General features: G+C 40.2%; 106 protein-coding genes and 1 pseudogene (1 of these 107 cut by a window edge). 78 read left to right on the top strand and 29 right to left on the bottom strand.

The genetic code is table 11. The features are described from left to right. The 4 genes in view from OA91_RS11570 to OA91_RS11555 are tightly spaced (at most 37 nt apart) and all read left to right on the top strand, a layout consistent with a single transcriptional unit that may run on beyond the window. A protein-coding gene (locus OA91_RS11570) for a non-ribosomal peptide synthetase (protein WP_063338354.1) crosses the window boundary here: on the top strand, positions 1-8,665 show its 3' portion. It extends 1,028 nt beyond the left edge of the window; 8,665 of the gene's 9,693 nt are visible here — the last part of the coding sequence; its start codon lies beyond the left edge, outside the window; its stop codon occupies positions 8,663-8,665. Then, a complete protein-coding gene (locus OA91_RS11565; RefSeq protein ID WP_063338353.1) occupies positions 8,662-12,729 on the top strand; it encodes a non-ribosomal peptide synthetase in 4,068 nt (1,355 codons plus the stop codon). Before OA91_RS11570 ends, OA91_RS11565 begins: the two co-directional genes overlap by 4 nt. Before the next feature lie 33 nt (positions 12,730-12,762). Beyond that, complete coding sequence (locus OA91_RS11560; protein WP_082827915.1) at positions 12,763-14,472, top strand: cyclic peptide export ABC transporter; 1,710 nt, start codon at positions 12,763-12,765, stop codon at positions 14,470-14,472. Positions 14,473-14,509: 37 nt separating this feature from the next. Continuing rightward, the gene (locus tag OA91_RS11555; RefSeq protein ID WP_063338351.1) at positions 14,510-15,088 is read left to right on the top strand and encodes a nitroreductase family protein; all 579 of its coding nucleotides are present in this window, start codon (positions 14,510-14,512) and stop codon (positions 15,086-15,088) included. 139 nt (positions 15,089-15,227) lie between these two features. On the opposite strand, the gene OA91_RS11550 is transcribed toward OA91_RS11555, so the two are convergent. Then, positions 15,228-15,974 (bottom strand): thioesterase II family protein, encoded by a 747-nt coding sequence (locus OA91_RS11550; RefSeq protein WP_063338350.1) that lies wholly within the window; start codon positions 15,972-15,974, stop codon positions 15,228-15,230. A 284-nt stretch (positions 15,975-16,258) separates the two neighbouring features. Here OA91_RS11550 and OA91_RS11545 point away from each other — a divergent pair, with 284 nt between their 5' ends. The 5 genes from OA91_RS11545 to OA91_RS11525 all read left to right on the top strand — a co-directional run bounded on the left by OA91_RS11545 (position 16,259) and on the right by OA91_RS11525 (position 22,503). Continuing rightward, positions 16,259-18,586 (top strand): TonB-dependent receptor, encoded by a 2,328-nt coding sequence (locus OA91_RS11545; protein ID WP_063338349.1) that lies wholly within the window; start codon positions 16,259-16,261, stop codon positions 18,584-18,586. An 82-nt stretch (positions 18,587-18,668) separates the two neighbouring features. Beyond that, positions 18,669-19,499 carry an ABC transporter ATP-binding protein gene (locus OA91_RS11540; protein ID WP_063338348.1) on the top strand — a complete coding sequence of 277 codons (831 nt, stop codon included), beginning with the start codon at positions 18,669-18,671 and terminating at the stop codon, positions 19,497-19,499. Beyond that, positions 19,492-20,508: a FecCD family ABC transporter permease gene (locus OA91_RS11535; RefSeq protein WP_063338347.1), complete on the top strand. Its 1,017-nt coding sequence runs from the start codon at positions 19,492-19,494 to the stop codon at positions 20,506-20,508. Before OA91_RS11540 ends, OA91_RS11535 begins: the two co-directional genes overlap by 8 nt. Further along, positions 20,505-21,566, top strand: coding sequence for a FecCD family ABC transporter permease (locus tag OA91_RS11530; protein WP_063338346.1), 1,062 nt, complete (start codon positions 20,505-20,507; stop codon positions 21,564-21,566). Before OA91_RS11535 ends, OA91_RS11530 begins: the two co-directional genes overlap by 4 nt. Before the next feature lie 22 nt (positions 21,567-21,588). Beyond that, positions 21,589-22,503: an ABC transporter substrate-binding protein gene (locus OA91_RS11525; protein ID WP_046019164.1), complete on the top strand. Its 915-nt coding sequence runs from the start codon at positions 21,589-21,591 to the stop codon at positions 22,501-22,503. A 269-nt stretch (positions 22,504-22,772) separates the two neighbouring features. Here the strand turns inward: OA91_RS11525 and OA91_RS11520 are convergent, their stop codons facing one another. From OA91_RS11520 to OA91_RS11510, 3 genes are all read right to left on the bottom strand, one after another. After that, positions 22,773-23,387 carry an OmpA family protein gene (locus OA91_RS11520; RefSeq protein ID WP_046019163.1) on the bottom strand — a complete coding sequence of 205 codons (615 nt, stop codon included), beginning with the start codon at positions 23,385-23,387 and terminating at the stop codon, positions 22,773-22,775. A 310-nt stretch (positions 23,388-23,697) separates the two neighbouring features. Further along, positions 23,698-24,120, bottom strand: a complete 423-nt coding sequence (locus OA91_RS11515; protein WP_063338345.1) for a VOC family protein — start codon at positions 24,118-24,120, stop codon at positions 23,698-23,700. A 58-nt stretch (positions 24,121-24,178) separates the two neighbouring features. After that, positions 24,179-24,496 carry a hypothetical protein gene (locus OA91_RS11510; RefSeq protein ID WP_046019161.1) on the bottom strand — a complete coding sequence of 106 codons (318 nt, stop codon included), beginning with the start codon at positions 24,494-24,496 and terminating at the stop codon, positions 24,179-24,181. Positions 24,497-24,663: 167 nt separating this feature from the next. Between OA91_RS11510 and OA91_RS11505 the strand changes: the two genes are divergently transcribed. Beyond that, positions 24,664-25,695: a nucleoid-associated protein gene (locus OA91_RS11505; protein ID WP_063338388.1), complete on the top strand. Its 1,032-nt coding sequence runs from the start codon at positions 24,664-24,666 to the stop codon at positions 25,693-25,695. Between the two features lie 8 nt (positions 25,696-25,703). Here OA91_RS11505 and OA91_RS11500 read toward each other — a convergent pair whose 3' ends face one another. Both OA91_RS11500 and OA91_RS11495 read right to left on the bottom strand, forming a co-directional pair. Continuing rightward, entirely contained in the window at positions 25,704-26,369 is a 666-nt protein-coding gene (locus tag OA91_RS11500; RefSeq protein WP_063338344.1) for an HAD family hydrolase, read from the bottom strand. Between the two features lie 46 nt (positions 26,370-26,415). Further along, positions 26,416-26,619, bottom strand: coding sequence for a hypothetical protein (locus OA91_RS11495; protein WP_063338343.1), 204 nt, complete (start codon positions 26,617-26,619; stop codon positions 26,416-26,418). Between the two features lie 251 nt (positions 26,620-26,870). On the opposite strand from OA91_RS11495, the gene OA91_RS11490 reads away from it, so the two are divergent. Next, complete coding sequence (locus OA91_RS11490; RefSeq protein WP_063338342.1) at positions 26,871-27,350, top strand: DUF2947 family protein; 480 nt, start codon at positions 26,871-26,873, stop codon at positions 27,348-27,350. On the opposite strand, the gene OA91_RS11485 is transcribed toward OA91_RS11490, so the two are convergent. Both OA91_RS11485 and OA91_RS11480 read right to left on the bottom strand, forming a co-directional pair. Continuing rightward, positions 27,347-28,063, bottom strand: coding sequence for a tRNA-uridine aminocarboxypropyltransferase (locus tag OA91_RS11485; protein ID WP_082827910.1), 717 nt, complete (start codon positions 28,061-28,063; stop codon positions 27,347-27,349). The two genes, OA91_RS11490 and OA91_RS11485, sit on opposite strands and share 4 nt — an antisense overlap. A gap of 41 nt (positions 28,064-28,104) precedes the next feature. Beyond that, the gene (locus OA91_RS11480; protein ID WP_063338340.1) at positions 28,105-29,943 is read right to left on the bottom strand and encodes a sigma-54-dependent Fis family transcriptional regulator; all 1,839 of its coding nucleotides are present in this window, start codon (positions 29,941-29,943) and stop codon (positions 28,105-28,107) included. Positions 29,944-30,333: 390 nt separating this feature from the next. Between OA91_RS11480 and OA91_RS11475 the strand changes: the two genes are divergently transcribed. The 3 genes from OA91_RS11475 to OA91_RS11465 all read left to right on the top strand — a co-directional run bounded on the left by OA91_RS11475 (position 30,334) and on the right by OA91_RS11465 (position 33,278). Then, positions 30,334-31,428 (top strand): ABC transporter ATP-binding protein, encoded by a 1,095-nt coding sequence (locus OA91_RS11475; protein ID WP_063338339.1) that lies wholly within the window; start codon positions 30,334-30,336, stop codon positions 31,426-31,428. A gap of 189 nt (positions 31,429-31,617) precedes the next feature. Continuing rightward, positions 31,618-32,361: a DUF1499 domain-containing protein gene (locus tag OA91_RS11470; RefSeq protein WP_063338338.1), complete on the top strand. Its 744-nt coding sequence runs from the start codon at positions 31,618-31,620 to the stop codon at positions 32,359-32,361. 296 nt (positions 32,362-32,657) lie between these two features. Then, complete coding sequence (locus tag OA91_RS11465) at positions 32,658-33,278, top strand: TetR/AcrR family transcriptional regulator (protein ID WP_082827909.1); 621 nt, start codon at positions 32,658-32,660, stop codon at positions 33,276-33,278. A 36-nt stretch (positions 33,279-33,314) separates the two neighbouring features. Here the strand turns inward: OA91_RS11465 and OA91_RS11460 are convergent, their stop codons facing one another. Beyond that, the gene (locus OA91_RS11460) at positions 33,315-35,090 is read right to left on the bottom strand and encodes a DEAD/DEAH box helicase (RefSeq protein WP_063338337.1); all 1,776 of its coding nucleotides are present in this window, start codon (positions 35,088-35,090) and stop codon (positions 33,315-33,317) included. Positions 35,091-35,247: 157 nt separating this feature from the next. Between OA91_RS11460 and OA91_RS11455 the strand changes: the two genes are divergently transcribed. The 10 genes from OA91_RS11455 to OA91_RS11415 all read left to right on the top strand — a co-directional run bounded on the left by OA91_RS11455 (position 35,248) and on the right by OA91_RS11415 (position 44,919). Continuing rightward, a complete protein-coding gene (locus OA91_RS11455; RefSeq protein WP_063338336.1) occupies positions 35,248-35,910 on the top strand; it encodes a 2OG-Fe(II) oxygenase in 663 nt (220 codons plus the stop codon). 228 nt (positions 35,911-36,138) lie between these two features. After that, positions 36,139-36,306 carry a periplasmic nitrate reductase, NapE protein gene (locus tag OA91_RS24055; RefSeq protein WP_082827908.1) on the top strand — a complete coding sequence of 56 codons (168 nt, stop codon included), beginning with the start codon at positions 36,139-36,141 and terminating at the stop codon, positions 36,304-36,306. A gap of 10 nt (positions 36,307-36,316) precedes the next feature. Continuing rightward, entirely contained in the window at positions 36,317-36,895 is a 579-nt protein-coding gene (locus OA91_RS11450) for a ferredoxin-type protein NapF (RefSeq protein ID WP_063338335.1), read from the top strand. After that, positions 36,892-37,245, top strand: coding sequence for a chaperone NapD (locus OA91_RS11445; protein ID WP_082827906.1), 354 nt, complete (start codon positions 36,892-36,894; stop codon positions 37,243-37,245). Before OA91_RS11450 ends, OA91_RS11445 begins: the two co-directional genes overlap by 4 nt. 101 nt (positions 37,246-37,346) lie before the next feature. Further along, positions 37,347-39,842 (top strand): nitrate reductase catalytic subunit NapA, encoded by a 2,496-nt coding sequence (gene napA, locus OA91_RS11440; RefSeq protein ID WP_063338333.1) that lies wholly within the window; start codon positions 37,347-37,349, stop codon positions 39,840-39,842. Between the two features lie 16 nt (positions 39,843-39,858). Next, a complete protein-coding gene (locus tag OA91_RS11435; RefSeq protein WP_063338332.1) occupies positions 39,859-40,350 on the top strand; it encodes a nitrate reductase cytochrome c-type subunit in 492 nt (163 codons plus the stop codon). Between the two features lie 11 nt (positions 40,351-40,361). Further along, on the top strand, positions 40,362-40,964 hold the full coding sequence (locus OA91_RS11430; RefSeq protein ID WP_063338331.1) for a cytochrome c3 family protein: 603 nt from the start codon (positions 40,362-40,364) through the stop codon (positions 40,962-40,964). Positions 40,965-41,103: 139 nt separating this feature from the next. Next, positions 41,104-41,646, top strand: coding sequence for a molybdenum cofactor biosynthesis protein B (moaB, locus tag OA91_RS11425; protein ID WP_063338330.1), 543 nt, complete (start codon positions 41,104-41,106; stop codon positions 41,644-41,646). 162 nt (positions 41,647-41,808) lie between these two features. Then, positions 41,809-42,852, top strand: a complete 1,044-nt coding sequence (trhO, locus tag OA91_RS11420; protein ID WP_063338329.1) for an oxygen-dependent tRNA uridine(34) hydroxylase TrhO — start codon at positions 41,809-41,811, stop codon at positions 42,850-42,852. Positions 42,853-43,209: 357 nt separating this feature from the next. After that, positions 43,210-44,919 (top strand): family 14 glycosylhydrolase, encoded by a 1,710-nt coding sequence (locus OA91_RS11415; protein WP_231870359.1) that lies wholly within the window; start codon positions 43,210-43,212, stop codon positions 44,917-44,919. Between the two features lie 97 nt (positions 44,920-45,016). Here the strand turns inward: OA91_RS11415 and OA91_RS11410 are convergent, their stop codons facing one another. Then, positions 45,017-45,880, bottom strand: a complete 864-nt coding sequence (locus OA91_RS11410; protein WP_063338327.1) for an urea transporter — start codon at positions 45,878-45,880, stop codon at positions 45,017-45,019. Between the two features lie 233 nt (positions 45,881-46,113). Between OA91_RS11410 and OA91_RS11405 the strand changes: the two genes are divergently transcribed. Next, the gene (locus tag OA91_RS11405) at positions 46,114-46,650 is read left to right on the top strand and encodes a DUF924 family protein (RefSeq protein ID WP_063338326.1); all 537 of its coding nucleotides are present in this window, start codon (positions 46,114-46,116) and stop codon (positions 46,648-46,650) included. Between the two features lie 7 nt (positions 46,651-46,657). Here OA91_RS11405 and OA91_RS11400 read toward each other — a convergent pair whose 3' ends face one another. Continuing rightward, entirely contained in the window at positions 46,658-47,413 is a 756-nt protein-coding gene (locus OA91_RS11400) for a substrate-binding periplasmic protein (protein ID WP_063338325.1), read from the bottom strand. A gap of 179 nt (positions 47,414-47,592) precedes the next feature. Between OA91_RS11400 and OA91_RS11395 the strand changes: the two genes are divergently transcribed. The 3 genes from OA91_RS11395 (at position 47,593) to OA91_RS11385 (ending at position 50,500) form a co-directional block, all read left to right on the top strand. Then, positions 47,593-48,465 carry a LysR family transcriptional regulator gene (locus tag OA91_RS11395; RefSeq protein ID WP_063338324.1) on the top strand — a complete coding sequence of 291 codons (873 nt, stop codon included), beginning with the start codon at positions 47,593-47,595 and terminating at the stop codon, positions 48,463-48,465. Between the two features lie 57 nt (positions 48,466-48,522). Further along, positions 48,523-49,782 (top strand): L-2-hydroxyglutarate oxidase, encoded by a 1,260-nt coding sequence (gene lhgO, locus OA91_RS11390; RefSeq protein ID WP_063338323.1) that lies wholly within the window; start codon positions 48,523-48,525, stop codon positions 49,780-49,782. A gap of 151 nt (positions 49,783-49,933) precedes the next feature. Beyond that, the gene (locus tag OA91_RS11385; RefSeq protein ID WP_063338322.1) at positions 49,934-50,500 is read left to right on the top strand and encodes a pesticin C-terminus-like muramidase; all 567 of its coding nucleotides are present in this window, start codon (positions 49,934-49,936) and stop codon (positions 50,498-50,500) included. Between the two features lie 13 nt (positions 50,501-50,513). Here OA91_RS11385 and OA91_RS11380 read toward each other — a convergent pair whose 3' ends face one another. Beyond that, positions 50,514-51,248 carry an SGNH/GDSL hydrolase family protein gene (locus OA91_RS11380; protein ID WP_063338321.1) on the bottom strand — a complete coding sequence of 245 codons (735 nt, stop codon included), beginning with the start codon at positions 51,246-51,248 and terminating at the stop codon, positions 50,514-50,516. 166 nt (positions 51,249-51,414) lie between these two features. Between OA91_RS11380 and OA91_RS11375 the strand changes: the two genes are divergently transcribed. Continuing rightward, complete coding sequence (locus OA91_RS11375) at positions 51,415-52,314, top strand: DNA ligase (protein WP_082827904.1); 900 nt, start codon at positions 51,415-51,417, stop codon at positions 52,312-52,314. 75 nt (positions 52,315-52,389) lie between these two features. Here OA91_RS11375 and OA91_RS11370 read toward each other — a convergent pair whose 3' ends face one another. Further along, entirely contained in the window at positions 52,390-53,634 is a 1,245-nt protein-coding gene (locus OA91_RS11370; protein WP_063338385.1) for an MDR family MFS transporter, read from the bottom strand. 238 nt (positions 53,635-53,872) lie between these two features. Continuing rightward, complete coding sequence (gene gorA / locus OA91_RS11365) at positions 53,873-55,243, bottom strand: glutathione-disulfide reductase (RefSeq protein WP_063338320.1); 1,371 nt, start codon at positions 55,241-55,243, stop codon at positions 53,873-53,875. 316 nt (positions 55,244-55,559) lie between these two features. On the opposite strand from gorA, the gene xthA reads away from it, so the two are divergent. Both xthA and OA91_RS11355 read left to right on the top strand, forming a co-directional pair. Then, complete coding sequence (gene xthA, locus OA91_RS11360; protein ID WP_063338319.1) at positions 55,560-56,384, top strand: exodeoxyribonuclease III; 825 nt, start codon at positions 55,560-55,562, stop codon at positions 56,382-56,384. 163 nt (positions 56,385-56,547) lie between these two features. Continuing rightward, positions 56,548-56,886, top strand: coding sequence for an ArsR/SmtB family transcription factor (locus OA91_RS11355; RefSeq protein WP_046019131.1), 339 nt, complete (start codon positions 56,548-56,550; stop codon positions 56,884-56,886). A gap of 84 nt (positions 56,887-56,970) precedes the next feature. Here the strand turns inward: OA91_RS11355 and OA91_RS11350 are convergent, their stop codons facing one another. The 3 genes from OA91_RS11350 to OA91_RS11340 form a co-directional block, all read right to left on the bottom strand. Then, on the bottom strand, positions 56,971-57,804 hold the full coding sequence (locus OA91_RS11350; RefSeq protein ID WP_063338318.1) for an MOSC domain-containing protein: 834 nt from the start codon (positions 57,802-57,804) through the stop codon (positions 56,971-56,973). 114 nt (positions 57,805-57,918) lie between these two features. Continuing rightward, positions 57,919-58,431 carry a DUF6691 family protein gene (locus OA91_RS11345; RefSeq protein WP_231870358.1) on the bottom strand — a complete coding sequence of 171 codons (513 nt, stop codon included), beginning with the start codon at positions 58,429-58,431 and terminating at the stop codon, positions 57,919-57,921. A gap of 1 nt (position 58,432) precedes the next feature. Further along, positions 58,433-58,870: a YeeE/YedE family protein gene (locus OA91_RS11340; protein ID WP_063338317.1), complete on the bottom strand. Its 438-nt coding sequence runs from the start codon at positions 58,868-58,870 to the stop codon at positions 58,433-58,435. A 189-nt stretch (positions 58,871-59,059) separates the two neighbouring features. On the opposite strand from OA91_RS11340, the gene OA91_RS11335 reads away from it, so the two are divergent. Continuing rightward, entirely contained in the window at positions 59,060-59,533 is a 474-nt protein-coding gene (locus OA91_RS11335; RefSeq protein ID WP_063338316.1) for a DUF6942 family protein, read from the top strand. Between the two features lie 11 nt (positions 59,534-59,544). Beyond that, positions 59,545-59,994 (top strand): tellurite resistance TerB family protein, encoded by a 450-nt coding sequence (locus OA91_RS11330; RefSeq protein ID WP_063338315.1) that lies wholly within the window; start codon positions 59,545-59,547, stop codon positions 59,992-59,994. Between the two features lie 134 nt (positions 59,995-60,128). Here the strand turns inward: OA91_RS11330 and OA91_RS11325 are convergent, their stop codons facing one another. Then, positions 60,129-60,713 carry a superoxide dismutase gene (locus OA91_RS11325; protein ID WP_046019125.1) on the bottom strand — a complete coding sequence of 195 codons (585 nt, stop codon included), beginning with the start codon at positions 60,711-60,713 and terminating at the stop codon, positions 60,129-60,131. A gap of 152 nt (positions 60,714-60,865) precedes the next feature. Between OA91_RS11325 and OA91_RS11320 the strand changes: the two genes are divergently transcribed. The 8 genes from OA91_RS11320 to OA91_RS11285 all read left to right on the top strand — a co-directional run bounded on the left by OA91_RS11320 (position 60,866) and on the right by OA91_RS11285 (position 68,946). Beyond that, on the top strand, positions 60,866-61,903 hold the full coding sequence (locus OA91_RS11320; RefSeq protein WP_063338314.1) for a hypothetical protein: 1,038 nt from the start codon (positions 60,866-60,868) through the stop codon (positions 61,901-61,903). 171 nt (positions 61,904-62,074) lie between these two features. Continuing rightward, positions 62,075-63,472 (top strand): prephenate-dependent tRNA uridine(34) hydroxylase TrhP, encoded by a 1,398-nt coding sequence (gene trhP, locus OA91_RS11315; RefSeq protein ID WP_063338313.1) that lies wholly within the window; start codon positions 62,075-62,077, stop codon positions 63,470-63,472. A 252-nt stretch (positions 63,473-63,724) separates the two neighbouring features. Further along, on the top strand, positions 63,725-64,633 hold the full coding sequence (gene cysD / locus OA91_RS11310) for a sulfate adenylyltransferase subunit CysD (RefSeq protein WP_046019122.1): 909 nt from the start codon (positions 63,725-63,727) through the stop codon (positions 64,631-64,633). Between the two features lie 10 nt (positions 64,634-64,643). Next, positions 64,644-66,257, top strand: a complete 1,614-nt coding sequence (cysN, locus tag OA91_RS11305) for a sulfate adenylyltransferase subunit CysN (RefSeq protein WP_046019121.1) — start codon at positions 64,644-64,646, stop codon at positions 66,255-66,257. 137 nt (positions 66,258-66,394) lie between these two features. After that, positions 66,395-66,883, top strand: a complete 489-nt coding sequence (locus tag OA91_RS11300; protein ID WP_063338312.1) for a WbuC family cupin fold metalloprotein — start codon at positions 66,395-66,397, stop codon at positions 66,881-66,883. 75 nt (positions 66,884-66,958) lie between these two features. After that, complete coding sequence (locus OA91_RS11295) at positions 66,959-67,351, top strand: nuclear transport factor 2 family protein (RefSeq protein WP_046019119.1); 393 nt, start codon at positions 66,959-66,961, stop codon at positions 67,349-67,351. A gap of 113 nt (positions 67,352-67,464) precedes the next feature. After that, entirely contained in the window at positions 67,465-67,974 is a 510-nt protein-coding gene (locus OA91_RS11290; protein ID WP_082827903.1) for a GNAT family N-acetyltransferase, read from the top strand. 171 nt (positions 67,975-68,145) lie between these two features. Beyond that, entirely contained in the window at positions 68,146-68,946 is an 801-nt protein-coding gene (locus OA91_RS11285) for a substrate-binding periplasmic protein (RefSeq protein ID WP_231870357.1), read from the top strand. 120 nt (positions 68,947-69,066) lie between these two features. Here OA91_RS11285 and OA91_RS11280 read toward each other — a convergent pair whose 3' ends face one another. Then, on the bottom strand, positions 69,067-70,257 hold the full coding sequence (locus tag OA91_RS11280; protein ID WP_063338311.1) for an Acg family FMN-binding oxidoreductase: 1,191 nt from the start codon (positions 70,255-70,257) through the stop codon (positions 69,067-69,069). A gap of 203 nt (positions 70,258-70,460) precedes the next feature. Here OA91_RS11280 and OA91_RS11275 point away from each other — a divergent pair, with 203 nt between their 5' ends. The 10 genes from OA91_RS11275 (at position 70,461) to OA91_RS11230 (ending at position 76,188) form a co-directional block, all read left to right on the top strand. Further along, positions 70,461-70,925: a MarR family winged helix-turn-helix transcriptional regulator gene (locus tag OA91_RS11275; protein ID WP_063338310.1), complete on the top strand. Its 465-nt coding sequence runs from the start codon at positions 70,461-70,463 to the stop codon at positions 70,923-70,925. Positions 70,926-71,024: 99 nt separating this feature from the next. Further along, the gene (locus OA91_RS11270; RefSeq protein WP_063338309.1) at positions 71,025-71,948 is read left to right on the top strand and encodes an alpha/beta fold hydrolase; all 924 of its coding nucleotides are present in this window, start codon (positions 71,025-71,027) and stop codon (positions 71,946-71,948) included. Further along, positions 71,942-72,475, top strand: a complete 534-nt coding sequence (locus OA91_RS11265) for a DUF1579 domain-containing protein (protein ID WP_082827900.1) — start codon at positions 71,942-71,944, stop codon at positions 72,473-72,475. The genes OA91_RS11270 and OA91_RS11265 overlap by 7 nt, the downstream gene beginning before the upstream one ends. Before the next feature lie 44 nt (positions 72,476-72,519). Beyond that, the gene (locus OA91_RS11260; protein ID WP_063338308.1) at positions 72,520-72,930 is read left to right on the top strand and encodes a GFA family protein; all 411 of its coding nucleotides are present in this window, start codon (positions 72,520-72,522) and stop codon (positions 72,928-72,930) included. A 31-nt stretch (positions 72,931-72,961) separates the two neighbouring features. Next, positions 72,962-73,273, top strand: a complete 312-nt coding sequence (locus OA91_RS11255) for a YciI family protein (protein WP_063338307.1) — start codon at positions 72,962-72,964, stop codon at positions 73,271-73,273. A 30-nt stretch (positions 73,274-73,303) separates the two neighbouring features. Further along, positions 73,304-73,903 (top strand): DNA-3-methyladenine glycosylase I, encoded by a 600-nt coding sequence (locus tag OA91_RS11250; protein WP_063338306.1) that lies wholly within the window; start codon positions 73,304-73,306, stop codon positions 73,901-73,903. A 48-nt stretch (positions 73,904-73,951) separates the two neighbouring features. Then, positions 73,952-74,143, top strand: a complete 192-nt coding sequence (locus tag OA91_RS11245; RefSeq protein ID WP_063338305.1) for a CPXCG motif-containing cysteine-rich protein — start codon at positions 73,952-73,954, stop codon at positions 74,141-74,143. A gap of 9 nt (positions 74,144-74,152) precedes the next feature. Beyond that, a complete protein-coding gene (locus OA91_RS11240; protein ID WP_046019112.1) occupies positions 74,153-74,485 on the top strand; it encodes a YnfA family protein in 333 nt (110 codons plus the stop codon). A gap of 114 nt (positions 74,486-74,599) precedes the next feature. Continuing rightward, a complete protein-coding gene (locus OA91_RS11235) occupies positions 74,600-75,580 on the top strand; it encodes an AraC family transcriptional regulator (protein WP_063338304.1) in 981 nt (326 codons plus the stop codon). 167 nt (positions 75,581-75,747) lie between these two features. Further along, positions 75,748-76,188 carry an Lrp/AsnC family transcriptional regulator gene (locus OA91_RS11230; RefSeq protein ID WP_063338303.1) on the top strand — a complete coding sequence of 147 codons (441 nt, stop codon included), beginning with the start codon at positions 75,748-75,750 and terminating at the stop codon, positions 76,186-76,188. Positions 76,189-76,221: 33 nt separating this feature from the next. Here the strand turns inward: OA91_RS11230 and speB are convergent, their stop codons facing one another. Beyond that, positions 76,222-77,034, bottom strand: coding sequence for an agmatinase (gene speB / locus OA91_RS11225; RefSeq protein WP_063338302.1), 813 nt, complete (start codon positions 77,032-77,034; stop codon positions 76,222-76,224). 65 nt (positions 77,035-77,099) lie between these two features. Further along, positions 77,100-77,879: a transporter substrate-binding domain-containing protein gene (locus OA91_RS11220; protein WP_063338301.1), complete on the bottom strand. Its 780-nt coding sequence runs from the start codon at positions 77,877-77,879 to the stop codon at positions 77,100-77,102. A gap of 239 nt (positions 77,880-78,118) precedes the next feature. On the opposite strand from OA91_RS11220, the gene OA91_RS11215 reads away from it, so the two are divergent. The 14 genes and pseudogenes from OA91_RS11215 to OA91_RS24585 all read left to right on the top strand — a co-directional run bounded on the left by OA91_RS11215 (position 78,119) and on the right by OA91_RS24585 (position 97,053). After that, on the top strand, positions 78,119-79,204 hold the full coding sequence (locus OA91_RS11215) for a threonine aldolase family protein (RefSeq protein WP_063338300.1): 1,086 nt from the start codon (positions 78,119-78,121) through the stop codon (positions 79,202-79,204). Between the two features lie 110 nt (positions 79,205-79,314). Beyond that, positions 79,315-80,145, top strand: coding sequence for an AraC family transcriptional regulator (locus OA91_RS11210; protein ID WP_063338299.1), 831 nt, complete (start codon positions 79,315-79,317; stop codon positions 80,143-80,145). Positions 80,146-80,230: 85 nt separating this feature from the next. Further along, positions 80,231-80,641, top strand: coding sequence for a GFA family protein (locus OA91_RS11205; protein WP_063338298.1), 411 nt, complete (start codon positions 80,231-80,233; stop codon positions 80,639-80,641). 53 nt (positions 80,642-80,694) lie between these two features. Continuing rightward, a complete protein-coding gene (locus OA91_RS11200; protein ID WP_231870356.1) occupies positions 80,695-81,162 on the top strand; it encodes a hypothetical protein in 468 nt (155 codons plus the stop codon). A gap of 176 nt (positions 81,163-81,338) precedes the next feature. After that, positions 81,339-81,689, top strand: a complete 351-nt coding sequence (locus tag OA91_RS11195) for a DUF805 domain-containing protein (protein WP_046019104.1) — start codon at positions 81,339-81,341, stop codon at positions 81,687-81,689. Between the two features lie 205 nt (positions 81,690-81,894). Further along, entirely contained in the window at positions 81,895-82,245 is a 351-nt protein-coding gene (locus tag OA91_RS11190) for a DUF805 domain-containing protein (RefSeq protein ID WP_063338297.1), read from the top strand. 868 nt (positions 82,246-83,113) lie between these two features. Beyond that, positions 83,114-85,003, top strand: a complete 1,890-nt coding sequence (locus OA91_RS11185) for a methyl-accepting chemotaxis protein (RefSeq protein ID WP_063338296.1) — start codon at positions 83,114-83,116, stop codon at positions 85,001-85,003. Between the two features lie 1,053 nt (positions 85,004-86,056). After that, positions 86,057-87,634 carry an alanine/glycine:cation symporter family protein gene (locus tag OA91_RS11180; protein WP_063338295.1) on the top strand — a complete coding sequence of 526 codons (1,578 nt, stop codon included), beginning with the start codon at positions 86,057-86,059 and terminating at the stop codon, positions 87,632-87,634. 146 nt (positions 87,635-87,780) lie between these two features. Continuing rightward, positions 87,781-88,347 (top strand): hypothetical protein, encoded by a 567-nt coding sequence (locus OA91_RS11175; protein ID WP_046019099.1) that lies wholly within the window; start codon positions 87,781-87,783, stop codon positions 88,345-88,347. 43 nt (positions 88,348-88,390) lie between these two features. Next, positions 88,391-88,774: a nuclear transport factor 2 family protein gene (locus OA91_RS11170; protein ID WP_063338294.1), complete on the top strand. Its 384-nt coding sequence runs from the start codon at positions 88,391-88,393 to the stop codon at positions 88,772-88,774. A gap of 237 nt (positions 88,775-89,011) precedes the next feature. Further along, positions 89,012-90,985 (top strand): methyl-accepting chemotaxis protein, encoded by a 1,974-nt coding sequence (locus OA91_RS11165; RefSeq protein WP_063338293.1) that lies wholly within the window; start codon positions 89,012-89,014, stop codon positions 90,983-90,985. A gap of 846 nt (positions 90,986-91,831) precedes the next feature. Beyond that, complete coding sequence (locus OA91_RS11160) at positions 91,832-93,676, top strand: hypothetical protein (RefSeq protein WP_063338292.1); 1,845 nt, start codon at positions 91,832-91,834, stop codon at positions 93,674-93,676. Between the two features lie 69 nt (positions 93,677-93,745). Continuing rightward, positions 93,746-94,729, top strand: coding sequence for a hypothetical protein (locus OA91_RS11155; RefSeq protein WP_082827899.1), 984 nt, complete (start codon positions 93,746-93,748; stop codon positions 94,727-94,729). A 167-nt stretch (positions 94,730-94,896) separates the two neighbouring features. Continuing rightward, positions 94,897-97,053: pseudogene (locus OA91_RS24585) on the top strand (AAA family ATPase). Positions 97,054-97,220: 167 nt separating this feature from the next. Here OA91_RS24585 and OA91_RS11145 read toward each other — a convergent pair. Next, the gene (locus tag OA91_RS11145) at positions 97,221-98,450 is read right to left on the bottom strand and encodes an MFS transporter (RefSeq protein WP_063338291.1); all 1,230 of its coding nucleotides are present in this window, start codon (positions 98,448-98,450) and stop codon (positions 97,221-97,223) included. A 217-nt stretch (positions 98,451-98,667) separates the two neighbouring features. On the opposite strand from OA91_RS11145, the gene cyaB (OA91_RS11140) reads away from it, so the two are divergent. The 3 genes from cyaB (OA91_RS11140) to cyaB (OA91_RS11130) all read left to right on the top strand — a co-directional run bounded on the left by cyaB (OA91_RS11140) (position 98,668) and on the right by cyaB (OA91_RS11130) (position 101,157). Continuing rightward, complete coding sequence (gene cyaB / locus OA91_RS11140) at positions 98,668-99,213, top strand: class IV adenylate cyclase (RefSeq protein WP_063340095.1); 546 nt, start codon at positions 98,668-98,670, stop codon at positions 99,211-99,213. A gap of 88 nt (positions 99,214-99,301) precedes the next feature. Then, positions 99,302-100,279, top strand: coding sequence for a transposase (locus OA91_RS11135; RefSeq protein WP_063338289.1), 978 nt, complete (start codon positions 99,302-99,304; stop codon positions 100,277-100,279). Positions 100,280-100,611: 332 nt separating this feature from the next. Continuing rightward, on the top strand, positions 100,612-101,157 hold the full coding sequence (cyaB, locus tag OA91_RS11130; protein ID WP_063340094.1) for a class IV adenylate cyclase: 546 nt from the start codon (positions 100,612-100,614) through the stop codon (positions 101,155-101,157). Positions 101,158-101,325: 168 nt separating this feature from the next. Here cyaB (OA91_RS11130) and OA91_RS11125 read toward each other — a convergent pair whose 3' ends face one another. Then, the gene (locus tag OA91_RS11125; protein WP_063338287.1) at positions 101,326-102,201 is read right to left on the bottom strand and encodes a LysR family transcriptional regulator; all 876 of its coding nucleotides are present in this window, start codon (positions 102,199-102,201) and stop codon (positions 101,326-101,328) included. A 98-nt stretch (positions 102,202-102,299) separates the two neighbouring features. Between OA91_RS11125 and OA91_RS11120 the strand changes: the two genes are divergently transcribed. Next, positions 102,300-102,716, top strand: a complete 417-nt coding sequence (locus OA91_RS11120; protein ID WP_231870355.1) for a VOC family protein — start codon at positions 102,300-102,302, stop codon at positions 102,714-102,716. Then, a complete protein-coding gene (locus tag OA91_RS11115) occupies positions 102,713-103,714 on the top strand; it encodes a 2-hydroxyacid dehydrogenase (RefSeq protein ID WP_063338286.1) in 1,002 nt (333 codons plus the stop codon). The genes OA91_RS11120 and OA91_RS11115 overlap by 4 nt, the downstream gene beginning before the upstream one ends. A 77-nt stretch (positions 103,715-103,791) precedes the next feature. Here OA91_RS11115 and OA91_RS11110 read toward each other — a convergent pair whose 3' ends face one another. Next, positions 103,792-104,679, bottom strand: coding sequence for a LysR family transcriptional regulator (locus OA91_RS11110; protein WP_063338285.1), 888 nt, complete (start codon positions 104,677-104,679; stop codon positions 103,792-103,794). A gap of 199 nt (positions 104,680-104,878) precedes the next feature. Here OA91_RS11110 and OA91_RS11105 point away from each other — a divergent pair, with 199 nt between their 5' ends. Together OA91_RS11105 and OA91_RS11100 are read left to right on the top strand one after the other, a co-directional pair. After that, entirely contained in the window at positions 104,879-105,508 is a 630-nt protein-coding gene (locus OA91_RS11105; RefSeq protein ID WP_063338284.1) for a LysE family translocator, read from the top strand. A gap of 268 nt (positions 105,509-105,776) precedes the next feature. Then, positions 105,777-106,184 carry a hypothetical protein gene (locus OA91_RS11100; RefSeq protein WP_063338283.1) on the top strand — a complete coding sequence of 136 codons (408 nt, stop codon included), beginning with the start codon at positions 105,777-105,779 and terminating at the stop codon, positions 106,182-106,184. Between the two features lie 139 nt (positions 106,185-106,323). Here the strand turns inward: OA91_RS11100 and OA91_RS11095 are convergent, their stop codons facing one another. From OA91_RS11095 to OA91_RS11085, 3 genes are all read right to left on the bottom strand, one after another. Then, positions 106,324-107,058, bottom strand: a complete 735-nt coding sequence (locus OA91_RS11095) for a MipA/OmpV family protein (RefSeq protein WP_063338282.1) — start codon at positions 107,056-107,058, stop codon at positions 106,324-106,326. A gap of 288 nt (positions 107,059-107,346) precedes the next feature. After that, complete coding sequence (locus OA91_RS11090) at positions 107,347-107,946, bottom strand: DUF938 domain-containing protein (protein WP_063338281.1); 600 nt, start codon at positions 107,944-107,946, stop codon at positions 107,347-107,349. 311 nt (positions 107,947-108,257) lie between these two features. Next, positions 108,258-109,310: an alkene reductase gene (locus OA91_RS11085; protein WP_063338280.1), complete on the bottom strand. Its 1,053-nt coding sequence runs from the start codon at positions 109,308-109,310 to the stop codon at positions 108,258-108,260. A 176-nt stretch (positions 109,311-109,486) separates the two neighbouring features. Between OA91_RS11085 and OA91_RS11080 the strand changes: the two genes are divergently transcribed. The 4 genes from OA91_RS11080 (at position 109,487) to OA91_RS11065 (ending at position 112,634) form a co-directional block, all read left to right on the top strand. Beyond that, on the top strand, positions 109,487-110,386 hold the full coding sequence (locus OA91_RS11080) for a LysR family transcriptional regulator (protein WP_063338279.1): 900 nt from the start codon (positions 109,487-109,489) through the stop codon (positions 110,384-110,386). 82 nt (positions 110,387-110,468) lie between these two features. Continuing rightward, positions 110,469-111,062: a shikimate kinase gene (locus tag OA91_RS11075; RefSeq protein ID WP_231870354.1), complete on the top strand. Its 594-nt coding sequence runs from the start codon at positions 110,469-110,471 to the stop codon at positions 111,060-111,062. Between the two features lie 140 nt (positions 111,063-111,202). After that, positions 111,203-112,072: an MYG1 family protein gene (locus OA91_RS11070; protein WP_063338278.1), complete on the top strand. Its 870-nt coding sequence runs from the start codon at positions 111,203-111,205 to the stop codon at positions 112,070-112,072. A 181-nt stretch (positions 112,073-112,253) separates the two neighbouring features. Continuing rightward, complete coding sequence (locus OA91_RS11065) at positions 112,254-112,634, top strand: hypothetical protein (RefSeq protein ID WP_063338277.1); 381 nt, start codon at positions 112,254-112,256, stop codon at positions 112,632-112,634. Between the two features lie 130 nt (positions 112,635-112,764). Here OA91_RS11065 and OA91_RS11060 read toward each other — a convergent pair whose 3' ends face one another. Continuing rightward, complete coding sequence (locus OA91_RS11060; RefSeq protein ID WP_063338276.1) at positions 112,765-112,986, bottom strand: glutaredoxin family protein; 222 nt, start codon at positions 112,984-112,986, stop codon at positions 112,765-112,767. A gap of 410 nt (positions 112,987-113,396) precedes the next feature. Between OA91_RS11060 and OA91_RS11055 the strand changes: the two genes are divergently transcribed. After that, positions 113,397-114,323 (top strand): hypothetical protein, encoded by a 927-nt coding sequence (locus tag OA91_RS11055; RefSeq protein WP_063338275.1) that lies wholly within the window; start codon positions 113,397-113,399, stop codon positions 114,321-114,323. Between the two features lie 15 nt (positions 114,324-114,338). Next, positions 114,339-114,647, top strand: coding sequence for a hypothetical protein (locus tag OA91_RS11050; protein ID WP_063338274.1), 309 nt, complete (start codon positions 114,339-114,341; stop codon positions 114,645-114,647). A gap of 85 nt (positions 114,648-114,732) precedes the next feature. Here OA91_RS11050 and OA91_RS11045 read toward each other — a convergent pair whose 3' ends face one another. After that, positions 114,733-115,278, bottom strand: coding sequence for a TetR/AcrR family transcriptional regulator (locus OA91_RS11045; RefSeq protein ID WP_063338273.1), 546 nt, complete (start codon positions 115,276-115,278; stop codon positions 114,733-114,735). Between the last annotated feature and the right edge of the window lie 65 nt (positions 115,279-115,343).

Here is a 115,343-nt window from a genome sequence, read left to right as displayed (position 1 = left end):
TGGTAGCTCTGTTGCAAGCCGTGGTCGAGAAGAACTTAGACCCTTGGTCGGGCCTTTATTGAATACGCTCGTATTGCGCCAACAGTTGGATGATAATCCAAGTTTTGATGAGGCGTTGAAGAGCACTCAAACTGTGACAGCCGGTGCCTTTGATAATCAAGATTTACCGCTTGAGCAGTTACACGACTTACTTAAATCTGATGACGAAAAAGTAGCAGAAGCGGCCCAGTCTCTGTTTCAAGTCATGTTTGTCCATGTGGCATTGCCTGACAGTCAGAGTGTTAGCTTACCTGGTACACAAGTTGATATCATAGTGCCTGAGCAGCGACATGCACGCTTTGATTTAACCTTACGAGTATTAGAGCCATCAGGCGGCGATATTCGCCTTGAGATGGAATATAGCGCTGAGCTGTTTGATGCAAAAACAGTGACTCGTTTGCTTAATCACCTAGAAGAGATACTAGTACAGACCTTAGCTAAGCCAATGACACGTTTATCTGAGGTTGCATTGACATCAGGCTTAAGTCATCAACTTGGCGAGACCTTATCTAGCAAAGCTCAATTGATGAATCAGGTGATGAGGCATTGGTCCCAACCTGAACACAATGCACGTATTGCGCTCGATACTGGCAAGCAGCAAATTACCTATCAAGCACTTGATACAGTTGTAACAAACCTTGTGGTTCAGCTTAATCAAAAAGGCATCAAAAAAGGCGATAAAGTTGCGATCTTGATGCCAAGAGAAGCGCGTCAAATAGCCAGTTTACTTGCTTGTTGGCGTATAGGTGCCATTGCTTTGATGTTGGACCCAAGGCAGCCTGAGCAAAGACTTAAAGACTTGGTTGAAGAGTCAAATACCACTTTAGTGATTCACACCTTGTTGCCAAGTGATGCTTCTTACACTGAGCACACTGAGTGGTTATTAAATATCGAAAATGGGCAAAGTGAAGGTGTTTCTAGCCTTTCATTGGCCCCATGGAATGACTTAAAGGTACAAAGTGATGAGACTGATTCCGCTGATATCTCGGCTCTTGAGCTTGTTGCTGAGGGCATGGTCTTTGAAGATATTGCCCCTGAAGACATTGCTTACATTCTTTATACCTCTGGCTCAACAGGCAAACCAAAAGGTGTATTGGTTTCCCATGGAGCGCTAGCTCATTATTCAGCAGCTATTTCTCAAGCGATTCCTTCTGTCGAGGGTGGGCGTTGGTTAACGCTGGCGACCGTGGCAGCAGATTTGGGTTTAACCTCTGTGCTAGCAGCACTTTATCAGGGGCAAACCTTATTGCTACCAGAAGAAGAGCTTGCTTTTAATCCACCTGAATTAGCGGAATTTTTACGTCAGCATCCTGCGGATTATCTAAAAATTGTACCTTCACATTTGAAAGGTCTACTGAGTGTCTCTTCTCCAATTGACATATTGCCAAAGCGTGCCTTGATCAGTGGTGGTGAAGGGATGGATGAGGCCTTGTTAAATCAGCTTCATAGCCTTGCGCCAGACATGGCAGTCTTCAACCATTACGGCCCGAGTGAAACTACGGTCGGCGTGAGTTATATCGAACTGAATGATCGAATTACTGACTCTTTTGAAGGGATGAGTTCGGTTGCGCCTTTAGGTCGAGCTTTACCTGAATCTTGTTTGGAAATTCGCTCTGAAAATGGCGTTTTATTACCTCAAGGGGCAATGGGTGAACTTTGTATTAGCGGTCCGCAACTGGCTAACGGCTACTTTGTAAAAGGGGATGCTCAAGCTCAAACCGCATCTAAGGATTTGAATGCAGTTTTTGTAGAAAGTGCTGCTAGCTCTTCAAAGAGCGCCACAAATCAAAGATATTACCGAACAGGTGATAGAGCTCGCCTTAATAATCAAGGGGTGTTTGAGTACCTTGGCCGATTAGATGATCAAATTAAGCGACGTGGTTATCGTTTAGAGTTAGGTGAAGTCAGTGGTTGGCTGCAAGTTCAGGCTGAGGTTTCCCTAGCTTCTGCGCTTGTGCTTGAACGCAATGAACGTACCTTATTAATTGCAGCCATTGAACTCTCCAATACGCACATAAGCACAGATGCCAATGAGAGTAAATTGGCCAATGAATTATTGGTTCGTATGAAGGCTGCCATGCCTGACTATATGGTGCCTGATCATTTAGTTTTTGTAGACAAGATAGCGCTTAACGCGAACGGCAAAATAGATCGTCAAAAAGTGACTGATCAAACGTCTTTTCAATTAGAAAGGCTTCAATTAGGCAAGCTTGGACTGGAAGAGCAACAAAATAAGCCATCATCCACTGATACAGCAATGCAAAGTGATGCTTTGCAGATGAATGCTAACCAAACCTTATTAGCGAACATTTGGTGTCAATTGCTTGGAACCGATGCGGTTGCTTTAGATGATGATTTCTATGCGCTAGGTGGCGATTCGATTCTAAGTCTTCAGCTTATTGGTTTAGCACGACAGCAAGGTGCTGTATTGACGCCGCTTAATGTGATGAAGCATCGAACCTTGAGGGCAATGGCATCTTGTCTTCCATTACCTGAAGCGAATGTTGAAGACTCAGTGGTAGATCCAGTGGCTATCAAGTTGAGAGATTTATACCGAGATATTTTGGGTAAAGCAGAGCTCGATCATAATGCCGATTTTTATCAAGCCGGTGGTGACTCCATCCTGAGTTTGCAATTAATTGCTCGTGCTCGAACTGCAGGGGTGACTTTGTCTCCTAAATTATTGGCGCAGCATAAAACGCCAATGGCTTTGGCTAATGTATTGTCTGACGCTGCTTCTGATAAGGGTGAAACTGCCAAAGACGCTGCTATTGCTTCAATAGATAAGAACCAAGTAGATAAGAGCCAAAAGGCTTCTTCTTTGCAGCAAACTTCGTTTAAACGAGTTGATAGAAACCAACCTCAGCCTTTATCAGATGCGCAAAAACGTATCTGGTTTATGCAGCAAATTGCGCCAGACAGCAGTGCTTGGAATGTAATGCAACGCTTGTCTATCAAGGGTGAGCTGGACCTTAAAGCGCTAGAAGTCGCCTGTCATGCCATTATGAATAAGCATGACATTCTACGTACAAGCTTTATCAGTCAAGATGATCAAGTTGTGCAGCAGGTACTGCCAATTGAGCAAGTAATGAATCAAGTTGATTCTCCTTTTACCTGTCATCAAGTGTCTTACGCTAGTTTGGATAACTTGGTTGAAGAGAAGGAAAATCGCGTATTTGATTTAGAAGCGGGCTTATTATGGTCCTTGGATGTCTTTTGCTTGCCGGGTACTGATTCTCTTCCTGAGTATCAGCTTTTGATCAATATTCATCATATTGCGACAGATGGTTGGTCAATGGGCTTGTTAGTACAAGAGTTCCTCGCTTTTTACTCGCAAAGCCTTGCAGGTCATTCAGTTGAGCTGCTTGAGTCTAGTCAATCAGAAGGCACTACCTATATTGATTGGGTTGGTTCCAAACAAGCAGAACAAACCTCTGACGTTGAGTCTTACTGGCTTGAACGTTTAACAGAAATGCCGCAAACGATTTCATTGGCGACAGATTATGCTTATCCAGAAGTGCAAACAGATAATGGTGCCCGAGTAGAAGGTGTTATACCGACTGAGTTAATCGCCCAATTAGATCAGAAAGCGCAAGACTTAAACGTTACCCCATTCCAATTATTGTTTGCCGCATGGAAGCTTTTGTTATGGCGTTATAGTGGTCAAGATGATTTTGCCGTTGGTGTGCCTGTTTCTGGCCGAGATGATTCACAGACTCAGAATATGGTCGGTGTTTTTATCAATACCATGGTGTGTCGCAGTCAAATTGATGCCAGTTTGCCATTAGATGAGTGGTTAGTTGCGACAGCGACTCGCACCATGGAAGACCTTAACGAATCGATTCCGTTAGAGCGCTTACTTGAGATTATGCAGCCAGAACGTAATATGGCGCGACCTGCATTGTTCCAAACACTTTTTAATTATCAAGTGGATACAAAAGGGCAAAGAAAGCTTGCTTTACCTGGTTTAGCCATCGAAGCCATAGAGCAAACGCATATCAGCAGTAAAAGCGAGCTGAGTTTGAATCTGTTCCGCCAAGGCAGTCTTGGGGTTCAGCTTGAATACAATCGAGATGTATTTTCTGAAGCGACAGTGGCACAGATTTTTGAAGACTATCAAGCTGTTATCTCTCAAATGGTGGGTGTTGATGGAGCTGTGAGAAAAGCGCTACATGAATTACAACTGCCTTCTATGGCACAAGGCCAAGCGCAAGGTGCTGTTTACTCAGTAAACTCGCAAGATGCTTTCATTCAACGTTTTGAAGTCCAAGTTGAAGAGACGCCAGATGCATTAGCCTTACAGGCTTGTGATAGAGAACTGTCTTATCGTGAGTTAAACCATGAGGCAAATCGTTTAGCCCATTGGCTAATAGGGCAAGGTGTGAGAAAAAATGGCTTATCTGAGCCCTTATCTGAACCTTTAGTCGCACTTTGCTTGCCAAGAAATAGTCAGCTTTTAGTGGCTCTTTTAGCTATTCAAAAAGCCGGTGCAGCCTATGTGCCACTCGATCCAGCTCAACCAAAAGCACGTTTATCTATGATAGCTGAGCGTTCGGGTGCAACACTTTGTTTATGTGACAGCACCACGATTCAGACATTCGAAGCCTTAGACGTTGAGAGTTTAACTCCGATTAGTTTGGATGCTCTCACTGAAGAATTATCGACACAATCTAATCTTAATACCGAGCTAGTCGTGCCGGAGCAGTCTCTTGCTTACACCCTATATACATCGGGTTCGACTGGTGTGCCAAAAGGAGTGCAGCTTGAGCGTCGTCAATTTGCGAACTTTTTGCGAGCGATGGAGCGTGTTTTACCGCCTTTCAAGAAAGTATTGGCACTCACCACAATTACCTTTGATATTGCAGGACTAGAGCTTTTCTTACCGCTTGCCAATGGGGCCGCTGTTATTTTGGCTGATGAGGACGCGCGTCGTGATGGGGAGCAAATTGGTCGCTTAATAATAGAGCATGATATTGATTTGATACAGGCAACGCCGTCTGGTTGGCGCTTGTTAGATGAGGTGTCGGATGATGCATTATCTAATGTCGTGGCGCTCGCGGGTGGTGAGGCATTAGACAGTGAGTTGGCAAGCAAGCTAAAACGTCAATGTCGAGATTTGATTAATGTCTATGGACCAACAGAAACGACAGTTTGGTCATCCTCTTACTTGGTACAAGATACATCTTTGCCACTGACACCCATTGGCGCACCTTTGTTGAATAATGATTTGCATGTACTGGATGCGCAATTACAACCTGTTCCACAGGGTGTCATTGGTGAGTTGTATATTGCAGGGGAAGGCGTTGCTCGTGGTTATCAAGGGCAAGCGGATTTAACCGCAGAACGCTTTTTACCAAATCCATTTGGTGATGGTGGTCGCTTGTATCGCACTGGTGATCTGGTTAAATACTTGGCAGATGGCACCTTGTACTTTGTTGGACGAGTGGATCAGCAGGTGAAGTTAAGAGGATTTAGAATTGAGCTGGGTGATATTGAGGCCGCACTTTTAACTAATCCAAATATTAAACAAGCTGCCGTTACCATTGAAAAAGAAAGACTGATTGCTTGGTGTGTTGCCGTGCCTACTTCAGAGCCTAGCTCAGAGTCGGATTCTCATTCAGCTGTTGAGTCCTCAGAAACCATCAAGAAACTACAAGCGGATTTAGCCTTAATTTTGCCAGAGTACATGTTGCCACAAGGCTATGAATGGCTATCGTCTTTGCCGTTAAATGCCAGTGGCAAAGTGGATAGGAATGCACTCTCGAAACGTGAGCTTTCTGCCACAAGCCAGTTTGGTTTAAATGAGGTAAGTGAGAAAGCGTTAAATGATCAAGCTGAGCAAGTTTTGACCCAATACGAAGTCATTGTCAGTGATATTTGGACGGCGTTACTGAACTTAGAGGCAGTAAATAAGCAAGATCACTTTTTCAATCTTGGTGGTCATTCACTGATGGCTGCACAGGTGCGTTCTCGTTTACGTGCTCAAGGTTATGACGTATCGCTGAAGACTTTGTTTGAAACACCTATTTTGAGCGAGTTAGCAAAGCACCTGTCTTTGCTTTCGCATCATGTTTCTGATCAGTCTATCCCATTAATACAACGTCAAGAAAAGATGCCATTATCAGATGCACAGCGTCGCCTTTGGTTTATGCAACAACTGAAGAAAAATGATGCAAGCTTCAATATGAGTAGTGTGGTCGAGCTGGCGCTTCAATTAGACGACAAACCGCAAGGTAAGTCAGAAGCCGAACTAGGAAAAACAGTAACTAATGGACTGAATACGGATGCAATTCAAGCAGCGCTTTATGCTGTTGCAGAGCGCCACGAAATTTTACGCGTTACCTACCATGCGGATGCCAATGGCGAAGGGTATCAGCGTGTTGATTCTGATTTAACACCTGCTTTTTCTGTTGTTGACCTGACTGCTGAAGGTCCTGTTCAACGTGAAGTGATAGTGGGTGATTTGATCCTTGAAGCATCAAATACGCCATTTGATTTAACTGCTGAAAGCCCTTTACGACTTGTACTCTACAAACTAAGTGAAAGCCGTTGGTTAGTACAGCTGGTGCAGCATCATATTGCCTCAGACGGTTGGTCAATGGCTTTGCTGATTAATGGTCTAATTGAGGCTTATCAGCAAGCTATTCAGGGCCAAAGTGTGGCTTTAGCAAGCTTGCCTGTTCAATATTTGGATTACGCCGCTTGGCAAGGCAGCGAAGAGGTCAGTGCCAAACAAGAAGCTGGACTAGGCTACTGGCGTCGCCACCTGACGGGGATGCCAGAGCAATTGGCGCTACCTTTAGACCGCTCTCGTACTGCAACCGCTGGAGACCAGGGGGGCGCGGTAGATTTGCTTATTCCTGAGGCATTAACCGCATCGCTTAATCAGTTAGCGAATGAGCAAGGTTGCTCCTTGTTTATGCTGCTGATGGCCGCTTATACGGCGCAACTGCATCTAGAAACAGGATCACAGGATATCGTAATGGGAACAGATGTTGCCAACCGTGATCATGGCGATACGGAGAACATTATTGGCTTCTTCGTCAACCTAATCGCACTGCGTATGAAGCCTAATTCAATGCAATCTTTCGAAGATTACCTACAGCAGGTTCGTCAAGTTTGCCTTGAAGGTTTTAGCTATCAAGATATTCCATTTGATCGTGTTGTTGAAGCGGTACAGCCTGCCCGTATACAGGGAAGTCACCCACTAATACAAGCGCTGTTAGTGATGCAAAATACACCTAATGCACGACAGGATTTAGGTGATTTACAAGTCACACCAAGAATGAATGTTCAACAGCATTCTAAATTTGATATGGCTTTGTTTGCCAGTGAAGAAGCGACGACTAAGGGAGAGCAGCTGGCATTACGCTGGGTGTATCGAACGTCACTTTTCGACGCGTCGACAATGGAGCGTTTAGGCCGTGATTTACTCGCCTTGCTTGAGAATATTGTCAAAAACATCAATGTGCCTCTTCTGTCTTTAAAACGAAGTGCTTTAACAAAAAATGCAGATGGTAACCCTAATATGGACACAAAATCTCCAACAAAACGTAAGCTAAACAAGCTTAGTAAAATGAAAAAAACCAAAGCGGCGCCAGCGGTGAAAGTGCCTCTTGTGAGTACTCGCCCCTTAAATGATGACGCACCTTTTCCTTTGTTAGTGGAGTGCAATGAAAAAGGTCTTGATCCTAATGTATGGGCACAAGCTAACCAAGCTCTGATTATGGAATGGTTAGAAGTGCATGGTGGTATCGTATTCCGTGGCTTCAATTTGCCAACACCCGTTGAGTTTGAGCGTTTCTGCGAGGGGATTTACCCAGAGTTATTTGGACAATACGGGGATCTTCCAAAGAAAGAAGTGGGTGAGAAAATCTATCAGTCGACACCTTATCCAAATGATCAAATGATCATGTTCCATAACGAAAGTTCTCATCAGCATAAGTGGCCTCGTCGACAATGGTTCTACTGTGAGATTGCGGCTGAATCAGGCGGTTGTACGCCGATTGTGGATTGCCGTGCCCTATACCAAAAATTACCAGAAGCTGTGCGTAAGAAGCTTCAAGAAAAACAGCTTAAATATGTCCGTAATTTTAGTGGCTTGGATGTGAGTTGGCAGCATTTCTTTAAGACAGAAGATCGCGCTCAGGTTGAAGCTATTTGTCGTGAGGGCAATATCGAATTTGAATGGTATGGAGAAGATACTTTACGTATTAGTCAGGTATGTCCTGCTGTGATCAGCCATCCTGTGACGGGTGAAATGAGCTTTTTTAATCAAATACAGTTGCACCATTATAGCTTCTTGGAGGCCGATATTCGTGAGCATTTCTTGTCTGTTGCAGGAGAAGAAGGTTTACCTCGCAATGTTTATTACGGAGATGGTGAACCATTAGAGCAAGCAACCGTTGATTTAATTAGCGAGTTATACGAAGCCAATGCGGTGCGTTTCGATTGGCGTCATGGTGATGTTGTTATGTTGGATAATATGTTGGCAGCTCATGCTAGAGACCCGTTTGAAGGGACACGTAAAATGGCCGTTGCTATGGGGGATATTTACCATAGAGAGCAGCTAGAAGAAAAGGTAAATGCTGAGGCCCAAACTCAGATTAAGGAAGAAGCATTATGAGCTACGACAATAATCAAGCGGGTGTCGCACTTACTTACCAACAAAGTCTTATAGTGAAGGGTGATGAGTCGCCAAAATATAGACGCTTCTGGTTAAATCTTGGGGATGCTGTCGCAGATGAGGTTGAATCACGTCTTCGTATCTTGGTGGAACACCAGCAAGCTTTAACGACAGATTTTAGTATACCTGAGGGTTTCAATGTCTTGCGTCAACAGGTTCAGGCGGCGCGTGTAAATTGGTCTCTTGTTCAAAATGATGATGTTAATAATGGCATTATTAATGGTGACATTAACAAGAGCGCATCGGCTGACAAAACAGTACAACTCGAAGTGAAAGCTGAGCAAGCTTTTGCAGCAGAGAAACCGCATTTATTGGCTTGGTTTGTGCAAACTTCAGAATGGGAAGATAGCCAAAATAGATTACTTCTCATTGGTTCAGAACTTGTGCTGGATGAAGGGACGGCAGCGCGTATTCGTGAAGTGCTAATAGGTGATCGTGAAGCGGATATTGAGCCAGAAATGCAGTATTTAGATTATGCAAACTGGATTAATGAACTACAAGAAGATGAAGATGCGGCGGATGCCGTGTCTTTCTGGAAAGGCTTTCAGTGGCAGGATCTGCCTGGTATTGAGCTGAACGAACGTCTAGCCAGTTTTGACAGAAATCTAGAGAAAAGCGTTGAAGGAAAAACAGAAAGCAAAGCAGCAAGTGTGCGAGTGCCTTTCTCCCGGGAAATGCAAGATCTTCTAGCGCAAAAAGCTGAGACAATGGAGGTTGAACCTCAAACAATTGGGTTAATCACTTGGGCCGCATTATTGCAAAGAGTCAGTGGTCGAGAGCAATTCCAACTTAGTCATTATCATGATTGTCGAGACGATTATGAAGAGCTAGACGATTGCTTTGGCTTGGTGCAGCAGAGACTGCCTGTGCCTTTCTACGATATCTCTGCAATGAGCTTGGAAAAAGCACTCATGGGCTTTCAGCCTTTATTAGATGAGCAGGCTGAATATCAAGAATATGTGCAACAGGTGTCTGAGACTATCGTTAATGCCTATTCAGTGAATTTTCAATTTGTGACGCAAGCTAGCCTTGGGAATCTTGAAACTAGCGCGTACCTGCCTAAAGGGGATGCATTACAACTACAGCTTGTTGCCACAGAAAGTGGGGCTGGTGAATGGATTCTGACGTATGATGAGAGCAAATACAGCGCCTTATCTATGGTTCGTTTAGTAGAAAGATTACCTGTCATGCTGGAGCAAGCTTTGAGTGCGCCAAATGAGCCTTTGGGTTGCTTGAACGCATTACTTGAGAGTGAGCAAAACGCACTTGTTAGCTCTTATGTACATGATGTTGATAATAAAGCACATGACCTGACATTAGGTTTAGTTGAGAGCATCCGTCAACATGCCTCACATAATCCAGATGCGCCAGCGTTAAGAGAGGGGGATAGCTTATTAAGTTATGCAGATTTAGATCGCCAAAGTGATCTTGTTGCAACGAATTTAGTAAGAGTGGGAGTAAAAACAGAAACAGTTGTCGCCTTGTGCTTGCCTCGTAGCGCTGAGCTGGTTCTTGCTATGTTAGCTGTGTTGAAATCAGGCGCTGCGTATTTGCCGATTGATCCTGAGTTAGCTAAGGCACGTATCGAAAGTATTTTGAACGATGCTAAAGCCGTTGTGATTGTCACATCTGATGTAGCTCAGAGCAATTTAGATCAGGCAGTTAAAGCCTCTGCTGATGTCTTACTCAAAGAAGGGCATGAAAGTGAAGTGATGGCTTGGTCTCAGCTTGTTACAGAAATACCTTATGAAGAGACTGTCGCACTCACTGATATATTGTCGCTTACTTTAGCGAATCTAAAACCCAGTAATCTTGCCTATTTGTTATATACCTCTGGTTCAACAGGGAAGCCAAAAGGCGTTCAAGTCACCCATGAAAATATTCTTCACTATAGTCAATCTGCGATTAGGGCATTAGAGCTACCTAAAGAAGGGCACTATGGTCTTGTTTCTTCTTTGATGGCGGATTTAGGCAATACCATGTTGTTTCCTGCTTGGTTACAGGGTGGATGTGTGCATCTTATTGGGCGTGAAGAAAGTACCGACGCTACCGCTTTGGCCAAGTATTATGAACAGTCTCCACTTGATTGTCTGAAAATTGTCCCTTCTCATCTATCAGCGTTATTGAGTGGTTCTGATGCGAGTGTTTTATTACCTAAACAAGTTTTAGTACTAGGTGGTGAGCGAATCAGTGATGGCCTTTTGTCACAATTAAAAACGTATCAAGATGATGAATTAATGAGCTGCAAGCTGTTTAACCACTATGGCCCGACCGAAACGACAGTAGGGGTATTGTGGAATGAAGTTGATTTAGATACGGGTGATGCTGCTCTTGGGGGGGTTATGGGTGATACGCAAGTTTACCTTTTAGATCAGTCAATGACCCCTGTGATATCTGGACAAGTTGGTGAGCTGTATATTGCTGGGTCTAACCTAAGTCGAGGTTATTTGAATGCCTCTGACCTTACTTCGGACCGTTATCTTCCAAACCCCTTTGTTGCTGGTGGACGTTTTTATCAATCGGGTGATCTTGCCATGCGTCGCGCAGATGGCAGTATTGATATTCTTGGTAGAGCGGATCAGCAGGTTAAAATTCGGGGATTTCGTTTGGAGTTGGAAGAAATTGAATCACTTCTAGCATCTCATCAAACTGTCCAGCACAGCTCAGTATTACTACAAGGAGAGGAGGATCAAGCGCATTTAGTCGCCTTTGCTGTACCTTATGTGGGCGGAGTTCTAGATGAAGAGAGCCTTAAAGCTTGGTTGGCAGAACAGCTGCCTGATTATATGGTACCGACTCAGTTAATTGGCGTTAAATACTTGCCTTTGAATGCGAATGGCAAAGTGGATAGGCACAATTTGTTAGAGCAAGCGCGACAAAAATCTCTTCGTACTTATGTTGCACCTCGTAATGATATTGAGCAAACACTCTGCGAGTTATGGCAAGAGATTTTGCAGCAACCTAGTATCAGTGTGACAGATAAGTTTTTTGATATTGGTGGTCACTCCCTTGCTGCGATTAAAGTGGTTGCTCGTATGAGACAAATTTTTGCTCAGGAGTTCCCAACAGATTTACTGTTTCGTAAACAAAGTGTTGAAGCACTTGCTGAGTTTATCAGTGAAGCATCAAGTCATGAAAAGACCTCTGAATCTCGCCTAGTAGAAATAAGTCGCAGTGAAGAGTCTGACGTTTCAATTGTGGTGATGCATTCCCATGGTGGTCATGTGAACTACTATGAGCCACTTTTTGAAAACTTAACAGGCAAGGCCAACATTTACGGTGTCTTGTCTAATCCTGAGCTGTTATCAAGTGCAGAGGAAAGTGATTTTGAAAACCTCATGGATGATTATGTTCAGCAGTTTAAGGCCCTAAAAGGTGAAAAAATTGTATTGGCAGGTTGGAGTTTAGCCGCTCGTCATATGATGCTTTTAACCCACAGGTTACAAGCAGAAGGGTTTGATATTAAGGCTGTTTCTATTATTGATTATGACCCATTGCAAACCTTAGATAATCAAGATGATGACCTTGTACAGATAAAAGCCGATTTAGAGCACTACCTCGCAATTCATAATGGGCATTATGATGCGAAAAAACTCGATCTTTTAGTTAATGATTTAACAACAAAAGCATCCGCTACTGCTGATTATAAGCATGTGCTTAAAGAAGCCCTTGATAACCCTGATGTTCAACAGTTACTAGGAGAGGAGTTACCAACGGATTGGGTTTATCAGACTGTGTTGCAGCGCTGGGTTCTGAAAAAAATCTTCTATGCACAAGCTATTCCAGTTGTTAATGTGCCGCTTTGGGTTTGGTGCAGTGATAATAATATCTCAGGAATAGACGCATGGTGTGCCTTTACTTCAGATAAAGTCATAGGAAACAATATCTTGTCAGATCATTTTAGTATTTTGTTTTCAAACGAAATGGCGCAGCAATTGCTGATATTAGTTGATGAGATTCAGCTAACTAAGCCTGTTAACGATTTAGAAAAAGAGAGTGCCTAATGTTGGTATACAGAGGAGAGTTTTAAGGTGGAGATGATTAAACAGCTGTTGGCACAGTCTCGTCGTACTATGTTATTGGCCATTGTTGCCAGTGCTTTAAGTGCTGTGGCAGGGGTCATGATTATTGGTGGTGTGAATCATGCCTTGGAACATGGCTTTGAATCTTTGACAAATACTGTCATTGCTTATGTTGTTATGGTCGCCATTTTGTTTATGAGTGGTGTTTGGTCTCAATCTTTATTAGTCGGATTGGGTCACCGCATGGTGTATCAGTTACGCTTGCAACTTGTTAGGCGGATTCTAAATACCTCATTAGAGCGTCAGGAGCAGCTTGGAGGGCCCGCTCTCTATAACGTTCTAACACGAGATGTCACCATGGTGGCTAATGCGACCAAGCAATTACCTATTTCACTCTACAATGGCCTTTTGTTATTGGCAGGCATTAGTTATTTGGCTTGGCTTTCGCCTTTATTGTTTCTTTGTACCCTTGTATTGGTTGCCTTGGGAGTCTGGGGTGACTTTAAGTTAGTGGGGCGTACTAAGGTCATGATGGCGGATGTGCGTCGTTATGATGAACGTCTCTTTGAACAATATGAGGCTGTGATTGAGGGTCGTAATGAATTGGGCTTAAGCCAACCAAGGCGTCAGCATTTATTTGATAAACGCTTCGAACCTGCGGCAAAAGGCGCAATGGATACGGCTGTTAAAGCGGATCTATTGTGGGCGATTAACTTAAATTGGACCACAGTACTTGTGTTCGGTTTGATTGGTTTGGCCTTTTTCTTGGGCATGACTCAGGCATCTATCACACAGGATGTGGTGGTTGGTTATGTACTGACAACCATGTTTTTACGTACACCCATCGCCATGATTCTTGAAGCGATTCCTTCAGTAATTCGAGGAACGGTTGCCCTTAAAGCGATTGATAAACTGAAGCTTGCTGATGCTGCTTATATAGAAACAGAAAAAGAAGTAGAAAAAGAAAGCGGTGTAGAGGAGCCTGTCGTACAAGCTAAGTTTGAGTCTCTGACCTTGGTTAATGCTTGCTATCAATATCCAAGTCAGGGAGAAGAAACTGGATTTACCTTGGGGCCAGCGAATTTAGAGCTAAATCGAGGAGAGTTGATCTTTTTAGTTGGAGGTAATGGTAGTGGTAAGTCTACATTAGCCAAGTTACTAACGGGCTTGTATTTGCCGACAGACGGTCTTGTTAAGTTTAACCAAGAGCCAGTTACTTCTGGCAATGTTGCCAATTATCGCAGCTGTTTCTCGACTATTTTCCCGAACTTCTTTCTATTTGATGATGTGTTAGATGGCTCACATAAAGCAAATTCAGGTAACCATGATAATGATTACTTTAAAGAAAGGGTCGATTACTACTTAAAGCGTTTAGCCATAGATCATAAGGTGAGTATTGAGAAAGGTAAGCTATCTACGACCTCTTTGTCTCAGGGACAACGTAAGCGTTTGGCGTTACTCTTAATGTATATGGAAGATAGACAGGTGCTCTTGCTGGATGAATGGGCAGCAGATCAGGATCCAGTATTTCGAGATGTTTTCTACAGAGAAATTTTACCTGAGTTGAAAGCAGCAGGAAAAACCATTATTGCTATTAGCCATGATGATCGTTATTTTGATGCCGCTGATAAAGTGTATCGATTGGATCGAGGTTGTATTAGTGCGTTTGATCTCAAAACGGACTCTTTATTTCACACTCCAATTGAAAAAACAGCAACAGCTTAAAGAAAAGTATAAAAGTCTATGAGGAAGAAAGTTATAAATGGATGCTATTGATACACTCATGAGTCGTCGCTCATATGCTCGTGGTAACCTTGCTGCACCTGCGCCAGATAAGGCGCAAATTGAAACCATACTGCAAGCGGCGATGACAGTGCCTGATCATGGAAATTTAAAACCCTGGCGATTTATCCTAGTGCAAGGACAGGGGATTCAAGATCTGTCTATGTTGGTGAAAGAGAAATACTCAGCCAGTATGTCAAAAGAGCATCTTGACGCTTTTGTAGAGGAGATCGCCGCAGTACCCATGATGATCTTTGTGTGTTCTGACCTTACTTTAGAGCATCATGTGCCAGTGTTGGACCAACAGCTTTCAGGTGCAGCGGCTTGTGAACATATATTGTTGGCGGCACATGCACTTGGTTTTGCTGGGATTTGGCATACTCTAGAGTCTGATGATGCATTACGTTATCTTCTCAATTTAAAAGAGAAAGATGAGGTTTTAGGCGTGTTGTCTATTGGTACACCGAAGAAAACATCTAGGGCCAAGCGACAAGCCTTTTCTGACTTTACTCAAACATGGGACATTGAAAACGGGTTAACAGCTTGGAAGCGCGTTTAGATTTTCTTGTTCTTATCGTTTAATTAATATGATGCACGCTAAAGAATTTAGAGTGCATCATGATTTTCTTTTCAAAAAACGTGTTAAACATTGGCATTGGCCTCTGTTCGAACAAGGTCACTCTTTTATCAAAAACAAATCAAAGACAAATCTTATTTTTAAACCAGTCTAAAAAAGACGCTTCTTGTAAATAAAAATGCCCACCTTGAAATTCAAATTGCTCAAACCGCAAATCCGAGTATAGGCGCCATTCTGATAAGGTGTCATAGGCGACTTGCGTATCCTCTTGCCCACCTAATGCAATGATTGGAACTGATAAGATTGGGCGCGCTTTATGCTCTTGGTGAAACACGTAATCATCATGCAGTTTAAAATCGGCTCGAATAATTGGCAGAAGTAAGGCCTGGAATTCAATGTTGTTTAAGAACTCTTCAGGAGTGCCACCCATCTCTTTTAATAATGCCAGTAATTGAGTGTCATTTAAGTCACTTCTGCGTTCTGTTGAGGGTTTAAAGTGAGGTGCTTTTCTTGCTGAGACCCAAAGATGTTGAGGTAGAGGGTAGTTGAGCTTTTCTAACTCAAGCGTGATTTCCCAGCTGATGAGCGCACCAAGACTATGCCCAAATATACTGAAATGAGTAATTTTAGTTTGCATTATCGTATGAGCAATATCTATCGCTAGGGATTTTATATCTTCAGCAAATGGTTCGGTAAATCGAGAACCTCTACCAGGGTATTCCACTGGGATTACCTGAATCTTTTGTAAATTTTTTTGCCATTCACGATACATGGCAGCAGACCCGCCTGCGCTTGGTAAACAAAATAGGGTGGGGAGGTTTCCTTGTATCTGTGTATTGATTGGAAAAACAGACGTGTGTTTTTGCATTTTACGCTATTGCTCCCTAGATCGAGACTTTTAAGTTTTGTGATTTCATCTCTTCGTTCATTGTCAAAATGAGCACTGATTCATTCACTTTATAGTTTGTAATTCACTTTTGGGGTGATTCTCCCTTGAGGCCGTATATTGTCTATATAAAAATTAACAAAGACAATAACTTAATTATTGTTGACAATAATGAACGAAATGATAATAATTCCCATTATTGCTAATTATGAATTACATTAAAACTTTCTATAACTCTTACACATATTGAATTAAGGAATTAGTACATGAAGAGAACGGTTTTGGCTCGTTTAGTTAGTCGTGAAGTGCAACTTAAGGTGATGCGAGCATCTATTTTATCTTTGTTTACTGTTCCTTTAGCAATGGCAGAAGAGAATACAGAAGAAGTAAATGTTGAATTAACACCTATCGTGGTTCAAGGCACTAAACTTAGCCGTTATGAGTTTGATGAAGCTGAGTCTGCGACTGGTTTTGTTACTGACATTGATGAAGTGCCTCGTACTATTCAGGTCATCCCTGAGCAGTTAATTCTAGATCAAAACTCAAAAGACCTTAATGACGTATTGTCGAATTCTGCGGCGGTTACTCGTTCAGATGGTTTTGGTGGTACTGAAACGGAAGTCAATATTCGTGGTATTGGAAACGAATACCTGTTTTTAGACGGCAGCCCAGTAAGTTCCCGTTATAATATTGATGTTGCCAATATTGAGAGTGTTGAGGTAGTTCTTGGGCCAGCGTCGATTTTGCATGGACAAGTGAGTCCTGGTGGCCTTATTAACGTAGTAACGAAAAAGCCTCAGGAAGAAAGTGCTCATTCTGTACAGATGGATGCTGATGAACATGGAAAGCAAAAATTGACAGTAGATAGTACTGGCTCTTTGTCAGATACGACTCAGTATCGAATTGTGATTAGCGGTGAAGACACTGAAACATACCGTGAAGTATCTACTACGGATGGTAAGTTCAATACAGAACGTAAGAGTTTGACTGTATCTCCTTCTATAACTTACACACCAGATGATCAAAATACCTTTACCTTACGTCTAAATCACTCGGAGCAAGAGCTACCGATTGATCGTGGTACGGTAATGGTGAACGATGGAAGCGGTGATCTTTCTATCGCAAATATTCCTTATGAAAGAGCCTTAGGTTCAGAGTATGATATCCGTGACAGTAGTGATGATCTGATTCAATTTGATTGGGATTATGAGCTAGATAATGGTTGGACCAACAAATTTAAAATTGGTTATTACGAAAAAGAGCTGGATGATTATCAAACCCGTGGTATCGGCGGTTTGAATACAGGTACAGTTAGTGATTATGCAACGACAGCGCAAATTGTAACTGCGGCTTTAGGTGGTCAAGTAAATACAACTTCTGTACAAAGTAATAATTTACTGCTTCGTCGTACTGATTCTAACGAAATGGAGCTAAGTGATATTTTCTTATCAGATAGCTTAACGGGTGATTATGAGCTAGGTGGATTAGATAACACCTTATATATTGGTGTGAATTATCACAGTCAAAAAGAAGATCAGACGGATGGGCTTGCCTTTACTGACTACTTTGGAACTACGGTTATTGATGCTAGTGTCATTGATATCACCGACTCAGCATCTGCTTCGAACTCTAAGCTAACGACAACGGATATTAGTAACAGTGATACCACTACCGATGAGTTTGGTTTGTCTATTCAGAACTTAACCTATGTGACCGATCGTTTGAATGTATTAGCGGGTGCTCGTTACGATTATTATAAGATCAAAGGTGATTACACTTCTTATTACACAACTACGAATAATATCTCTTATACACAGGTTGCTAATCCTCAGGCGGTCGATATTGATAGTTCAAATGATCATATCAGCGGTCAGCTAGGTGCTATCTATGATGTTTCAAATGACGTATCTGTTTACGCATCTTATGCAGAATCTTTTAAGCCTAACTTCCCGTCTATTACAGAAGGTGTTTACAGCGGTGACTTTGACCCTGAAACAGCGAAACAAATTGAAGTGGGCCTAAAATCTAGCATGCTTGATGACAAGCTACGCTTAAGTGTTTCTACCTATGCATTAGAGCGTAAAAATGTGGCGACTGTTGATGGCAATTTAAACACAGTACTAAACGGTGAAACAGAAACAAATGGTGTTGATGTAAGTGGTACTATGCAGTTCCTAGAAGGCTTAAACGTATTAGCTTCTTACTCTTATATGGATGCAGAAATCATTCAATCTGATGATGGTAAGGATAATGGTAATACGCCATACAATATTCCTGATCATAAAATGCGTCTTTGGGGTTCTTACGAAATTAAAGGTGGCGACCTAGCTGGTTTAGGTTTTGGTATGGGGTCTGAATATGTGAGCAAACGTTATGGTAATGATACCAACACCTTTAGCCTGCCAAGCTACACAACTTACGACGCATCAGTTTGGTACTACTTACCTCTATCAGAAGAGACTCAATTACGACTTAACGCTGGTGTGAAAAACCTAACGGATGAAGTTTATTACACAGCCAGTGGTAGTAACACTTATCGAATCAGCCAAGGTGATCCTCGTACCATTTATGCGACAGCACGTATAGATTTCTAGCCTTTAAAAATTAGGAAATATTGTATCAGTGCCACTTTTTAAGTGGCGCTGATTTTTTGTTTATATGAAATGGAACATTTGAATGCTGGTTATCGAGCACCTAAATGCAGGCTACAAGAATAAACAGGTTTTAAAAGACATTAATTTGACGCTATCGGAAGGTGGCTTTATTACGTTAATGGGTGCGAATGGGTGTGGGAAAACAACCTTGTTGCATTCTATCTCGGGTTTATTAAAGGTCACCAAGGGTGATGTTTTTTTGAATGAGACTAACTTGTTAACGTTGAAGCGCAAGGATGTTGCTCAAAGGCTGGCGCTCTTGCCTCAAATCGCTACGACTCCATCTGGTTTAACTGCACGTGAATTGATTATGCAAGGACGTTTTCCTTGGCAAAATTGGTGGAAACAATGGTCAGACGAGGACGAAAAAGCAGTTAATGATGCGATTGAAGTGACCAATGTAAGGAACTATTTGGACCTACCTTTAGAGCAACTTTCAGGCGGGCAGCAACAGCGTTGTTGGATTGCCATGACGCTTGCACAAGATACGCCAGTTTTATTATTAGATGAACCTACCACCTATTTAGATGTGGCACATCAAGTTGAATTGATGAACTTGATTTCATCCCTTAAATCCAAGGGAAAAACCATCATTGCGGTATTACATGACTTGAATCAGGCCGCAACCTATTCAGATTATCTTGTCATGATGAAAGAAGGTGAAGTCTATACACAGGGAAAAGTAAAAGATGTATTTACCAAAGAGAATCTAAACTCGGTGTTCGGGCTGAACGCTAATATCATCACTGATCCATACAATGACACGCCTATTGCGCTTCCCGTGGTGACATCACCTGATAACGTGGCTTCAACAACAGATCTGAACAATAGGCAGCAAATGCATTATGCGTAGTATCGTGGAAACTCATCGTATGAGTGGCTTTCCAGTTGCTCGTGTAAGTGGTGTTGTATTGCTGCTTTTGGCTGTCGTTATCGCTGCATTTTTACATCTTAGTCTTGGGGCTAAAGATATTGATTGGATAACTATCTGGCATGCCTTGTTCGACTATAACACTGCAGATATGGATCAGGTAATCATAAGAGAAAGTCGTCAGGCACGCCTTATTGTTTCCGTAGTCGTGGGGGCATCACTTGCCTTAGCAGGTGTGATTATGCAAGCGATCAGCAGTAACCCTTTGGCTGATCCAGGATTACTAGGCATTAACAGCGGCGCTGCATTTTTTGTTGTGGCTAGCTTGTTATTTTTACCTATGTTTGGACAAGGTTATGTGCCTGTTTTTGCATTTTTAGGTGCAGCTTTTGCGGCATTTCTTGTCATGATGCTAAGTGGTTGGGAGCAAGGATCTGAGAGACTGGTGCTAGCAGGTGTCGTAGTAACCGCATTGTTCTCTGCTATGACAGCCATTTTATTACTGATTGATCAACAGGGTCTTGAGAAAGTAAGGCATTGGCTAACTGGGGCTATTGGGGCATCTGATCTTAAAAAGCTGCATTGGGTATATCCCTATTTAATCTGTGCCATGGTGGGCTGTTTTGCCTTGGTTCGTTCTCTAAATGCGTTTCATCTGGGAGAGCGTGTCGCGGCCAGTTTAGGTGTGAATGTTTTACTGCTAAAGATAAGCGGATTAGCTTTAGTCGTCGTGCTGTCAGGTTGTGTGGTTACTGTCGCAGGTCCTATTGGCTTTGTTGGATTAGTGGTTCCGCATCTTGCAAGATTATTGGTTAGGAATAGCTATGCCTGGCTCTTTATCTATTCCTTATTGATTGGCACCTTACTGCTTATTCTTTCAGATATTGCAGCACGGTTTGCTTTGCGCCCTTACGAAATTAATACCGGTATTATCACTGCTTTTGTTGGCTCTCCCGTCTTTATTGCACTTGTGTTGGGGAGAATGAAGTGAAAAAAATATTAGCTTCTTCTCGCCCAATCCACATAAAGCTGTTTCCAAATGTGAGCCTTTATGCCAGATCAAATGATGTCTTTTGGTTAGCTTTCTTTAGTTTATTATTGTTGTTTCTGCTTCTTTGGGGCGCAGCAATAGGTAGCTATCAATTAAGTATCCTAAAAAGCTGGCAGATTATTCTTGCGCCTGAATTGGCACCTGAAAAATTGGTACGAGTGGTTTGGGAGTTTCGTTTACCTCGTTTGCTGGTAGCCGCTTTATGTGGTGCTGCACTTGCGATTGCGGGTGTGATTTTGCAATCCATCACGCGCAATGCTTTGGCATCACCGGGTCTCATCGGTGTCGAGGCGGGTGCAAGTGCCACCATGTTGGTTTTTGTGGTGATTGTTCCGGGTATCATTCCAATCTTCTTGTTACCCGTCTTTGCCATGATTGGCGGCTTTATTGTCGCTTCATGTGTCTGGTTATTGTCTTCTTTACGAGGTTATTCTCCCATCCGATTAGTCCTGATAGGTGTTGGTATTACTTCCATGCTAAGTGCATTTTCAGAAATGCTGATTACCTATGGCGATATTGATTTGGTTGAGTCTGCTTTGATGTGGTTTGGGGGGAGCTTACATCAGGCTTCTTGGCCGCAGGTTAAAGTCATGATGTTTTGGTTATTGATAGCAGGTAGTTTAGCTTGGCTATGTTTTAGACAGCTTAACCTTTTGATACTGGGCGATAAAGTTGCCTTTTCAAGGGGCGTTAATAACCGTAAAGCATTACCATTTTTGCTGTTTTTATGCGTCGCTTTGACGTCTGCTTCTGTCGCCACGGCAGGTACTTTGACCTTTGTTGGATTAATTGCGCCTCATATAGCGCGACGCTTTTGTGCGAATCGTCATGGTGCTTTGATTCCTCTGTCTGCCGTGATTGGCGCCTGTTTAGTTGTTTTAGGAGATTCATTAGGAAGGAGCATGTTTGCGCCATTGCAATTGCCTGCTGGGCTTGTCTTGGTGTTAATCGGTGCTCCTTATTTTATTGTTTTGATTAGCCGTCTACGTAAAGCGTAGTCATTTTATATAGGAATAAATAATGTTTAAAAAGTTAGCGGTAGCTTGTGTTGGTTTGGTTGGACTGAGCTTACAAGCAGCAGAAGTGCAAACCTTTGAAAATCAATATGGCAAAGTGGAAGTGCCAGTTGCGCCTGAGTGTGTCGTGTCATTACATGACTTTAGTTTAACTATTCAGCTATTTGAACTGGGTGTTCAACCATGTGGCTCAGTCGCTAGAAAAAGACTATGGTCTGACCCTATTTTTAGGGGTGTCCAACACCGTTTTAATACGGAAAGTTTAACCTATGTTGGTAGTCATAAGTCACCAGACGAAGAGGCGATTGCCGTACTTGAGCCGGATTTAATTGTTGGCCTTTCTTATCAGAGTAAATTTAAAGATAAGTTAGATCAGATAGCCCCTGTGGTTATTCTTCCAACCAAGGTTAAGACGATCAAGGAATGGGCGCGTCAGTTAGCAGAGTTGACGGGCAAATCAGCTCGTTTTGAAGATCAGCAAAAAGAATATGATTGGATTATCAGTGAATTTAAACGTCTAGTGCCTGAGCCAGAGAAAATTACAGTGACGACACTGGAGATTTATGAAGATAATTTCCAGTTAATTGGCCGCGGTGGATTAGATGAAGTGATTGCCGATATGGGCTTGGGTCGACCTCAAGGTTATTTGGATGCTAAAAAAGGCATTAATTATAGCTTAGAGCGTATTAGTGATATGGATGCGGATATTATTATCGACACTTATGAGCCTATGTTAGACAGCAGAGAGGATACAGAAGATTTTCGTAATTCGGCTCAATGGAAAAATCTATTTGCGGTTAAAAATGACCAATTTTTATATTTGAATCGAAGCCGCTATGGGGATTCTATGGGCGGGCTAATTGGGTCTGCTTACCTACTTCTTTCTCATGTGGCTGAGAGAGACTTTAAAAAGCAATAGCCTTTACTGTCTATGGTGAGTTGTATGGCCATAGAGTTAGTTATTTGTATGTGTAAAGGTTGTTAGAAGAGCCAAATGAGACTTTCTTAATTAACTCGTTAGTTTTGAAAGTCTCATTTAGGCTCTTTTTTATTTTCATTTGGGGCTAATGAGGTGAATAAAAGAATGTCTTCTTTCTGTTCAGTTTATTTAAAAGGTGTTTCTAACAAAGGGTCTAGGTTATTCGTGATTAGGGAAGAGGGTCTACTGTAAGGGCTTTACGTTTTATTTTATCGTTTTGTCAGAGCCGTTTTGTTTTCTTCATCAACACTATAAATCGTCCAGCGTTTTAGAGAGGCTGTTTGTCTTGAGAATACTTCTGCGACAACGCGACGGTTAGCTTCACGGCCTAAATCAGTCTCGTTACTAGTTATTGGAGCGGTTTCCCCAAAGCCTTTTGGTTCTACTCTGTGTTTAGCGATACGGAATTTACTGGTCAATACATCTGCAATTGCTGATGCACGACGTTGTGATAAAGCTTGATTGCTTTGAGCTGAACCAACGTTATCTGTGTGGCCTTCAATCACAACCGCACTGGCTGGGTTTTTTCTTAGAAAGCTAGCAAGTCTTCTAAGTTCTCCATAGAAAACAGGTTTTACTTCATGCTTACCTGTATCAAATAATACTTTTAACTCAACTGATAAAAGCTTGGTGCTTGTTTTGCTGCAACCATAGTTGTCTACCTTAGCGCCATATAAGGTGTTGTTACATCTGTCTCTAATATCTATAACACCATCTTTATCAGTATCTGCAAGGCGCGAGCGAACCTTGTCTCCATATAAGGAGCCGGCATTTATCTGAGAACAGATAAGTAACGTCAGAATGAATAGAAGATGCTTTTTCATAATGTCTCGATAATGAGTCCTAATAAAAATTACCAGAGTAACTATTGAATAATAATAAAGTATTGCTAGAAAAAGTTTTATACGAAAAATGTAGCAAATTTCAATGGTTTGCAGAACTTTGTGTAACTTGTGTTAAAAAGACGAGGTTTGTAATTTTGATTGGATAGGAATGTTATTGAATGTAGCTTTTGATCTTATTTGTAATCGTTATTTTAGTTATGAAATCATTTTTACTTATAGGTGAAATAGCAAAAACGGATACCAGTCTAGCTTTTGCTATTCTCAATACTTTAGTGTCTTGAGTATCAGACTACCAAGAACCTGTGTTCTCCATTGATTGCCAAGGCTCGGCTGGTGCAAGATGTTCACCTTCTTGCAATAGTTCAATAGAAATACCATTAGGGTCTTTTACAAAGGCCATATGACCGTCTCTTGGTGGCCGCAAAATACTGACGCCCATATTACTTAGGGTTTCGCATGTTTTGTAGATGTCGGACACACTAAAAGCAAGATGGCCAAAGTTATCTCCATTAGAGTAGTTTCTATCATCCCAATTATGGGTTAGTTCAACCTCAGGAGCACCTTGTTCTGTTGCGTAATAGATAAGTGAGAACTTTCCTGACTCACTATCAAATTGACGGGTTTTAATAAGACCTAAGCCTTTGGTGTAAAATTCATGGCTGGCTTCTGGCTGAGATGTTCTAATCATGGCGTGAAGATATTTTATGCTCATTTACGATAGGTCCTTGTATTACGCGTGTTTAAATTGCTTTTCTCGTTGTTAAAGTGATTTAGCTTTCTTCCCAATACCAGCGAATAGGGTCGCCAAAATCATCATATACGATGACCTTTTTACGGCGTTTAGTCACTGGTGTTTTAGTATTCGATCCATTCTTTCTTTTTTGCATTTCAGCAACAACATGGTTTAAAGGCGTTCTTTCTTGCCTTGGTTCACCAAAACCTATGTGGCTTGTATTATATTTGCCGTCAACAAGCCCAGATTCACCCATATCTGCTTGTTTAATTTCCCCTTTAGACTTTAAGAATGCCTCAATTTGATCGGCAATTTCTTGTCTGGTTTCCTTTTTCGTCGGTTTGGGTTTTACCATAATAAAGGGACTTGCTCCGCAAAACGTTTTAGATTTAAAGCGATTGTTTTACTGATTGTCTAACTAGTTGATTAATTACAAACAGTTTTATTTATTTAACTAGATAGATTGGCATGAATGCAGCAAAATACAAGGCTAATAAAACAGAATACTTTAAGAGGCTAATAGTGTCTATTTCGAACCTCATTGTTCACGAAATACAAAAAAATAGTTCCAACGATAAAGCACTCCTGATTGCTCGACCTGAAGAAATGGTTGTTGATGATCAAGCCTTAGCATTATCACAAAAAATTAATGACTTATTTAATCGCTCTGGGATGAATACTGGCCGCTTTAGTAATCCAGATGGAAGTGAAGAAGGGTCTCAGTTACCCGGCTTAATTAAGCAGCATTTTGATGGTTCAGGCTTTAATGACTTTGTTGGCTTCACCAAAGCTTGTGCGGCTGAATATGTTAGACACTTAGAACCTGTAGAAGATGTAGAAGGTGGGCTTTTATGGTTCCATCATTATCAAGTTCAAGATACTAGCTTCTTATTAATTGTTTTACTCAAACGTAAACAAGGTGTAGTGCTTAATTCAGATTTGAGTCTTGAGCAAATTAACCAAATTGAAATGGATAAGTTGCATATGGCCTTGCGTATTAACTTATCGGCTTGGAAAGCGGAAGACGAAGCTCGTTATATTGCTTTTCGTTTTGGACGCGCGCCACGCCATGAAAGTGATTATTTTACCGCTTTCATTGGATGTAATGAGCCCGCAGCTGCGGCAAAAGAAACTCGCAAACTTGTGGATTTAACATCAGCATTCTGCCAAGAAATGAATGTACCGCAAAAAGCCGCTGTCGAGTTAAAACGAGTCGTTGCTGATCGTTGTCTTGAGAAAGTCGAAGATAAAGAGCCAATTGAACTTAAAGAAATCGCTGCCGAAATTGAGACCCAGTTTTCGGCTGATCAAGCCAGTAAGTTTTTGGATCTTGCTGCTTCTGAAAGCTTTAATCTTGAAAAAGAAATCTTTGTCGAAAAGGCTGGTTTGAAAAAACTAACACGTTACTCTGGCAGTAACAAAACACTCACTCTGAGTTTTGATAGTGATTTATTAGGGGAAAGCATTTCATTTAATGAAGCGACTCAGTCATTAACCATTAATGATTTGCCTAGAAGCTTACTAAAACAATTGCAAAAGGATTTAGCTAAATAGCCGTTTTGTTAAATCGCTATTTGGCGAGATAGGCCCATCTCTTCTAGTTGATGTTTTAGTTCTCTCATGGAATCAAAGCATCGACTAGCGCCTGCTTTTAATTGCTCACTCTCATTCATTTGCTCGCTAAAGGCAAATACTGTCATCCCAGCTGCGATACCTGCTTTGATGCCAGCAATTGAATCTTCAATAACCAAGCAGTCTTTTGCGTGAACGCCTAAATTTTTTGAGGCAAGTAAGTATAAGTCTGGTGATGGCTTAGGTTGTTTAACATCTTCAACGCAGAACCTTTGAGTGAAAATTTGGTTCAGCCCAAGTTTTACAAGCTTAAATTCCATATCTGATCGATGAGCGTTGGTCGCCATAGCAAAAGGGCAGTTTAGACTCTGAAGTATTTCAGGAATACCTGGAATGCATTCAAGGTGCCTTTCCATTTCAGCTTGATAGGCAGCTTTTAGTTCAGACTTAAAATTCTTAGGCAAGGAATAGCCAAGAATCTCAGTAACTGTTTCTAGGTTTTTCTCTGTTGTATAGCCAGTAAATAAGGTTTGAATATCCTGATCTGTTAAAGAGTGCCCCAAAGCCGCAAGTTTCGCCTGAAAAATATTATTAGAAATAGTTTCTGTATCGACTATGACGCCGTCACAATCAAAAATAATGGCTTTAAATGACATCTTCTACTTCCTTAATAAATAAAGGCTAAGTTTAGATTGTATATTATTACTTTGACATAAAATCTAGTTTGTTGATTTTGTTAATTAATTCAATTCTTGAATCTAGATCAACAGGGTTCTGCATGGTCAGGTCACTCAGTTTTTCAGGGCTTGTGACCATGTTTTTGATTTTAACTATGTACTCTTTTAGTGTTGCAAGAAGAGTAAAAGTGTTTGAGTCATAAATTTCTGTGCTTGATATGTTGTTCATTTTGTTTCTCTATAAGTTGGATTAATGTCTATCTGCGGTGGATTATAGATAGCCATTTATATTTCAACAAACGATGCTTTTTCAACAAATAGGTGAATTTATTTCATCTATCAGGTTTTATATGAGGCTTTATAAAAGCAGCGCGTACTTATGTTAAATTTGACCTATTTGCTGTATCTTATGATCTATAAAATGCGTGTTTCTAATCGACAGAAATTCGCCCTCTAAATTGTTAGGAAATCAAATTTTAAATGCCTTACCAACCGCTTGAAGGCTTTGCTAAAGCCTGGATATTCAAACGTTCAGACCCTTTTATACAACCTGAAGATCTCATTCAAATTAAACCTTTTGCTGAACTTAGAGCGAATCAAGTATGGCGGGATTACATTAGTCAAGAACGTACTCATCCAGACCATCTTAATCAAAAGGATTGGTCTCAAGACCCTGAAGCAATTGGCCTTAATCTAGATTGGCAAACACGCTGGGAGTCTGATGATGAGCCATTGCCTGAAGAGGTGTTGGTGCATTTAGAAAACTGGCAAGACGACAATATTATATATTTCTGTTATCACCAAGATGATGTGATTGAAACAAGCTATGGTGTATTTAAACGTAGTTGGAAGAACTTCCTTTTCTTTGATAATGGCCCACTTCTGTTAGGGAAAAAGAAGAAGCAGGCTGTTCAATTTTTTAGTGATGGTACCTGTACCTTATTGTCTAAAAAATCTTAAGTAGTCGCTCTTATCTGCCCAGACCTTTTACGGCTCATCAAACAGTGCTGATTAAAAGTTGCATTGTATTGCATGAGTTGGCTAGCTTGCTCCTGATGGCCAAGAGCGTTCAGCGCCATGGCCGTCACTTCAGCTGTCGCAAACTGCATGTCATGCTTGGCGTGGCGCACTAAGAAGGCTTTTTGCTTCTCCATATTAATGTTTAGACAAGGGTAGTCTCTTAGCCATTTGCTTAAGTGAAACATTTTGCTGGCTTGCTTCCATGTTGCATCAAATAAAATGAGCGTTATTTTTTTAGTGCTAGACGTGTTTGCCTCAGGTTTAACCTCAAATGATAGGTTCTTTTTCTCTGTATCAGGAAAAAGTAAAACTATCTCTCTATCTTCTTCATTTAAAAGCTCAAGTAACTTAGGCTCTGGGTCTTTGCGCGACCACAAGAAAGCATGAGTCTGTTTTGGGAATAGGTCTGCAATTAAACGGCCACTATTAGTTGGTTTGTGAATTTCATCCCTATGATATAAGAGCACGATTTCAATGGGTAAGTTGGATTCCACTCTAGCATCACAAAAACAGGCATCATGTGCCATAAGGCAAGAGGGGCAGCGTGTAAGACTTGCTCCTCTAGCTAGAAAAGGGCGGGTTGATATGGACTGGCAGTATTGCCTCAAATAATCAACCTGATGCAGATTAAAGCGTGTTTTAGAGTCTGTCATAGAGAGAGTGTGCCAAGAAAATCGGCTATTATGAGGCAAGATTATTTTAAGTCCAGCTCTCTCAGTTTTTTATAAAGGGTGTTACGGCTAATATTGAGCGCTTTTGCTGTCCTGGAAACATTTCTATCATTTGCTTCAAATATGGCTAACCAGTTATCTTGCCTTTCTGGAGGGGCGTCATCGATATTTTCTTCAACTTGACGCTGCTCTTCTTCTACTTCTTGAATAAAGTCATCAGGCAAATCCATAAGCTGGATGCTTTGGCCATCAGACATTATCTCGGCAATTTGTAAGACGCTGACAAGCTGTCGGATATTACCCGGCCATGAGTAACTACCAAATAGTTTAGTGACACTGGCTGATAAAAGAGGAGGAATATTCGCTTCTGAATAATGGTTAAGCACCTGTTGGAAAAGTAGTTGCTTATCTTCTCTTTCTCTTAAGGCAGGTAAAGAGATATTCAAGCCAGACACTCGATAGAACAAATCTTGTCTAAACTCTCCAAGAGCAACACTCTGTTTTAAACTCTTATGGGTGGCAGAAATTAAACGAACATCGACCGAATAGTTCTCTGTGCTACCCAATGGGGTGACCTGTCTTTCTTGTAGTACTCTCAAAAGCCTTGCTTGAACATTATGTGGCATGTCGCCAAGTTCATCTAAAAAGAGAGTGCCTTTATGAGCTTTACGAATGAGGCCAATCGACCCTTTATTATTGGCACCTGTGAAGGCACCTTTTTCATAGCCAAATAATTCTGATTCGACAAGATCTGCTGGAATCGCTGCACAATTGAGAGCGACAAGAGGCATTTGCGCTCGGCTGCTAGAGTTGTGTAGGGCTTTAACAAAGACTTCCTTACCGACACCTGTTTCGCCATGAATCAGGATAGGGATGTCTTTTTCGATGACACGGCTTGCCTGATCAATTGCCCGTTTAAGCTTAGAGTCCCCAAGGTTTATGCTTTCTAAAGTAAAGGCTTGAGGAACGGGCTTAATTTGCTTTCTAAAATCAAGCTCTCGTGGTTTTGGCATATTAGGACGTTTTAACATGCCATAGATACGGAATTTATTACAGGCTACTAGATCAAGTGGTAACTCTTCTGGGTGGTTTTTCAGCTCTCTTAAACTAATGTTCAAAATACTTTCAATATTAAGTAGAGCCAAATCTTGCGCTAATAACAGTTCAGCACGACGGTTGGCTGAGATAATCGAACCTTCCTCGTTAAATACAATTAATCCAGACCATTGGCTGTCTAGAATATCTAAGTTGGTATTAAAGGTGAGGGTAAAGGCTTCGTCTTTAAACATGGAGATGATTAGACGATTTTCAACCGATTGTGTCATCATTTTAACCATGCCAAGCGTATGCGCTTGAGGTAGATAAGCATCACTAGAAACGTCAATCACACCTACCAACTCTCTATTTACGTCGTAAATAGGCGCTGCTGAACCCACCATAAAACGGTTGGCTTTTAAAAAATGTTCATCTCTTTCTATCTGGACTGGCTGCCCTGTTGCTAAAGCTGTCCCTATTGCATTGGTGCCTAAGGACCTTTCTTGCCAAGCTACCCCTTGTTCAAACATGGCTTTACGTTCGGAATTCATAAATCTTTGGTCACCCCAAGAGTCGAGAACCCGGCCAGAGTGATCTGCCAACATGATTAGGCATTCAGTATTGGACAATATGTGTTCATAGTAGGGTAACACTTCAGTGTGCGTGGTATGAACAAGGAAGTTATTGGCTTCAACAATATCTGATATAACGTCAGCTTGAGGACGATTGATATTGATTTCACTGCTGTGAGTTAAACCATATTTTCGACACCTATCCCAAGAGTTATCAATGATTTCCTGGTGTGAATCGGGTTTTTCAGTGGCCATTTTTCATCTGCCTTAAGCGTTGATAGCAGTTTTTTATTATCATTCTACTAAATCCATTTACAGAATCAGTTTGAACAGTGTCTCTCTTGTCACTGTTCAGTGTCAACTGTTCAAAATTGAACAATTATACAAGAAATGAACACTTTTTAAGGCTACTTTACAATCGCTTTTGTTCGCTTTTTGTTGCTCTTATTCGAATTTATTATTGATTTATTGCTAATTTTTAGAGGGTTAGGTAGTTTTGCTTGTCTAGTTAGTTGGTGAAGCTCGCAGAATTACTCGTGTTTAGGCAGTTTAACGACGACACTTAATTAAATAGAGATCAATTCAGTTAGTGCGTTTTAAATAAACCTGTGTTTCTAAAGGGCTTTGTAAAGGAACAAAGATCGAATGGCAGAAATTGAATTAAAAAATATTGCTCATAGTTATCAGTCTTCTCAATTTAAAGACTCCAACATTGAAGATTTTGTTATTCATTCCATGGATCATGTTTGGGAGCATGGTGGAGCCTATGCTTTATTAGGGCCATCTGGTTGTGGTAAATCCACTTTACTGAATATCATTTCTGGCTTGTTACAACCCTCTCAAGGAGAGGTGCTTTTTAATCAAGAGTCTGTGAATCAAGTACCGCCCGAATCTAGAAATATTGCCCAAGTTTTTCAGTTTCCTGTTGTCTATGACACCATGTCTGTATATGACAATTTGGCTTTTCCTTTACGTAATGCTGGATTACACGAATCTAAGGTGAGATCTAAGGTTAATGAAATTGCCGAATTGCTAGAACTTCATGGGGTGCTGAACAAGCGAGCTAAAAAACTCACTGCTGATGAAAAGCAAAAAGTTTCTATGGGAAGAGGGCTTGTTCGTGATGATGTTTCGGCGATTCTATTTGATGAGCCTCTGACCGTGATTGACCCTGCTTTGAAGTGGAAATTACGTCGAAAGTTAAAGCAAATTCATGGCAAGTTTAATATCACCATGATCTACGTAACCCATGATCAGTTAGAAGCTTCTACTTTCGCTGATAAAATTGCAGTTATGTATGAAGGTAAAATAGTGCAATTTGGAACACCAAAAGAATTATTTGAAGATCCTGCTCATACTTTTGTAGGGCATTTTATTGGTAGTCCAGGGATGAATATCTTCCCTGCTAAATTGAACTCAATGGGAGTCTCAATCGGTAATTGTCATCTTGCATTAGAGCAAAAAGTCATCGCTGAATTAAATAATAAAACCTATAGCTTGTTAAAAGTCGGAATAAGACCAGAGTTTGTGCATGTGTGGGATAAGCCCTACGAGGATGCTTTATTATGCGATGTAGAGCGATGTGATAACATGGGAACTTATAAACTATTGCACTTACGTATCTCTGATTTTGCTTTTATTGCGAGGTTAAGAGAGGAACAAAGCGTGCCAAAAATAAAAGCTTATGTTAGCTTCCCACAGCAATGGTTGAGACTTTACTTGGATGATTATTTATTATGAGTGATATTAGTGAGTCGAATACTAACACGAGTTATTTGACAAGTTTGTGGCACAATTCTGTAAGTAAAATGGCCTGTAAAAGATAATTATGCAAATAAAAAGGAATCAATCTTGAATCGCTTTCCCACCTCTATTTTCTACTCTCTCTCCACGCTATTGTGTTTTTAAAGAAGAATATTTGAGTTATATATGCAACGTTTCATTCCAATTACATTATACGGATTAATTATTTTGGCCGGTTCAATGGCCTTTGTTTCAATAGCGGGGGTTCGAGTTGGATTACTAGAACCTGTCGTTGGTTTTATACTGATTAAAAAAACTGTTTTAGCGGCTATTTTTCTTTTCTTCTTTTCTATTTTTGCTTATTGGAAATGTCAGGAAGCCTGTAATAAGGAGAAGCGTTGCTTTATAGCAGCCTGCATTCTTTTCTCTGGTTTATACTCTGGTGCTTGGTTATCATTTTATGTTCCTAAAATGAATTTGCCTTTAATTAACGATATAACAACGGATACGAAAACTCCGCCTGCTTTTATTACCATGAGTAGCTTCAGGCATGCTGGAGACAACGAAATCAGTTATTCGAAAGAGTTTGCAGCCATCCAAGAAAAAGCCTACCCACAAGTACAGCCTGTTATCACAGATGAATCTTCAAGCCTTGTTTTTCGTAAAGTAGTGGACCTTGTCAGGCAGCAAGGTTGGCAAGTGGTATCTTTATACCCAACTGCTGGGGTGATAGAGGCAACTGCTACAACTCCTGTATTCTGGTTTATGGATGATGTGGTTGTTAGGGTGAGATCAGTTGATGGTAAAACACGAGTAGATATGCGCTCTTGTTCACGCATTGGTAATCATGATTTTGGTAAAAATGCTCATCGTATAGAAGATTTTATGTCTGAACTTAGCCTAAGCCTAGAAAACCTAAACGAATCTTAGATAAGCATAAAATCAAGCAACTCAAATAAGAGCTAGCAGGTTTCTCTAGCTCTAAATTAGTATTTATCACCCTTGTATTCCTTCTAACGTTTCTGTTATTTCGCAATATATTGAACGCCGACAAGAGCAAATTGCTAAATTTATCAGAGTAGGTTATGGCATGATATACACAGATAATCGCCCTAAAATCGTTGAAATTAACGATATTGCCTTTTAGAAGAATGAAACGTGATATATAGCTTTTATCATCAAATCCTTTAAAATAGCGGGCATTATTTTATCTCTTAGGTTGTGTTATGTCAGCGAAGACAAAAATGCCCAATTCTCGCCAGCAGCAAAAAGCGAATACCCGATCAAAGCTTAAGCAAGTAGCGAAGGCATCCTTTTTAAAGCAAGGAATAGAAGCCACAAATACCCGTGCAATCAGTGCGCAGGCAGAGGTTGCTGTGGGGACCTTCTTTGCTCACTTTCCTGATAAAATGACCTTAATTAAAGAAATTTTCTTTGATGAGATGGATGCCTCGTTACATCAATCTGCCAATGAGTTAAGCGCCACACCAAAACCTCATCCTTGTGATTTTTTATACCATTATTCGCAGAACCTATTTGACTTCTATCTTGAGTATCGTGAGTTTACCTTACTCGTGCTGGGGCAAAGCTTATTACAAAAAGGTTTTTTTCAGACTCAATTACAGGTACTGACGCAAGGTGTGATGCAAAGGTTTGATGCCGTTGGAGTAGACGAAACTTCATCGCGTATTTTTGCCGAGAACATGGTGGCAAATTTTCAGCAGGCTTTATTGGATATGTTGGCAAGCCAAGCAGACACAAAAAATGCCTGGCTAACCCGTTTATTGCAACTTAACAGGCCATTTGAACATATGTATCAAACGGCCGAAGAACGCTTTAAAGGTTAAGTTAAATCAATAGTCATAGTGAAAGTGGTTCTAGCGTTAAGCTCTTTCATTATGAGATAGCTGGTTAGCTTTGCGGTAAGCACCTTGATAATCAAATAGCCTTTGGGTCACTTTCCAATAATGTTGTGATTTACGCGCAATAACAAAATCAGGGTGAGGTAAATAGGGTAAAAAGGGCGTGATTTCCTTTGCCTGGCTTATGGTGACTTGGGTGATGCCAGAGGCGATGCGTTTGACAAACTCTTGTTGAAAGGCTTTTCTTCTCGCTACATTATTGAGTTTGAAATTCTCAGAAAGCTCATTCCCATCTTCATCAAAGTAGCGCACAAATACGGTATTTTCTTTTTCATTTAATTCAACTTTAATACCTGCACAGCGAATGATTTTCGCATCTTTTAGATTCAATGCTTTTTTAAGTAACTCATCGGGGTCAATAATATCCTTGTGACAGGTTTGGCACACTCTAGCGGCAATGTCATTTTCACCATCGCAATGAGGGCAGCTTTTAAATTTAAAGCGGTAGTCGCAAGCTTCTTCACCATCTGGGGTTTCAGCGATACCATGGCAACGACGGCCATAATGCTCAATAAGTTGACCTTCCTCGTCTGTTTTACCCCAAAACGTATTTTGAAAACCACATTGGGGGCATTCTACCATCACAGCTTCGCTATCTTTATTTGGCTTTTTCTCGCCAACTTCTGGGGCAAATAGATCATAGCCGTTACCCGCATAATCCAGAATTAAGCAGCTTTCTTTACCTTCATCTAAACGTAGGCCACGGCCAACAATTTGCTGATAAAGACTAATGGATTGCGTTGGTCTTAATACTGCTATCATGTCCACATGGGGCGCATCAAAGCCTGTGGTTAATACGGATACATTAACCAGAAAACGATAACGCTTTTGTTTAAAATCTTGGATGATTTGATCTCTGTCACCATGACTGGTGGCGCCTGTAATTAACGCGGCAGATTCAGCTGACAGATAACCCATTATCTCATTTGCATGTTTTACGGTGGCGGCAAAGATCATTACACCAGTACGCTTTTTTGCTAACTCAATTACTTGTTCCAAAATGGCTTGAGTCACTCTTGGGTATTGACCAATTAAATGGTTTAAATCCTTTTCACTTGCATTGCCAAAAGCATTGGTTTCAAGTGCACTAAAATCGTAGTTAGCGATAGTGGCGTCATGGACTGTCGGCGGTGTGAGGAAGCCATGTTTGATCATATAACGTAGTGGCAGTTCGTAAATACACTTCTTAAAGACAGTCTCTTTTTGGCTGCGATTAAAGCCATGGTAGTGGTTTTGATAAATCCAACCAAAGCCAAGTCGAAAGGGGGTCGCTGTGAGGCCTAAAGTTTTAATATCTGGGTTAACTTGGCTTAAATGAGCCAATATCTTTTGATACTGGCTGTCTTCATCCATGGCAACCCTATGACACTCGTCAATGACCAATAAGCTAATAGGGTCTTTAAAGTCAGACAGATTAGGTAAGACGGACTGTACACTGGCAAACGTGACTTGATGATCTAAAGACTTTTGCTTTAATCCAGCTGAATATATCCCAGCAGAACGTCCTGTTAGACAAAATTTTGCATGATTTTGCTCAACTAACTCTTTCACATGGGTAAGGCAAAGTACTCGACCTCGAGCAATATTGGCAAGTTCGGCGATAACTAAGCTTTTACCGGCACCTGTCGGTAAGACAATGACCGCTGGGTCTTGGGTTTGCCGAAAGTGGGACAGGGTTGCATCGACTGCATCCTGTTGATAGTCCCTCAATGTATAGGGTTTTATAGAGTCTGACATTGCTGTGATCTTAAACTTGGATAAATTCTTCGTTATTTCGTCTCATTACTTGGTCATGGCCTAGGTTGAAATCAAGGTTTGTGCCTCTACAAGTAAGATTGTTTCGCGTATTATGCGCCTTCACTGGATTCTAACCTAATGTATTTTTGGAATATTTATGCAATTTGATGCAGATATCACGGGCTTTTTTCAAGCCGAAGCTTTGACCCAATTGATTGAAGATATTCGCTTACAAGGGTATAGCATTCAGGATAACTTGCTTGATGATAGCTTGGTAAGCAGATTACAAAACGAAGCCGAATCACTTGATGTCAGCCAAATGAAGCTTGCGGGTGTTGGGCGCAAACAAGATTATATACAAGAGCAAGATTCAAGACGTGATTATATCTGTTGGTTAGAAGACTCTCATTCTGCGGGCCGTGACTTCATTCAAGCTATGGATCTGCTTAAGCAGATTTTAAACCGCCAATTCATGCTCGGTTTGTTTGACTATGAATCTCATTATGCTCGCTACCAAGCGGGCGGTTATTATGAAAAGCATCTTGACGCGTTTAAAGGAAAAAGCAATCGAGTGCTCTCTACCGTGCTTTATCTCAACGATAACTGGCAAGCTGAAGATGCGGGTGAGTTTGTATTATTTGATGAACATGACCATGAAAAAGAAGTTGGTCGTTATTTACCAAAAAAAGGCCGATTAGCGGTATTTTTAAGTGAAGATTTTCCTCACCAAGTAATAGCCGCAAATCGCCAAAGACACAGTATTGCAGGCTGGTTTCGTATTAATAACTCAGTATCTGGTACCATAGATCCAACACGTTAATACTGATATAAAGTTAAAGATATAACTTAAATTCAACTTAAGCTCACTTTTGTCAATGTTGAATAAAATGCTCTGATTTACATCATGATTATGGGACTTAGAGCCTAATTAGGGATAAAAAATGCTTATCTCTGATGCAGGTCAGACCCTTCTCTCATTTACATAGATATACCAAATCTAAAGGCGTAGCTTTCTCCTATAGCGATATACCACTATAGGAGGGTGCTAATGGCTAACAAGCAAAATACCCCAACCCCGCGCACTAAAATGGCAGAGTTAAACACCTCTCTGTTCCTTACATTTATCCTGATTCCATTACTGACAATAGGTGGCATCGCCGCTTATGGTTTTGTTGTTTGGTTTTTGCAGATTCTTAATGGTCCGCCAGGTAGCTAGGGGGGGAGTTATGCAAATTAACCACTCCAGACGAGCGCTTTTTTTAAAACCTTTTACGGTTGCCGAGCACGCTAGTGAGCACAGCTATTTACCTTTAAGACCGCCTTGGTCTTTAGCTGACTGTGACTTTCTCGATCAATGTAGCCGCTGCCACCTATGTATTGATACCTGTGAAGAAAACATTATCAAAGTAGGTGATGCCGGTTATCCAGAATTAGATTTTAGCAAAGGTGAGTGTAGCTTTTGTGAGGCATGTTTGAAGACTTGCGAAGGTCAGTTTAAGCAAGGTTTGCTTGATGGAAATCTCAGTAAAAGCTCGCCTGCTATTGTGAAAAAAGTCGGTTTAGCTCCTTTCTATTTTGATTTGAAAATCGACGATACCTGTTTAAGTAAACACAAAGTTGCTTGTCAAAGTTGCCAGGAGGTATGTGAAAGCGAATCTATCTCGATGAAATGGTTGTCTTCCATTCCTGTCCCGGAAATAGCGTCAGATGATTGTACTGGTTGTGGAGCCTGTCTCTCTATCTGCCCCTCTAATTCTTTCATGATGTCAGCACTGGCATCACCCAATACGTTAGGACACTCATGATGAACAGCAATGATAGTCACATTAGTAGTTTTATTCTTTATTGTCGTCCAGAAAAACAGCAATCCGTTGAGCAAGGATTAAGCGCTGTTGAGCATGTTGAGCTTCATGGCAAGGACGGTAACGGCAAGTTTGTGCTAGTCACAGAAGCTCCGCACCAAGGCATTATTTTGGACCGTATTGAACAAATTAATCAGCTAGATGGCGTGATAGATGTCTCCATGGTTTATCACCAAATCATGCCAAATAGTGAGTTAGGTGATCATGTGCAAGAGGAAGAGGCGAGCCAGCTAATAAAGGCTAAAGACGCCATTCAATTTTGTGAAAAAGAGATGTCAGCCATTAGCAGTTAAAGCTGATTCTAACTCACTCAAAGTAAGACGATAGAAAACATAGAAAGTTACAAGAAAACAAAGTTTGTGTGTCACAAGCCTGTAAGAGCTGGAGAAACCGAATGAAATTAACCCGCCGAGATGTCATTAAAGCCCAAGCTGCAACTGTTGCGGCTTCTGTCGCTGGAATTAGCTTGCCAGCAAGTGCGAGTAACCTGATTACCTCAAGTGCTGCGAATGAACTAACCTGGTCAAAAGCACCGTGTCGTTTTTGTGGTACTGGCTGTGGTATTAGCGTTGCTACTAAAAATGGCAAGGTTGTTGCCACTCATGGGGATGTGAAAGCCGAGGTAAATAAAGGGCTTTCGTGTGTTAAGGGGTACTTTTTATCTAAAATTTTGTATGGCAAAGATAGACTAACTCAACCTTTATTGCGCAAAAGAGATGGCGTTTATCATAAAGAAGGTGAGTTCACACCCGTGTCTTGGGATGAAGCTTTCGACATCATGGCTGATAAATGGAAAGCCACGTTAAAGGCAAAAGGGCCAACTGGCATAGGTATGTTTGGTTCTGGTCAATGGACGGTTCATGAAGGTTATGCAGCCGTAAAACTGATGAAGGCTGGGTTTCTGTCTAACAATATTGATCCAAATGCTAGGCACTGCATGGCATCAGCTGTGGGTGGCTTCATGCGTACCTTTGGTATCGATGAACCTATGGGGTGTTATGACGACTTTGAGAGCTCAGATGCTTTTGTGCTTTGGGGCTCTAATATGGCAGAGATGCATCCTATTTTATGGACGCGTATTGCTGACCGTCGTTTGAGTCATCCTCATGTAAAAGTGGCAGTCCTATCTACTTATAAACACAGATCATTTGATTTAGCGGATATTCCGGCGATTTTTACACCGCAAACTGATTTAGTTTTACTCAATGCGATTGCGAATTACATTATTGAGAGCGGCAATGTAAACCAGTCATTTATTGAAAAACACGTGAACTTCAGAGAAGGGGTAACTGATATTGGTTATGGTTTAAGGCCGACTCATGAACTAGAGAAAAAGGCTAAAAATGCGAACAAAGCAGGGGCATCTAAAGCCATCGATTTTGCTGCCTTTGCTGAGTTTGTGAAACCTTATACCTTTGAATATGCTGAAAAAATGTCTGGTGTGCCCGCTGCCAATATCGAAAAAATTGCCAAGCTTTACGCCGATCCTAGTACCAAGGTGATGTCTTTGTGGACTATGGGGGCTAATCAGCATACCCGTGGAGTATGGACAAATAACCTGCTTTATAACATTCACCTGTTAACAGGCAAAATTTCAGAGCCAGGTAATGGACCTTTCTCATTAACAGGCCAGCCTTCTGCATGCGGTACTGCCCGTGAAGTTGGGACTTTCTCTCACCGTTTACCTGCTGACATGGTCGTCGCTAACCCAGAGCATAGAGCTTATTCAGAAAAGGTATGGAAACTACCTAAAGGGATACTTAACCCTAAACCTGGCGCACATGCGGTTAAACAAAGCCGAGACCTAAAGGACGGCAAGATTAATGTTTACTGGTTGCAGGTAAATAACAACATGCAGGCAGGTCCTAACATTAACGAAGAAATGTTACCAGGCTATCGTAATCCAGATAACTTTATCGTCTGCTCTGATCCTTATCCAACGGTTACTGCAGAAGCCTCCGACTTGATTTTGCCAACTGCCATGTGGGTAGAAAAAGAAGGCGTTTATGGTAACGCTGAACGTCGAACTCAAGCTTGGTATCAGTTAGTTAACGCACCCGGTGAAGCGCGATCTGACCTATGGCAGCTGGTGGAGTTTTCTAAACGTTTTACCACGGAAGAAGTGTGGCCAGCCGAAGTCTTGGCTAAGAACCCTGCTTATAAAGGTAAAACCCTGTTTGATGTCCTCTTCAAGAATGGCCAAGTGGATAAATTTCCTCTGTCACACATTAGCCAAGACTATGAGAACCAAGAGTCAAATGACTTTGGCTTCTACTTGCAAAAAGGCTTGTTTGAAGAATATGCCGCTTTTGGACGGGGGCATGGACATGACCTCGCTGATTATGACAGGTACCACAAAGAGCGAGGCTTACGCTGGCCAGTGGTGAATGGTAAGGAAACCCAATGGCGCTTTAAAGAAGGCTCAGATCCTTATGTAAAAGCGGGAACAGGCTATCAGTTTTATGGCAAGCCGGATAACCGAGCTGTCATTTTTGCCTTGCCATATGAACCCCCTGCAGAAAGTCCAGATGCTGAGTTTGATATGTGGTTAAGCACAGGACGTGTGCTAGAGCACTGGCACACAGGCTCTATGACTCAAAGGGTGCCTGAGCTTTATAAGTCTTTCCCTGATGCGCTTTGTTATATGCATCCTAAAGATGCTAAGCAACGGGGTTTACGCCGAGGTGATGAGGTACGTGTGATCTCCCGTCGTGGTGAGATTAAAACGCGAGTTGAAACCCGTGGCCGCAACAAACCACCCGTGGGCTTAGTCTTTGTGCCTTTCTTTGATGCAACTCAGCTTATTAATAAGGTGTGTTTGGATGCCACAGATCCAATTTCTAAGCAAACAGACTTTAAAAAATGTGCTGTCAAAATTGTTAAAGCCTAAGTGAAGGAGAATGATGATGTTTAAAATTTTCACCCAAAAATGGCTAACAGGTTGCTTTGGTTTAGGGCTGCTTGGCTTAAGTCTGTTTGTATCTGGTGTATCCAATGCACAAGCACAAGACGTCCAAATAGCCACGATGCGTGACAATATCTTATTAACCGAGGAGGTTGCGCCGCCGGCAATTGCTAAGGTAGAAAATAAAGACTTGAAACGTATGCGTGATTACCCGCAACAACCACCAACCGTGCCTCACATTATTAGCAAATATCAAATTGATAAAAATGTGAACCAGTGTATGGATTGCCATGCTAGAGATAAAGCCAGTGATGTTCAGGCGACACCTGTAGGTGTGAGTCATTACCTCAATCGTGAAGATGAGTACCAAGCAGGCATGTCACCAAGACGTTATTTCTGTACTCAATGTCATGTGACTCAAACAGAGTCAAAGCCTTTGATAGACAATGTGTTTGTTGATGTAAATGACTTGATGAAACCAGCAGCTAAATAAGTAGGTCGAGTATGAAAAATATTTTGGCATTAATTAAGTTGGGCTGGCAGATACTATCTCGTCCAGCGGTGCATCTTTCTCTTGGATTTTTGGTGATCACAGGCTTTGTGTCAGGGGTGATTTTTTGGGGAGGATTTAACACGGCTATGGAATTAACCAATACCGAAGCTTTCTGTATTAGTTGTCACGAGATGGAAGACAACGTGTATATGGAGCTGCAGAGTACGATTCACTATAGTAACCGTTCTGGCGTGAGAGCGATTTGTTCTGATTGCCATGTTCCTCATGCTTGGAGTGACAAAATAGCCCGTAAAATGCAGGCTTCAAAAGAGGTCTGGGGTAAAATTTTTGGCACGATTAATACACGTGAGAAATTTGAAAATAAAAGACGAGAATTAGCTGAGCATGAGTGGGCAAGGCTAAAAGCAAACAATTCATTAGAGTGTCGTAATTGTCATGAGTTTGACTCAATGGACTTTACTCGACAAAGCAAACGAGCGGCTTTTCAGCATTCTGGTGCACTTGCCAGTGGTGAGAAAACCTGTATCGATTGTCATAAAGGGATTGCTCATAAATTACCTGATATGGCTGGGGTTCAAGGGATAAGTCACTAACCTTTTTAGATAAACCTGCCTATCTCAAGGACACTATTATTGGCTGTTCAACATCACTACTAATAGTGTCTTACAGATAGGCGCGCTCTATCAATTCTATTGGATAATTAATTGCCTGACAGAAGGCTTTGGAGACACCATGGGAAACCATGTAAGTAAAGAGTTTGTTCCTCTACGTATTGCTGTTTTAACCGTATCGGATACCCGCACAAGGCAGACAGATACATCGGGGAAACATCTTGTTGAGGCGCTTCAAAGCGCTGGGCATCATTATGAAGATAAAATCATCTGTAAGGATGATATTTATGAAATTCGTGCCTATTTATCTGCGTGGATCAGTGCTGCTGAGGTTAATGTGGTTCTGATAACAGGTGGTACAGGCTTTACCAGTCGTGACTCAACCCCCGAGGCGATTACGCCTTTACTTGATAAAACCATTGATGGCTTTGGTGAGTTATTTAGACACTTATCTTATGCTGATATTGGTACTTCTACTGTACAGTCTCGCGCGTTAGCTGGACTTGCTAATAATACTTTAGTGGTGGCAATGCCGGGTTCAACAGGAGCATGTGATCTGGCTTGGCAGGGCATCTTGAAAGAGCAGCTAGACTCTCGTCATGGGCCTTGTAATTTTGTGCCTCATTTAGCGGCTGATGCTAAGTGTTGTGAAACTCGTCTCTAATATCAGTCAGTAAAATACATAAAGAAAATACACTTCAAAAAGAAGAATCGGGTTTTTAGATATTTTGTTTAAAAACTCGAATTCTTTGACGAATATCACTATAATGCGCGCCTTAATTTTAACTGCTCTGGTTTTACGTTCCAGACCGCATTGGAGTGATACATGTCTCAATCTACCCGTACTAATACCCCCACAGAAAATACAGAACAGGTTGTTGTCTGTGCTTTATACAAGTTTGTTACCTTAAAAAACTATGTTGAGTTAAGAGAGCCTTTATTAGCTTGTCTTACTGACAATGAGGTACGTGGTACCTTGTTATTAGCTGAAGAGGGTATTAACGGTACTGTGGCAGGAAGCCGTGCTGGTATTGATGCTATGTTAGCTTGGTTGGATCAACAACCAGGTCTTGAAAATATTGTCTCGAAAGAATCTTATGATGAGGCGATGCCGTTTTACCGCACTAAGGTAAAACTGAAAAAAGAAATCGTTACCATGGGTGTAGAAGGCATAGATCCAAAAGAAGTTGTTGGTACTTATGTGAAACCAAAAGATTGGAATGCTCTTATTTCTGATCCTGATGTAGTTTTGGTTGATACACGTAATGACTACGAAGTACAAATCGGTACCTTTAAAAATGCGGTAAACCCTAAAACGGATACTTTCCGTGAGTTTCCTGCTTATGTTGAAGAAAACATGGATCCAGGCAAACAAAAGAAAGTGGCTATGTTCTGTACGGGTGGTATTCGTTGTGAAAAATCGACAGCTTATATGAAAGAGCAAGGTTTTGAAGAGGTTTACCACTTAGAAGGCGGTATTCTTAAGTACTTAGAAGAAGTGCCAAAAGAAGAAACACTTTGGGAAGGTGACTGCTTTGTTTTTGATAACCGAGTCTCAGTGAATCACGACCTTGAAAAAGGTGAATATGACCAGTGTCACGCTTGCCGTATGCCAATTACCAAAGAAGAGCAAGAAGATGAGCGTTTCCAACAAGGTGTGAGCTGCCACCATTGTTTTGATAAGTACACAGATGCACAACGTCAGCGCTTTATTGAACGTGAGCGTCAAGTACAGTTAGCTAAAGAACGTGGCGAAGAACATATAGGAGCAGAAGTTTCCGATGCTGTGATGAAACACCGCCAAGAAAAGCAGGATGATAAAGAGCGTCAGCGCCTGTTAAGAGAAAAAAGACAAGCGACAAAGGCGTAATTTCAATTAATTGAAATTAGGTTCATTGTAAAGGCCAGTATGAAGTGTCTTCATACTGGCTTTTTTTATGTTTTAAATTTTGTTGTTAAGATAATTTTAAGATGTTTTTTGTCATTTGGCTTTTTTGAATTCTCATAATAAATTAAATTAAAACAATGTCTTATAAGTTATTTTTTTCATCATATGTGACTGTCTGTGTTGCTTCTTAAAATTGGCTTTTGTGATAAAGGATTAAGGGAAAATTGAGTTCGCTTATGGCTTGAGCTAAGGAAAATGTCAAAACTATACTGTTTCGCACCTTAAGAGGGCGGTATGCCAAGCAGAGCCCATAACAATAAAATTTTATAGGGAATGAAAATGAAGAAACAAATTGCGCTATTAACCACGCTCACTAGTGCCTGTTTTTATCCTCTGATGTTAGAGGCAAATCAAGCCAAAACAGTGAACGTGATGGCTCCATTAGAAATTACGAATGAGGCTGCTTGGAATACCTTTCAAAACCAGCTCTATACCGCTAAAAATATGGGCATAGATGCTGTTTCTGTGGATGTTTGGTGGGGTAAGGTGGAAGCCGCTGGCGATCAAAACTTTGATTGGACCTACTATGACAAGGTGGTTGAAAAGTTAGAAAACGCCTCGTTGCATTGGGTACCCATTATTAGCATGCACCAATGCGGTGGCAATGTTGGGGATGACTGTAATATCCCACTACCGAATTGGATTTGGACTGCCTATGGTTCAGTTAATCAAAATGACCTTAAGTATTTGAGTGAGCAGGGTAACTACTCCCAAGAAACGGTTTCGCTTTGGGCAGATGATCTTGTATTACCTCAATATCAGCAGTTTTTAGAAGCGTTTGAATCACAATATGCCAGCAAAGCGAGCATGATAGACGAAGTTAATATCTCTATGGGGCCCGCAGGTGAGTTGAGATACCCTTCTTATAATAGTCATGATACGGGAACGGGTTACCCTACAAGAGGGGCTTTCCAAGCTTATGGGGCTAGAGCTGTAACAGATTTTCAAAATTGGAGCATGACGAAATACCAAAACTTGGCGGGTATAAACCAAGCTTGGTCATTATCTTTGACCAATATTAATCAAGTGACACCACCATCAAATGCAGATTTCTTTATCAATCAAGGGGATCAGTTCAATACTCAATATGGTAAAGACTTTATTCGTTGGTATCACGAGAGTTTGGTGGCACATGGCAAACGTATGATGGATATGGCTATTACCAGCTTGGATGGCGCCCTTAACAATGTTGAGTTAGGTTTTAAAATCCCTGGTATTCATTGGAAAATGGGGATTACAGATAATACTCGTCGATCAGCAGAAATGGCAGCGGGTTTGATTCCTTCTGATATCGACTTAACAAGCCGTAATACGGCCCATGGTTATGAAACCATCTTATCCTTAGTTGAAAGTTATAAAGCAAACCCAAGGTCTGTGATATTACACTTCACGGCTCTTGAAATGGATAACCAAAACTTTGCTCCACAATATAGTTTGGCTAAAGATTTAGTCTTTTGGGTGGCAGAAGGTGCGGCCGATAAAGGCGTTGTGATTAAGGGAGAGAATGCACTTGCAGGTGGTGTTGCAACCCAAACAGGCTGGAACAATATCGAAAATGCCTTTCGTTATGCCAGTTACGAAGGCATGACGGTATTACGTATTGGCGATGTGACTAACGGCGGCACAGGTCAATCATGTTATAGTCAATTTATTACTAACTTCAAAGCTGATACAAACCAAGGCAGCCAAGCCCATGTTAGCTTTAGCTGTAATAATGCGACAACCTATTTGGGTCAAAGTGTTTATGCGGTGGGCAACATTGATGCTTTGGGTAATTGGCAGTCAGCTCAAGGGGTTAAGTTAGACCCAGCAAATTACCCAAATTGGCAAGGTATTGTATCAGTACCTGCGAATACTCAAATCGATTGGAAATGTGTGAAGCGTGAAGACACGGATGCTAGTGCAGGTGTTGAATGGCAAGGTGGTGCTAACAATCAAATCACCTCAGGTAATCTTGGCCAAACAGTACAATCTAGCGCTAATTTTTAAGTTTTTCATAAAAGTTTAAAGCAGGCTTTAGCTTTCTAGGGAAGTAATTCGGTTTACCCTTACTTCCCTAGATTCTTATTTAGTCGGCGATTTAAGCTTAAAGAGTGAGCTGAGGAAAAATAGGTCGGTACAATATCTTTAACCCATAAATAATCCATACAGAAAGGACAAATGGTGCAGTTAAAGCGGGTAAGTCTACAAAGCTAAAGGCATGGGTAATTAATACACTCAAGCAGGTACCAAGAGTCATCATTATTAGCTTAGATTTACATTTCTCGACTAATGCTATGCACACTAATACAGCGTTGTAACTATAAATACCTTGCTCAATACCATCCTGAGATAACCCCAGACTTAATGCAAAAATGACACTTAAAGCTGATGCGAATACTGTCCACATGGCCATTTTATGGGAGTGGATAGCGATAGCAATGACGCAGAATATACTGGCTATAAGGCTATCTAGAAAAACAACTTGTCCTAAACCTTTAATACTCGTGAATGAGTCAATACTCATACCTGATGTGTCGATAATAAGGCTAACTGGAGCAAGGTTTAGGTAGGAACTTAGTAGTATGACTAACCAAGCAGTAAGGATATAAGGGCTAGTATAAGGAGGGATTTTCGTCCCTAAAAGAGTGCTTATTTTATCTGTAATAAGCGTGCTGAAAATACTGGCAAGGACTATGATGGCACAAGTTGTAAGGCTGAATTCATAGAATGTTAGAATCGCCATGCCAAGCAAAGCAGGGTTATAACCAAATAAGCCTAAATCAATTTTATGCTTATCTAATTTCATCAAACTTGCCGTGACCACACCTGTCGTTGCCCCTAGAAGGCAGCCAACTAATAAGCTGGGTGAAAATAAGGCAAGTGTGATGACTATTACAAAACCAATAACAGGATTACTCAGTAAAAAAATTTGGCTAAGCCCATGTAAGTACGAAACTGAATACCGCATGCTTGACTTTATCCTCTTACTGATACGAGACGCTGTTAATAATTCGGGCATGCTAACTGAAAATTAACTGAATAATAAGTATCTTTATTGCTAAATATGAAATTAAAATTTCACATCTTGGTTTTTAGAATAATTGGTACAAACTTGTTTTAGTTAGATAGTATTAGGGGATCTGTCGTAATTAGAGCGGTTTTAATTTAAAAAGTGCGATATAGAAATAAGAGGACAAGGGCATGAGTTACCAGTCAGTATTGGATTTTTGGTTCAAAGAATTGTCAGCGAAACAATGGTTTGCCAAAGATGATGATTTAGATAAAGCCATTAGCGAGCGCTTTTCAGTATTACACCACCAAGCAAGCGTGGGTGAGCTAAGCCATTGGCGAAATACCCCAAAATCGGCTTTAGCAGAAATTATAGTATTGGATCAATTCTCGCGAAATATGTTTCGAGGAACGCCTAAATCATTTGCTTTTGACAGCTTAGCCTTAGTTTTAGCGCAAGAGGCAATCAGGCGTGGGGACTATAAAGAGTACGAACCTGAAGAATTTAATTTTATGATGATGCCCTTTATGCATAGTGAATCAGCTTTAGTTCATGAAGAGGCGTCAACTTACTTTCAATTATCTAATAATGAAAATATGAAAGAATATGAACAAAAGCATCTGGACATTATTAACCTCTTTGGTCGTTATCCCCATAGAAACGAAATTTTAGGTCGTGAATCTAGCCAAGAGGAACTCGACTTTTTAGTGGATAACCCAGGCTTCTAAAATGCTTTTATAACCCCCATTTCACAATGATTTTTGAGTAGGCCTCTGATTGTTTGAAATCAATTAGAGCCTGCCTAAGCTTTCTAATTAAAGCATCAGATGTTGTTAGGCTTGCTGCTAAGTAATATCCTTCTTGAGAAATCTCATCTAACTTAAAGACGTTTTGAATCCAATTGTCAGGCTTATCACCATATGAGGTAACGACGTGATTCATAACGGCATTTGGCATAGGCCAAAGATCTATTCGGCCTTGCTTTAACTGTTTATAGTGTTGCTGGTAAGTGTTTTCGCCACTGAGTCGCTTTAGGTTCACAAAATCAAATCCCTTGGTTAATAGGAATGTTTCCCTAGCATCTTTATAAGTGGTTCCTATTGTGAAGGGCTTCATGTCTTCAAGCGTATTTATTTTAATGTCTGTTCGGCTTTTAAGGGCAAATACGGATTGATTAGCAGGAACTAAAATACCGACCCATTTAAATAATTCTTCTCTACTTTTACGACGACTAATAGAAAAAATAAATGCGTTTTTCTTGCTTTGGCTGATATGCATAGAGCGGGCCCAAGGAAAGCTTTTAATTTCATACTCCTGTTCAGTGATTTGCATGATGGCTTCTACTACTTCGGTTGAAGCGCCAATAAATTTCCCTTTATCTGTGTAGTTAAAAGGGGGAAATTCTTCACTATAAAGAGTGATGGGGGCTGCCACTAGAGGAGGAGTTAAGAGAATTAACAACAAGGCAATACTGAACTGGTTAAATAACATAAGCGGCCTCAGTAAAGGATACAGGGTATAACTTACTTTTTAGCTTAGCAGGTTTCGTCAAATTTTAAGGTCAAGCGAATACAGAAAAAGTTTAATTTGTTATTATTAACAAGGTATTACACTCTATTCTTGGGCTTATAGCAGCAGATTGATAAGGTGGGTTTGATAGTGGTGAGTCTATGAATATTAATGATATGTTAGTTTTTGCTGAAGTGGTCGCTAAAGGTGGTTTTACTGCAGCTGGCGAGTCGCTTAATAAGCCTAAATCCAACATAAGTCGTACGGTAACGCGGTTAGAAGAGAGTCTGGGAGTGACGCTTTTGCAAAGAACCACGCGTAAACATACCTTGACTGAAGTTGGCCAAATCTATTACCAGCATTGCTTGAGAATTAAAGAAGAGTTGGAATCTGCCCAATACTCTCTAGAAACACTGACACAAACACCAAGAGGCACATTAAGAGTGAGTGCTTCTGTGGCAGTTGGGCAGAACTTGATAGCGCCTTTAATGACAGGCTTTATGGAAGCCTATCCTGAAGTGAGTGTAGATTTTCGCCTGATTAATCGTCGTGTTGACGCAATAGATGAAAACTTTGATATTCTCATTCGCGTCGGAGAGTTAGCCGATTCAAATTTGGTGGCCAGTTCTCTGTGTTGCCGCCATCTGAATTATTATGCTGCCCCTGAATATTTAGCCGGCAAGCCCGAACCTCACATTGCAAATTTACATGACTTTCAATTGCTGCATATGAATAGTCTGAATAACCCTCCCTTGTGGCTTTTTGAAAATCAAGATCAAGAGTTCGAATTTAACTTTAAACCGAGTTTTGAATCGGATGATTTTAGTGTAATAAGACAGGTTCTGATAGATGGATTTGGAGTCGGACAATTACCAGATTATATGGCGGAAACCTATGTGGAAGATGGCAAGCTCGTTCGCGTTTTACCTAATTGGCATGGACCTCAGGTTGCATTACATTCATTGGTTCCAAGTCGCAAAGGTATTACGCCAAAAGTCAGGGCGTTTTTAGATTACATAAAAGAGCGTGTTTAAACCGACTTGATTTTCAAAGCAAGCTTAAGACTAAAATTTAACTATAGAGCATAAAATATGAGCCAAATTGAAACCCCAATCTATGACATTTCTATTTTAGGTGGCGGCATTGTGGGGCTATCAACGGCTTGGCAATTGCAACAAGCTTATCCAGATAAAATAATAGTCCTGATTGAAAAAGAAGCTGAATTTGGTTTGCACCAAACAGGGCACAATAGTGGGGTGATTCATGCAGGTGTGTATTATCAGCCAGGTAGCTTAAAAGCGCAGTTCTGTAAGCAAGGGGCAGCTGCCACTAAAACTTTTTGTGCAGAACACAAGATTGACTTTGATGTGTGTGGCAAACTTTTGGTTGCCACGAATGCCTTAGAGCTCTCACGACTAGAAGCATTAAAACTGCGATGTGATGAAAATGAAATTCCTATTCAATGGTTAGACCAGCCTGCTTTAAGAGCTGAAGAGCCTAATATTAAAGGGCTTGCGGCGATTTTAGTTAAAGATACAGGTATCGTAAATTATCAAAAAATATGTGAAAAACTCGCTCAACTCTTTACCGGATTAGGTGGCATTCTAATGACTTCAGGTGAAGTTATAGGGTTGAAAGAAACAAATGACGCTGTGCATATTGAAATAGATCAATCTGGTGCTAAACAGGCTCCCACAAAAAGCTGGATTACTAGCCAGTTTGTAGTGGCTTGTACCGGCTTGATGGCTGATAGAACCACAAAAATGTTGGGTATAAAAACCGATTTTCAAATCATACCTTTTAGGGGGGAGTATTACCGCCTGAATGCCAAGCATGATCAAATTGTGAAGCATCTCATTTATCCTGTGCCAGACCCAGAGCTTCCTTTTTTAGGTGTGCATCTTACTCGTATGATAGATGGCTCAGTGACAGTGGGGCCAAATGCAGTACAAGGGTGGAAACGAGAAGGTTATGGCAAGCTTAACTTTAGTTTGAAAGATGTTTGGCAAATGGTGTTATTCAAAGGCTTTTGGCGTTTGTTAGCTCAACATTGGAAAACGGGTTTAAAAGAAACTCGCAACTCTTGGTTTAAGCAAGGCTATTTAAAGGAAGTTCAAAAGTACTGTGACCAAATCAATCTAGATGACTTAGAAAGCTATCCAGCGGGGATAAGAGCGCAAGCCGTTATGCAAGATGGTAGCTTGGTACATGACTTTTTATTTGCCCAATCTAAACGCTCCCTACATGTCTGCAATGCGCCTTCTCCGGCAGCTACTTCTGCATTTCCGATAGGTAAGTACATTATTGAAAAGCTGGAAGGGCTGGTGGAAGCTAATCAAACTAAAAAATAAAGGTATCAAGATGAAGGGTATAATGAGTTTATACCCTTTAACAGCTTCTAACTCAGTCGGTTTTTTAACGTAATTTTTAATCGATTTTTCATATTTTCAAACACTCTTACCAAGTTAACGTTAGTTTCCATCTAATGCCAAGGAAACTATCATGTCAGACTCCGACTTCTCACAATCAAAAATTGATTTTACCTTTATTTCGAAGCTTGAAGGTTCAAGTAATAAGGGCTATGTACCTGATCCAAAAACCAGTAAATCAGGCGTCACCATAGGGTCTGGCTTTGATATTGGCCAGCGTACTCAAGCAGAACTAAAGCAGGCTTTCACTGGTGACCTATGCAAAAAACTACTGCCTTATGCTGATAAGATTAAACAAAATGCCTGTGATGTACTGGCAGAATATCCGCTTACGGTTACGACTGAAGAGGTGGACTGCATTAATGAATTCAGCCATAAAAATGCACAGTTTAATTTAATTAGAGAATGGCGAGCTGCTGATACTTATGCTGACTTCGATGCGCTATCTTCTCAGTGCCAAACGGTTATTGCTTCTGTGTCGTTTCAATATGGCAGTCTTAGATTAAAAACCCCTAATTTTTGGCGTCAAGTAACGTCAGGGGATTGGCAAGCAGCATGCAAAAACTTGCGTAACTTTGGTGATAAATATCCTAGTCGACGTAATAAAGAAGCGGACCTTCTAGAAACTTGGCTATCTTAGTAACCAAATTAATTTAGAGTTTTGGCTTTATTTTGAGAGCTTCTAGAATACTGTGACTAATTTGTTCTGCCCAAACTTGATATCCCGCCTGGTTTGGATGGTAGCCATCAATTGCCATCCACTTGGGTTGAATGGGTAGGCTTGCCTCAATAAAAGTCCAGTTTGAGCTAAGGCATAGTTTCTTTAAACATAGGTCGAGTAATTGAGACCTTAAACCAATAAAGCGGTTTAAAGGGAAGGGAAGCGCTGGAAACAGTGCCATGTCTGGTACTTGAGTAAAAAATACCTGACTATTTGGACCAGAAAACTTATCGACGCATTGCTTTAACTGCATCCGCCAGTTTTTTGTCGAAGTAAACTTGGTTGTATCATTCACACCGACAGTAATTAATAAAATATCAGGATTAATTAAGTCAGAGCTAAGTTGATTCAATTGAGATAGGGTTGCACCATTTTTAGCTAGAATATGCCAATTAATAGAGCCTGTATGAACTTGGTTGAGCCTATCGATAATGCCCTTGGTTAACCCTTGTTCGAGTTTATTAACACCAACACCTGCTACAGTACTTTCCCCTATATGCAATATATTTAAACTGGCATTTGGGGAGTGAGAGACTTGCTTTCCATCTGCAATGGGTAAGCGCAGAGTATTCGCTTTTACCTTTTTTGCTTGAAAGATAATGAGAGGTAATAAGGGAATGAATCCTATTAAGCGAATAAAATAGTTAAGACTTTGTCGGTTAGTCACTGGGTATCCCTATCATTTGTATCTAAAACAGTGCTTCTATTGATACCAAGCTATTAAGTTGACTCAGACATTCATCTAATGATGAAGACTCGTGTACACTTTCTTTGTCCGCTAGGAAGGCAGACATACTTTAGCTAATTTTTTAAGCAAATGACAAGGAGTCTTTATGTTGCTTAGGTATTTAACAGATTTAACCTCTCTTATATTTAACCTCATCTCAAGAGCACAAATCTTGTGTGCTTTAACCTGCTTAGCTTTATTTTCCCCGCTTCTAAAAGCTGAATTGCCAGTGCAATTAGTGAGTGTTTATCAATCAAATATTCATCTTGAAGATTATCTTGTTAGTGAAAAATTTGATGGTGTGAGGGCAATCTGGCGAGAGGGTAAATTAGTCACGAAAAATGGTAATCCAATTCATGCACCAACTTGGTTTATAGAGGCCTTGCCTGATGTTTGGTTAGATGGTGAGCTATGGTCTAAGCGACAAGATTTTGAATTTGTTGCTTCTACCGTATTAAGTAAGAAGGTAAATCAAGAAGCATGGAAAAAGATCACCTATAAAGTGTTTGATATGCCTGATTACCAATCGCCCTTTGAAGTAAGGGCCAAAGCTTATACGGCTTTACTCAATGAGTTAAATACTGATTTTATCAAGCCTATTGAGCAAATCACTATAAAAGATAATGATGCTTTAAGTGAGATGTTAAAGGACTACACAAAAAGAGGGGCTGAAGGGCTTATTTTACATAGAAAGCAGGCAAAATTTGCGTCTGGTCGAAGTGATAATGTCCTCAAACTTAAACCTTATCAAGAGTCACAAGCGAGAGTGAAGGCGTACGTGCCTGGTAATGGAAAATACCAAGGACAAACAGGCGCTTTAGTCGTGCTTTGGCAAGAAAATCATGACAGCCCAATAATACGTTTTAAGATTGGTTCAGGCTTAAGTGATGAGGAGCGAATTGCTCCTCCAGAATTGGGTAGTCTGATTCGTTTTAAGTATCATGGCTTAACTAAAAATCAGATCCCAAGGTTCGCAAGTTATATCGGCTTAGTTAGACCTCAATAATGGCGATGCCTATGCGTTTTAAAGTTAAAATTCATAGGCATTTAAAATCATTATTTGAAGGCGAGTGACGTATCACTATGATGGTCTGGTTTGCGCCAGTTTTTGTGCTTGGTAATAGATGACAATAATGGCTAATACGCACAAGAGACAAACCACAAATAGGCTAACTTTAGCCTGTAGGCTTAATAACCATCCACCCACTAAAGGGCCAGTTGCAAAACCAATGGAATACAATGAGGCGGCTCCGAAATAACTACCTTTCAGGTGCGCAGGAGCGAGACGGTCAATTTGCACACTCAAAGTCGGAAATGCAATTACTTCCCCAATACTCAAAAATAGCGTGCCAAGCACCCAACCATAGGCATAATCTTCAGGGGTAAAAATAAAGATTATTTGCGCCACTCCCATTAAACCTACACCTAAACGGGTTCTGAAAAAGACATTTTTCTTTTCCAATAAGGCCAATAGGGGAAACTGAAGCAAAATCACGGTGCAGGTGTTAACGACTACAAGAATGCCAATCCATTTAACGGCATCTTCTAAGCCGCTTCTGGCTAATACTTGAGGAATCGACGACTCAATATGGGAATAGACAAACATCAGTAGTATGTTTGCAATCAAGAGGCCCATGAAAAGCTTGTCATTAGCAATTACCATAAACACTTTACGAAAGCGTATGACGGATTCATGGCTTGGGGGCAGGGTAACCCTACTAAAGTGAAAACCAAGCCCCAGCATAAGTGCGTAAACAAAGTAGGTCACACCCGTAACATAAAACAAAGCTTGAGGCTGTGATAAGGCTAAACTGATGCCGAGAAGTGGGCCGATTGCACCGCCAGCATTGAGAATGAAATAGCGCATATTTAAGGCTAATTCTCTGTCTTTCTCTGATTCTAGGTTATCACTGATGACGGCTTTACCCGGCGCTTCAATCGTAGGTCTCATGAGACCTGCAAAAATCATTAAGGCAGCCAGTTGCCAGAGTTCATTTGCACCGCCAATGCCATAATAAATCAAACCCGCAAAAATACAGCCAATTAGCATGATGAGTTTGCGGCCTAACTTGTCAGATAAGTAGCCAACATAAAGACCAAATACCGAGGCAACGGCAGCAGACACAGCAAAGATCAAACCTATTTGAGCTTCGCTTGCATGATAATCATCGAACAAAACAACAATAAGAAAAGGCCAAGCCATAAAATAGCTAGTACGGGCTAAAAAAGTACCGAATAGAATGAGCCAAACAATGGTAGGAAAGCGTTTTATGCGTTCGAGTTTAAACAGTGAATCTGATGTTTTGGTTTGTGAGCTTATGGTCATACTTGTATAAAAATACAAACATCAAAGCATAGGGAAAGCGTTTATATTCATCCTTAATGTTGATACGAGAAAGTCTCGATTGCCGATAATTGGCAAGGTCTAGTCCGTTTAGCTTAAAGAGTGTCGAAGGGGTCTTAAGCTGAATAATGAGGGACAAGATTAGCTTAGATAAAAGCTTGAATCCAGAGGAAATAATCAGAGCAAGAATAAAGTCTCCTGCTCTGATTAAAAAGTTTGACTAGCGTTTTTTGAGAGAACCTTCAGAAAAGGTAACAAACTCTTCAGCAGTAGAAGGGTGTACGCCAACTGTTGCATCAAAGTCTGCTTTGGTTGCGCCTGCTTTAATCGCAATACCCAAACCTTGAATAATCTCACCTGCATAGTCACCAACCATGTGGCAACCAATGACTTTATCATTGCTGTTGTCTACCAAAAGCTTAGTTAAGCAGCGAGCATCAGAGCCACTTAAAGTATGCTTCATCGCTCTGAAGTCACCTTGGTAAACTCTAAAATCAATACCACGAGCTTCTGCTTCCTGTTCACTTAAACCAACGGTACCAATAGGCGGCTGGCTGAACACGGCAGTAGGGATATTGTCATAGTCGTACTCTTCACTTGTTCCTTCAAACCAGTACTGGATAAGTGCCATGGCTTCACCAATAGCAACAGGGGTTAGCTGCACACGGTTTATCACATCACCTAGAGCGAATACATTTGAGGTAGATGTTTCAAAGTTTTTATTAACCTTAATCGCGCCTTTATCTAGTTCAATACCAGCCGCTTCTAAATTCAAACCATCTGTATAAGGTACACGACCTGTGGCGTATAGAATCAAATCAAAGCTCTCTTCACGGCCGTCTTTAAAGGTAACGATTCGAGCACCGTCAACTTGGTTAGCATCAGCTAAACACATACTTTGAATATCTGTGTTTAATCTTAGATCGACACCGGATTTGATATATTCATTGCTAGCAAAATCACGAACATCTTGATCAAAGCCTCTTAGGACTTGATCACCACGATAAGCTAGGCTGGTATCCACTCCAAAGCCATTTAGTATGCCTGCAAATTCTACGGCGATATAACCACCGCCAACAACAAGGGCTTTCTTAGGGAGTTTGTCTAGGTAGAACATCTCGTTAGAGCTAACGGCAAGCTCAGCACCTTCAATCTCGGGGATATAAGGCTTAGCGCCAACAGCTATCAGGATCTTTTCTGCTGTGTAAGTTTGGCCATCGACTTCTACTGTGTGTGCATCAACAAACTTAGCGTAACCATTGATGATTTCAACACCTGCTTTGGTTAGCATGTTTTGGTAAATGCCATTCAGTCTTTCTATTTCTTTAGTTTTATTATCTCTTAATGTTGGCCAATCAAATGTCGCTTCTTGCTTAGACCAACCAAAGCCTTCTGCTTCACTAAAGCCGTGGCCATATTCAGCGCCATATACAAATAGCTTTTTTGGGACACAACCTATATTAACGCAAGTACCGCCTAAGGCACTGGCTTCAGCAACGGCGACTTTATACCCTTTACCTGCTGCTATACGGCTCGCTCTGACACCACCTGACCCTGCACCTATGACAAACAAGTCATACTGATAAGACATAATGTTAACTCCATGAAATTGCAGAAATTTAATTTTAAAATGATTCTAACAGTGGACTCTAATCTATGCCAAAAGAATCGAACTATTAAAGTGATAGGGATTGCCTTAAGTACCTTCAATGGTTTTTTTAATATTAAGCACAAAATACGGCCTAGTTTGATACTTTTCCCTCCAGCCTGAATAGTCAGACTGAGGAAAGGTGATTTAATTCCAAGCATTTTAATAAAGCGGATAATTTTATTTTAAGCTATGGTCTTTGCTGTTACTCGCCTGCTAAGCTGGGTATCATGAACACAACCCAATACTAGGATTTGTTATGAAAATTGTTTCTTTTAACATCAACGGCTTAAGAGCACGCCCCCATCAAATTGAAGAACTGGTAAAGAGCCAATCTCCCGATATTATTGGCCTTCAAGAAATCAAAGTTCACGATGAAGTTTTCCCACATGAAATTCCGCAAAGCATTGGTTATCACGCCTATTATTATGGTCAAAAGTCTCACTATGGTGTGGCTATCTTCTCAAAAGAAGAGGCTGTGAAAGTTGAATATGGTTTTCCAAACGATGAAGAAGATGCTCAAAGGCGCATGATCATCGCCACTTACAAGACAGATAAAGGCTTGCTGAAAGTTATAAATGGCTATTTTCCACAGGGTGAAAACATAGAGCACGAAACTAAGTTTCCTGCTAAGCAAAAGTTTTATGCAGACCTTATGGATTACTTAGAAAGTCATATTGGTGATGAAGAAGTCATCGTGATGGGCGACATTAATATTTCTCCAACTGATTTAGACATAGGTATCGGGCCGCAAAATGCAAAACGTTGGCTTAAAACGGGTAAATGCAGTTTCCAGCCGATAGAGCGTGAGTGGTATGCAAAACTAGAAAATTGGGGATTAACCGATACATACCGTCATTTGAACCCAGGCAAAACTGATAGATATTCTTGGTTTGATTACCGCTCAAAAGGGTTTGATGATGAACCAAAACGAGGCTTGAGAATTGATGTCATTATGGCGACAAAAACGCTTATGACAAGCTTAAAAGATGCGGATGTTAACTATGATTTAAGGGCAATGGAGAAGCCTTCTGACCACGCACCAATATGGACCGACTTTAATATCGAGGTTTTAGCTAAATAAAAACTTTACACTAAAATTAAACCCATCTGGTTGATCTTGTTGAATAAAATTTTCTTTGTGGGTTTATAATCTTGAGTGTAAGGACAGTGTAAAAGTACCTAGCCAAGCACTTTAGCCGCGTGTAACATGGTGGTTACAAAAAGTAACGGGTTAGAGAGTGGTTATGCTAGCGAGTAATATATTTTTTCCTGAACTTTTAGCGCATACAGGTCAGGCTGCAAGCCTACTTAAAGCTATCAGTAACGAACATAGGCTGATGATCTTATGCACATTACAGTCAGGTGAATTGTCGGTTGGCGCTTTGAATAAAAGTGTTAGCTTAAGCCAATCTGCTTTGTCTCAGCATTTAGCCGTACTTCGTAAAGATAATTTGGTTGCAACAAGAAGGGATTCTCAAACAATCTATTATACGATTGCGGATGAGAGAGTCTTGGTGTTGATGCAGACACTGCAGACTATGTTTAGTCAGCCTGAAGAAAAAAGAGAAATGGAACTATCTTAGATTGTTAATTTAAGTTTTTGTTTTAACTGTAATTAACTTAAGTGTTACTTAAAAATATAAGTAACACTTAAGTTATTATCCTCCTTAAAGCGTGTTATAAACTTCTGCGTCTCGGTACTCTAAAACCTCTAAAGTATCGCCTGCTTTAATATTTCCTTCATTCATTGCGACGATATTCATGCCAAAAGTAGGGCCTTTATCTTTGCCTTCCTTCTTTAGAAAACGAAAGTTTTTAAGGCTCTTAAAGGGCTCGCCTTGGCTATTAAACTCACCTGTTTCTGGGTCTACGGTTGTGAGCGTACAACGGACACAAGGTTTCACCGTTTCAAAAATAACCTCACCAATTTTAAACCTTGCCCAAGTGTCTTCTGCAAAAGCATCACAATCATCAATAATCAGATTAGCTCTAAACTGAGCGATATTCACTTTTTCGGGGCAAACTGCTTGTAATGCTTCTAAAGAGGCTTTTGAGGTAATTAAGAAAGGATAGCCATCAGCAAAAGCAACAGGTTTGTCAGGTCTATTGCCAGTAACTCTCTCAGATTGCTCACCGAAATACACTAGTTCAACCTCTTTACCAATAATTTGACTGAACCAGTTGTTATAGTCTTGGCCGCAGATTTGAGCAGAAACTTGTGTTCCCCAAATCTTGACTGACTTATAGTCAGCGGCAAAATTACTTTGATCTAGCCTAATGCTTTTATCTTGATAACTAAGAGACAGAAGCCCTTGTGAATCATAGAGGGCGTGGATTTGAGTTAAAATAGGGTACTTTCTAGCGGTCACAAAGTTGCCATTGGCTAGGACTAACATATAACGTCGATCATCGAATAAACCGCTTTGTTTCACTTGGCTTGTCTCTAGCGAGATGCCGGCTATAGATTTAACTGGGTAGATATGAATCGAGTCGAGTTTCATTTGCTAAGTTCCATCAATTAAAAAATGCGAAAGTCCCAATGATTCAAATTCACTTATCAGTAATTTGAATCAAATTAGTAGAATAGGGATGGTAAGAAAAATAAAGGATTGCTGCTAGGTTTTTCTCATTGTTGATATTGCTTGGAAGGCAAAACTTCCTATTAACATGGAAGAAAGAAAATACACACCTTCCATTGGGTTGTTTACTAGAGCGGTTAAAGCAGGACCTGGACAGTAACCCGCAAGACCCCAGCCAATTCCAAATAAAATAGCACCGAATATTAAAGGTTTATCTAAGGCGAGCTTGCTTGGTAGTCGCCAAATTGATGTAAATTTAGGCTTTGTCATCTTATTCTTAATCGCGTAGGCCAAAACGCCAACCGAAATTGCCGACACCATGACAAAAATAAGGTCTGGATTCCAACTCGCATTTTTACTAAAAGAGCTATCTTGAGTAAAAATAGCGCTAACATCGAGAAAACTTAATACCGCATTTGGGTTTGCCATCTCGGATATTGCAAGGCCTGCTCCAAATAAAATACCTATTAACAAGTGCATAAGAATGTGAAAGATAGGAGATGACTTGTCTTGATTAGAAACCATATTGCTTTTCATACTATTGCTCATATTAGGCTCCTATTTGAAAAAGTCGGCTAGTCACATAAACGGTTATTATGGCACTAACCATAAATGTCATTGTAGCTACGATAGAGCGTGAAGATCCTCTTGAAATACCACACACACCATGACCACTGGTACAGCCATTCCCCATTCGGGTGCCAAAACCGACAATCAAGCCAGCAATGATGAGAAGAAGAGGGGAACGATCATTTGGCATCACAAATTGAGGTTCAAAAAATACCCCATAGCTACTGCCACCTATTAATGTGCCAATTAGAATCATGGCGAGATAAAATTTATTAGTGCCTTGTTCTTTGCTTTTATTAAAAGCAGTCTGATTAATTAAGCCACTAACACCTAATACACGGCCATATAAAAGTAGGTAGAGCAGAGCTGCAAAACCGATTAAAACACCACCGATAACACCTGAATTAATAAATTTCATATTCCAATCCAATATAAGCTTATAATTTATTGCTATATTGTTTTATGAAACGACTTCACTGTCAAGCTCCACCTTAGGTGTTAACTTGTATCAATCAAGGAACTTTTGTGTAAATCAAAATGCTATTATAGGCATGTCTTAAATCATGGCTTTTTTGCAGTATGATGTTTAAAGGAGAGAAGAAAAAACGTGTTTAGTTTGGGGTGTGCTTACGGGCTTGCAAAAACAGTGTTTATTTTACCAACGCCACCTAAAGGTGATTATCTAGTTGGCTCTAATGGCCATTTAAACCGGCCGTCTGTGGCAGATATTATTGCTCAGGATGGTAATCATTGGCGTAAGATTCTCACTATTATGGCGAAGCTGACGGCAGCTAAAATAGATTGGCGTGAATACAGAGACACTAGACTGATACAAGAAAGCGAGTGCATTTTATTTCAAATGCCAGAAAATTTTGATCAGGATAAAATTTATTATGTTTGCGGTGGTCAAATGCAGTCGACACTAAAAGAGAGTAGAGACTTTATTCAAGTCGATGAAAAAGGTCTTTTGAAAGTCGATCAAAACCTAATTTTCTGTCCCTATCCTGATTATCGACAATTTCCAAATAAATTGATTGATTTGAATTTAGCCTATTTGAATCAAGCCTTAGAAAATAAATAAATGGAGAAAGTATGTTAGCTGCATTTAAAAAAATCATTGAGCAATTTCAAGATCCAGAAGAAGCGGTAGAAGCTGTGTCTTACCAGCAAGCGGTTGCGGCACTGCTTATTGAAGTCATGTTGGCCGATGAGAAAATTGAAGAAACTGAAAAGCAGCAAGTTTTAAAGTTAATAGAGAAAGAAACCGGACTAGAGCAAGTTGAGCAACTCTACCTTGACATGAAACAATCCGTTGAATCAGCTAATGATATGTTCCAATTTACTAATGCTATTAATGAGCATGCAGGTAAGGAAGAGAAAGAAGCGCTAGTAGGTGCTCTCTGGCGTGTTGCTTATGCTGATGGCGTGTTAGATGAATATGAAGACTATCGCATCAGACGTATCTGTGAACTTTTATATGTGCCTCATTCCGTTTTTATTCAGACTAAATTAGCTGCTAAAGCCGCGAAAGACACTGAATAAAGCCTAAGGTAAGACTTTTAGACATAAAAAAACGCGATTCAGACTGGGTTTGAATCGCGTTTTTATTTGCTTTAAATTGACTTAAGTGTTTCCACAAACCCTTAAGCCAAGACTTAAAACAAAACTAACTGATTTTATGCAGCAAAGTTAGCAGCAGCAAAATCCCAGTTAGCTAGCGCCCAGAAACCTTTTAGGTAATCAGGACGAACGTTACGGTAGTCGATGTAGTAAGCGTGTTCCCAAAGGTCAACAGTCAATAGCGCTGTGTAACCGTCAGTAGAAGGAGTACCAGCATTGCTAGTGTTAACAATGTCTAATTCGCCTTCAGCTGTTTTTACCAACCAAGTCCAGCTAGAACCGAAGTTGTTAACTGCTTTGTCGTTGAATGCTGCTTGGAACTCTTCGAAAGAACCCCATTTAGCGTTGATTGCGTCAGCTAGTGCGCCTGCTGGTTGACCGCCACCTTGTGGGCTTAGGCTGTTCCAGAAGAAAGTGTGGTTCCAGATTTGTGCTGCATTGTTGAATACAGGACCAGCTGGAGCTGATGCAATAATGTCTTCTAGGCTTTTGCCTTCAAACTCAGAACCAGGAACAAGACCATTTAATTTAACAACATAAGTGTTATGGTGTTTGCCGTGGTGGAAGTCCAATGTTTCCGCTGACATGTGAGGCTCTAGAGCATCTTTTGCGTATGGTAGAGCTGGTAATTCAAACGCCATTTCTTTTCTCCTGCGATTTCATATTGAAAAATGCTTGTTATCAAGCAGTTAATGGTGCATATATAATAGCACCGAAGAATTGAAGATAATATTCCTTCAATTTGTGTGGTTATCCTTTTTTTCATTCAAAACAAGGGCTCAGTAAGAATTCAATGCCAAGACAAGATGATGATGTAGAAATTCCAAGCCTTACCTTGGACCAAGATGAAGTCAGTGACCGTCGTACTAATCAGTCCACAACGAAGAGACGATTGGCTCCTGCTTCGACTAAAGCTAAACTCTTAAATGAGGCAAAAGCACAACCCCAAGTGCAATATAAAAAGCCTAGTTTAATTGGGGTGTACCTGCTGTTATTTTTATTTGTTGGTGCTGCCTGCGCTGCTGGTTTTTGGGTCTGGCAAGACAACCAAAGACTAAAATCTGAGCTCGCTGCTACCAATACTCAACTAACTAACTTAGATCATCAACTGTTAGCGGCAGATGTGTCTGCCAATGAACAAGACTTGACGGTTGCAGAGACGTTAAAGAATCACAACAGTGAAATTCGTAAATTATGGGGTGTGTCTTATGACACTAACCGTAAGGCAATAAAAGCCAATACCACGAATGTGGCTAGTATAGATAAAAAGCAATCTAATTTACGTGAATCCCTTGCAACACAAGGCAAACTTGTTGCGGTTCAAGGTGAAGCCGTCAATGACATAGAAGCAAATTACCATAAATTGTTAGGTAATTTGAATCAAGTCGAGCAGGATAGCCAAACCCGTGCATTTGAAATTGACGCTATGCGTGAAGAGCAAGATGTTACTGGGCAAACCTTATCTAAGATGGGTGATGAAACCGCAAGTTTGATTGTGAAAGTGGAGCAGCAAAATGGTCAAATTGATGATTTGCTCAACACAATAAAAACAATGCAAACCAATAACCAAAGTGTGTCTAATCAGGTTAAATCTTTAACAGATACATTAGCGAAGATTGAAGCAAGCATTAGCCAAATTGATGAGAAAGTAGAAGGTTTACGCAGTGCTAAACCAGATATGCCAGCTAACCTGAAAGCTCAGTTGGATGACCATCAAGAGGCCATCAATGCTATTGATGCCTTTAGAATTCAAGTGAATGGCAAACTTAACCGAATCGATACCCAAGTTAATCAAATCATGTTGGAGCAACAACTGAGCGCTGAGCCATAAAATTGAGCTATTTATAAGCGCAATTTATCTCACAATATGGAATTGATAATTTCAAAATTTTGATTCAAATCAAAAAAAGGTCGACTAAGTCGGCCTTTTTTTTGATTTTGCTTTTCCCCTTAAGTCACTCGATTAAAATGCGCCCATTTTTAAAATCGACGTGAATGACTTATGACAGAACTACTTTCTCCAGCGGGTACCCTAAAAAATATGCGTTATGCTTTTGCCTACGGGGCAGATGCAGTATATGCAGGCCAACCTAGATACAGCCTAAGGGTGAGAAATAATGACTTTGATATGGCTAATCTCGCAACGGGTATAGAAGAAGCCCATGCACAAGGTAAAAAACTGTATGTCGCCAGTAACATTGCCCCTCATAACTCAAAAATTAAAACTTATCTAAGAGACATTGAGCCTGTTATCGAAATGGGCCCTGATGCCCTTATCATGTCTGACCCTGGCATGATGATGCTGATTAAAGAAAAGTGGCCCGATCAAGAGTTACATCTTTCTGTTCAAGCCAATGCAGTAAACTGGGCAACGGTTAAGTTCTGGCATGACTATGGACTTAAGCGCGTCATTTTATCCCGTGAATTATCTCTCGATGAAATAGCAGAGATACGTGCAAAAGTACCTGATATGGAGATTGAAACCTTTGTTCATGGTTCTTTGTGTATTGCTTACTCTGGTCGCTGCCTATTATCTGGTTATTTTAACCGACGAGACCCGAACCAAGGCTCATGCACTAACTCCTGTCGTTGGCAATATGATGTTAAAGATGCCAAAGAAGAACTGTCAGGTGACATAGTGCCGGCTGATGGTAGTCATTTGTACGAACAGGCTAAAAAAGAAGCGCAAATGTTTGATCCTTCAGGTTTTGATCAGCTGGCGCTAGGGGAAAATGACGACTTTAAAACCACATTAGGTGAGGGTAAGCCTTATGATGATGTGGTTTTATTGCGTGAGCAAGGCCGAGAAGGTGAGTACATGCCAGCGTTTGAAGATGAGCATGGCACCTACATTATGAACTCTCGTGATCTTAGAGCGATTCAGCATGTGGAAAAATTGATTGAAATGGGCGTGCATTCATTAAAAATTGAAGGTCGTACCAAGTCTCATTTTTATGCCGCACGTACTGCTCAGCTTTATCGCCAAGCGATTGATGATGCAACTCATGGTCGCGCATTTGATATGAGCCTCATGGATAGGCTAGAAGGCTTAGCTAACAGAGGTTATACAGAAGGCTTTTACCGTCGTCATGTGCATGATAAATATCAGAACTATCAACATGGTAACTCCCAATCGACAAAGCAGCAGTTCGTCGCAGAGATGAAAGGTTGGCACAATGGCATGTTAACCTTGGATGTGAAAAACCGCTTTAAAGTCGGTGATAGCGTGGAACTCATTACGCCAAAAGGCTCAAGGACTATCTTTATCAATACCATGTTGAATAAAAGAGGTGAGAGCGTAACTGTTGCACCTGGCTCTGGTCATGTTGTGAGCATACCTTGTGAGAGTGAACCTGCTGATATTGAGTACGGTTTAGTCATGCGTAATCTACCGAATTAAAGATTCTTTTTTTAATAAATTTCTTATTGGAAAATCAAACCTTTAGAATGAACTTCATAGGCTCAGCTTATGTAGTTCATTTTAAATATGTATATGTATAAATGTTCTATAAAAACACCTGCTTATAACTTTTTTTGAAAATAGCTTGCCTGTATAGTATCTCTCAAATGCCGAATCCATTCACTTTTAACGACTTTGAATTGTTAAAGATTTGAAGGGTTTAAAAGTCGGACACAACTGAGATAGGAAATTATGAACGAGGCGAGACTCACTCATTTAAAGCAGCTTGAGGCTGAAAGTATCCATATCATTCGTGAAGTGGCTGCTGAATTTGATAACCCTGTAATGTTGTATTCAGTAGGTAAAGACTCTGCTGTAATGCTGCATTTGGCTATGAAAGCCTTCTACCCAGGTAAACCACCATTCCCACTAATGCATGTGGACACAGATTGGAAGTTTAAAGAAATGATTAGCTTCCGTGATGAAATGGTTGCGAAATTAGGTCTTGAACTCCTAGTCCATAAAAATCCAGAAGGGATAGCACAGGGGATTGGTCCTTTCACTCACGGTAGTGCTAAACACACCGATGTGATGAAAACCCAAGGTTTGAAACAAGCATTAGACAAGTACGGCTTTGATGCTGCATTTGGTGGTGCGCGTCGTGACGAAGAGAAGTCACGAGCAAAAGAACGTGTTTACTCATTCCGTGACAAACAGCACCGTTGGGACCCTAAAAACCAGCGTCCTGAGTTATGGAACATTTATAACGGTAAAGTGAATAAAGGCGAAAGCATCCGAGTTTTCCCTCTATCTAACTGGACCGAGTTGGACATCTGGCAATATATCTACCTAGAAAGTATTCCAATTGTTCCTCTTTATTTCGCTAAACCACGTCCAGTGGTAGAGCGTGATGGCACCATGATCATGGTTGATGATGATCGTATGCCACTTAAAGAGGGTGAAGTACCTGAAATGAAATCTGTACGTTTCCGTACCTTGGGTTGCTACCCATTGACCGGTGCTGTGGATTCTGAAGCGGCGACCTTGCCTGAAATTATTCAGGAAATGCTACTGACAAAAAGTTCAGAGCGTCAAGGGCGAGTGATCGACCATGACTCAGCAGGGTCAATGGAAGAGAAGAAAAAACAAGGTTATTTCTAGGAGTTAGAGAATGTCGCACCAGTCAGAATTGATCAGCCAAGATATTCTTGGTTACTTAAAGCAGCATGAAGAAAAAGACATGTTGCGTTTGTTAACTTGCGGTAACGTTGATGATGGTAAAAGTACCCTAATCGGACGTCTATTGCATGACTCAAAACTTATTTTTGAAGATCACCTAGAAGCCGTAAAACGTGACAGTAAAAAGTCAGGTACTCAAGGTGAAGAAGTTGATTTAGCGCTTTTGGTAGATGGCTTACAAGCTGAGCGTGAGCAAGGTATTACTATTGATGTTGCTTATCGTTATTTCTCAACAGAGAAACGTAAGTTCATCATTGCTGACACACCAGGGCATGAACAATATACACGTAACATGGCTACAGGTGCATCTACTTGTGACCTAGCTATCATCTTGATTGATGCCCGTTACGGTGTACAAACACAAACACGTCGTCATAGTTATATTGCGGCATTGTTAGGTATTAAACACCTAGTGGTAGCTGTTAACAAAATGGACTTAGTCGACTTCTCTGAAGACAAGTTCAACGAAATTAAAGCTGAATACCTAGCTTTTACTGAGCAACTAGGTAACCGTGCCAGCGAAGATATTCGCTTTGTGCCATTATCAGCGCTTCGTGGTGATAACGTTGTAAATGAATCAAGCAGCACACCTTGGTACACAGGTGGCGCTTTGATGAACATTTTAGAAAGTGTTCAGATTGACCGTGATGTGAAGAGCAATCAATTCCGCCTTCCTGTGCAGTATGTAAACCGTCCTAACCTAGATTTCCGTGGTTTTGCCGGCACGATTGCAGCAGGTTCTGTAAAACCAGGTGATGAAATTATTGCTTTGCCATCGGGTAAAACAAGTAAAGTTGATGCGATTGTTACCTACGACGGTAACCTAGATGAGGCAGGTGCAGGCGAAGCTGTTACCATCACACTAGAAGATGAAATCGATATCAGTCGTGGTGACATGCTTGCTCACGTAGGTAGTGAACCGCTAATGGCAAGCACATTAAGAGCTTCCATAGTGTGGATGGCAGATCACCCACTAGTACCGGGTAAATTGTATGACTTTAAACTAGGTACACAAACTGTACCGGGTAAAGTGCATCACTTTAACCACAGAGTAGATGTAAATACGCTTGAGCACAGTGAGATCGAATCACTAGAGCTAAATGGTATTGGTGATTGCATCATTCAATTTGATGCACCCGTTGCTTTCGATCAGTATCAAGATAGCCGCCTAACCGGCGCCTTGATCATAATCGATCGCCTATCTAACGTGACGGTTGGTGCCGGCATGGTAGAAGAGAAGGTTGCTGATATTGATGAAGATTCAGATGTAACCGCAGAAGATAGAGCAGCACGCTTAGGTCAAAAGCCAGCTGTCATTGCTTTATCAGAAGAAGCATTTGGTCAAGCTAAAGCGCTGGAGCGTGCATTACTTCGCCAAGGTATTGTTGCTCTTGCAAAAGCGGACGTAAGCCAAGCAGAAGCTGATCTTGTACGTGCAACAGGGGTTACCTTGCTAACGAATGATGAGAGCCATGCGGATTCTGAAATCTCAGAAACTAAAGTTGAAGAGATAGTAGAACGTGTTATTGAAAGTGTTCGCTTGTAATACTGGTATGTAAATACTTATCAATATTAAAAAATCCCAGCCAAGTGCTGGGATTTTTTTTGCCTAATGATTAAGATGGCTGCCGTAAAATTCATTACTAATCCCAAAAATGATTGAAGCTGCGAACAGGAAAAAAAATGAAAAAACTGGATGATGTGCTATTCCAAGAATTAATTGAAAAAGCTGAACAAAGCGAACGTAAACGCTCACATCATTGTTTTCATACCGAGCACTCAGACCCAGTTCAGCGTATGTGTATAGGTTTAAAAAAAGGCACCTATGTTAGACCGCATTTTCATGGACAAACAAACAAATGGGAAATGCTACTCGTGCTTAAAGGGCAAATGGCTTTAGTCGTCTTCGATCAAGCGGGTAACGTCATTGAAAAGCTAAGCTTGAGTCCTAATCAGCCTATTATGGGGACAGAGTTTCCTGAAAACACTTGGCACAGTATTTATCCAGAAACAGAAGATGTGATTATTCTAGAGTTAAAACCTGGCCCTTTTACGCCTGCTCAAGAATCTGACTTCGCTGCTTGGGCGCCGAAAGAAGGCGAGCAAGGTGTTAGCGAATTTATGGCTTGGTTAGAAAGTGCAAAACTAGGTCAGCGTTATTTAGCGGATTAGTTATAAGTTTTCATTCAGTTTATTTCTGAGCTAGTCTTAGGCGTTATTAGTTTAAGGCTAGGGAAGGAAGTTTAGATGCAGAATGAAATGAAAAGAGATCTGATAGTTCGCTACTTACAAGCTTATAATTGCTTTGACCTAGATGGCATGGTGCATACTTTGTCGCAAAACATAGAAATCGAAAATATTCGTAAAGGTCATACAGAATCCAAAACTAAGGGAATAGAGGCATTTAGCGAATTAGTGAGTAAAGCTGCTCTGGTTTACAGTGAGAGAAGCCAAACGATCCTCGAGCTAGAGGAGGTTGGTCAAATGGTCTGCATCAATGTTGAGTACAAGGCTACTTTAGCCGCTGATCTTTTTATGAATAATACGGACCTGAAAAAAGGCGAGACAGTGGTATTTAATAGTCGCTGTGAATTCTTTTTCGAAGAAGACAAAATCTGTCGTATCCGAGATATTTGTTAGCCTCATAACCTTTTACTCATAGTCTGAATTTACCCATATATAATGATCGAATTTCATACGTTTTCTGATCAAGGCAATAGAAAAAACCTTCAAACGCCTAAAGGATATTGTGCGTGATTTTAATTGATACCCCAAGACTACAAATGCGCGAGTTTACCCTTGCCGATAAAGAAGCCGTTCTTGACTTTGCTAGTTGTAAAAAAGTCACTCAATACACGGGAGATGCCGGTATGGTGAAAAGTCTTGATGATGCTGCCATGGTTATTAGAGATGTCTGGATGGCTGAGTACGAAAGGTATGGTTACGGTCGTTATGCTCTTATTCATAAAGAAGATAATAAAGTCATTGGCTTTTGTGGCGTGAAGTTTGATAAAAGACTGAATGCCCCAGATATAGGCTATCGATTGTTACCTCAATATTGGGGGCAGGGGTTAGCAACAGAAGCCGTTACCGCAGCATTAAAATATGCAAGAGATGCCCTTAAACTAGATAGGATCATTGCTGTAGCCGTTGATGAAAATGTCGCTTCCAATAAAATTCTGCATAAACTTGGCTTTAACAAAATTGACTCTTACATAGATGAAGGGTTTCGCATTTATCGATATGAGTCTCTCTCCAGCTAAATTCTCCAGCTAAATAATGTACCCTAATAGATTTTAAAGAGGCTAAGTTTAAATCCATTATTAAAGGGTGAAATTATGAGGTATTCCTTTATTAGAGTATTTAAAATTAACTAAACACCTCATCTAAACCCGTTAACCTTATTCATCTCCCCAATGAAAAGGTTTAAAACTATGCTAATTAACATGTTTAAAATCAAACCACTGTCACAGGGTTTGCAGAAATTAGCCGCTAAAACACCTCTCATTACCTTAACATCCGCTCTTTTTTTCTTCTCATTACCCAATAGTGTACAGGCACAAAATGTCTCTATGACAACAACAAACTGGGCACCTTTTTATGCTGAATCTCTAGAAAAAGGAGGGTTTGTCACCGCCATAGTTGACGCTTCATTTAAAGCAGCGGGTTATGACAGTTCGATCGAATTTACCAGTTGGACAGACGTGCTAGAGCAAGTAAAAGAAGGTAAGAAGGACGTTGTTGTAGGCGCCTATTTTTCTGAAGAAAGGGCACTGCATTATCACTATTCATTGCCTATTTATTCCGTTTTGACGGGTGTATTTAAAAAAGCTGGGCACGAGTTAAACTTTTATACCTCATTCGACATGCTTGATCAGTATAAGCTAGGCAAGCTTGACGGCACGGTTGTCGCGAAAAGTTTCGATGCTTATCCGTTCAAACACTTAAAAGGTTATGAAGAAGTCAGCTTGGGTTTAGAAGCCTTGGATCAAGGGGAAATAGACCTTTATGTTGAGAGTTATGCTGTTGCTAAGCAAGTTGCAGCCGATATGGGCATGCAAGCGGATAAGATAGAAATGATACAGCCGCCTATAGAAGATAATGACCTGCATATCATGATTTCAAAAAGCATCCCTAATGCCATCAAAATTCGAGATGCCTTCAACAAAGGCTTTGTACAAATTCAGGCAAATGGCACCTATGAGACAATTCTGAAAGATTTCAACCAGATGTAACTCTGATTGAAAGAGGAAATACTCGCCTCCCTAGGTTTTTAAAATGGAAATTAGGTAAGTGCATTGAGCCAAGGACGGCTTTTTTAGCCTTCTTGGCACAAGCATGTCCTGTCATTTCATTTAGGCTTTAATAATATCCTTTAAAGCACGTCTTGGCCCATGAGGTGTCATCTCAGCGGTTCCTAACCTAAATAGCATTTGAACTGTGTCAGAGTCTTTAATATTAAAGAAGCGTTTAAACTCTCCTTGTAATGGCAGCATGTCTTCATACTCTTGCAGCACTTGGCTCATCGGGTGTTGAGCAAGTCCCATTTCAATTGTTTTAAGGTTGATACGGCAATATTCACGCCCCACATTCACTTGATCTTCACGGGTATTAAACTTAGAGCTCATCCAAGCAAAGGTACCTGTAGATGCCGCTGTTTTTTGCGTCATGGTGACAGCTTGTTGGCCAAAATCAGTTGAATCTTTTTCCACGCTTTCTCTAGAAAGAAAAAAGTTCTCAACCAAGATTCGTTTAAACCCAGAAAGTCCTGCTTGAGCAGTACCAAAACCATCACGGTATTTCATGACTTCATCATCATTGAAACGAAACATCTTGATGGTTTCCATGTCTCTGGCTTTGTTCTTGACCTCAATTTTCATCGCTTTTGTTAAAACCTGCTCCAGTTGGTTCTTGGCAGCAGGGGAGCTCACTAGCGTGAAAGGAGTCTGATTATAATTTGCGTGAAATTGCTCTAATTCAGATACCTGAGCCTGAGTGAGCGGGGCGTTATTATATTCACGTTTATTAGAATGCCTGTTTAAGATATGGGCAAAAAGAGGGTTAGTCTCAACCTTGTCGTTGGCTTCTAAGCGCACTCTCGCAACAGGCTTATTCGCAAGCTCTGTGTTGCTATACATGACTTGTGGGAAAAGCGTTATTTTTGCTTCATGTTTTAGGCCTGTTGCTGCAATAGCAGCGGTTTCTAAGAAAGTCCCTTGGCCAATATGAATCTGTCTGTAGTAGGGATCTGTTTCTGGTAATAAGCGCTCAGGGTCGACATAGAGTTCAAACTCTTTCTCACCCGTTAGTTTAATAATCCAAGGTTGTATGTTGTGTGGATTTGGGCTTAACACAGCATAGGCTAATACCTGTAATCGAATATCTTTCATTTCTGAAGTTGGGCCATTCCAGCCGTAACTAGTATCTTGATCGCCATTTGCTGCAGAAAGAGAAGACTCTAGGTTGCCACAGCTTGTTAAGCCTGTGGTTAATGCAACTGCGCCAGTACCTAGGCCAAGTACACTGATAAATTTACGTCTGTTCATGCTATTCCCCAAAGAAAAGGATTCTCAAAGATGGTTCGAAAATCGTTTTAAATATGTATTCCATGGAATGTATGCTATATTCCTTGGAATCTAAGTCAAGCGATAAGTGTAAAAAAAATTAAAAAAGTTTAAAAAACGTACAGAGAAAAGCATTCAATATTGTGTGTTAGAAAATACGTTTTATGGGTAAGAAGGAAACGAGGGTGAGTAACAGAGAAGATACTGAAGTACGTCTGACAATATTGTTCGGCATACTGCAACAACTGATGACAACAAGACAAAATAAGCTTTTTGCGAAGCTTGAACTTACGTCATCTCAATTTGGATTGCTGATTCATTTTACTCATAATCCAAATCGAAGCTGGCTAGTCACAGAATTAGCTGAAGTTATGGAAATGAACCAGCCAGGCATTACAAAAATAGCAAGTCAGTTGATAGAGAAAAATTTGTTAATAGCTACACCTGACACCAAAGATAAGCGCAAAAAACATTTAAAAATCAGTGATAAAGGCTTAAAGACTTGTTCTAGTACCATGGCTGCCTTTAGTCCAGATATACAAAATATTTACTCTGCTTTCGAAGATGAGGAATTAGGCGATCTAAGCCAACATCTAGAAAAACTCATGTCTTGGTTGGATTCAAATCGGGATAATATTAAAGGGCTATAAATTTTTAATTATTTAATTTACTACTGACATATGGTGTCAGTAGAGTGTCATTATACTGCCTGCTTCGAGTTAAAACATTTAATCAAGGAGCAGATAGAGATGGCACTATTTACCCATAATTCAGGCAACTACTTAATAAGAGAAGATGCCAATATTTATTATGAGGTGACAGGAAATCCGGCAGGCTTTCCACTTATCTTACTTCACGGTGGCATGGGTAACTTAACCGACTTTAATGCCATTTTAGGCTCTTTGGTCAATGATTTTAAATTGATAGGGTTAGATTTTAGAGGCCATGGAAAATCCAGTCTTGGCACTAAAGCTTTGAGCTATCAAATCTATCAAGAGGATGTAGAATTCCTGCTTGATCACTTAAATATCGCCCATTTTGCCATTATGGGGTTTAGTGATGGCGGTATTACTGCTTATCGAATTACTTCCCATAAAACCTCAGAAAAAGCCTCTCAAGTGAAGGCGCTTGTTGCCATTGCAGCTCATCAAAAAATTCATAAAAGCGATTTTTGTTTTCCTTTTTTAGCCAATATGACAGGGCCAAAATGGCGAGCTAAATTTCCAGTTTCTACGGCTTATTACGACAGGGTCAATCCAGAACCGGACTTCGATCACCTAGTGGAACAAGCCGTAAAGCTATGGACATCAGGAAAAGGGAGCCAATACCCAGATAGGGCGGTTAAACAAATAAAAGCCCCTTGTTTATTGGTAAGAGGAGAAGAGGATCATCTATTTTCAGAGATAGAAATGAGTAGGCTCAATTCTCTTATCAAAGGATCACAAATGGCTTCAATTACCACAGCAGGTCATGAGGCATACCAAGACAATCCTTATGTTTTTACTCAAAAGGTAAAACCCTTTCTGCTTGAGGTACTGTCATCAGAGATCAGGCTAGTACCAGCAATATCAAATGAAGTGAAGCAACTATCAGAAGAGCAACAGTCAGAAAAGAAGCCGTCAGAAAAGCAACGGTCAGAGAAGCAACAGTCAGAGAAGGAGCCAGTATGTTAGCGCAGACGTTAAACCCCTTTGAAAGTGAAAACCCAGATCAAAATGCGGGAATGGAAGCAGATATCAAAGCCCCAGAGGATTTTGACTTTATGATAGGCCATTGGCAAGTAAAGCATAAGCGGCTTAAAAAACGTTTAGCTAATTGCCAGGAGTGGTATGAGTTTGACGGTACTTCTTCAACCATCAAAACCCTAGGTGGCTTTGGTAATTTAGAAGATAACTTACTCAACTTTCCAGAAGAAAGTTATCGTGCTTTAGCGTTGCGTTCCTTTAATGAAATGACACAAACATGGTCAATTTGGTGGTTAGATGCACGTTTTCCTGACGCACTCGATACGCCCGTCTCAGGAAGTTTCAAACAAGGTGTCGGCTTATTTTATGCCGATGATGTACTGCACGGGCAAAATATTAAGGTGAGATTTAAATGGATATCCTCTAATGAAGCCCCAAGATGGGAGCAAGCTTTCTCCACCGACGAAGGCGCAACATGGGAAACCAATTGGATAATGGAATTCTCTCCACGTTAATTGGGTGCTCACTAATACAATTACCATTAATAAGGAAATCACCAATGCCAAATGCAAGTTGTTTATGCGGACAAGTCAAAATCACAGCAGAAGAGGTAAAGCCTGATGTGAGTGCGTGCCATTGCCAATCTTGTCGAGGTTGGGGAGGCGGACCATTTCTTGCTGTACAGTGCGGTACAAAGGTCCAGTTTGAAGGGCAAGAACATATCAAAGAGTACGATTCTTCAGAGTGGGCGAAACGTGGCTTTTGCCAAGCATGCGGTACACACCTTTATTTTTATTTCAAAAAAGCAAAGGCTTATAACATGCCAGTCGGTATCTTCGAAAATCTAGACGGTCTTGCCATGGCGATGCAATTTTATATTGATAAAAAGCCTGATTATTACTGTTTTGCCCAAGAGACAACCTCAATGACCGAGGCTGAAATTATGAGCTACTATGCAAGCGAACTTTAGATTGCATCAAAGGAAATGAGGAGAGAGTAATATGTTTAATATTTATTTAACGTTTGCAGAAAATAAGTCTCAAGCACCAGATCACATGCAAGCGCATAAGGACTGGATAAAACAAGGGGTCGAAGAGGGCGTTTTTATTATGGTGGGCAGTATTAAGCCATCTGCCGAAAATACCAATGGAGGAGGCTGTATTATGGCTCATAGCCTGAGTTACGACGCTTTAGTCGAGAAAGTGAATCAAGACCCTTTTGTCATCCATAAAGTTGTACAAGCTGGGATTTATGAAGTTACCCCAAACCAGTTAGATGATAGGCTAGCTTTTTTAATGCCTGTCCAAAATTGAAAAGCAGGTGTAAAGCAAAAGGAAAATTGAATGTCAGCCCCATTTATTGGTCCAGATGGTAAAGCACGATGTGCTTGGGCAGGTACTGCTCCTGAGTTTCTTGCTTATCATGACAAAGAATGGGGGTTCCCTGTTGTTGATGATCAAAGACTATTTGAGAAGGTGTGTCTAGAGAGTTTTCAGTCTGGCTTGAGCTGGCGCACCATCTTAAATAAACGAGCGGCTTTTCGCGCCGCTTTTGATCAATTTGATTATCATAAAGTTGCCCTCTATCAAGAGGCTTATGTAGAGAAATTACTGCAAAATGAAGGTATCATTCGCAATCGTCGAAAAATAGAAGCGGTCATTAATAACGCTCAAAAAGCCATTGAAATGCAGCAAGAAGAAGGTTCGTTGGCGGCCTTTTTTTGGCGTTATGAAGCAAAAGCACCCGCTGAGCCTCAAAGCCAAACCACGTCCGAAGAATCCATTGCACTCTCAAAAGCCCTTAAAAAGAAAGGCTGGAAGTTTGTTGGCCCCACCACCATGTTTGCCTTTTTACAATCCATGGGATTTATCAATGACCATGAATACGGCTGTTGTGTACGAGAAGAAATCGAAATAATTCGCAAGCAGCTAAAAAGACCTTGAGTTAGAATAAGAGCCACTTATCTATTTATCTTGCTAAGTAGGCTAACCATGCATCAACTTGAAGAAAAGAGCATCTCTTGTCCTTATTGTGGCGAGTTAATTGACGTTCTTATTGACCCCGAAGATACAGATCAAGAATACATTGAAGATTGCCAAGTCTGCTGTCGACCCATTAGTTTTAATGTTTACGTACAGAGCAATGGGGAATTAACTGTGACTGTCAGAGCCGAAAATGAGTAGTGATCTAATATGTTTGAATTGAAAACCCTTGGTCTTTTTTTAGTCACCGCCTTGGCCGAAATCCTAGGTTGTTACTTACCTTATCTTTGGCTTAAACAAGATAAAAGCATTTTACTCTTAATACCTGCAGCCCTGTGTTTGGCTTTGTTTGCTTGGTTATTATCCTTACATCCAGAGGCGTCCGGCCGTGTTTATGCCGCTTATGGTGGTGTTTATATTTTTGTGGCTATCCTATGGTTATGGCTGGTGGACGGCATTAAACCAACCCATTGGGATATGATAGGCGCAAGTGTGGCACTGGTTGGAATGGGGATTATTATGTTTGCACCTAGGTCCGTTTAATTAGCGTCTTGGCGTAAAGCGCAAGAATGGAAAAGTCGCTTTATTATAAATCTGATAATCTATCCACTTATCTATTCCTATCGTTATTAGGGTCAAGACACCCAGTTGTAAATTATGAACTCAGTCTATCTCGCTAGAATCCAGCAAGCGCTTCAATATATAGAGACCAACCTAAATACCAATTTATCTTTGAGTGACGTGGCTAAAGCAAGTTACTTTTCTGAGTTTCATTTTCATCGCATCTTTAAAGGGGTGATGGAGGAAACCTTAAATGACTACATAGGTCGCAGGCGAATGGAAAAGGCCGCTAATAAGCTGGTTTGCCATCAAGACCTATCTATTACACAGATTGCACACGAAAGTGGTTTTTCTTCCAGTGCTAACTTTGCCAAAGCGGTAAAACTCTATTTTGGTTTTAGCCCCTCTCAATTAAGAAACCCAACTAAAAAACACACAAAAGAGAGCAAGATAGGAAAAATTCAAAGCAAGTATGGAAAAGTATTTTCACCATCAGATTTATATCCTACTCCTGCCATCAACAATGTCATTGTTGATGGCAGGAAACAGCAGCAAGGTGCTGCTGAATTAGATATGAAAACGTTAATTAAAGGTGAAAAAATGGACGTAAAAGTTAAAGACTTATCAGAACAAAAAGTATGGAAATTGTCGAGTGTAGGGGGTTATGAGGAGTCTGCCATTTACCAAACCTGGGGGCAGCTTATCGACTTCGCACAAACACGAGGTGTTGATGAGAAGGCACAGCAACGATTTGCATTTTGTTATGATAATCCGGTGTTAACACCTTTAAATAAATGTCGCTATGAAGCGGCGATTATTATGCCGGAAGCGGCGCAAAATACGACAGTAAGTGCACCATATTTTATGGCAAGTATTCCTGCTGGAAAATACGCGATGCATTATTACAAAGGTTCTGGTGCTGATGCGGTTCAGGCCCATTTACGTTTTTATTCCGACTGGTTGCCACAAAGTGGTTATGAGCCTGATCATTTTCCTATTATGGAACATTACTTAAATGATGCCAGAGTGGATGGTTTTGTGGAGATGGAAATTTATATCAAGTTAAAAGCCTTATAAAACTAATAACATTAAAACCTCCATCTTAATCCTGTGCTCCTATTTAAGGGCGCAGGGTTAAGAGCTTCCCATTAAGATGCTTGAAAACGAGTGAAAGCAAAGACCTATTTCGATGACTTTGATATAGTTTCAACTCTTATTCACTTCATATTAAGAAGCTCACCCGAATGACGCCAGATGCAAAAGACAAACAAATTTTAGCCTTGTTGCAGCTTGATGCACGACTATCTACGGCTGATATTGCCCGCCAAGTCCACCTTGCAAGATCGACAGTGCAAGAACGTATAAAACGTATGGAACAAGCGGGCTTGATTCAAGGTTATGCGGTTAAACTCAATGCAGACTTATTGCCAAAGAGCGCGATACAAAGCCGTGTGGCGCTGAGTGTAAAAGCGTCACATTTTAATAATGTGATTCGTGCATTAGAGTTGATGCCAGAGGTCTTGTCTTGCGAAACAGTGAGTGGACAATTTGATTTGATGTTAAAGGCGCAAACAGCGTCGCCAGACAAGCATGATCAATTAGTGGAAAGAATCGGCGAACTCAATGGGGTTGAGCGCACCGAATCTAGCATTATTTTGCGAGAGTTTTTCAAACGCTCAATATAGCGCTTTTGTTATCGCGCTATTGTTAGAGAGCGCTTATTGGCAATCTCTTAGCATAAGTCCAGCAAGCTCTTTGTAGAACTTGGCACACACCATGGCTGTCATGCCATTAATGTCTCGTTTAGGGTTATATTCCACGATATCTGCGCCAACAATCGGCACCTCAATAGATTGCAAAATACTCAGAACCTCTCGAACACTTAAGCCACCTGGTTCATGATGTGACACACCTGGTGCATAAGCTGGATCCAATGCATCTAAATCTATCGAAACATACAAAGGCCCAGTAATGTTAAGGTCCTTACCCGGATACCAATGCTTCATTTCATGTACTTCAACCCCAAACTTTTCGGCTTGTTGAGCTTGATGTGCATTGAGTGTACGTATCCCTACCTGAATTAAACGATTCGCCGAACCTGACTCCATAATACGAGCAAAAGGACAGGCGTGCGAATGCCTATTTCCTTGTAGCTCGTCATATAAATCCGGATGAGCATCAAAGTGCAATATGGTTAAATTCTCATGCTTTTGCGCAAGCGACTTCACCAAGGGGTAGCTAATGGAATGATCACCTCCCAAGGTGAGAATCTTATGGTTCGAGGCGATGAGCTCTGCACTTTTTGCTTCGATTGCATCAAAGGCTTCTGACTCATGGTTCCAGCTAACATCGCCTGCATGATGCAAACGCTTGTCTTTATTAATGTTAATGCCCATCTCTGCTGTCGTATTGGCAGAACCGTTATACACAGCTTTATGAATCACATCCGGCGCGTCAGCTGGGCCACGTAGATGGGAAGAGTTAAAATCGAGTGGCACATTGAGTGTCGAAACGGCTTGGTATTTTTGCATAATGTCTCTCTTTTTCTTCTGCTTTTGCTTTTACTTGCTGTCGCTATGAGTGTTTGGCTAGGGCATTAATAAATGCTGAATGGAAAATACTTATTGTTGATGTTCTGGTAAGTGCCATTGTTACGAATATCTTGTATGGCCTGATTAAAGTCTTGGCGAAGAGGAGAGCCTTTTTTCAAGGCGATAGCGATTTGGTCATTAATATCGATATCCTCTCCTTTAAACTCGTAGTCTTGATTTGCGACAGGCTTGCCAGAGTCAGAAGCGGATTGACTTAACCAGTTATAAGCAGGGAATTTATCCGATAGGAGTAAATCAATGCGATCTGCTTTTAAGTCTAAATAAGCAAGATCTTGGGTGTCGTATAATTTGATACTAACCTTATCTGCATAATGATCTTCAAGGTATTGGCTAGACACAGTAGATCGATAAGCACCTATGGTTAAGCCTTTAAGGCCTTCATCCGTTACCTCGATATGTTTATCTTTAGGGCCAATAAACGCCAATACATTTGAGTAATAACGCTCGCTGAAATCCACCACCTTAGAGCGCTCTGGGGTAATCGACATGGAAGAAATGACAGCATCAAACTTACCCACTTTTAGGCCCGGAATCATACCGTCCCAAGTTTGAGCTTGGATTTTACACTTGGCTTTCATTTGATGGCATAAGGCCTTGGCGATATCTACATCAAATCCATACAGCTCTCCTTTGTCATTTACCTGAGCAAAAGGGGCGTAAGAACCATCGACAGCAATACGTATTTCGGCAGCATTAACGCAAAGGCTCGCAAAACTAGTGCTTGATGCGAGAACGAAGAGGCCTGCTTTTATTATTTTTTTCATGATAAGTCTCATAGTGATCGAATGAATGACCACTATGACCCTCAGCCACGTCGGTTAATACCTGCGTTTTAACGAAAATAAAGCCCTTGACCGACGATACGCCGGATTGATGCTGAGTGAGTGGATGGATGAGCAAAAAACTCAATCACTGCAATATTTTACAATCATGTACAAAATCTTATAGGCATACTTAAAACATCATAAGTAAACGTATTGATAACTTAGTTAAGGTATTGAGTATGACAACAAGCAATCAGCCAAATTTAGAACACCTACCCGGATTAAAAGGTGGTTTTACCAGTGACAATATTGCAGGCGCTTCAACACAAGTATTAGAAGCCTTGGTTGCTGCCAGTGTTGGTGCGGCACAGCCTTATGGCGCCGATGAATATACTCAAAGTATGGAAGCTAGGCTGCGCGATATATTTGAGTGTGACCTTAACGTATTTCTAGTGCCAACAGGGTCAGCGGCTAACGGTTTAAGCTTAGCGACACTTACACCGCCTTGGGGCGCTGTTTTATGCCATAAGGATAGCCATATCAATAATGATGAATGTGGCGCACCAGAGTTTTATACATCAGGCGCTAAGTTGGTTGAAGTAGCGGGTGATAATGCCAAAATTTCTGCTGCAGCGTTACGTATTGCCGCGCAAAACAAAATAGGCGATGTGCATAGTGTACAGCCATCTTGCGTAAGTATCACCCAAGCAACAGAAAGTGGCAGTTTATACTCCCTAGCAGAAGTGCAAGAAATAGGGGGGATATGTCGTGATCATGGGCTTAAATACCATATGGATGGGGCGCGTTTTGCAAACGCCCTTGTAGCGTTAGATTGCACACCCGCTCAAATGACATGGCAAGCCGGTGTGGATATTCTCTCTTTCGGCGCGACTAAAAATGGGGTGCTAGCAGCAGAAGCAATTATTGTTTTTGATACAAGTTTGAGCAAAGAATTGGCATTTCGTCGTAAACGTGGTGGCCATTTAACGTCTAAAATGCGTCTTTTGTCAGCGCAAATGGATGCCTATCTAAAAGATGATTTATGGTTAAATAATGCCAAACACGCCAATGCCATGGCAGCACGATTAGCTCATGGTTTAAGTGATATTCAGGGAGTGGAATTGATGGATAAAACCCAAGCGAATATCATATTTTGCCGCATGCCAGAGGTGGTTATTCAAGGCCTACAAGAACAAGGTTTTCGTTTTTACCATGACAGATGGGGTAAAGGGATAGTTAGGTTGGTTACGGCTTTTGCCACTGCCCAAGAAGAAGTGGATGCATTTATCGAGGCCAGTCGACAGCTGAGTTTTAATGCTCATTAAAGACAAGTTTCTGGTATTGTCATAACATAAACGATTTACGACAAACCATAAAATAAATTCTAAACCGTAATAACTCAGCCACAAAATGAAAAGGACGAGGGGAGGGCAAGATGAGAGATCAAATACAATATCACCGTGTTGTCGATACCCCTGATCTAGTACTAAGTGATGGCACCTTTTCAGAGTTTGAATTCAAGCCCCATTATCACCTTGATTACCACATAGGGATGGTAACTCAAGGTGTGCAAAAGCAGCGTTTTCAAGGAAAGAGTGTTTTATTAGGGCCTGGCCGTATTTCTATCATGCCTCCCGGGGAAATTCACGATGGCTCAGGTTATGATGATAATGAATATAGCATGTGTACTTTTCGTATTTCCGCTTCATTATTAACCGAATACATGAACGAAATTAGTGGTAAAGAGCTTGGCTTAGTTGGAGATGATATCGCGCCTTTTTTTGCTGGTGCCATGTTAGAAGATACTGCTTTGGCTAATCGCTTGATTCAGCTTTATCAAGGGGTTCAAAACCCCCAAGGTTTAAACGCTTTACCCGTACAAGAAGCTTGGCTTAAATTGTTCGATCCTTTATTTCAATCATTAAAGGTCGTCACACCGCAGGCGGTTGAAGGAGGGCTCTCCATCACTCAGCTTATGTTAGTAAGAGAGTATGCTGAAGCAAATCTTGCAAATAAGATTAGCTTAGAAAAGCTAGCCGCTTTATGTGATCTTAGCCGCTATCAATTCCTACGTCGTTTTGAAAGTAGCATGGGGCTCACACCTCATAATTGGCTTATTCAATTACGTTTGGAAAGAGCCTGTCTATTATTGCGTTTGCCGAATCAAAATCTGGCTCAAGTAGCAGCCAATGTTGGGTTTTACGATCAGAGTCACTTCAATCGCGCCTTTCGTAAATGGTATGGCATTACCCCTTCACAGTATTAACAAAAATATAATGAAAGCGTTCTGTTTTCATTTCTTTTTATTTAAATGAGCGTAATTAATGAGTTTTAAAAATAAGGAAATAACCATGGCAAACGAGATATATCAAGGAAGCTGCTTATGTCAGCAAGTGAATTTTCAGGTGGAAGGGGCGTTTGAAAACTTCTTTTTATGTCATTGTGACCACTGTAAGAAAGATACCGGCAGTGCTCATGGTGCGAATCTGTTTAGCACCACCGCCAAGCTAACTTGGTTGCAAGGGCAAGATAAGGTGAAAACCTTTAGGCTAAAAGACACAAGGCATGTCCGTAGCTTCTGCCAAGACTGTGGTTCAGGTCTACCAAACCTGCAATTTGATGATTCGTTACTAGTTGTACCAGCAGGCTCACTTGATACGCAATTGGCAATGGAACCAAATGGCCATATCTTTTGTCGTAGTAAAGCCAAATGGCAAGCTGGGTTAGAATCTGTGAAAGAGTTTGAAAGTTTTCCTCAGTAATTCTGATTTTCCAAATAGCATGTCATCATATCAAAACTAAGCAAGGAGCAAGCATGAAACGTTATCTAAGAGTAAAAGGTTCTAACGATTTAGCATTTAATCAAAATAAGCTTAGTGTCAAAAAGCTCATGCTCGGCTTGCTGGGTTTAAGCCTTGCTTCCTCCCTTTACGCGAATGATGTCAACATTTTGGCTGCTGACCTTAAACATCAAGGTAATAATACTTGGTCCTTAAGTGTGACATTAAAACATGATGACACAGGCTGGGATCATTACGCAGATAACTGGCGATTGGTCGATAGCCAAGGCAAGGTTCTAGGGGATAGAGTGCTTTATCACCCTCACGTTAATGAACAGCCTTTTACTCGATCTCTAAATGCGATTCATATTCCTGCTGCTAAGTTGAGTGCTGGCGAAATACTTTATGTAGAAGCCCATGATAAGGTGCATGGCTGGACCAAGAATCGATTAGCGCTTGACCTTAGTCTAGTGAAAAATGGCCGTCTACAGCAAAAGAGATAGAGCAAAGTGAGATAGCTTTTAGCCTTAATACGCTGTATTTATTACAAAAAAGGACATTGAGTAACACGCTTTAGACAAAAGTAACCACATTAAACATGCAGTTAAATTTCAGCTGCTAAAATATAGTTAATGATTAGAAAATTATTTCAAAACGGTATCGAAATAAGGGTGGCCATATGGAATATTTTATTAATGCGTTAACTAATTATGCTGACTTTACCGGTCGTGCCAGACGTAGAGAGTACTGGTACTTTAATCTCTACTACTTTGTTTTTTATCTCATTGTCATCGCTTTAGATGCAGTGTCAACTGCAGGTGGTTTTACGGCGCTTTATACTCTCGCCATGATAGTACCAAGTCTCAGTGTCTTAGTAAGGCGCCTACATGATACAAGTCGAACTGGCTGGTGGTTGTTATTGATTTTCATCCCTGTTTTGGGGCATCTGATACTTTTATATTTCTTAGTACAAGATAGTCATCAGGACAATGAATACGGTTATAACCCAAAAGGTGGAATCTTGTGTTAATTCAGCACCCCCCTTTTCCTCCACTTAAAGTAGGATAAGGCTAGTTCTATCATAAAGCTTAAAACTCCTTTATATTACTGCTTCGTTAATTTTGAAAGCTGAAAAATTAGCATAAACATGGATGTAATATTTAGCCTATAACATGTGTCTAAAGCCCTTAGATTAGGGGAGGCGTTTGTTGTTTGGCTCACAAAGGATGCAATAGATGGAATATTTTACCTTAGCTTTAAAAAAGTATGCGGACTTCTCAGGACGAGCAAGACGAAAAGAGTATTGGATGTTTACCTTAATCGCCTTGCTGTTTCACCTCTCTCTGATGGTGATTGAAGCGGCAATTGGCTTCATGGGCCTATCAATCTTATTTTCTTTGTTCATATTAATACCAAGTCTGAGTATTTTAGTAAGACGACTGCACGACACCAATCACTCGGCTTGGTGGTTACTTATTGGGCTGGTGCCTGTTTGTGGCGCGATAGCTTTGCTAATCTTTCTTGTGCTCGATAGCGATGATGCTAATCCTTATGGATTCAACCCAAAAGCCAGCCCTGTTTTCTAGTGGGCTGTGAGAAACTCAGGAGACCAGTATTGAAGGAAAGAGACGATGCGAAAGCAAGGTTATACGTAGTGAATAATACGTCGTTAGCGTATCGTCCTAATCTTCTCTCTAAGTAAAACTGCACTGCCTAACCAGATTAAAACATCTTTTTGACACATGCTTTAGAGCAGAGTTAAACAAGCAAACTCCTATCCGTTTCACTCTCTGCTCTCTTTTCAACTCGCTTTTAGTTTCCTTTCAACTTCCCTTTAGCGTCTATTACTTCTTTAATTTATGAATGCTTTACTATAATTAAGCATCAAAAATTGGTTATTCTAGAGTAAGTCCAGATCCATGAGCTCTTATCAGCGCGTCTAACCATTTGTGCTATTAGTTTTTTAGTTACAGTAAAGAAATGAATAAATAAACACTATCTTAGAAGACAGGTTCTTTTGGGCAAAAGGCAGTACAATTCGAGTTAGAGTCTAAAGACTGCTTCTACAAAGTATGGCTTTATATCGTTTTCTCTCTCGCCGACGAAGCTCGCTCGAAAGTATTAGCTGATTGGGTTGATCAAGAGCTTGAAAAGCTGAAATCAAATGGAGAAATTGAATACATTCTCAAAAAATATCTAGACTAAGCATTCCTTTAAAGACAAATCCCCTTACTCTCAAACTAATTGTGTTTGAATCAGCGTTCTAAACTCATCTTGCAGATCATGCCTAGCTTTTTAATTCAATTATACTTGGTTGCAAAAAAGTATAAAAACATATCAAAAAGATACAGGTTTATACAATTCATATACAAATCATTCATTTTCTTTCTGTAGAGTGGCACTCTGTTTCATTTTTTCTAATGATTCATTTTTTAAACATTAAAGGAACTTAAAGTGACAGCGAAATCTAAAATTCTATATGGCATTGGTGGCTTATTTGTTGCTGTAATTAGCTTCATTACACTCACTAGTTTTTTTAGTTTTAAAGGTGCATCTATAGAAGGCTATAACAAAAAATTAGAAACGGAATCTTTCTTAATTACCAGTGCAATAGAACAACGTATGAACCGCACTTATGATGTTTTAAAAGTAATTTCTTATGAACTTGATATAGGAGGTAAACAACCTTTTGATATTATTAAAGCGGTTAAGACTCTGAGCTCCATTTCTAACAACCTTGATGTCATTAATGCTTATATGGCGACTCCTGATGGGTTAACTTACTCTGTATCAAGTAATGGCTTAGTTCCTAATTTTAACGCCAAAGAAAAAGGGCGCGAGTGGTTTTTAAGGGCTTTTGCAGGCGATAAAAAGATTCTCACCAAACCTTATGTGAGTACTGAAGGTAATGCGGTGATGGCAGCCGCCGTTCCGATTGTACGTAATGGCACTGTCGTTGGTGTGGTTAGCGCTAACTTGTCTATTGATAACCTCACTAATTTTATTGCAGGATTAACGGATAACAATCAGATCTTTGTAACCAATACCGATGGTTATATTTTTGCCGCAAAAAATACTGACTTACTAGGCAAAAATCTTAAAACAGTCATTCCAGACTATGCATCCTTTAGCAACTCACAAAGTAATCAACATACCTATTCCATTGAAGACAAAGACTATTTTGTGGTGACATCTCATATGGCTATGTTGGGTTGGACGACCTGGGCATGGGATGAGTGGGAGAATATCAACGCAGCATCAAATGATAACCTAGTTACCAATATTATTATTTCGATCATCCTAATTCTAATCTCCTTAGGTGTTGCTTATACCCTGATTATTCGTCTTATGTATAAGCCTATTGGCGGCGAACCAAAAGAAATCGAAAGCATAGTCAATAGAATTGCAAATGGGGATTTAACCTATCTCAATGCTAGTAATGGCAATGAGACTGGCATTTATGCCGCTGTACTTACTATGGCTCATAACCTTAGAAATACGGTTTCTAATATCAACTCCACAAGTCAGATATTAGACACAGCCTCGAAGAAAATTCTCAATTCAGCTTCTAATGTGATGCAAAGTTCAGAAACTCAAATGCAGCAATTAGAAACGACATCCAGTGCCATGTATGAAATGACAAACACGGTTAAAGCAGTCGCTAAAAGTGCATTAGAAGCTTCTGATGCCACTAACTCAGCTCATAAATATTCTGGTCAAGGTATTCAAACAGTTACCGAAGTAAATGAAAGCATAGCGACCTTAGTTGAAGGGATAGAAGAGTCAGAAAGAGTCGTTAAAAAACTCGAAAATGAAGCTGCCGGGATAGGAAATATCTTGAATGTAATAGGGGATATTGCAGAGCAAACTAACCTATTAGCACTTAATGCAGCGATTGAAGCGGCGCGAGCCGGTGAGCAAGGGCGAGGGTTTGCAGTTGTTGCGGATGAAGTAAGAAGCTTAGCAAGCAGGACACAAGAGAGTACCAGCCAGATACAAGAGCTTATCGCGAGACTTCAAGGGGCTGTAAACAACTCAGTGAGCCTTATGCAAGCAAGTTGTGAGAATGCACAACAGACCCTGTCTAAGTCGTCCGATGCAAATGATGCTTTGACAGCTATCCGTGATTCAGTTGCTGTTATTTATGACATGAACGCCCAGATAGCCACGGCAGCGGATCAACAAACGCAAGTAGCAGAGGAAATAAGTAGTACTGTTATACAGATTAATGACTTAGCTAAAAATACTTTTGATAATTCTGAGAGCAATGCTCAAGTGGCTGGGGATCTATCCCATAGTGTTGACTCACTTAACCGCTCAGTTGAAATCTTTAAAGTCGATTAGGAATACACCTGACGAGATAAAAATAGCTATTTCTAAAGATTCATCAATCAGTAAGGAGAGGGGGAAGTTCCTTTTTTAAACATGCTTGGGTTAATTTGCCTAAGCATGTTTAATGACTAGTTAACAAGTTTCAGCATCATGACAAGCCAATGTCGTTTTTTCTACAAAAAACTATAAGGCTTAAACCAAAAAGCGCTTCATCATGTCTTTATTTGGAGGGTAATAGTTAGCATAAGTTGCCTATCTATTTAAAGTATATTGAGCATTTGCTTAGTAGTTTTTTTGTTATGAAGTGATACTTTTTAACCAAGTTAACAATTTTATTTGCCAAATGGCTCTGGCTGAGATAGGTTTGGGTTCTTTTATATATGAACGATAAGTTTATAAGCGAAAAATGATTGATAATCACTTTTTCATAGCTTTTTTGTAGTTTAAAAAACTGAAAAAGTTTAACTTTAAAACATTATCTAATAGTTATAAAAGAAGAAAACATAAAGCATTGTTGAAAATTACAATAAATAAAATGTCGTTAAAAATCATATTCTTATGGTTTTATTTCGGCTGAAAACTAAAAGAAATAAAGGCTCTCAGGTCAGGGTGATAAAAACTTAAGTAGTTATAGTTAATAATGTAAACGTATTAAGGAAGAGAGACTTTATAATTCAGGGTTATATCTTTTAAGTAATTGGGTGTTGCTTAAAATATGTTCAGTGAAATAATATTTTCTATTAGTTTAAAGTGAAATTTCAATTTCTTTTTTGACAATGATTTTAATATATAGCTGAACGAATAATTTTGAACTTTATAATTATCAGTGTCTAAGTTTTATACAGTTTTCTGTTTATAGCCAAGTCACTTTCTCCTCTTTCTTTGATTGATTTTACTCCGAATAGACGTTGTCGTTTTTTTATAAGCGCTAACAACCTCGACACCTAGTGATAGGTACTAAGAGTAAGAACATCGGCCCTAGCTGCTAATATATTGTTAACTAAGCCTTGAGAATCCTGTTTTAGAACGAAAACCTGCTGAGCTTAATAAAATGGGATAACCAATATGAAAAAGACACAGCAATTATTTGCACTCTTTATGCTGATATTTAGTACAAACATACTTGCGGCTGAAACTAGCGCATTTGGGGAGTTTGTAGGTTCGATAAGTCGCTCGGTTGACGGTTTCTTCAACGACTACACAGGTTGGTTCGTTGGTTTAATCTTCTACAGTGTGCCAGTTGGCGAAGCTAATTTTCCAATTATCGTAGGTTGGTTGTTGCTTGCAGCAACAATTTTCACAGTTTACTTTGGTTTCATTCAGTTCAGACGTGCTGGCCTTTCGATCGATATCGTTCGTGGCAAGTTCTCTAACCCGAATGCTAAAGAAGACGGTGAGGTGTCTCACTTTCAGGCCCTAACAACTGCGCTATCTGGCACAGTGGGTCTAGGTAACATTGCTGGTGTGGGTGCTGCTTTAGCGATTGGTGGACCAGGTGCAACATTCTGGATGATCCTTTGTGGTCTTCTAGGTATGGCATCTAAGTTCTGTGAGTGTACGCTAGGTGTTAAATACCGTACTGTTCTGCCTTCTGGCGTCGTTTCTGGTGGTCCAATGTACTACCTAAGCCGTGGTCTAGAAGAGCGTGGACTACCAAGCCTAGGTAAATTCCTAGCAATTGGTTTCGCACTTATGTGTATCCTAGGTTCTTTCGGTGGCGGTAACATGTTCCAGGCTAACCAAGCCCATGCCATGTTAACTTACGCTTTCGACGTACCAAGTGAATACGGTGTAATCACAGGTCTAGTACTAGCTGCTTTAGTTTTCTCTGTAATCGTTGGTGGTATGCCTTCAATTGCATCAGTAACTGAAAAAGTTGTACCTTGGATGGCACTACTTTATGTAGGCATGTCTGTTATCGTAATCCTTGCAAACTTCGGTCAAATCGGTGCGGCTATTAGCGCTATCTTCGAAGGTGCCTTCACAGGTGCTGGTGTAGCCGGTGGTTTCATTGGTGCATTGATCCAAGGTTTGAAACGTGCAACCTTCTCTAACGAAGCAGGTGTTGGTTCTGCTGCGATCGCTCACTCAGCGGTTAAAACAAAAGAGCCAGTAACTGAAGGTCTAGTATCTCTACTAGAACCATTCATCGATACAGTAATTATCTGTACTATGACTGCTTTGGTTATCACTATTGCTGGTCTAAACACAATGCCATTCAACGGTGAAGGCCTAACAGGCGTTACCTTGACAGCGGCATCGTTCACAGCAACAGCGGGTATTTTCAAATACTTCCTAGCTGTGGCAGTAATCTTGTTTGCTTTCTCAACTATGATCTCTTGGTCTTACTACGGTCTAAAAGCTTGGACTTACTTGTTTGGCGAAGGTTCTAAAGTTGAACTGACTTTCAAAATTATCTTCTGCTTCTTCGTAGTCGTTGGTGCAACTATCCAGTTTGGTGCTGTAATCGACTTCTCTGACGCAGCTATCTTTGCTATGTCTATCTTCAACATCCTTGGTTTGTACTTCCTAATGCCTGTTGTTAAGAAAGAGCTTAACTCTTTCATTGCACGTATTAAGTCTGGTGAAATCAAGCGTTATGACGACAAAGCAACTGATTCAAATTCTGCAGAAAAAGCATAATTCATCGTTTTTTCATAATAGAATGAGATCATAAAAAAACCCGCTTCGGCGGGTTTTTTTATTTCTGCAAGTCGGTAAGATAAGTATAGATAATACAAATGTGATGGCGATGAAAAACAAGTAGTAACAACAACCTAGGAAGTAAAATGGATGACGATAAGCACTTTTACATCGATTTAAAGCGCAACCTGATCAAAGATGGACCAAAATTCCTTTCCCATACTGTCATGGCTAAAGGAGACACTGTTTTTTTAAGGCCCACCATGGGCGCAATGATTTTCTGTATCATTTATATCGTGGTAGGTCTTTTTTTATTAGGGTTAGCGGGTGTCATTTATTGGAAATCCAGCCAGTTAGACCTCACCGTCTTTATCGGCATTTTTGGTAGTGCGATCGGCATGTTTGGTGTTGCACTTATCAGGCCATTTATGAAGCGTGCAAAGTTTGATAAAGACACAGGTCTATTTGATAACAACCAAGACAGAGACGTAAAACTAAAGCATATAGTATCTCTGCAAATTCTTAATAAAATGATCGAAAGAGGGCAAGCACCTAGCTATGAGTGTTTTGAGCTAAACCTGCTGACCAAAAATGGCCGACGTATCAATATTCTTAACCATAACGACCTACAACAAATGCAACTAGATGCCGCTGTACTGGCTAATTTCTTAAAAGTAGAAGTCACAGATCTAAGGCGAGAGCTCAATATATAATTGAATCTTTAAAATACTAAAAGATAAATAATCGGAGAGCGTGATGAAGCATGATCTTGAGTTAAATAAAAAGAACGCCGTTGCTTTTTACAAAACCGCTTACCTTGGTGAGCCAGAGAAAGCGGTAGCGCTTTATGTGGGGGATCAATACATACAACATAACCCACTAGTAGGTGACGGCAAACAGGCTTTTATCGACTACTTTGAAGAGATGTCACGAGACTATCCCGATAAAAGCATAGCGTTTGTCAGAGTCATCGCAGAGGGTGATCTAGTCTCGCTTCATACCCATCAAACTTGGCCTGATAATGATGAATACGTTACCATGGATTTCTTTCGGTTTGATGATAATAGCAAAATCATAGAGCATTGGGATGCAATTCAGGGTGTTCCAGCCGAAACTAAAAACGGTAATTCAATGTATTAGGCTTTAGAAGTGGTCTTATGTTCATAAAGCCTACCGGACTCAAATATCTGAATTTATGGAATTTCTAACGGCATTTTTAAGAAAACCAAGCCTAAATTTACAGGCGAGTTACAAGAGCGCATAAAAAAGCTCCATAAAACTACGTTATGTAATAAGAATTAACAACATACTTATCGATTCTTAGTCTACGCCCCTCTTTAATTAAGGTATCTCATTAAATGAAGGGTGAAACAGCCTATGAAGTTTTTAATTCGATCATTATCTCCTCACCTTGGCATACTTGTTCTTTTGCCATGTATTCTCCTAGGTTGTGTCATTTTCTATGATGTATTTCATTCTTATAACAAGATGCAAGACGCTTATGACGCTGAATACAATGCCTTCATGTCTCACGATGTGCTTAAAGTGGTGCACGAAGTTCAAAAAGAACGAGGAGCAAGTGCGGGCTTTATTGGTTCAAAAGGCAAGGTGTTTGGACCTCAATTAAAAGAACAACGACAAGTGGTTGATAAAGCCTATCAAACCCTGTTAACGAAAAGTGAAGCTTGGACGCTTTCTAATGAGATGGAAGCAGAACTAGGCAACATCAAGAATGCTTTTGCAGACATTAACAGCATTCGAAACCAAGTCGATGCATTGACTTTGCCTTTAGGTAAAGCGCTTAGCTTTTATACCAACATCAACACGCTTGGTTTGCATAGTGTTATCTATGCCTCAAAACTGAGTGCAGACCCTGTTATTTCATCAGAACTTTTTGCCATCTATAACTTTTCTTCTGCGAAAGAATCAGCAGGCATAGAAAGAGCAGTACTTGCGAATATACTGTCGAGTGGCAATTTTACCCCAGCCCTTAGAATCAAGCACACGGAGCTGATTACCAAACAAAAGTTAAACCTAGAACAAGCCCTAGATGCCGCACCAAAAGACATCTTAAGTATTTTCTCACAATTCAGCCAATCAACAGCCAATCAAGACGTGCTAAGAGTGCGTGAAGAAGTCGCTAAAGATGATTCAGGCTTTACAACCGATTCTAAAACTTGGTTTTCCTATGCGACTAAAAGAATTGATGAATTAAAGAAACTCGAAGAAAAAGCATTATCAGTGGTTGATAAAACTGCTCTGCGTATTCAACAAGATGCCGTCACCGTCCTTATTGTAGAAGTGCTGATATTCATAATCGGATCTGTGATAACTATCGCGTTATTCTTAATTATTCGAACCAGAAGCAAACAATCTTTAAAAATTGCCGAAGGGATACAAATAGCGATTCAAGACAGAAACATGGCGCATGAGATAGATGTCGTGAGCTTTGACGAACTCGGTGATGCAGCAAAAGGTATTAACAGGCTAACAAGGCTCTTTAGTGACGACTTAAAGTCTTTTGACCTTGCATCTCAGCATATTTCCAACTCAACGAATGAAACCTCAGTATCCATTAAGCAAAGCCAAGTTAACTTAATAGAGCAAAAATCAGTGGTGCAAACAATCGCCACCGCAGCCGAGCAAATGGGCATCAATGTTTCTGAGATAGCCCAATCTATGGAAAGTAATGCAAGTTCGGTATCAGAGGTGGTCAGTAACGCACAACAAGGGCAAGAGACAGTTAGCAAAGCCGTTGATGTTATCCACCAAGCAGCAAAAGACATGGAAGAGTCTTCTAAAGCCATCAACTCACTTAACGAGAGAGTGGGCAGCATTTCATCCCTTGTGGACATGATTAGAGGCATAGCCGAACAAACTAATCTACTTGCACTTAACGCCGCCATAGAAGCCGCAAGGGCAGGGGAGCAAGGTCGAGGCTTTGCCGTAGTCGCAGACGAGGTTCGAGGCCTAGCGAATAGAACCAGAGCCTCCACAGATGAAATTGCCGAAGTTGTGAGCAAGCTACAAGAAGACTCAACCAATGCCTTTAGCATCATAGATATCGGCCAGAAAAATGCACTACTGGCGAGCGAGCAATCAGAGCTGATTAAAATCGTATTAGATAAGATCACAGGCCAAGTAGAAAGCGTGCAATCGGTAACAAGCTCTGTGTCTAAAAACACAAAAGAGCAAGCGACAGCTCTAAGTGAAGTAAACAACAGCCTGATCAATATTTCAGACCAAGCAACAGAAAACGTAGCAGGGGCAGAGCAAGTCTCCGTCGCAGCATCCAGCATCGCAGATTCAGCCATGGAAATGCGAGATCAAATTAAGAAATACACAATCTAAAGGCTAAAAGAAAAGCCTAGAAAAATGCGTGTCTTAATTCTTACTTTTAATGAGAAATAAGACGCGCATTTTTTTGCTTTAGTCACTGCAAATTTGTTTGAGTCACTGCAAAAGCAACGTGTTCCACTCCATCAAAGCAACAAAACAAGCTACTAACACCCCAAGATCATCCATTTTACAGATATGCCTTTGTAATATTTGTTTAACAAACACCATTCAAACCTTAAGTATTTTGCCTATTTTCCTCTGTGAGAGAGGCAATATTGCTTCTAATAACCAAAATCAGCCCTCTATATTTTTAATTACCCTGAGACTATTTTTTAGTTGCATAAATAAATAGCTGTTACTAAATATTAAATACGGGTTCACTTTTTGAGACTTTTATCAAAAATTTAATTGATATTTAGCTCTTTCATTAGAGAAATTTATATTAAACAAAAGGCTAATTTAAGCCCTTCTATATTAGTGTTTAGTTAATCTAATCTAGTGGTTTAAAACTCTTTCCAGTGAATTATTTTATTGATTTAACTGATCGAGGTTCAGTTTTATGGCTGTGTAACCGCTGCTTAAAATATGTGTTTGTGCAATTGGAATACTTGAGTAGAATCGATTGATCATTAATCGAGTGAATAATTTGTTGTTTAACTTGATGTTTTAATTGTAAAAAAATCACTGCTCATAGGGATAGGTTCTTAACCCTTCAAAATCTTAAGTGCTATTAACCTTGGACGTATCAATCGTTTTCAGTAGTTTGTTTAAGGTTTATTGAGGCATTTTATATAAAATTCTCAGATTTATCCTGACTTATATCTGACTCAGGATACGAAACTAACCAAGGAATCAGGCATGAAGCTAAATCAAGTTCTTTCTAGTGTTAATCAAGTTGAAAAGTCTAAATTTATAACCTGCCTCGATAAGCTTTGTATTGATGTTGGAAAAAACAACACAAGCATATCTAAATCGATTGAAAATATTGATGGTCAAATTAAGAACGCTTCTGGTAGTGAAGTCACACAACTATTTTTTGCTGTTAAAAAGTTTTTTAAAGATGCTGTAAAAGAACAAATATTAATGAACTCGGCACAAATTAGTTTATTGGTCAATATTTTAAGTCGTGATGGTAATTGCGTTGCACGTATAAGCTGGATTGAAAGCCTTTATGTTAAAGAATGGGCTGAGTTGGACTCTCTTTCAAAAGAGCTAAATGAAGAAATTACTTCCTATAACGAAGGTGATGTCACTGATAGATCAAAAGCGTTAAATATCTATCACGCATGTATGACCGAAGCTTATGTTAATGATAAGCGTGTAAATAGAGAGTCTAAAGTAACAGATGATGAGCGCGGCATTCTTAATGTCCTTAGCCATCACTTAGGTTTAACGACAGATGAATGTGCCGCTGTTGAACACTTAGTTGATGTAATTCCTAAAGATGGCGTTCTTGATGCTCTAAATGTTTTAAGAGACATGGGTATTGTCTTTATCAGTAAGAAGCGACAAGAAGTCTTTATTCCTGATGAAATCGTTGCTCTTTTGAATGACATACAGGGTAAAGATCTAGCTGATAAACACAGATTGAGATTGTTACGCACTTTTTCAGATGCTGAATTATCGAATGTTCTTAGAGCACACGGAAGAAAAACACGTGGTGTATCTAGGGCAGATAAAATTCATACCATTATTCATTCTGGTATTAATGCGCAAAACCTTCTTGCAGTAGACATATACTCACCAGAAGATAACCAGAATCAGCGCAAAGAAAGGCTTAAACAACTGATTGCTGATTTAGAGATAGATACAGACAAATTAGGTACAACGCTTGATGAGCGAATACAGTTAATTATTTCATCACTTATCAATGCGACAGAAAAAGAGTTTGATTCATTAAGCGCAAGTGGCTTTAAAGAGTTACTTAAATCATTAGAAGATCATTTCCCTACCATTATCCAAGTCATTAAATCTCAGTTTGAATTAGAAGAAAACGAAATCGTGGATACCGACAAGCTTAGAGCGTTAAGTATCACTCCTTACGACATTCTATATCTGCTATCTAATGATGAGATCAAAACCGTCCGTGACAGCATGTCCTTATCTAAGAAGGGCAATGCTCGCTTTGCCATTCTAGAAAGCTTCGCCAACGCAACCGATAAGCTCATTGATAATTATGATGCGCTAGCAAGACGTGACCTAAGTGTTTTACGCGATGTAGGTGTAGATATAGCAGAAGCCGACATCGGAATTAAATTTGAAGAAGTCACCAAGGCCATCTTTGAGTTGCTAGATTTAAATATCGATGAGGATGTACGCAAAGAGATCAACACCAATAAAGACAAAGCCGACATCATCATATCTTTGAGTGATGACGACATCATCATAGGGGAAGCCAAAACCTGTAAGAGCGGTGATTTCGCTAAATATTCTGCCACTTCAAGACAAGTTAAAGCCTATGTGAACCGTGCTGAAACAGTCGGTAAACGCGTAGCTCAAGTGCTTATTATCGCACCGAGTTTTTCAGATGACTTTATTGAATCGGCAGAGATGGATACAGAAGTGAATATTTCCTTGTTAGAAGCGAAAGGACTGAAGCTTATTTTGGATGCATTTAAGTCAAAAAGAAATCCAAAGTTCAGTGCCAAGTTGCTGACGAAGGGTGGATTGTTGAAGGCTGAGTTAATAGCTAAGACGATATGATTATTTAATTGTTTCAATAAATTTTAGGTTGTATTTTTATTAAAATGTTGTATTGGAGAAATACTTAGTATGGAAATTAAATTGCCAACTCAATTTTTACCTTCTTTTCTAGGTAAGCTGCAAGCAGATCTTTCTGCATGCCAATATGTAGACAATGTGAACGTTAACTTTTCTCCTTTGAGTTACTCTAAGCCAATGGCAATGCTTGTCGCGGGAAGTTACTTTCGTCAATGGATGAGTAGGCGACGTGAATTAGGTTTAAATACTACTAAGTCAGGTATTTCAGAAAAAAAGAATGTTCACTCATATTTAATGCATCTTGGATTTTTTGATTTCATCGGTATGAAAAATATTGGAAAGTGCGTAGGTGTTGCAAAAGGGAATACTAGATATTTACCTATTCGAGAAATAAGACGTGAAGAATTAGATAAACAGATCGAAGACACAGGAGAAGATTTGATCGATGCAATCATATTTCTGTCTGACGGATTGGCTAATGTTTTAGCTGGTGAAGACAACGGCGAAGCTAAGAAAGGTTTTAGCTACTCAATTCGAGAAATAATTAGAAACGCCTTGGAACATTCTGGTTCAGACTCATGTTTTATATGTGGGCAGCGATGGGTGAATGGTCAGTCAGAAATAGCGATAATCGATGAAGGTAATGGTATACATAAAACACTTTCTACAGCATATGAATTGAAAGAAAAGAATGCACTTGTTGATGCTATAAAGCCAGGTGTGTCACGTACTCAGAATATGTCTGAGAGAGAAAATATTTATAAAAACTCTGGATTTGGTTTATACGTTTTATCTGAGCTGGGAAATAGTTTTGGTTGGTTTTGTGTAGGAAGTGGACTAAGAAAGCTGAGATGTGAAAAAGGTAATAAAGTTGATAGTGAATTGCCTTTTGAAGGTACATTTGTTGGTATTCATCTGAATAAACCACCTCTCAATTTTGATGGGGTTTTACAAGATATAATTAGCGTAGGAGAAGAGGAAGCTGGAAAAGAAGGTCGAAATAGTGAAGCCTCTGAAATATCAAAAACTGCGTGATTTATGACGTTTTTCATTTTACATGGACAGGCATTCTAATTTGGTAACAAAAAATATTATAGCTGACCGCTTATTAGCACCAAAAAATTACTAATGATCGGTTGTTATAAACTACTCGACACCTCTTACGTTAAAACTCAAATAGAATTTAAAGTATAAGGATATATATGATTACTAACGTTCATATAGAAAATGTAGCAAGTTACAAAAATGTTTCGAAATTTTCCCCAAAGAATAAAATTTCATTACTTTATGGATTGAATGGGACGGGAAAAAGCACCATTTCAAATTACTTATATAATCCTCAGCTTAGTATATATAAAGACTGTAGCATTAGTAAAAGTTCTGAGTGTGATATTCTTGTTTATAATCAAAATTTTTTAAATGACTATTTCTACGAAGAAGATAGCTTAAAAGGCATATTTACCTTATCAAAAGAAAATAAGAGTATTTTGCAAAAAATCCAACAAGAGACCAATAATCTAGGAAAACTGGAAAAGGATAAAGAGTCTATTGATGGGGAACTTTCTGTTTTACAAAAACGATTAGCCAAAGAAAAAGAAAGAGGAGTCACCAGTGTCTGGAAGATAAAAACAAACTATTCAGGTGGAGACAGGGTTTTAGAATATTGTCTTGAAGGCTTAAAAATAAAACTATTCTCTCATATAAATAATATTGAGTTATCTAAAAACAAGCCTGAAGATACTATAGAAAAGTTGAAAGCTGAAGTATCTTCTATTGAGGGAGAAAATGCAAATCGTCTAAATAGATTAGGGGAGTTTGTCTTTACAGGTTCAGCGGTAGAATTAAACACTTTATTCAGTAAAATCATTGTTGGAAGTCAAGAAGGTAGTGTAGCAGAGTTTATTAACAATCTAGGAAATATCGATTGGGTTAAAAATGGTCTTGAATATGTTTCAGCTCAAGTTTCTGGATCAGCCTAAGAATGTCCATTCTGCCAAGAAAAAACTATTACGCAAGATTTACTATCTTCGATAAAAGATGTATTTGATCTTTCATACGAAAATGATATTGAAGGATTAAAGAAGTTGCAAGAAAGCTATAAAACGGCAGCTGGTGAACTCGTATTTGACAACATTGACGAGCTGGTCGTAACAACCCCTCAAATTTCTAAACAGTGGGAGCTTGCTGTTGAAGAGATAAAATCAATATATAGAGAAAATACACTTCAAATTGAAAGCAAGCTTAAAAGTCCTAGTACACCTATTACCCTAAAAAGTTGTAATAGCACAATCACTCGACTTAATGATACTGTAAGCCAGATAAATGTTTTAATTGATAAGCATAATAGTAAGTTATTGAACAAAGCATCTTCCTTAAATGAAATAAAAAAACGTTTTTGGGAGCTTATGCGTTGGGAATACGATCAAACTATTTCAACATATAAATCAGAGAGTGCCGTAAACCAAAAAGAAGAGTCAGAAATAATATTAGATCAAAACACTAAGATTAAAGAGATAGCCACATGTAAGCAAAGTATTTCAAATTTAAGAAAGCAAACAGTCAATATTGAAGAAGCAATTGAGAATATCAACAACTCTCTTTTGGATATAGGAATTGTTGGATTTTCTGTTGTTAAGCATGGAGATAACTTATATAAGATTGCTCGATCTGATATGAACTCAGAAGTTTTCCATTCATTGAGCGAAGGTGAAAAGACTGTAATTAGTTTCTTATATTTTATTGAACTTTGTAAAGGGGAAAAAACGGCAGCTAGTAGTCCAAATAAAAAGGTAGTTGTGATAGATGATCCAATTTCAAGTCTATCTCACCTTTATATTTTTAATATCGGCCAACTTATCAAAAAAACATTTTTTAACTCATCCTTATATGAGCAGGTTGTAGTTTTAACCCACAGTCTGTACTTTTTTTATGAGTTAACTCATACGAACAAGACTAAAAGAGATGAAACACAAAACCTTTATAGAATCATAAAGAATTCTGATGGCAGTTCAATTTTAAGTATGAAATATGAAGAAATACAAAATGACTATCAGACATACTGGGCAATGATAAAAGATAGTTCTACGCCTCCTGCACTAGTTGCTAACTGCATGAGGAATATAGTTGAGTATTTCTTCAGCTTTGTACAAAAGAAAGACTTTAATAATGTTTTTCAAAAGCCAGCTTTATCTGCAGATAAGTTCAAAACATTCTATCGCTATATGAATAGAGAATCACATTCTTTGGGTCAAAATATATTTGATATCAAAGAATTCAACCACGAAATATTCAAAGATGGTTTAAAGCTTATTTTTGAAGAATGTGGGTATGGCGAACACTATAAAGCCATGACGAAATAGTTTTACATGGACAGGCATTCCAATTTGACCCTCAAGGATGAGGTGTTTTACATGTATTCTAAAAGGACAGGCATAACAATTTAACCTTATTTTAATTCCCCTCTAGCTTTATTAGATTAGTTTTTAAAATGCCTGTCTTATTTAAAAAAGCCTAATAAATCACTAGATTATTGTGCTTGCGGCACGGCATTTCGTTGGCTCGAGAAATAGAAACTTAGTATGGTTATTGCCGTTAAAATACCACTTCCCATGAGCAGACTCTCCACCGAATAATATTCAATGATGATTGCAGAAAGAGCCCGTGAAATCGGTATCGCACCTACAACGGATAACATGACCATGGACATCGTCATGCCAAGGATGTGGCTCTCTGTGGTGGTTTGCAAATGAGTGATGACCGTCACTCGAATACAGGCATCGGCAAAACCAATTAGCGCAACGGCAATGAGAATGAAGTACTTCTGGTAAAAGAGCGCGAGTGCAAAAAGTGATGCGGCTATGATCAATTGAAATAAACAGACTTTATTAACGATTTGCCATTTGAGCTTCAATCGAGCCATTAATAGGTAACCCAAAATAGCGCCCATGGCTTGTACTGAAAACATCTGCCCGTAATGCTCAACGTTGGCGGCAAAACGTTCAACCACAATAAGTGGATAGGCCACACTAGAAGGGCCGACAGCGAACAAGCAGACGAAGAATAACAATAGGGTGATGTTGCGTACTTCAATATTTGCCCATACTGTTTTCACGCTTTCTAGCAAGCTGCTTGTTGAGGTTGAGTTTTGATTAGAAATTGGCAAAGTTCGAATCAGGCCAATTGCCAGTACTTGCATGAAGGCTGCAACAAGCATCGGATAGAGGTAGACGACATTGTCTCCCTGTTTGCTTGTCTCCAAAAAGGCCATTGAGGACGCGGCGACAACGGGTGCAATGATCTGACAAAATTGGATCGTACTCATGATCATACTGTTGGCCGAACTCAAGCTGTCCTTTTCAACGATGGAAGGAACAATGCATTCAGTGGCAGGGGCAATAGCAGCACTGAATAAGCTAAAGCCTAGCGCAAATACACACAGCAGGTAGATATTTACCCAGTCATTAGCAAGCAACAGCGCAAAGCATGAAAACAAAACCACCAAGGCCATACGAGCACCAATAAGCAGACGCTTTGCCCCTAGCTTATCTGTTAGGCGACCGCCATATAAGATGGCAATGCCACGGGGGAAGCTTTCAATAGCCAAGACAATCGCAACAGCACTCTTCCCACCGCCATCAACACTTAACGCCATCCAAGGCATCATGATTAACATAAAGAAATCAGCGAAGGAGGTTAGTGTGGTAGCAGCAAGGTGCCGAGAAAATGCCGGATTCGACTTAAGTTTATTCAATATCATATACATCCTTGTATTCGTAAAAACGCATAGCCGCCATCCCAGCGGATACCATTAATCCATTAAAGTAATTTACTTGAACTGTGCTCTGTTATTTTAAAAGTGACTGTCTAGTTTAAAAGTCAGTTTATATTAAAAGCTATCCTTTTTTCATTTCTTTATCTAACTGCCTTGAATGCATTTGATATGTTAATCTTCTTCTTTTTCAGGGAGATAAAGCGTGGCAAAAGATCATTTTCAAGGTAAGTATGAAGTCGAGTTGAAGTATCGCCTTACGTCCAAATCTGGCTTTCTGGAAACATTAAGCCAAACCCCTCATGAAGTCATGCTTGAAAATAATACGGAATCGGATTGTTATTTCGATACTCCAGATTTAGCGCTTGAAGCTCAAAATAAAAGTCTGTGCATACGTACTATGACTCCTTCTGGCATCAAATTATGGATAGTGAAAGGTCCAGAAGAAGATAGATGTGAAGCAACGGATATTAGTGATGCAGATAAAGCTTTGAGCATGCTTGAAACTATGGGGTATGAGATTGTTTTAAAAGCGACGAAAAGCCGTAGTATCTATTTTGTTGGTGAATTTCATATTACGTTGGATACACTTGCGAATATCGGTGACTTCGCTGAATTTGCCATCATGACAGATGATGAATCTAAGCTTTCCCAGTATAGAGAGCAGCTTGAAGCATTAGCTGCTAAGTTTGGTTTAACCCAGTTTGACCTTGAAACAAAATCCTATAAAGAGATGTTCACTGAAAGTTAAGAGTTCTAATAGGACAGGCATAACAATTTGACCTTCTTCTAATTACCATCTAGCTTTATTAAATTCACTCAAGGATGAGGAATCTAAAATGCCGAAACCACGTAAATCTCTAATTAGTCTTCAAGACACTCCCTATTATCATTGTGTATCCCGATGCGTCAGGCGTGCTTTTCTCTGCGGAGAAGATGAGTCTACTGGGAAAAGTTATGACCACAGACGAGGTTGGATTGAAGATAAAATGCTAGCCTTAGTCAATGTTTTTGCTATCGATATTTGCGCCTATGCTGTCATGAGCAACCATACCCATTTGGTACTTCATGTTGATGCAGATAAAGCGAATAACTGGTCTATCAAAGAAGTGCTTGAGCGCTGGCATAGCCTACATAAAGGTACTCAATTCACTGAAAAGTATTTAGAAAACAAAAAGATGGAAGAGTTTGAGTTAGCTTTGGTATATGAAAGATGTGAGAAGTATCGAAAGCGTTTAATGGATATCAGTTGGTTTATGAAAGAGCTTAATGAACCTATTGCACGTATGGCTAACAATGAGGATAAATGTACCGGACATTTCTGGGAAGGGCGCTTTAAGTCTCAGGCTCTGTTAGATGAGGCGGCACTTGTTGCCTGTATGGCCTACGTTGATTTGAACCCAGTTCGAGCTAAGATGGAAAAAACACCAGAATCCTCAAAGCATACTAGTATCAAAACTCGTATCGACGTTGTCAAGGCCAATCAAACTCAGCCTAAAACACTTTTTCCTTTTATCGGCTATGAAAGGGAGAATCAGCCGGAAGGGCTACCTTTTAAACTTGAGGATTATCTTGAACTTATTGACCTTACGGGCCGTATCATTCGAGAAGATAAAAGAGGGAGTCTTGATGTTTCTTTAGCGCCTATTTTGCAACGTATTCACCTTACCCCAGAGCAATGGCTGAAAGTCAGCACGGGGTTTGAAAAGCATTTTAAAGTCGCAGTGGGCTCAGAAAGGTTATTAGCTGATTATTGTGAGCATACTGAATTGCAAAGATGTTCAGGTTTAAGTGCTTGTAAACGGCTACTTTCTTAGATCTTAGTTTATTCATCTAGTCGAAATTCTTCCTATCGTTAACTCGAGATATCTTGACGCCCTAAATATGAAATTATCCAATTAATTGCTTAAAATGGGTCGCCAAATTAAGTGGGCTCTTCATTTTTTATCTATAAAGTGTCAGAAATATTTTAAGAATCTGTTTTTAGCTGATGTTATATCTGATCTCTTTTAAAATGCCTGTCTTATTTAAAAACCATTTAAAAACCAAAAGCCAGTTTAGATTAAAAACTATCTTTTTTCATTTCTTTATCTAACTGCCTTGAATGCATTTGATATGTTAATCTTCTTCTTTTTCAGGGAGATAAAGCGTGGCAAAAGATCATTTTCAAGGTAAGTATGAAGTCGAGTTGAAGTATCGCCTTACGTCCAAATCTGGCTTTCTGGAAACATTAAGCCAAACCCCTCATGAAGTCATGCTTGAAAATAATACGGAATCGGATTGTTATTTCGATACTCCAGATTTAGCGCTTGAAGCTCAAAATAAAAGTCTGTGCATACGTACTATGACTCCTTCTGGCATCAAATTATGGATAGTGAAAGGTCCAGAAGAAGATAGATGTGAAGCAACGGATATTAGTGATGCAGATAAAGCTTTGAGCATGCTTGAAACTATGGGGTATGAGATTGTTTTAAAAGCGACGAAAAGCCGTAGTATCTATTTTGTTGGTGAATTTCATATTACGTTGGATACACTTGCGAATATCGGTGACTTCGCTGAATTTGCCATCATGACAGATGATGAATCTAAGCTTTCCCAGTATAGAGAGCAGCTTGAAGCTTTAGCTGCTAAGTTTGGTTTAACCCAGTTTGATCTTGAAACAAAATCCTATAAAGAGATGCTTACTGAAAGTTAAGCGCTTCTAAATTTACATGAATTGCGTTCAAAGTTCGTACGCTTACACAAGATATCTATATGTAATCATACGGCTAAAATAATTATAAAATCTAACAAAATACTTAACTTAAAACTTACTGTTTTAGTCGGGTGTCTTTGATCATTCTCTATCTTTGAATTTCCACGCTTATATCAACTCTTTACTGGCTTTTATAACCGTATCACTAAAAGCCTCAATCAATCGCTCTTTGCCCACCTGGCGATGGGTAATCAGCTGAATATGTCGTTGGTATTCTTTGCCTGAAATAGGCTGGATTTTAATATTGTTAGCGACTTCCTCTAGTCCTTGCCAGATGGGTACTAATGAAACGCCCATATGACGTTTTACCATCAGAGCGATGCTCTCAAGGGCATCCAACTCACATAAGGTGTTGGCTGCTATATCGCAATCTAGCAAGTAAGAGTCTGCGATCGCGCCGCCCCAAGCGGATCTGTCGTATTGAATATAAGGTAGGTTCAGTAAGGACTCTTTGACGTTTAATGTGTTTGACTCACTGCTAATAAAGCCCAGTTGCTCCGTGTATAAAGTATTTGTCTGTAAGTACTTGGGGCAAACAAAGGGCGGCTTGACGATAATGATGACATCAAGATTTTTATCAAGCAGTTGCTGATATAAATTAGCCGAGGTTCCAGGTGAAATTTGTAGGTTGAGATCTGGTAGATGAGTAGCGAGCTGTTGAATCACACTAGGCATGATGCCAGTTAAGGCAGTGGAAACGGCGCCGACTTTTAAATCGCCAGATAAGCCTGTTTGGTCTAAATCATTTTGCAGTGCTTGGGTTTCTGCTACCAGATGCTTCAATCTAGGTAATAGTCTTAAGCAGGCTTCTGTTGGTTTGGCTGAATGGCCAGAGCGGTTAAGCAACGGGCAACCTAAACTTTGCTCTAGTGCTTTAATTCTCTGACTCACCGCCGCAGAGGTAAGCATTTGATTTCTTGCAGCGGCGGCGATAGAACCTGTGTTAACCACTTCTAGCAAGCTTGATAAAAATCGAATATCCAAAACAATTCCTTATGGTCATTCATATAAATATATAGTATTTGTTTTGAATGATGATTGCTAACCTCTGTTTCATGAGAACAAACAGAGAGACAGGTGATATGCAATCGAACATTTTCCATTTAGCCATCAATGTGACTGACTTAAACCAAGCTCGTGCTTTTTACGGTGAATTGCTAGGTGCAGAAGAGGGGAGAAGTACAGAAACTTGGGTCGACTTTAACTTTTTCGGGCATCAACTTTCTCTTCATTTGGGAGAGCCGTTACACACTAAGAACACAGGTAAGGTGGATAACATTGCTGTCCCTATGCCGCACTTTGGTTTGGTATTGCCCTTGGCATTATGGCGCACTCTCGCCGATCGATTAACCGCCGCTAAGATAGATTTTGTGCTGCCTCCCACTCATCGCTTCGAAGGGCAACCCGGCGAACAATTTACCTTTTTCTTTTTCGATTCTTTTGGTAACCCGATTGAATTTAAAAGCTTTGCTGACATGAAGGAGGTATTTAACGCATGAAGCATATTGTTTTTCTTAGCCGCTTAACCGACGAGGCTCAGTTTTTATGGCTTGAGCATCTTAATAGTCAGTTGCAAAACCAGACGGTGTTGCTCCCTGATCAAATTCCTGAGGGAGAAGAGGCCTTGGTCGATATCGCCATTGTCTCTAATCCTAACCCAGAAGACTTATTGCGTTATCCCAACCTTGTTTTGGTGCAAAGCTTATGGGCTGGAGTTGAAGGTTTGGTTCAAGCGCTGAAAAGTGATGTTTTTAACAAGGCTGGTTTTAATAAGACAAGTTTAGATAAGGAAAGTTTTAACAAGGCAAGTTTTCAACTCATCAGGCTGGTTGACCCGACTTTGGCTCAAAGCATGGCCGAGTCTGTATTGGCATGGACTTTGTACTTGCAGCGTAATATGCCGAGTTATGCAAAGCAACAAGGGCAAAAGCAATGGCGTAAGTTGCAGCATAGGGATTCAAAAGATTTACGCATCTCAATGTTAGGTGCGGGCAAGCTTGGGTTGGCTTCCTTGAGTTTGTTGCAACAGCTCAATTATTCCCTGAGCTGCTGGACTCGCTCTCCTAAAGTGCTTGATGGGATTCGCCATTATCATGGACGGGATGGTTTAAAGGCGATGATGGAGCAAACCGATATCTTAATTAACCTGCTTCCGTTAACGCCTAATACGCATCATATGTTGAATAACGAGACGCTAGCTTGGCTTCCTAAAGGGGCTAAGTTAATAAACTTCTCTCGTGGCGCCGTGGTTAATACGGCTGATTTATTAGCCTGTTTGGACTCGGGGCAAATTGAGCATGCTGTATTAGATGTATTTGAGCAGGAACCTTTGCCAGTTGAGTCTGAGGTTTGGTCTCACCCTAAAATTACTGTGCTACCGCACATCTCAGCACCGACAAATAAAGAAACTGCTGCCAAAATTGTGGCTGACAACATTCATTTATACAGAACTGAAAACAAGCTGCTAGAGAGCGTGGATATTAAGCTTGGCTATTAAGTTGAGCTATTGAATTGAGCTAAAAAGTTGAGCGAATAAAATGAGTTACTCGCTTTCTTTTAGTTTAAGTTTTTTTATTAAAGCTGTGCCTCAAAGCAACGCCATGCAGATTTTGCTGCATGAGAAGAAAAGCTACCGGCTTTTCTGGCGACACAAATAGGGCGGGGATGTTCTGGCATTAAGGGAATGACTTTTATATTTGGGCGGGAGTCAGGTACAGCCAATTCGGCCACAACAGAAATGCCTAATCCTGCTCTAATTAAGGCGAGTATTGAGGTTAATTGTACGGCGGTGTGCTTTACTTTTAAGCTGGCATTTGAGAGGTAAAACCATTCTCTTATCAGCGCTTCGCTGCCGCCTTTGGTTAAGATAAAATCTCGCGACATAATGTCTTTTACTGATAAAGTCGGACGCTTGGATAAGATGTCGCTTTCATTCACTAAGGCGACTAAGCGGTCCGTCATAATAGGAATCACATCGAGATCTAGTGCTTGCTTATCAACAATGATGGCAAAATCGACTCGACCTTCTCGTAGGGCCGATAAGGCGCCTTCGTCTGTATATTCATAAACTTCAACCTTAATACTAGGGAAGCTTTGACTAATTTTTTGAATGAAATTAGGCAAAATATGAGTGGATGCGGATGCCCCAAAAGAGGCTATTTTAATGGTACCGGCCCCTTCTTTTTTGATTTGTTTAAGCTGTTGAATTAATGCATCTTCTTTTTCTTGTTGCTGCTTCGCGTACTCTGCAATTAATTGTCCTTCTTGGGTTAGCTCAAGAGGGCGATTGTCTCTTCTGATTAATGCCACACCCAATCTAAGCTCAGCATTTCTAATGGCTTTGCTCGCAGCAGGCTGGCTTACGTTCAAAGCTGTCGCCGCTTGCGTGATGCTACCCAACGACGCTAGTTGTACTAATAATTTGGGGACTAAAGCTGGGATGTCATTTAATTCGTCAATCATAAAAGTATAACTTCAGGTTATTTTGTTATGCATCAGTATACTATCAGACTGAGCCTAGCAAGTGCAATTGAGCCATTAAGCGCTTAGCACTAGGAAATCTAAGGCATTACTCATAAGAGTTGATGTGTTTTTTGAGCGACAGTCTGCTTTTCAACGACAGCCTGTTTTTAATGACAGCCACACTAAACGGAGTCACGAAATGGCCGCTGAGACATGGTTAACTTTTATTATTGCTTCACTTATTCTGACAATGACACCTGGACCAAGCATCGTATTAGGTATGCTTCATTCGATGAAATATGGCGTTAGACAAACTAGCTTTACGGCACTGGGGGATATTTCGGCTAATTTTATCCAGATGATGATAGTTGCTGCGGGTTTAGGGGTTGTTATTGCCAGCTCTGAAATGGCATTTACCTTGATTAAATGGTTTGGGGTAATCACGTTAGTCTATATGGGGGTAAAAATGTTGCTTGATCGTAGCGAATTAACTCTCTCTGGCGCAGATGACACGACAGCAACGATAGGGGCGCACACCCTTTATATAAAAGGGTTTATGGTGGCCTTTGGCAACCCAAAAGCTATCGTCTTTTTTACGGCGTTTTTCCCTCAGTTTATCGATACCAGCCAGCCCTTATTGCCACAAATGGCTATCATGTGCCCGACAATGGCGTTGCTAGATTTTACCTGCGTCATGCTATACGCCATATCTGCTAAAGGGCTTCTATCTTTCTTGCAAGATAGCCGCAATTACGTAAACCGATTTGGCGGCTTCGCCTTATTAGGTGCTGCTATTTATTTATCGATAAGTAGCAGTGCGTTTATTTAGTGGTTCTGGTCTAGGCGTTTATAGACGAGGCTTAGATAACTACAAGAGATGTGATGAATTATTCAAATTAAATGTGCACTTTTTAAAAAATGAACTAGGTTTAAATTCTTGCAATCATTTAATGGAATCTTTATTTCATAAATAGCATGTAAACAAGCTATTTATGTCATTGCAATAAAGGAAAAAGTGGAGTCTTGAAACCACTGACATAAACAGGGAGTATGCCGAAAATCCTAAAGAGTAGGCCAATTAAGTTAAGGGTGAAAACATGACTGTTTTATTTTCAATTACAAAAGTTGAAGTTCAAAACCAATCACAAGTAACTGGTACACCTTTTGTATATGCTGTAAATGAAATCAATAGTTGGGAGTGGGGTAAAGTTTGTACAGGTACAATTGATGTACCAAATTTTCCTATTCTTAAAGTTGGTGGCGCTTACCCTAATATTAGCTTTCTTCAAGTATCAACTTGGAAAGGGCAGTACCAATTGTATTGGAACGATGGAAATGCTGGTGAGGCAATTTTGTTAGCTCAATGCACAACAACTGAAACGCCTTATCCAAAAAATCAGAAAAACTTAGGTACCTATAAAAACTCAGAGCCAAAGACATTTAAGCTTGTTATCGATTTAACTCAAGATGATGGATTCGGAGGAATGAGCCTCGTTGCTGATTAGATTTGAATGCCCTTTATAGTTTAAGAAATGCCCCAATACTGGGGCATTTCTTATTTATCAGTAGTAACTGAACTGGCATATCAATTTACCGCGCTTTTATTTAAACATGATGCCTATGAGCGTTAATTTTAATGGCTGTTTAAAATGTATAATTCGCCAGAATAGTACCTGAATAATTATAGTTTTTTGAGACGATAGGGCTTGAGTCTACTTCATCCGAATATCGTACATAATTTAATATGGTCACGATATTTAAGTTGTTTGTGATAGGTGAAATAGTCCTCAATCCATATTTGATTGCGGTCGTATCTTTAATCGAAAAATTGGCTATTTTTCCTGAAGTTCGTGCAGATTCCGAAGCAGAAACAGAGTATAAATACTCGCTCATTTGTTCATCCATATAGATATAATCAATACTCCCTCTAACAATTAAAGGCGCTTCTAAGGCCGAATAGAGAGGTAATTGGACGCCAGCTTGTATTGAGTAGCCATCATGCCTGCCTGAAATATCTTGCTCTATCGTGGCGTTGAATATACTCGCTCTCACACTCCCTTTAGCGTAGACACCTCCCTTTCTTCTATCCAGCAACTGCATGTCAGCATTGGTCGAATCATCAGGGTCGAAAAAGTTGTCTTTGTATGCAATAGAGGCGTCTAAGTAACTCGTTAGATGGTAACCAATGCTTCTTTGTTTAATAAAAAAAGTGTCACTATCATAAGATAAAAAAGGAGCAAAGACGGTGTCCTTGTTTGTATCTAAATAGATAGATGAACTCTCATTAACTAATACACCAATAGATCTCTCAGAATTAGCCAAAATTAGATCAGTATTTAATATTAGTGCTAAAGGGAATAAGAATTTTATAGGTTTCATTATTTAGCGGAACTCTTTAGTTACATCACTTTGTGGGGTGTCGAAATCACTAAAGTTGACTATGAGAGAACCACTTGGTTCCGCTTTTTAGAAAAAATTATTTAAATATTTTTGCTTTACTTTTTTAACATTAATTTATCATTGATTTATTGTGTGGTTCGGCCAAGGTATTCAGTTTAAAACGCACAACTCAAAACGCTTTAATTGGATTCTTTTTGCATGGATTGAGTACCTTGACCTTTTTGTTTAGCTTGTCTATCAAATAGGCTTGAAGATAACGTATTCAGGCTACTTAGCACTCACTCGCCAAACTAATAAACGGTTGTTTGCTGGCATAGGGTTATCTGCAATCAGCTCTAATTCTTGCTCGCAAGCCAGTTTGTTGACGGTCTCGAAATCACGAATGGCACGATGAGGTGCTTGCTCTTTTAGCCAGTCATTAAAGCGGGCATTGCTCTCGCTGGTAAATTGACCTTGGTAGTTAAAAGGGCCATAAAGGAAGAAATAACCTCCTTCTTTTAGTGCGCTAGGGACAAACTCAAAGAATTTTTCAACTTCTTCCCAAGACATAATATGTGCCGTGTTGGCTGAATACAGAAAGTCGACTTTCTCGTTAGTCCATTTCGCCGTGCTGATTTCAAGCTCAAGTGGCGCTTTGAAATTATCGCGTTGTGCATCTGCAACCCAAAGTTTAATGCCTTCTAGATAGTCTGTCTGGTCACTAGTTTGCCAAGCCAAATCTGGGTAGTGCTGTGTTATGTGTTCACCATGTTGTCCTGTTCCACTGCCTATTTCTAAGAGTATTCCACCTTGTTTTACATAGGGAGCGAGTATCTGGCGAATAGGTTCTTTATTGTTTTCAGAAGCTTGGGAAAATGGTTTATTCATAACGTACCTTCATGATGATTGAGGAATCACTTAGATTTAAGCGCAAGATTCTATTGCTTTAGAGCGATAGGAGGCTTATCTCAAGTGTGTTTGAAATCTGAACAAATGATTAATTGCGGCGAGCTTAACATAGATACGGGCTAAATCTGCTTATATTATGTTTTTCTAATGGGATCTTGGCTAATTAGAGAATGCCTCCAATCCCTATGAACTAAAGCCAACTCATAAAAACACCCAAGCAAAGCGGCTAAATTTTAGTTGGGTGCCTTTAATCGTTTTTCTAGATGATGCTTTTAATTGGGCTGAATACTTTAGTAAAGTTCGTGCAGCATGTCATTATTGTATTCGACCAATGCTTTTTCCTGTTTTACTTTTTCTACAAAGTCTGGATTAGCAATGAAAGGTCGGCCAATTGCAATTAGGTCAGCATCACCATTTTCAATGGCTGCTGCGCCACTTTTTACACTGTACCCACCAGAAGCGATGAGCGTGCCTCGATAATGTTGACGAATATACTGAGTCACTGTTCCGCCCAAATGCTCGTAAGGTTCATCAGCAAACATTCCAGTATGAACGTAAGCTAAATCGTATTGATTGAGTAGCGGTAGTAGATAATCAAACACCTGCTTGTCACGATCATCGTGCTCTAAGTTGATGTAAGCCTGAGGAGAAAGGCGCAAGCCAACTTTCCCTTCTGGAATTGCTGCTTTTACTTGATCGATAACTTCAATTAAGAAACGTGTCATGTTTTCGACTGTGCCACCATATTCGTCTTCGCGGCGGTTGGTATCCCAATGTAGAAACTCGTCAATGAGGTAACTATTGGCACCGTGAATTTCAACACCATCAAATCCTGCTTCTATCGCATTTTTAGCCGCGATAGCGAACTGGTTTTGAACTCGCTTTATTTCATCTTTCGTAATAACTCGTGGTGTTTCGTATTCTAGGTTTTCGGTACGGGGAACATGTCCATGACCAACGATAGGCACAGCTGACGGTGCCATCGGCAAAACACCATTATGATAAATCGAATGAGAGACACGACCTGTATGCCAAATCTGAGCAAAAATCTTTCCACCGTTTTGATGTACTCGTTGGGTGACTGTCTTCCAGCCATCAATCTGAGCTTGAGTATATAGCCCAGGGGTATTGGGATAGCCTTGACCATCTTGTGATACCAATGTGGCTTCACTAATGATTAAACCTGCATCTGCACGACGGCCATAATAAGCGGCCATTGCTTCGGTCGGTACTAGGTTATCGTCTGCCATGGAACGCGTTAGCGGGGCCATGATTATACGGTTTTTTAGGGTTAAATTTGCCCCAAGATCTACAGAGTGAAATAAGGTATTCAGGTGACTCATAGTTACTCCTATGAACGATCTCGTCGTTCATTTCATTAATCGGATCAGTTGATGACGTTATCTTATCTGTTTCTTATATTTGTACTAGATAGGTGAAAGTGGTTTCTTTGTTCTCTTTTGGTGTACAGTGAGATGAGTGGTAACGAATGTGATTAAACTGAAGTGGATGAATTTAAATGGATGAGCTAAAGCGTATTGGTGTGTTTACTCGCGTTGTTGAAACCAAGAGTTTCTCTGAGGCAGCACGGCAATTAGGAGTAGCAAAGTCTGCTGTGAGTAAACAAATTGTCCAGCTAGAAAAAGAAGTGGGTGTGCGTTTGCTTAATCGGACAACACGCAGTTTGAGCCTGACTGAAGCGGGTGAGATTTTTTATCGTCATAGTGCCGAAATTGTTAATCGAACAAACATTGCTTTAAGCGAACTGCGAGAGTATCAAAACCAACCGACAGGCACATTACGAATCTCTTGCCCTGTTAGTTTTGGTACAGAGCACTTAACGTCTGTGATTAAAGACGTTCGTTCTTTGTATCCATTATTAAAAATTGATTTGTTATTGGAAGATCGCATTATCAATATGGTGGAAGAGGGCGTTGATCTTGCGATTCGAATAGGTTGGTTACAAGAGTCTAATCTGGTGGCTAAGATGATTTGTGAAGCGCCTGTAAGTGTCTTTGCCAGCCCTGAGTATTTAGCCCAAAAAGGCACACCAAAAACACCGCAAGACTTACAAAAACATGACTGGATTAGTTTGTCTCTTTTTAGCTCACCTCTTACGTGGGAATTTGAAAAGAAAGGCCAGAAACAAGGTGTTCAGATGCACAGTCAGTTAAAAAGTAACTCGGTTGCTGCGGTTATAGCTTTATCAAAAAGTGGGCAAGGTATCTCAGCGCTTTCCACATTTTGTTTGCAAGAAGATTTTGAGAAAGGCTTGTTGCAACCATTATTAACGGATTACGAACTTGATCCGAGCGGTATTTATGCCGTATATCCTCATCGTGAACATGTGCCACCTAAGGTACGTATCTTTATCGACTTCTTATCAAAATATTGCCATAGCGCAAGGTGGTTACGTTGATTTAGAAAATCATAATGGGAGCTTTACTTCAAATTTTGATTGTTCGAGTTACTATCTATTCATTAATCAAGGAGAAGAGATTTTGAATAAATTAGACATTGTATTAATTGGGCCAATGGGAGTAGGTAAAAGCACGATAGGTAAACTCTTGGCTTCACATCTCAAGTTGCCTCAAAAGTCGATGGATGAGTTTCGTTGGGATTATTATAAAGAGATAGGCTATGACAAAACCTATGCTAGGGAGCTCGATCAAACAGAAGGCGGGTTGAGTGTCTATCGCTATTGGAAACAGTTTGAGATTCATGCAGTAGAGCGCTTGTTAGAAGAGCATAACAATTGCGTCATTGATTTTGGTGCTGGTCATTCTGTTTATGAAGATGATGCTTATCTGCAACGAGCAAAAGCGGCGCTTAAGCCTTTTCAATATGTCATTCTCTTATTGCCGTCACCTGATAAAACTCTGTGTTTAAAGCGATTGAACGGCGATGAAAGTGATGAAGATGCTGAGCTAAATCGGCACTTTATAGAGCACAAATCGAATTATGAGCTTGCAACGCACATTATTTATACAGAAGGCGCTAAACCTGATGAGACACTTGCAGAAGTTTTGAAGCTCTTCTCAATTAATGTCTTAAGTGTTTTTAATCTGCTATTTTTGTCGGCCATCTTGCTATAGAATCCCCGTATCTTTTTTAGGGGTATCTAAGTTAGAAAATTGGTTCAGGTTTATCGCTTAAAATATGCCTGTAACAATCTCTTCTAAACAGATTAATCCCTAGTATTACTCTCTTATGCAACAGGCAAGATACAACTCCAATGACTGATATTACGATAGCAACCCACAATGGTAACTTTCATGCTGATGATGTTTTTAGCGTCGCGGCTCTGAAAACGATTTTCACTAGCTTTAATCTGGTTCGTACTCGTGACTTAGAGGTTATCAAACAAGCTGATATCGTATTGGATGTGGGCGGTATCTACGATGCCGATGCTGGTCGTTTTGATCACCACCAACGCGGTGGTGCAGGTGAGCGTGAAAATGGCATTCCTTATTCTTCTTTCGGTTTGATCTGGAAAAAGTACGGTGTTGAGATTTGTGGCGGTAACAAAGAAATTGCTCATTCTGTCGACACGGGTCTCGTTTCTGTAATCGATGCGGTTGATTGCGGCCATGTTGAAGGGGTATCTAAAGGTATTAGCCTTAGCCAAACCATTTCTATGTTTAACCCGACATGGCAAGAAGAGAATGATTACGATGCTTGCTTTGAAGAAGCCGTAAGCTTTGCATCTCGCGTTCTAACTCGCTTTATTGCTGCTGCAACGGGCGGTATTAGTGCTAAAGATATTGTCGCTAAAGCGATCGAAAAGGCAGAAGATCCAAGACTGATCGTGCTTGAGCAATATACACCTTGGAAAACAACGGTTCATAGATTGTCTAAAGAAGCCTTGTATGTGGTTTACCCTTCAGACACTGGAGAGTGGCGTATTCAGACTGTCCCTGTTGAGCTTGGCTCTTTCGAAGACAGAAAGTCTCTACCCAGCCCTTGGGCAGGGTTAGCGGGTAAAGAACTACAAGACGTGACAGGTATTGCGGATGCTATGTTCTGCCACAACGGTTGCTTTATCGGTGGTGCTCAATCATTTGAAAGCGTGATGAAAATGGCTGATATGGCGCTTAAGGCTTAAGTTACAAATATTATATTTAACACTTTCATTCGTCTTTAGGCTGCCATGTAGGCGCCTGAAGACAGTCCTGATTGCATTTCAATCTCAATATTACTGTTAACCGTTTCTGTTTGTTTTCATACTATAAGACTAATCTAAATTCATAGATCAATTTAGCAGCTTGGTTAAAGCGAGTGATTTTATGAGTGATAGAATACTGTTTGAAAATGAAGAATTTAGGCTTTATGCCATCCATGAGGATGCCTATTTACTTAATAAATTATCGCAAAGTGTTCAGCCAGATATTGTTGTCGCGTCGATTTATGGTGACCCAGATTCTGGCTTAATTGCTTGGAATAACGCATTTGTTGCCTTGGCTGGCTGTGGCCTCTCAATTTACTTCTTAGATAATGGTGAAAGCTATTCAATTGGGGCACAGGCTGATAATACGCTTTGGACGGAAGGCATCTATCAAAGCGAAGGAGATGAGGTTAACTTTGTACGTTTTACTGCCTATACAAAGGACAATAAGATTAGAGTTCATAGGCTGAATGTATTGAGTCGAGAGATCGAAGAGCTCTAAAACTAGATTAATAAATTAGCTATTTGGCTTCATTAACCACACGGGTTGAATCAAAGTATCTTCGATATGTTTGTTACTCCATTTAGCGAGTAAAGTAGCGTTATTAAATCTGAAAATAGACTCTTCTCATCTAATAGAGTTGATTAAATGCTTTCACCGAAAACCCTTTTAATATTTGATCGCCAATTTTTAGCACGGGTACACCACGAAGCCCTAGTTTAGCAAACTCTTTGCGACCACTTGGTGTTTGTACATTGCATAAACGATAGGCAATACCTTGTTTGTCTAAATAAGCCTTGGCTGTATCACAGTGAGGGCATTTATTCAGTGTGTAGAGGGTCACTTTTTTCATTGAGTTAACTCTTATCTCTAATTTGCCTGTAATGGGTTGTAATTTGTGAGCTTTTTATTAACGGCATAATACGTTTTTTGCCATTAAATGTTAGCTAAAAGTTAGATTTAATTACTTAAGGAACCTGCGAATAAGTCCTCCCGCCTCAGCGTGTGGATAAAAGCCGCTAGATTTATGGCGAGGAGCGCAACTTAATAGTGATTCTATTGATAAGCTCTTCAACGTAAAGCTAGGGCTTTTAGGCCACGCCCTTTGGGTCTTTCAGAAAAAACATCACTCTGTGTTGTCACTTCTCGAAAGGTACCTACATTACGTCAAAGTAACGCCTTGTGTGATACTTTTTCTGAAAAGACTGAGAAGAGGTGACATAATCGCAGGTTCCTTAAACAGCACACTTTTAAAGGAAAATTATGAATAAGAAGTTGATACTTTTGGTCATTCCAGCACTGATCTCTGGGTGTGGTTTAACCTCGGTTCAAAAACAACAGGTCTCTCAGTTCGCATCTGCTACGCAAAGCATTAGTGTCTCAAGCCAGAATAATTTTAAAGAAACTAGGGATAAAATTATTGGAATCGAAAGGCGTCGATTAATTATTAGAAACAATAAACCTCCTGCTGATTTGGATTTAGACGGTGGCATTAGTGCGACTGGTGTTGCTGAATTAATATCTGTGTTAGATGTTTTAAATGCATATGGGAAATTGCTCAATCAGCTTGCGACTCATGATGAATCAGAAAACTTAGGGAAGGCGGCAACGGCATTTTCTACTTCTTTTGAATCTGCTGTTCAGCTGGATAAAGCGGGTTATGTTATTTCAGATGAGAAAAAAGAAGCATTTGAAGGCGTAGTCAAGCTTACGGGAAGCTGGTTTGTTGAGAAAAAGAAGAAGGAAAGCCTAGTAAAAATAGTCAAAGCTTATTCTCAAGAGGTGAGTGCTTTAGCGGATTTATTGGTTAATGATCTTACTCTTAAGGGCCGCTCTTTATGTATCGATAAAGCTAGCAGACAAGATAATGATATAAAAACAGGTGTGATTGACCACTATTGCACGAGTGCAAAAGCCTTACGTAAAGCGTCATCTGATGTGTTAAGAGTAGGCGGTAATTCTTTTACCGAAAGAGAGTTTGCTTATGATTCGTATGTGCTCAGTATTGAGGCGCTCGAAGAGGTAAACGTTTTATCCAGCAGTGGTTTTAAAGCTATTACTCAGTTCAAAAAAGCCAATAACGAATTATTAAAATCAGTTGAAAACGATAAGTTTAATTCTGATCAAATTAAGTCATATGCAAAGCAAGTGAAAGAATTAAATACCTATATTCAACTTCTATCTCATTAATAAAAAGGATTGGTTATGACGATTAAAACACTTTCATCAGAAATCTCGCTGGCTATAGAAGAGTTCGAAGCACTTTCGGAAGCCTCTCCATATGATCAAGAACTTAATCAGAAGATTCAAGAGTTATACGATCAGCTTCAGAAAGCGGAAGGGAAAGAATGGGAAGAAAGTATTGCTGAATATAAAGAAGCCAAAGAGGCATTGATTCTTGCATCAAACGTTGCTCAAGAAGCGGTTAATGATTTATCAAAAACGGCAGAGGCTGTTTCTAAAGCGGCTAAAGCATTAGATAAACTGGTTACGGCATTAGCCTTGGTATTATAAATTGGGATTAAGCCAAACTAGCTAGTTGCTTGTGTTTAGCGCCGTGGATACTACTTACTGGCGTTAAATACGGCTAAGAGAATAATTAGCCTATGTGTCTGTGAATTAATCCAGAAATATAGTCTTTGCTTAAAGGTCTGCCTAAAAGTAATTGCTGGCTAAGTAGCCCCAAGAGAATGGCGTAAAGTTGTTCTGTTTGCTCGGCATCAACATAGTTGGCTAACAGGCTTTGGTACTTCTCGTTAGCTGTTCTCATACAGGTGTCTTGTGGGATATTTTCTAAACCAATGACATCTATATACTCCATTACCAACTTGGTTTCTTGAAAATGTCGCGGTGCTAAAAGATTCATGATTTGTATGAAGTTTTCTAGCTTCTCATTCTGGCTTGCATGCTCCACGTGAGGGCAGCCATTTAAGATCATGCTGTCTGAGCTAAACATGGCTTCTGTGGAAGCAACGAAGATCTCATCTTTACTTTTAAAGTAATGATAAACCGCGCTTTTACTCATGGATAGGTGGCTGCAAAGCTGCCTCATGCCAAGATCTTTATAGCCATGCTCAAGAAAAATACTTGCTGCTTTTAAAGCAATTTCTTCACGTTTCTTATCATGGTCAACAATTTTTGGCATAGGTTTTCCTTACTGGCTTAGCGAGTTTTTAGCGTGCTTTAATCCAAAGCAAAAAGCTAAGAGCT

The sequence above is a fragment of the Marinomonas sp. SBI8L genome (assembly GCF_001624705.1).
In the GTDB taxonomy this organism is placed as follows: Bacteria; Pseudomonadota; Gammaproteobacteria; order Pseudomonadales; family Marinomonadaceae; genus Marinomonas.
This window is presented reverse-complemented; position numbering and strand designations above follow the sequence as displayed.

What these genes read in the sequence shown, in the direction of transcription:
- OA91_RS11180 (WP_063338295.1), top strand. Translation starts at nt 86,057, where the DNA reads ATGAAAAAGACACAGCAATTATTTGCACTCTTTATGCTGATATTTAGT.
- OA91_RS11215 (WP_063338300.1), top strand. Translation starts at nt 78,119, where the DNA reads ATGACAACAAGCAATCAGCCAAATTTAGAACACCTACCCGGATTAAAA.
- OA91_RS11480 (WP_063338340.1), bottom strand. Translation starts at nt 29,943, where the DNA reads ATGGCCACTGAAAAACCCGATTCACACCAGGAAATCATTGATAACTCT.
- OA91_RS11235 (WP_063338304.1), top strand. Translation starts at nt 74,600, where the DNA reads ATGAACTCAGTCTATCTCGCTAGAATCCAGCAAGCGCTTCAATATATA.
- OA91_RS11160 (WP_063338292.1), top strand. Translation starts at nt 91,832, where the DNA reads ATGAAGCTAAATCAAGTTCTTTCTAGTGTTAATCAAGTTGAAAAGTCT.
- OA91_RS11445 (WP_082827906.1), top strand. Translation starts at nt 36,892, where the DNA reads ATGATGAACAGCAATGATAGTCACATTAGTAGTTTTATTCTTTATTGT.
- OA91_RS11405 (WP_063338326.1), top strand. Translation starts at nt 46,114, where the DNA reads ATGAGTTACCAGTCAGTATTGGATTTTTGGTTCAAAGAATTGTCAGCG.
- OA91_RS11135 (WP_063338289.1), top strand. Translation starts at nt 99,302, where the DNA reads ATGCCGAAACCACGTAAATCTCTAATTAGTCTTCAAGACACTCCCTAT.
- OA91_RS11545 (WP_063338349.1), top strand. Translation starts at nt 16,259, where the DNA reads ATGAAGAGAACGGTTTTGGCTCGTTTAGTTAGTCGTGAAGTGCAACTT.
- OA91_RS11120 (WP_231870355.1), top strand. Translation starts at nt 102,300, where the DNA reads ATGCAATCGAACATTTTCCATTTAGCCATCAATGTGACTGACTTAAAC.
- OA91_RS11285 (WP_231870357.1), top strand. Translation starts at nt 68,146, where the DNA reads ATGCTAATTAACATGTTTAAAATCAAACCACTGTCACAGGGTTTGCAG.
- OA91_RS11265 (WP_082827900.1), top strand. Translation starts at nt 71,942, where the DNA reads ATGTTAGCGCAGACGTTAAACCCCTTTGAAAGTGAAAACCCAGATCAA.
- OA91_RS11205 (WP_063338298.1), top strand. Translation starts at nt 80,231, where the DNA reads ATGGCAAACGAGATATATCAAGGAAGCTGCTTATGTCAGCAAGTGAAT.
- OA91_RS11555 (WP_063338351.1), top strand. Translation starts at nt 14,510, where the DNA reads ATGGATGCTATTGATACACTCATGAGTCGTCGCTCATATGCTCGTGGT.
- cysN (WP_046019121.1), top strand. Translation starts at nt 64,644, where the DNA reads ATGTCGCACCAGTCAGAATTGATCAGCCAAGATATTCTTGGTTACTTA.
- OA91_RS11210 (WP_063338299.1), top strand. Translation starts at nt 79,315, where the DNA reads ATGAGAGATCAAATACAATATCACCGTGTTGTCGATACCCCTGATCTA.
- OA91_RS11080 (WP_063338279.1), top strand. Translation starts at nt 109,487, where the DNA reads ATGGATGAGCTAAAGCGTATTGGTGTGTTTACTCGCGTTGTTGAAACC.
- speB (WP_063338302.1), bottom strand. Translation starts at nt 77,034, where the DNA reads ATGCAAAAATACCAAGCCGTTTCGACACTCAATGTGCCACTCGATTTT.
- OA91_RS11395 (WP_063338324.1), top strand. Translation starts at nt 47,593, where the DNA reads ATGAATATTAATGATATGTTAGTTTTTGCTGAAGTGGTCGCTAAAGGT.
- OA91_RS11255 (WP_063338307.1), top strand. Translation starts at nt 72,962, where the DNA reads ATGTTTAATATTTATTTAACGTTTGCAGAAAATAAGTCTCAAGCACCA.
- OA91_RS11065 (WP_063338277.1), top strand. Translation starts at nt 112,254, where the DNA reads ATGAGTGATAGAATACTGTTTGAAAATGAAGAATTTAGGCTTTATGCC.
- OA91_RS11455 (WP_063338336.1), top strand. Translation starts at nt 35,248, where the DNA reads ATGCAATTTGATGCAGATATCACGGGCTTTTTTCAAGCCGAAGCTTTG.
- OA91_RS11200 (WP_231870356.1), top strand. Translation starts at nt 80,695, where the DNA reads ATGAAACGTTATCTAAGAGTAAAAGGTTCTAACGATTTAGCATTTAAT.
- OA91_RS11500 (WP_063338344.1), bottom strand. Translation starts at nt 26,369, where the DNA reads ATGTCATTTAAAGCCATTATTTTTGATTGTGACGGCGTCATAGTCGAT.
- OA91_RS11195 (WP_046019104.1), top strand. Translation starts at nt 81,339, where the DNA reads ATGGAATATTTTATTAATGCGTTAACTAATTATGCTGACTTTACCGGT.
- OA91_RS11550 (WP_063338350.1), bottom strand. Translation starts at nt 15,974, where the DNA reads ATGCAAAAACACACGTCTGTTTTTCCAATCAATACACAGATACAAGGA.
- OA91_RS11300 (WP_063338312.1), top strand. Translation starts at nt 66,395, where the DNA reads ATGAAAAAACTGGATGATGTGCTATTCCAAGAATTAATTGAAAAAGCT.
- OA91_RS11540 (WP_063338348.1), top strand. Translation starts at nt 18,669, where the DNA reads ATGCTGGTTATCGAGCACCTAAATGCAGGCTACAAGAATAAACAGGTT.
- OA91_RS11430 (WP_063338331.1), top strand. Translation starts at nt 40,362, where the DNA reads ATGAAAAATATTTTGGCATTAATTAAGTTGGGCTGGCAGATACTATCT.
- OA91_RS11535 (WP_063338347.1), top strand. Translation starts at nt 19,492, where the DNA reads ATGCGTAGTATCGTGGAAACTCATCGTATGAGTGGCTTTCCAGTTGCT.
- OA91_RS11155 (WP_082827899.1), top strand. Translation starts at nt 93,746, where the DNA reads ATGGAAATTAAATTGCCAACTCAATTTTTACCTTCTTTTCTAGGTAAG.
- OA91_RS11510 (WP_046019161.1), bottom strand. Translation starts at nt 24,496, where the DNA reads ATGGTAAAACCCAAACCGACGAAAAAGGAAACCAGACAAGAAATTGCC.
- OA91_RS11295 (WP_046019119.1), top strand. Translation starts at nt 66,959, where the DNA reads ATGCAGAATGAAATGAAAAGAGATCTGATAGTTCGCTACTTACAAGCT.
- OA91_RS11110 (WP_063338285.1), bottom strand. Translation starts at nt 104,679, where the DNA reads ATGATTGACGAATTAAATGACATCCCAGCTTTAGTCCCCAAATTATTA.
- OA91_RS11090 (WP_063338281.1), bottom strand. Translation starts at nt 107,946, where the DNA reads ATGAATAAACCATTTTCCCAAGCTTCTGAAAACAATAAAGAACCTATT.
- xthA (WP_063338319.1), top strand. Translation starts at nt 55,560, where the DNA reads ATGAAAATTGTTTCTTTTAACATCAACGGCTTAAGAGCACGCCCCCAT.
- OA91_RS11560 (WP_082827915.1), top strand. Translation starts at nt 12,763, where the DNA reads ATGATTAAACAGCTGTTGGCACAGTCTCGTCGTACTATGTTATTGGCC.
- OA91_RS11400 (WP_063338325.1), bottom strand. Translation starts at nt 47,413, where the DNA reads ATGTTATTTAACCAGTTCAGTATTGCCTTGTTGTTAATTCTCTTAACT.
- OA91_RS11085 (WP_063338280.1), bottom strand. Translation starts at nt 109,310, where the DNA reads ATGAGTCACCTGAATACCTTATTTCACTCTGTAGATCTTGGGGCAAAT.
- OA91_RS11095 (WP_063338282.1), bottom strand. Translation starts at nt 107,058, where the DNA reads ATGAAACCTATAAAATTCTTATTCCCTTTAGCACTAATATTAAATACT.
- OA91_RS11145 (WP_063338291.1), bottom strand. Translation starts at nt 98,450, where the DNA reads ATGATATTGAATAAACTTAAGTCGAATCCGGCATTTTCTCGGCACCTT.
- OA91_RS11490 (WP_063338342.1), top strand. Translation starts at nt 26,871, where the DNA reads ATGCCTTACCAACCGCTTGAAGGCTTTGCTAAAGCCTGGATATTCAAA.
- OA91_RS11525 (WP_046019164.1), top strand. Translation starts at nt 21,589, where the DNA reads ATGTTTAAAAAGTTAGCGGTAGCTTGTGTTGGTTTGGTTGGACTGAGC.
- OA91_RS11450 (WP_063338335.1), top strand. Translation starts at nt 36,317, where the DNA reads ATGCAAATTAACCACTCCAGACGAGCGCTTTTTTTAAAACCTTTTACG.
- moaB (WP_063338330.1), top strand. Translation starts at nt 41,104, where the DNA reads ATGGGAAACCATGTAAGTAAAGAGTTTGTTCCTCTACGTATTGCTGTT.
- OA91_RS11050 (WP_063338274.1), top strand. Translation starts at nt 114,339, where the DNA reads ATGACGATTAAAACACTTTCATCAGAAATCTCGCTGGCTATAGAAGAG.
- OA91_RS11060 (WP_063338276.1), bottom strand. Translation starts at nt 112,986, where the DNA reads ATGAAAAAAGTGACCCTCTACACACTGAATAAATGCCCTCACTGTGAT.
- OA91_RS11100 (WP_063338283.1), top strand. Translation starts at nt 105,777, where the DNA reads ATGACTGTTTTATTTTCAATTACAAAAGTTGAAGTTCAAAACCAATCA.
- OA91_RS11385 (WP_063338322.1), top strand. Translation starts at nt 49,934, where the DNA reads ATGTCAGACTCCGACTTCTCACAATCAAAAATTGATTTTACCTTTATT.
- OA91_RS11330 (WP_063338315.1), top strand. Translation starts at nt 59,545, where the DNA reads ATGTTAGCTGCATTTAAAAAAATCATTGAGCAATTTCAAGATCCAGAA.
- lhgO (WP_063338323.1), top strand. Translation starts at nt 48,523, where the DNA reads ATGAGCCAAATTGAAACCCCAATCTATGACATTTCTATTTTAGGTGGC.
- OA91_RS11495 (WP_063338343.1), bottom strand. Translation starts at nt 26,619, where the DNA reads ATGAACAACATATCAAGCACAGAAATTTATGACTCAAACACTTTTACT.
- OA91_RS11260 (WP_063338308.1), top strand. Translation starts at nt 72,520, where the DNA reads ATGCCAAATGCAAGTTGTTTATGCGGACAAGTCAAAATCACAGCAGAA.
- OA91_RS11245 (WP_063338305.1), top strand. Translation starts at nt 73,952, where the DNA reads ATGCATCAACTTGAAGAAAAGAGCATCTCTTGTCCTTATTGTGGCGAG.
- OA91_RS11240 (WP_046019112.1), top strand. Translation starts at nt 74,153, where the DNA reads ATGTTTGAATTGAAAACCCTTGGTCTTTTTTTAGTCACCGCCTTGGCC.
- OA91_RS11170 (WP_063338294.1), top strand. Translation starts at nt 88,391, where the DNA reads ATGAAGCATGATCTTGAGTTAAATAAAAAGAACGCCGTTGCTTTTTAC.
- OA91_RS11165 (WP_063338293.1), top strand. Translation starts at nt 89,012, where the DNA reads ATGAAGTTTTTAATTCGATCATTATCTCCTCACCTTGGCATACTTGTT.
- OA91_RS11175 (WP_046019099.1), top strand. Translation starts at nt 87,781, where the DNA reads ATGGATGACGATAAGCACTTTTACATCGATTTAAAGCGCAACCTGATC.
- OA91_RS11230 (WP_063338303.1), top strand. Translation starts at nt 75,748, where the DNA reads ATGACGCCAGATGCAAAAGACAAACAAATTTTAGCCTTGTTGCAGCTT.
- OA91_RS24055 (WP_082827908.1), top strand. Translation starts at nt 36,139, where the DNA reads ATGGCTAACAAGCAAAATACCCCAACCCCGCGCACTAAAATGGCAGAG.
- OA91_RS11045 (WP_063338273.1), bottom strand. Translation starts at nt 115,278, where the DNA reads ATGCCAAAAATTGTTGACCATGATAAGAAACGTGAAGAAATTGCTTTA.
- OA91_RS11070 (WP_063338278.1), top strand. Translation starts at nt 111,203, where the DNA reads ATGACTGATATTACGATAGCAACCCACAATGGTAACTTTCATGCTGAT.
- trhO (WP_063338329.1), top strand. Translation starts at nt 41,809, where the DNA reads ATGTCTCAATCTACCCGTACTAATACCCCCACAGAAAATACAGAACAG.
- OA91_RS11475 (WP_063338339.1), top strand. Translation starts at nt 30,334, where the DNA reads ATGGCAGAAATTGAATTAAAAAATATTGCTCATAGTTATCAGTCTTCT.
- OA91_RS11105 (WP_063338284.1), top strand. Translation starts at nt 104,879, where the DNA reads ATGGCCGCTGAGACATGGTTAACTTTTATTATTGCTTCACTTATTCTG.
- OA91_RS11565 (WP_063338353.1), top strand. Translation starts at nt 8,662, where the DNA reads ATGAGCTACGACAATAATCAAGCGGGTGTCGCACTTACTTACCAACAA.
- OA91_RS11415 (WP_231870359.1), top strand. Translation starts at nt 43,210, where the DNA reads ATGAAGAAACAAATTGCGCTATTAACCACGCTCACTAGTGCCTGTTTT.
- OA91_RS11465 (WP_082827909.1), top strand. Translation starts at nt 32,658, where the DNA reads ATGTCAGCGAAGACAAAAATGCCCAATTCTCGCCAGCAGCAAAAAGCG.
- OA91_RS11325 (WP_046019125.1), bottom strand. Translation starts at nt 60,713, where the DNA reads ATGGCGTTTGAATTACCAGCTCTACCATACGCAAAAGATGCTCTAGAG.
- cysD (WP_046019122.1), top strand. Translation starts at nt 63,725, where the DNA reads ATGAACGAGGCGAGACTCACTCATTTAAAGCAGCTTGAGGCTGAAAGT.
- OA91_RS11270 (WP_063338309.1), top strand. Translation starts at nt 71,025, where the DNA reads ATGGCACTATTTACCCATAATTCAGGCAACTACTTAATAAGAGAAGAT.
- OA91_RS11435 (WP_063338332.1), top strand. Translation starts at nt 39,859, where the DNA reads ATGTTTAAAATTTTCACCCAAAAATGGCTAACAGGTTGCTTTGGTTTA.
- OA91_RS11515 (WP_063338345.1), bottom strand. Translation starts at nt 24,120, where the DNA reads ATGAGCATAAAATATCTTCACGCCATGATTAGAACATCTCAGCCAGAA.
- OA91_RS11220 (WP_063338301.1), bottom strand. Translation starts at nt 77,879, where the DNA reads ATGAAAAAAATAATAAAAGCAGGCCTCTTCGTTCTCGCATCAAGCACT.
- OA91_RS11320 (WP_063338314.1), top strand. Translation starts at nt 60,866, where the DNA reads ATGCCAAGACAAGATGATGATGTAGAAATTCCAAGCCTTACCTTGGAC.
- OA91_RS11350 (WP_063338318.1), bottom strand. Translation starts at nt 57,804, where the DNA reads ATGAAACTCGACTCGATTCATATCTACCCAGTTAAATCTATAGCCGGC.
- OA91_RS11345 (WP_231870358.1), bottom strand. Translation starts at nt 58,431, where the DNA reads ATGAGCAATAGTATGAAAAGCAATATGGTTTCTAATCAAGACAAGTCA.
- OA91_RS11370 (WP_063338385.1), bottom strand. Translation starts at nt 53,634, where the DNA reads ATGACCATAAGCTCACAAACCAAAACATCAGATTCACTGTTTAAACTC.
- OA91_RS11410 (WP_063338327.1), bottom strand. Translation starts at nt 45,880, where the DNA reads ATGCGGTATTCAGTTTCGTACTTACATGGGCTTAGCCAAATTTTTTTA.
- gorA (WP_063338320.1), bottom strand. Translation starts at nt 55,243, where the DNA reads ATGTCTTATCAGTATGACTTGTTTGTCATAGGTGCAGGGTCAGGTGGT.
- OA91_RS11520 (WP_046019163.1), bottom strand. Translation starts at nt 23,387, where the DNA reads ATGAAAAAGCATCTTCTATTCATTCTGACGTTACTTATCTGTTCTCAG.
- OA91_RS11375 (WP_082827904.1), top strand. Translation starts at nt 51,415, where the DNA reads ATGTTGCTTAGGTATTTAACAGATTTAACCTCTCTTATATTTAACCTC.
- OA91_RS11485 (WP_082827910.1), bottom strand. Translation starts at nt 28,063, where the DNA reads ATGACAGACTCTAAAACACGCTTTAATCTGCATCAGGTTGATTATTTG.
- OA91_RS11460 (WP_063338337.1), bottom strand. Translation starts at nt 35,090, where the DNA reads ATGTCAGACTCTATAAAACCCTATACATTGAGGGACTATCAACAGGAT.
- napA (WP_063338333.1), top strand. Translation starts at nt 37,347, where the DNA reads ATGAAATTAACCCGCCGAGATGTCATTAAAGCCCAAGCTGCAACTGTT.
- OA91_RS11340 (WP_063338317.1), bottom strand. Translation starts at nt 58,870, where the DNA reads ATGAAATTTATTAATTCAGGTGTTATCGGTGGTGTTTTAATCGGTTTT.
- OA91_RS11250 (WP_063338306.1), top strand. Translation starts at nt 73,304, where the DNA reads ATGTCAGCCCCATTTATTGGTCCAGATGGTAAAGCACGATGTGCTTGG.
- OA91_RS11470 (WP_063338338.1), top strand. Translation starts at nt 31,618, where the DNA reads ATGCAACGTTTCATTCCAATTACATTATACGGATTAATTATTTTGGCC.
- OA91_RS11055 (WP_063338275.1), top strand. Translation starts at nt 113,397, where the DNA reads ATGAATAAGAAGTTGATACTTTTGGTCATTCCAGCACTGATCTCTGGG.
- OA91_RS11190 (WP_063338297.1), top strand. Translation starts at nt 81,895, where the DNA reads ATGGAATATTTTACCTTAGCTTTAAAAAAGTATGCGGACTTCTCAGGA.
- OA91_RS11355 (WP_046019131.1), top strand. Translation starts at nt 56,548, where the DNA reads ATGCTAGCGAGTAATATATTTTTTCCTGAACTTTTAGCGCATACAGGT.
- OA91_RS11280 (WP_063338311.1), bottom strand. Translation starts at nt 70,257, where the DNA reads ATGAACAGACGTAAATTTATCAGTGTACTTGGCCTAGGTACTGGCGCA.
- OA91_RS11115 (WP_063338286.1), top strand. Translation starts at nt 102,713, where the DNA reads ATGAAGCATATTGTTTTTCTTAGCCGCTTAACCGACGAGGCTCAGTTT.
- trhP (WP_063338313.1), top strand. Translation starts at nt 62,075, where the DNA reads ATGACAGAACTACTTTCTCCAGCGGGTACCCTAAAAAATATGCGTTAT.